General features: G+C 72.3%; 83 protein-coding genes (1 of these 83 running past the window's edge). 52 read left to right on the top strand and 31 right to left on the bottom strand.

What is annotated here, in order from left to right; all coding sequences use genetic code 11:
• The 3 genes in view from ACZ7KF_RS31545 to ACZ7KF_RS31555 are tightly spaced (at most 2 nt apart) and all read left to right on the top strand, a layout consistent with a single transcriptional unit that may run on beyond the window.
• Window positions 1-486, top strand: the end of a protein-coding gene (locus ACZ7KF_RS31545) for an ABC transporter substrate-binding protein (protein WP_471082575.1). The gene continues 840 nt to the left of window position 1, outside the view; 486 of the gene's 1326 nt are visible here — the last part of the coding sequence; its start codon lies off the left edge, out of view; its stop codon occupies window positions 484-486.
• A gap of 2 nt (window positions 487-488) precedes the next feature.
• Window positions 489-1841: an ABC transporter permease gene (locus ACZ7KF_RS31550; RefSeq protein WP_471082578.1), complete on the top strand. Its 1353-nt coding sequence runs from the start codon at window positions 489-491 to the stop codon at window positions 1839-1841.
• Window positions 1838-2677 carry a carbohydrate ABC transporter permease gene (locus ACZ7KF_RS31555; protein ID WP_225829238.1) on the top strand — a complete coding sequence of 280 codons (840 nt, stop codon included), beginning with the start codon at window positions 1838-1840 and terminating at the stop codon, window positions 2675-2677. The genes ACZ7KF_RS31550 and ACZ7KF_RS31555 overlap by 4 nt, the downstream gene beginning before the upstream one ends.
• Window positions 2678-2725: 48 nt before the next feature.
• On the opposite strand, the gene pgl is transcribed toward ACZ7KF_RS31555, so the two are convergent.
• Genes pgl through tkt form a run of 5 tightly spaced genes read right to left on the bottom strand, consistent with a single transcriptional unit; the run spans window position 2726 to window position 9375 of the window.
• Entirely contained in the window at window positions 2726-3508 is a 783-nt protein-coding gene (gene pgl, locus ACZ7KF_RS31560) for a 6-phosphogluconolactonase (protein WP_471082581.1), read from the bottom strand.
• A complete protein-coding gene (gene opcA / locus ACZ7KF_RS31565; RefSeq protein ID WP_471082584.1) occupies window positions 3505-4599 on the bottom strand; it encodes a glucose-6-phosphate dehydrogenase assembly protein OpcA in 1095 nt (364 codons plus the stop codon). Before opcA ends, pgl begins: the two co-directional genes overlap by 4 nt.
• Window positions 4596-6134 (bottom strand): glucose-6-phosphate dehydrogenase, encoded by a 1539-nt coding sequence (zwf, locus tag ACZ7KF_RS31570; protein ID WP_471082587.1) that lies wholly within the window; start codon window positions 6132-6134, stop codon window positions 4596-4598. Before zwf ends, opcA begins: the two co-directional genes overlap by 4 nt.
• A 1-nt stretch (window position 6135) precedes the next feature.
• Window positions 6136-7254 carry a transaldolase gene (gene tal, locus ACZ7KF_RS31575; protein WP_471082590.1) on the bottom strand — a complete coding sequence of 373 codons (1119 nt, stop codon included), beginning with the start codon at window positions 7252-7254 and terminating at the stop codon, window positions 6136-6138.
• Window positions 7255-7287: 33 nt separating this feature from the next.
• Window positions 7288-9375, bottom strand: coding sequence for a transketolase (tkt, locus tag ACZ7KF_RS31580; protein ID WP_471082593.1), 2088 nt, complete (start codon window positions 9373-9375; stop codon window positions 7288-7290).
• Between the two features lie 403 nt (window positions 9376-9778).
• Between tkt and ACZ7KF_RS31585 the strand changes: the two genes are divergently transcribed.
• From ACZ7KF_RS31585 to ACZ7KF_RS31600, 4 genes are all read left to right on the top strand, one after another.
• A complete protein-coding gene (locus ACZ7KF_RS31585; RefSeq protein WP_471082814.1) occupies window positions 9779-10768 on the top strand; it encodes a heme o synthase in 990 nt (329 codons plus the stop codon).
• 91 nt (window positions 10769-10859) lie between these two features.
• Window positions 10860-11180 carry a hypothetical protein gene (locus tag ACZ7KF_RS31590; protein ID WP_225828085.1) on the top strand — a complete coding sequence of 107 codons (321 nt, stop codon included), beginning with the start codon at window positions 10860-10862 and terminating at the stop codon, window positions 11178-11180.
• 181 nt (window positions 11181-11361) lie between these two features.
• Window positions 11362-12468: an amidohydrolase family protein gene (locus ACZ7KF_RS31595; RefSeq protein ID WP_471082596.1), complete on the top strand. Its 1107-nt coding sequence runs from the start codon at window positions 11362-11364 to the stop codon at window positions 12466-12468.
• A gap of 18 nt (window positions 12469-12486) precedes the next feature.
• Window positions 12487-13224, top strand: a complete 738-nt coding sequence (locus tag ACZ7KF_RS31600; protein ID WP_471082599.1) for a nucleotidyltransferase domain-containing protein — start codon at window positions 12487-12489, stop codon at window positions 13222-13224.
• A gap of 41 nt (window positions 13225-13265) precedes the next feature.
• Here ACZ7KF_RS31600 and ACZ7KF_RS31605 read toward each other — a convergent pair whose 3' ends face one another.
• The 4 genes from ACZ7KF_RS31605 to ACZ7KF_RS31620 form a co-directional block, all read right to left on the bottom strand.
• Entirely contained in the window at window positions 13266-14276 is a 1011-nt protein-coding gene (locus ACZ7KF_RS31605; protein ID WP_471082602.1) for a COX15/CtaA family protein, read from the bottom strand.
• Window positions 14277-14424: 148 nt separating this feature from the next.
• A complete protein-coding gene (locus ACZ7KF_RS31610) occupies window positions 14425-15141 on the bottom strand; it encodes an ABC transporter permease (protein WP_471082817.1) in 717 nt (238 codons plus the stop codon).
• 50 nt (window positions 15142-15191) lie between these two features.
• A complete protein-coding gene (locus ACZ7KF_RS31615) occupies window positions 15192-16169 on the bottom strand; it encodes an ABC transporter ATP-binding protein (RefSeq protein WP_471082604.1) in 978 nt (325 codons plus the stop codon).
• 32 nt (window positions 16170-16201) lie between these two features.
• Window positions 16202-17017, bottom strand: coding sequence for an AAC(3) family N-acetyltransferase (locus tag ACZ7KF_RS31620; protein WP_471082607.1), 816 nt, complete (start codon window positions 17015-17017; stop codon window positions 16202-16204).
• A 183-nt stretch (window positions 17018-17200) separates the two neighbouring features.
• On the opposite strand from ACZ7KF_RS31620, the gene ACZ7KF_RS31625 reads away from it, so the two are divergent.
• The 11 genes from ACZ7KF_RS31625 (at window position 17201) to dapD (ending at window position 25945) form a co-directional block, all read left to right on the top strand.
• Window positions 17201-17935 carry a helix-turn-helix transcriptional regulator gene (locus tag ACZ7KF_RS31625; protein ID WP_471082610.1) on the top strand — a complete coding sequence of 245 codons (735 nt, stop codon included), beginning with the start codon at window positions 17201-17203 and terminating at the stop codon, window positions 17933-17935.
• Window positions 17932-19353 carry a Fe-S cluster assembly protein SufB gene (gene sufB, locus ACZ7KF_RS31630; protein WP_225828092.1) on the top strand — a complete coding sequence of 474 codons (1422 nt, stop codon included), beginning with the start codon at window positions 17932-17934 and terminating at the stop codon, window positions 19351-19353. The genes ACZ7KF_RS31625 and sufB overlap by 4 nt, the downstream gene beginning before the upstream one ends.
• A gap of 62 nt (window positions 19354-19415) precedes the next feature.
• Window positions 19416-20600, top strand: a complete 1185-nt coding sequence (sufD, locus tag ACZ7KF_RS31635) for a Fe-S cluster assembly protein SufD (RefSeq protein WP_471082612.1) — start codon at window positions 19416-19418, stop codon at window positions 20598-20600.
• Window positions 20597-20932: a non-heme iron oxygenase ferredoxin subunit gene (locus ACZ7KF_RS31640; protein ID WP_471082615.1), complete on the top strand. Its 336-nt coding sequence runs from the start codon at window positions 20597-20599 to the stop codon at window positions 20930-20932. The genes sufD and ACZ7KF_RS31640 overlap by 4 nt, the downstream gene beginning before the upstream one ends.
• Before the next feature lie 7 nt (window positions 20933-20939).
• Entirely contained in the window at window positions 20940-21704 is a 765-nt protein-coding gene (gene sufC, locus ACZ7KF_RS31645) for a Fe-S cluster assembly ATPase SufC (protein WP_020939295.1), read from the top strand.
• On the top strand, window positions 21701-22957 hold the full coding sequence (locus ACZ7KF_RS31650; protein ID WP_471082618.1) for a cysteine desulfurase: 1257 nt from the start codon (window positions 21701-21703) through the stop codon (window positions 22955-22957). The genes sufC and ACZ7KF_RS31650 overlap by 4 nt, the downstream gene beginning before the upstream one ends.
• A 16-nt stretch (window positions 22958-22973) precedes the next feature.
• A complete protein-coding gene (sufU, locus tag ACZ7KF_RS31655) occupies window positions 22974-23441 on the top strand; it encodes a Fe-S cluster assembly sulfur transfer protein SufU (RefSeq protein ID WP_471082621.1) in 468 nt (155 codons plus the stop codon).
• Window positions 23438-23770 (top strand): metal-sulfur cluster assembly factor, encoded by a 333-nt coding sequence (locus ACZ7KF_RS31660; protein ID WP_373910923.1) that lies wholly within the window; start codon window positions 23438-23440, stop codon window positions 23768-23770. Before sufU ends, ACZ7KF_RS31660 begins: the two co-directional genes overlap by 4 nt.
• A 266-nt stretch (window positions 23771-24036) precedes the next feature.
• Window positions 24037-24360 carry a DMT family transporter gene (locus ACZ7KF_RS31665; protein ID WP_471082624.1) on the top strand — a complete coding sequence of 108 codons (324 nt, stop codon included), beginning with the start codon at window positions 24037-24039 and terminating at the stop codon, window positions 24358-24360.
• Complete coding sequence (locus ACZ7KF_RS31670) at window positions 24360-24893, top strand: TetR/AcrR family transcriptional regulator (protein WP_471082627.1); 534 nt, start codon at window positions 24360-24362, stop codon at window positions 24891-24893. The genes ACZ7KF_RS31665 and ACZ7KF_RS31670 overlap by 1 nt, the downstream gene beginning before the upstream one ends.
• Window positions 24894-24958: 65 nt before the next feature.
• Complete coding sequence (dapD, locus tag ACZ7KF_RS31675; protein WP_471082630.1) at window positions 24959-25945, top strand: 2,3,4,5-tetrahydropyridine-2,6-dicarboxylate N-succinyltransferase; 987 nt, start codon at window positions 24959-24961, stop codon at window positions 25943-25945.
• A gap of 55 nt (window positions 25946-26000) precedes the next feature.
• Here dapD and ACZ7KF_RS31680 read toward each other — a convergent pair whose 3' ends face one another.
• Window positions 26001-26504 carry an HAD domain-containing protein gene (locus ACZ7KF_RS31680; RefSeq protein WP_471082632.1) on the bottom strand — a complete coding sequence of 168 codons (504 nt, stop codon included), beginning with the start codon at window positions 26502-26504 and terminating at the stop codon, window positions 26001-26003.
• A gap of 142 nt (window positions 26505-26646) precedes the next feature.
• Here ACZ7KF_RS31680 and ACZ7KF_RS31685 point away from each other — a divergent pair, with 142 nt between their 5' ends.
• Window positions 26647-27198: a SigE family RNA polymerase sigma factor gene (locus ACZ7KF_RS31685; RefSeq protein WP_471082635.1), complete on the top strand. Its 552-nt coding sequence runs from the start codon at window positions 26647-26649 to the stop codon at window positions 27196-27198.
• Window positions 27195-28442 carry a WD40 repeat domain-containing protein gene (locus tag ACZ7KF_RS31690; RefSeq protein ID WP_471082638.1) on the top strand — a complete coding sequence of 416 codons (1248 nt, stop codon included), beginning with the start codon at window positions 27195-27197 and terminating at the stop codon, window positions 28440-28442. The genes ACZ7KF_RS31685 and ACZ7KF_RS31690 overlap by 4 nt, the downstream gene beginning before the upstream one ends.
• Here the strand turns inward: ACZ7KF_RS31690 and dapA are convergent, their stop codons facing one another.
• The gene (dapA, locus tag ACZ7KF_RS31695; protein ID WP_471082641.1) at window positions 28443-29342 is read right to left on the bottom strand and encodes a 4-hydroxy-tetrahydrodipicolinate synthase; all 900 of its coding nucleotides are present in this window, start codon (window positions 29340-29342) and stop codon (window positions 28443-28445) included.
• Window positions 29343-29510: 168 nt separating this feature from the next.
• On the opposite strand from dapA, the gene ACZ7KF_RS31700 reads away from it, so the two are divergent.
• The 4 genes from ACZ7KF_RS31700 to ACZ7KF_RS31715 are packed head-to-tail and all read left to right on the top strand — an operon-like array spanning window position 29511 to window position 31436.
• Window positions 29511-29678, top strand: a complete 168-nt coding sequence (locus tag ACZ7KF_RS31700; protein WP_471082644.1) for a hypothetical protein — start codon at window positions 29511-29513, stop codon at window positions 29676-29678.
• Window positions 29675-30367, top strand: a complete 693-nt coding sequence (locus tag ACZ7KF_RS31705; RefSeq protein ID WP_471082647.1) for a hypothetical protein — start codon at window positions 29675-29677, stop codon at window positions 30365-30367. The genes ACZ7KF_RS31700 and ACZ7KF_RS31705 overlap by 4 nt, the downstream gene beginning before the upstream one ends.
• Window positions 30368-30420: 53 nt before the next feature.
• Window positions 30421-30840 (top strand): phage holin family protein, encoded by a 420-nt coding sequence (locus tag ACZ7KF_RS31710; protein WP_471082650.1) that lies wholly within the window; start codon window positions 30421-30423, stop codon window positions 30838-30840.
• Window positions 30837-31436 carry a DUF3618 domain-containing protein gene (locus ACZ7KF_RS31715; protein ID WP_471082653.1) on the top strand — a complete coding sequence of 200 codons (600 nt, stop codon included), beginning with the start codon at window positions 30837-30839 and terminating at the stop codon, window positions 31434-31436. The genes ACZ7KF_RS31710 and ACZ7KF_RS31715 overlap by 4 nt, the downstream gene beginning before the upstream one ends.
• Window positions 31437-31490: 54 nt before the next feature.
• Here the strand turns inward: ACZ7KF_RS31715 and ACZ7KF_RS31720 are convergent, their stop codons facing one another.
• Window positions 31491-33317: an endonuclease/exonuclease/phosphatase family protein gene (locus tag ACZ7KF_RS31720; RefSeq protein WP_471082656.1), complete on the bottom strand. Its 1827-nt coding sequence runs from the start codon at window positions 33315-33317 to the stop codon at window positions 31491-31493.
• Between the two features lie 266 nt (window positions 33318-33583).
• Here ACZ7KF_RS31720 and ACZ7KF_RS31725 point away from each other — a divergent pair, with 266 nt between their 5' ends.
• From ACZ7KF_RS31725 to ACZ7KF_RS31735, 3 genes are all read left to right on the top strand, one after another.
• Window positions 33584-35011 (top strand): hypothetical protein, encoded by a 1428-nt coding sequence (locus ACZ7KF_RS31725; protein ID WP_471082659.1) that lies wholly within the window; start codon window positions 33584-33586, stop codon window positions 35009-35011.
• Between the two features lie 283 nt (window positions 35012-35294).
• On the top strand, window positions 35295-36752 hold the full coding sequence (locus ACZ7KF_RS31730; RefSeq protein WP_471082662.1) for an alkaline phosphatase PhoX: 1458 nt from the start codon (window positions 35295-35297) through the stop codon (window positions 36750-36752).
• 497 nt (window positions 36753-37249) lie between these two features.
• Window positions 37250-38833 carry a TROVE domain-containing protein gene (locus ACZ7KF_RS31735; RefSeq protein WP_471082664.1) on the top strand — a complete coding sequence of 528 codons (1584 nt, stop codon included), beginning with the start codon at window positions 37250-37252 and terminating at the stop codon, window positions 38831-38833.
• Window positions 38834-38946: 113 nt separating this feature from the next.
• On the opposite strand, the gene ACZ7KF_RS31740 is transcribed toward ACZ7KF_RS31735, so the two are convergent.
• Entirely contained in the window at window positions 38947-40401 is a 1455-nt protein-coding gene (locus tag ACZ7KF_RS31740; RefSeq protein ID WP_471082668.1) for an MFS transporter, read from the bottom strand.
• Window positions 40402-40552: 151 nt separating this feature from the next.
• On the opposite strand from ACZ7KF_RS31740, the gene ACZ7KF_RS31745 reads away from it, so the two are divergent.
• Entirely contained in the window at window positions 40553-41122 is a 570-nt protein-coding gene (locus tag ACZ7KF_RS31745; RefSeq protein ID WP_471082671.1) for a TetR/AcrR family transcriptional regulator, read from the top strand.
• Window positions 41123-41337: 215 nt separating this feature from the next.
• On the opposite strand, the gene ACZ7KF_RS31750 is transcribed toward ACZ7KF_RS31745, so the two are convergent.
• The 7 genes from ACZ7KF_RS31750 to ACZ7KF_RS31780 form a co-directional block, all read right to left on the bottom strand.
• The gene (locus ACZ7KF_RS31750) at window positions 41338-42537 is read right to left on the bottom strand and encodes a TerD family protein (RefSeq protein ID WP_471082674.1); all 1200 of its coding nucleotides are present in this window, start codon (window positions 42535-42537) and stop codon (window positions 41338-41340) included.
• A gap of 83 nt (window positions 42538-42620) precedes the next feature.
• A complete protein-coding gene (locus ACZ7KF_RS31755) occupies window positions 42621-43610 on the bottom strand; it encodes a zinc-dependent alcohol dehydrogenase family protein (RefSeq protein WP_471082677.1) in 990 nt (329 codons plus the stop codon).
• Entirely contained in the window at window positions 43607-44452 is an 846-nt protein-coding gene (locus tag ACZ7KF_RS31760) for a carbohydrate ABC transporter permease (protein WP_471082680.1), read from the bottom strand. Before ACZ7KF_RS31760 ends, ACZ7KF_RS31755 begins: the two co-directional genes overlap by 4 nt.
• Window positions 44449-45384 carry a carbohydrate ABC transporter permease gene (locus tag ACZ7KF_RS31765; protein WP_471082684.1) on the bottom strand — a complete coding sequence of 312 codons (936 nt, stop codon included), beginning with the start codon at window positions 45382-45384 and terminating at the stop codon, window positions 44449-44451. Before ACZ7KF_RS31765 ends, ACZ7KF_RS31760 begins: the two co-directional genes overlap by 4 nt.
• Complete coding sequence (locus tag ACZ7KF_RS31770; RefSeq protein WP_471082687.1) at window positions 45381-46751, bottom strand: ABC transporter substrate-binding protein; 1371 nt, start codon at window positions 46749-46751, stop codon at window positions 45381-45383. Before ACZ7KF_RS31770 ends, ACZ7KF_RS31765 begins: the two co-directional genes overlap by 4 nt.
• Before the next feature lie 91 nt (window positions 46752-46842).
• Complete coding sequence (locus ACZ7KF_RS31775) at window positions 46843-47613, bottom strand: DeoR/GlpR family DNA-binding transcription regulator (RefSeq protein WP_471082690.1); 771 nt, start codon at window positions 47611-47613, stop codon at window positions 46843-46845.
• A 273-nt stretch (window positions 47614-47886) separates the two neighbouring features.
• The gene (locus ACZ7KF_RS31780; protein ID WP_471082693.1) at window positions 47887-48696 is read right to left on the bottom strand and encodes an NAD-dependent epimerase/dehydratase family protein; all 810 of its coding nucleotides are present in this window, start codon (window positions 48694-48696) and stop codon (window positions 47887-47889) included.
• A 232-nt stretch (window positions 48697-48928) separates the two neighbouring features.
• On the opposite strand from ACZ7KF_RS31780, the gene ACZ7KF_RS31785 reads away from it, so the two are divergent.
• Both ACZ7KF_RS31785 and ACZ7KF_RS31790 read left to right on the top strand, forming a co-directional pair.
• Complete coding sequence (locus tag ACZ7KF_RS31785) at window positions 48929-49870, top strand: 5-dehydro-4-deoxyglucarate dehydratase (protein WP_471082696.1); 942 nt, start codon at window positions 48929-48931, stop codon at window positions 49868-49870.
• 112 nt (window positions 49871-49982) lie between these two features.
• Window positions 49983-51146 carry a hypothetical protein gene (locus tag ACZ7KF_RS31790; RefSeq protein WP_471082699.1) on the top strand — a complete coding sequence of 388 codons (1164 nt, stop codon included), beginning with the start codon at window positions 49983-49985 and terminating at the stop codon, window positions 51144-51146.
• On the opposite strand, the gene ACZ7KF_RS31795 is transcribed toward ACZ7KF_RS31790, so the two are convergent.
• Window positions 51083-52318 (bottom strand): MFS transporter, encoded by a 1236-nt coding sequence (locus ACZ7KF_RS31795; protein ID WP_471082701.1) that lies wholly within the window; start codon window positions 52316-52318, stop codon window positions 51083-51085. The genes ACZ7KF_RS31790 and ACZ7KF_RS31795 overlap by 64 nt on opposite strands.
• 354 nt (window positions 52319-52672) lie before the next feature.
• Here ACZ7KF_RS31795 and ACZ7KF_RS31800 point away from each other — a divergent pair, with 354 nt between their 5' ends.
• The 15 genes from ACZ7KF_RS31800 to ACZ7KF_RS31870 all read left to right on the top strand — a co-directional run bounded on the left by ACZ7KF_RS31800 (window position 52673) and on the right by ACZ7KF_RS31870 (window position 68086).
• Window positions 52673-52978, top strand: coding sequence for an antibiotic biosynthesis monooxygenase (locus ACZ7KF_RS31800; protein WP_471082704.1), 306 nt, complete (start codon window positions 52673-52675; stop codon window positions 52976-52978).
• An 11-nt stretch (window positions 52979-52989) separates the two neighbouring features.
• Window positions 52990-53247 carry a hypothetical protein gene (locus ACZ7KF_RS31805; RefSeq protein ID WP_471082707.1) on the top strand — a complete coding sequence of 86 codons (258 nt, stop codon included), beginning with the start codon at window positions 52990-52992 and terminating at the stop codon, window positions 53245-53247.
• A gap of 79 nt (window positions 53248-53326) precedes the next feature.
• Window positions 53327-54088, top strand: a complete 762-nt coding sequence (locus tag ACZ7KF_RS31810; protein ID WP_471082710.1) for an MBL fold metallo-hydrolase — start codon at window positions 53327-53329, stop codon at window positions 54086-54088.
• Between the two features lie 180 nt (window positions 54089-54268).
• A complete protein-coding gene (locus ACZ7KF_RS31815; protein ID WP_471082712.1) occupies window positions 54269-54922 on the top strand; it encodes a GntR family transcriptional regulator in 654 nt (217 codons plus the stop codon).
• Window positions 54919-55830 carry a dihydrodipicolinate synthase family protein gene (locus ACZ7KF_RS31820; protein WP_471082714.1) on the top strand — a complete coding sequence of 304 codons (912 nt, stop codon included), beginning with the start codon at window positions 54919-54921 and terminating at the stop codon, window positions 55828-55830. Before ACZ7KF_RS31815 ends, ACZ7KF_RS31820 begins: the two co-directional genes overlap by 4 nt.
• A complete protein-coding gene (gene araD / locus ACZ7KF_RS31825) occupies window positions 55818-57548 on the top strand; it encodes an L-arabinonate dehydratase (protein ID WP_471082716.1) in 1731 nt (576 codons plus the stop codon). Before ACZ7KF_RS31820 ends, araD begins: the two co-directional genes overlap by 13 nt.
• 84 nt (window positions 57549-57632) lie before the next feature.
• On the top strand, window positions 57633-58568 hold the full coding sequence (locus ACZ7KF_RS31830; RefSeq protein WP_471082718.1) for a carbohydrate ABC transporter permease: 936 nt from the start codon (window positions 57633-57635) through the stop codon (window positions 58566-58568).
• On the top strand, window positions 58565-59449 hold the full coding sequence (locus ACZ7KF_RS31835) for a carbohydrate ABC transporter permease (RefSeq protein ID WP_471082720.1): 885 nt from the start codon (window positions 58565-58567) through the stop codon (window positions 59447-59449). Before ACZ7KF_RS31830 ends, ACZ7KF_RS31835 begins: the two co-directional genes overlap by 4 nt.
• The gene (locus ACZ7KF_RS31840) at window positions 59446-60591 is read left to right on the top strand and encodes a Gfo/Idh/MocA family protein (RefSeq protein WP_471082723.1); all 1146 of its coding nucleotides are present in this window, start codon (window positions 59446-59448) and stop codon (window positions 60589-60591) included. Before ACZ7KF_RS31835 ends, ACZ7KF_RS31840 begins: the two co-directional genes overlap by 4 nt.
• The gene (locus tag ACZ7KF_RS31845) at window positions 60588-61433 is read left to right on the top strand and encodes a DUF6807 domain-containing protein (protein ID WP_471082726.1); all 846 of its coding nucleotides are present in this window, start codon (window positions 60588-60590) and stop codon (window positions 61431-61433) included. Before ACZ7KF_RS31840 ends, ACZ7KF_RS31845 begins: the two co-directional genes overlap by 4 nt.
• Window positions 61430-62941 (top strand): glycoside hydrolase family 43 protein, encoded by a 1512-nt coding sequence (locus ACZ7KF_RS31850; RefSeq protein WP_471082729.1) that lies wholly within the window; start codon window positions 61430-61432, stop codon window positions 62939-62941. The genes ACZ7KF_RS31845 and ACZ7KF_RS31850 overlap by 4 nt, the downstream gene beginning before the upstream one ends.
• 49 nt (window positions 62942-62990) lie before the next feature.
• Entirely contained in the window at window positions 62991-64331 is a 1341-nt protein-coding gene (locus ACZ7KF_RS31855) for an ABC transporter substrate-binding protein (RefSeq protein ID WP_471082732.1), read from the top strand.
• Between the two features lie 174 nt (window positions 64332-64505).
• Complete coding sequence (locus tag ACZ7KF_RS31860; RefSeq protein ID WP_471082735.1) at window positions 64506-65825, top strand: pectate lyase family protein; 1320 nt, start codon at window positions 64506-64508, stop codon at window positions 65823-65825.
• Window positions 65826-65903: 78 nt separating this feature from the next.
• Window positions 65904-67001 carry a pectinesterase family protein gene (locus tag ACZ7KF_RS31865; RefSeq protein WP_471082738.1) on the top strand — a complete coding sequence of 366 codons (1098 nt, stop codon included), beginning with the start codon at window positions 65904-65906 and terminating at the stop codon, window positions 66999-67001.
• Between the two features lie 287 nt (window positions 67002-67288).
• Entirely contained in the window at window positions 67289-68086 is a 798-nt protein-coding gene (locus tag ACZ7KF_RS31870; protein WP_471082741.1) for an HAD family acid phosphatase, read from the top strand.
• An 86-nt stretch (window positions 68087-68172) separates the two neighbouring features.
• Here ACZ7KF_RS31870 and ACZ7KF_RS31875 read toward each other — a convergent pair whose 3' ends face one another.
• Window positions 68173-69045, bottom strand: a complete 873-nt coding sequence (locus tag ACZ7KF_RS31875; protein ID WP_471082744.1) for a hypothetical protein — start codon at window positions 69043-69045, stop codon at window positions 68173-68175.
• Window positions 69042-69611 carry a SigE family RNA polymerase sigma factor gene (locus tag ACZ7KF_RS31880; protein ID WP_471082747.1) on the bottom strand — a complete coding sequence of 190 codons (570 nt, stop codon included), beginning with the start codon at window positions 69609-69611 and terminating at the stop codon, window positions 69042-69044. The genes ACZ7KF_RS31875 and ACZ7KF_RS31880 overlap by 4 nt, the downstream gene beginning before the upstream one ends.
• 244 nt (window positions 69612-69855) lie before the next feature.
• On the opposite strand from ACZ7KF_RS31880, the gene ACZ7KF_RS31885 reads away from it, so the two are divergent.
• Window positions 69856-71253 (top strand): NCS2 family permease, encoded by a 1398-nt coding sequence (locus tag ACZ7KF_RS31885; protein WP_471082749.1) that lies wholly within the window; start codon window positions 69856-69858, stop codon window positions 71251-71253.
• Window positions 71254-71353: 100 nt separating this feature from the next.
• Here ACZ7KF_RS31885 and ACZ7KF_RS31890 read toward each other — a convergent pair whose 3' ends face one another.
• From ACZ7KF_RS31890 to ACZ7KF_RS31900, 3 genes are all read right to left on the bottom strand, one after another.
• On the bottom strand, window positions 71354-72808 hold the full coding sequence (locus ACZ7KF_RS31890) for a peptidoglycan D,D-transpeptidase FtsI family protein (protein WP_471082752.1): 1455 nt from the start codon (window positions 72806-72808) through the stop codon (window positions 71354-71356).
• A gap of 135 nt (window positions 72809-72943) precedes the next feature.
• Entirely contained in the window at window positions 72944-73414 is a 471-nt protein-coding gene (locus ACZ7KF_RS31895; protein WP_471082755.1) for a GNAT family N-acetyltransferase, read from the bottom strand.
• 86 nt (window positions 73415-73500) lie between these two features.
• The gene (locus ACZ7KF_RS31900; protein ID WP_471082758.1) at window positions 73501-74274 is read right to left on the bottom strand and encodes an IclR family transcriptional regulator; all 774 of its coding nucleotides are present in this window, start codon (window positions 74272-74274) and stop codon (window positions 73501-73503) included.
• Window positions 74275-74426: 152 nt separating this feature from the next.
• Here ACZ7KF_RS31900 and ACZ7KF_RS31905 point away from each other — a divergent pair, with 152 nt between their 5' ends.
• A complete protein-coding gene (locus ACZ7KF_RS31905; RefSeq protein ID WP_471082761.1) occupies window positions 74427-75956 on the top strand; it encodes an aldehyde dehydrogenase (NADP(+)) in 1530 nt (509 codons plus the stop codon).
• A gap of 88 nt (window positions 75957-76044) precedes the next feature.
• On the opposite strand, the gene ACZ7KF_RS31910 is transcribed toward ACZ7KF_RS31905, so the two are convergent.
• Complete coding sequence (locus tag ACZ7KF_RS31910) at window positions 76045-77433, bottom strand: MFS transporter (RefSeq protein WP_471082765.1); 1389 nt, start codon at window positions 77431-77433, stop codon at window positions 76045-76047.
• 50 nt (window positions 77434-77483) lie between these two features.
• Here ACZ7KF_RS31910 and ACZ7KF_RS31915 point away from each other — a divergent pair, with 50 nt between their 5' ends.
• The 4 genes from ACZ7KF_RS31915 to ACZ7KF_RS31930 all read left to right on the top strand — a co-directional run bounded on the left by ACZ7KF_RS31915 (window position 77484) and on the right by ACZ7KF_RS31930 (window position 80938).
• Complete coding sequence (locus ACZ7KF_RS31915; protein ID WP_471082768.1) at window positions 77484-78482, top strand: GlxA family transcriptional regulator; 999 nt, start codon at window positions 77484-77486, stop codon at window positions 78480-78482.
• Entirely contained in the window at window positions 78479-78985 is a 507-nt protein-coding gene (locus ACZ7KF_RS31920) for a GNAT family N-acetyltransferase (protein ID WP_471082771.1), read from the top strand. Before ACZ7KF_RS31915 ends, ACZ7KF_RS31920 begins: the two co-directional genes overlap by 4 nt.
• Window positions 78986-79061: 76 nt before the next feature.
• Complete coding sequence (locus ACZ7KF_RS31925) at window positions 79062-79781, top strand: DsbA family oxidoreductase (RefSeq protein WP_471082774.1); 720 nt, start codon at window positions 79062-79064, stop codon at window positions 79779-79781.
• Window positions 79782-79876: 95 nt separating this feature from the next.
• The gene (locus tag ACZ7KF_RS31930) at window positions 79877-80938 is read left to right on the top strand and encodes an aminotransferase class V-fold PLP-dependent enzyme (RefSeq protein ID WP_471082777.1); all 1062 of its coding nucleotides are present in this window, start codon (window positions 79877-79879) and stop codon (window positions 80936-80938) included.
• A gap of 5 nt (window positions 80939-80943) precedes the next feature.
• Here the strand turns inward: ACZ7KF_RS31930 and ACZ7KF_RS31935 are convergent, their stop codons facing one another.
• On the bottom strand, window positions 80944-81441 hold the full coding sequence (locus ACZ7KF_RS31935) for a MarR family winged helix-turn-helix transcriptional regulator (protein ID WP_471082780.1): 498 nt from the start codon (window positions 81439-81441) through the stop codon (window positions 80944-80946).
• A gap of 145 nt (window positions 81442-81586) precedes the next feature.
• On the opposite strand from ACZ7KF_RS31935, the gene ACZ7KF_RS31940 reads away from it, so the two are divergent.
• Window positions 81587-82648 carry an alkene reductase gene (locus tag ACZ7KF_RS31940; protein ID WP_471082782.1) on the top strand — a complete coding sequence of 354 codons (1062 nt, stop codon included), beginning with the start codon at window positions 81587-81589 and terminating at the stop codon, window positions 82646-82648.
• A 52-nt stretch (window positions 82649-82700) separates the two neighbouring features.
• Here ACZ7KF_RS31940 and thpD read toward each other — a convergent pair whose 3' ends face one another.
• From thpD to ACZ7KF_RS31955, 3 genes are all read right to left on the bottom strand, one after another.
• Entirely contained in the window at window positions 82701-83594 is an 894-nt protein-coding gene (gene thpD, locus ACZ7KF_RS31945) for an ectoine hydroxylase (protein ID WP_471082785.1), read from the bottom strand.
• Window positions 83595-83600: 6 nt separating this feature from the next.
• Entirely contained in the window at window positions 83601-84005 is a 405-nt protein-coding gene (locus tag ACZ7KF_RS31950; RefSeq protein ID WP_471082788.1) for an ectoine synthase, read from the bottom strand.
• Window positions 84006-84035: 30 nt separating this feature from the next.
• The coding region (locus ACZ7KF_RS31955) for an aminotransferase class III-fold pyridoxal phosphate-dependent enzyme (RefSeq protein ID WP_471082791.1) at window positions 84036-84438 on the bottom strand (403 nt) is incomplete at its 5' end.

Raw genomic sequence — 84438 nt, forward strand, 5'->3', positions numbered from 1 at the left:
GTCTACGAGGGCGACTTCGTCGCCGGCGTCGCCCACGACCAGTACGGCAAGTCCATCGGCAAGGACGCGGACTTCTTCCCCTTCCCCGCGGTCGACGGCGGCAACGCGCCGGTGGTCAGCGGCGGTGACGCGGCCGTCGTCCTCAAGGACGGCAAGAACGCCAAGGCCGGCATGAAGCTCCTGGAGTACCTGGCCACCCCCGAAGCGGCGGCCGTGTGGGCGAAGGCGGGCGGCTTCCTGTCCCCGAACAAGAAGCTCGACCTCGCCTCGTACGGCGACGACGTCACCCGCGCCACCGCCAAGTCCCTGGTCGGCGCCGGGGACTCGGTCCGCTTCGACATGTCCGACCAGGCCCCCGCGGCCTTCGGCGGCACCAAGGGCGCCGGCGAGTGGAAGCTGCTCCAGGACTTCCTGCGCGACCCGTCGGACCCGAAGGGCATCGCGGCGAAGCTGGAGTCGGCGGCGGCGAAGGCCTACCAGGACTGACCATGACCGCCACCACTGTCGTGAAACAGCAGGCGGGCCCGCGGGCCGCCGGCGGCCCGGCGCGCGAGCGCCGCGGCCGGCGGCCCGTCCGGCTGATCGCCCTCCTCTTCGTCCTCCCCGCGCTGCTCCTGCTCGGCGCGCTCGTCGTCTACCCGGTGCTGTTCTCCGTCGGCCGCAGCCTCTTCGACGCCTCCGGCACCCGCTTCGTCGGCGGCGGCAACTACGCCGAGATCTTCCGCGACCCCGCCACCCTGAAGGCCGTCCGCAACACCGCCATCTGGGTCGTCGTCGCCCCCTCCCTGCTCACCGGCCTCGGCCTGATCCTGGCCGTCCTGGTGGAGAAGGTCCGCTGGGCCACCGCCTTCAAACTGCTCCTCTTCATGCCGATGGCGGTGTCCTTCCTCGCCGCCGGCATCATCTTCCGGCTCGCCTACGACCAGGACCCGGACAAGGGCGTGCTCAACGCGGCCGTCGTCTCCGTCCACGACGCCTTCGAGGGCACGTCGGCCTACCCGACGGCCCGGGGTCGTACCGGGCTGCTCACCCAGGACCGCGACGGCTCCTACCGTACGACCGCCACCCCGGGCGAGGCGGTGACGCTCCCGATGGTGGGCGTCCTGCCCAAGGACCTGCCCGCCGGGGCCCGGCCCGCCGCGTCCGCCCCGCCGAAGGCCGGACCCGGTGAGCTGCGCGGTGTCGTCTACCTGGACTTCACCCCGGGCGGCGGAGGCACCCAGGGCAAGGTGGACCGGCGGGAGAGCGGCCTGCCCGGCATGAAGGTCGAGGCGGTGCGCGACGGAGAGACGGTCGCGAGCACGACCTCCGCCGCCGACGGCTCCTTCCGCTTCACCGGGCTGCACGACGGCTCGTACACGGTGAAGCTCCCGGAGTCGAACTTCGCCCCGCCCTACCAGGGCGTCTCCTGGCTCGGCCCGGCCCTCGTCACCCCGGCGATCATCGGCGCGTACCTGTGGATCTGGACCGGCTTCGCGATGGTCCTGATCGGCGCCGGCCTCTCCACGCTTCCCCGGGACGCGCTGGAGGCGGCCCGGATGGACGGGGCGAACGAGTGGCAGATCTTCCGCCGGATCACCGTCCCGCTGCTCGCGCCCGTGCTCACCGTGGTCTTCGTGACCCTCGTGATCAACGTGATGAAGGTCTTCGACCTCGTCTACATCATCGCGCCCGGCCCGGTGCAGGAGGACGCCACCGTCCTCGCCACGCAGATGTGGCTGGTGTCCTTCGGCGGCGGCAACGACCAGGGCCTCGGCAGCGCCCTCGGTGTGCTGCTCCTGCTCCTGGTGGTCCCCGCGATGGTCTTCAACGTCCGCCGTTTCCGAAGGAGTCAGCGATGAACGCCGTGCGGCGCGGCCTGGGCAACGGTCTCGTCCAGGCATTCCTCGTGGTCATCGGCCTGGTCTGGCTGACCCCGCTCGCGGGTCTGTTCCTGTCCTCCCTGCGGTCGGCCCAGGACACCGCCAAGGGCGGCTGGTGGACGGCGCTGGCCAGTCCCGGCCAGCTGTCCTTCGACAACTACTCGGCCCTGCTGAAGAACGCGGGCATCACCCAGGCCTTCTGGAACACCGTGCTGATCTCGGTGCCGGCCACCACCCTGGTCGTCGTCATCGCGGCCCTCGCCGCATACGCCTTCGCCTGGCTGGACTTCCCCCTCCGGGAGCCCCTGTTCCTCCTGGTGGTGGCCCTGCTGGTGGTGCCGGTGCAGATCGGCCTGCTGCCCGTCGCCAAACTCTTCGGCGCGCTGGGCCTGTTCGGCACCATCCCCGGCGTCGTCCTCTTCCACGTCGCCTACGGCCTCCCCTTCGCCGTCTTCCTGCTCCGCAACTACTTCGCGGAGATGCCGAAGGAGATGCTGGAGGCGGCCCGGATGGACGGCGGCAGCGAGTGGCGCATCTTCACCCGGCTGGTGCTGCCGGTGGGCCGCCCGGCCATCGCCTCGCTCGCCATCTTCCAGTTCCTGTGGGTCTGGAACGACATGCTGGTGGCCCTGCTCTTCGCGGACAGCTCGTCCCAGCCGCTGACCGTGCAACTCCAGTCCCAGATACGCCAGTTCGGCAGCAACATCGATGTCCTGGCGCCGGGCGCGTTCCTGTCGCTGATCGTGCCGGTGGTGGTGTTCTTCGCCTTCCAGCGGCACTTCGTGCAGGGCGTGATGGCGGGGTCCGTGAAATGAGCGGCGGCGGGGACCGAGGTCCCCGCCGCCGCTATGCACGCCCGACGCTCACGGCGACGCCGGCGGATACAGCGATCGCGGCAGTTGGGACGCCGCCGCCGAGTCCAGCAGCCACAGCGTGCGGGAGCGGCCGTACGCGCCCGCCGCCGGGGCCTGGATCTCGCCCGCGCCCGACAGGGCGATGGCCGCGGCCTCGGCCTTGTCCTCGCCGGCCGCGAGGAGCCAGACCTCGCGGGCCGCGCGGATCGCCGGGAGGGTGAGGGAGATCCGGGTGGGCGGCGGCTTGGGCGCGCCGTGCACGCCGACCACCGTGCGCTCGGTCTCCCGCACGGCCGGCAGCTCCGGGAAGAGCGAGGCCACGTGGGTGTCCGGGCCGACGCCCAGCATCAGCACGTCGAAGGTCGGCACCGATCCGTGGTTCTCCGGACCGGCCGCCTTCGCCAGCTCCGCCGCGTACGCCTCGGCCGCCGCCTCGACGTCGGCGCCGTACGGGCCGTCGGAGGCGGGCATGGCGTGCACGCGCTCCGGGTCCAGCGGTACGGAGTCGAGCAGGGCCTCGCGGGCCTGCGTGACATTGCGCTCGGGGTCGCCCTCGGGGAGGTAGCGCTCGTCGCCCCACCACAGGTCGAGGCGGCCCCAGTCGATGGCGTCCCGGGCGGGAGCCGCCGCCAGCGCGGCCAGCAGGCCGTTGCCGTTGCGACCGCCCGTGAGGACCACGGACGCGGCGCCCCGGGAGGCCTGCGCGTCCACGATCTTCGTGATCAGGCGGGCCGCGGCGGCCTGCGCCATCAACTCCTTGTCGTGGTGGACGACCAGCTGTGGAGTGCTCACTTCGCCGTCGCCTTCCTCGCCGGAGCCTTCTTCGCGGTCCTGGCCGCCGCCTTCTTCGCGGGTGCCTTCGCGGCCTCCTCGACCGGCTCGGGCTCCGCTGCCGGCCCGGCCTTCGCGGACTCCCGCGCGGCCTCCCGCGAAACCTCCGCGGAGGCCTGCCCGGGAACCGTGCTCAGCCGCTCCACGCCGAAGCGCAGCGCCGACGCGTAGGTGTCGTCCGGGTCCAGCCGGCGCAGCTCCTCCGCGATCAGCTCGGCGGTGTCCCGCCGCTTCAGCGCCACCGCGCGGGCCGGCTGACCGTCGATGGCCAGGGTGGCCAGCGAGCCGTCGGCCCGGTCCAGCACGATCGGGCCCTCACTGGTGTCCATCCGGACCGCCGTCAGACCGGGGCCGGACGACAGCGAGCGCCGCACCGGGACGTCCAGCCGGTCCGCGAGCCACATCGCCAGCAGCTCGCAGCTCGGGTTGAACTCCTCGCCCTCCACCTCGACGGCCGTCACCTTGCAGGTGACCTGGTCCAGGGCCGCGGCGAGCATCGAGCGCCACGGCGTGATCCGGGTCCAGGACAGGTCGGTGTCGCCGGGCGTGTAGGCCGCGGCACGGGCGGACAGCTCCCGCACCGGCTGCTCGGCGGCGTAGGTGTCGGTGACCCGGCGCTGGGCGAGCGCGCCCAGCGGGTCCTTGGCCGGGTCGAGCGGGGCGTTCACCGGCCACCACACGACCACCGGGGCGTCCGGCAGCAGCAGCGGCAGGACCACCGAGTCGGCGTGGTCGGCGACCTCGCCGTAGAGACGGAGGACGACCGTCTCGCCGGTGCCCGCTTCCGCGCCCACCCGCACCTCGGCGTCGAGACGCGAGGACGTACGGTCGCGCGGGGAGCGGGAGACCCGCTTGATGACCACCAGCGTGCGCGAGGGGTGCTCGCGCGAGGCGTCGTTGGCGGCCTTCAGGGCGTCGTAGGCGTTCTCCTCGTCGGTGACGATGACGAGGGTCAGGACCATGCCGACGGCGGGGGTGCCGATGGCGCGGCGGCCCCGCACGAGCGCCTTGTTGATCTCGCCGGCGGTGGTGCCGGTCAGGTCTATCTTCATGGCCGGCGCCAGCTCCGTCCGTCTCGTGCGAGCATCTCGTCGGCCTCGGCCGGCCCCCAGGTGCCCGACTTGTACTGCGCGGGCCTGCCGTGCTTGTCCCAGTACTCCTCGATCGGGTCGAGGATCTTCCAGGACAGCTCGACCTCCTCCGTGCGCGGGAAGAGGTTGGCGTCGCCCAGCAGCACGTCCAGGATCAGGCGCTCGTACGCCTCCGGGCTGGACTCCGTGAACGACTCGCCGTAGGCGAAGTCCATGGAGACGTCCCGGATCTCCATCGAGGTGCCCGGCACCTTGGAGCCGAAGCGGACGGTCACGCCCTCGTCGGGCTGCACGCGGATGACGATGGCGTTCTGGCCCAGTTCCTCGGTGGCGGTGGAGCCGAACGGGGAGTGCGGGGCCCGCTGGAAGACCACCGCGATCTCGGTGACCCGGCGGCCCAGCCGCTTGCCGGTGCGCAGGTAGAAGGGGACGCCCGCCCAGCGGCGGTTGTCGATCTCCAGCTTCACGGCCGCGTAGGTGTCGGTCTTCGACTTCTGGTCGATGCCCTCCTCTTCGAGGTAGCCGATGACCTTCTCGCCGCCCTGCCAGCCCGCCGCGTACTGCCCGCGCACGGTGCTGCTGCCCAGGTCCTTCGGCAGCCGTACGGCGCCGAGCACCTTCTCCTTCTCCGCGGCCAGCGCGTCCGCGCCGAAGGAGGCGGGCTCCTCCATCGCGGTGAGGGCCATCAGCTGGAGCAGGTGGTTCTGGATGACGTCCCGGGCGGCGCCGATGCCGTCGTAGTAGCCGGCCCGGCCGCCGATGCCGATGTCCTCGGCCATGGTGATCTGGACGTGGTCCACGAAGGACCGGTTCCAGATCGGCTCGAACATCGTGTTGGCGAAGCGCAGCGCCAGGATGTTCTGGACGGTCTCCTTGCCGAGGTAGTGGTCGATCCGGAACACCTGCTCCGGCTCGAACACCTCGTGCACGACCTTGTTCAGCTCCTCGGCGGAGGCCAGGTCGTGGCCGAACGGCTTCTCGATGACGGCCCGGCGCCAGGAGCCGCTGCTCTGGTCGGCCAGACCGTGCTTCTTCAGCTGCTGGATGACCACAGGGAAGGAGCGCGGCGGCACCGACAGGTAGAAGGCGAAGTTGCCCCCCGTGCCCTGTGCCTTGTCCAGCTCCTCGATGGTGGCGCGCAGCCGCTCGAACGCCTCGTCGTCGTCGAAGGTGCCCTGCACGAAGCGCATCCCCTGGATGAGCTGCTGCCAGACCTCTTCACGGAAGGGAGTGCGCGAGTGCTCCTTGACCGCGTCGTGCACGACCTCGGCGAAGTCCTCGTGCTCCCAGTCGCGGCGGGCGAAGCCCACCAGCGAGAAGCCCGGCGGCAGCAGACCCCGGTTGGCGAGGTCGTACACCGCGGGCATGAGCTTCTTGCGCGACAGGTCGCCCGTGACGCCGAAGATGACCAGGCCCGACGGCCCCGCGATACGCGGGAGCCGTCGGTCGGCCGGGTCACGAAGCGGGTTCGCTCCGGAACCGGAAACGGGTGACAACTCAGCCCTCCGAAGGGGCCAGGCGCTCGAGCTCCGCCTGGGTCGACTTGAGCAGGTCGTTCCAGGACGCCTCGAACTTCTCGACGCCCTCGTCCTCGAGCACCTGCACGACGTCGTCGTACGAGATGCCGAGCTTCTCCAGCGCGTCGAGGTCGGCACGAGCCTGCTCGTACGTGCCGGTGACGGTGTCACCGGTGATCTCGCCGTGGTCGTCGGTGGCCTCCAGCGTGGCCTCCGGCATGGTGTTGACCGTGTTCGGCGCGACCAGCTCGGTGACGTACAGGGTGTCCGGGTACGCCGGGTCCTTCACGCCGGTCGACGCCCACAGCGGACGCTGCTTGTTGGCGCCCGCGGCCTCCAGCGCGCTCCAGCGGTCGGAGGAGAAGACCTCCTCGTACGCCTGGTAGGCGAGGCGCGCGTTGGCGAGGGCGGCCTTGCCGCGCAGCGCCTTGGCCTCGTCGGTGTCGATGTCGGCCAGGCGCTTGTCGATCTCGGAGTCCACGCGGGACACGAAGAAGGACGCCACGGAGTGGATCTTGGAGAGGTCCAGGCCGCGCTCCTTGGCCTTCTCCAGGCCCGTGAGGTAGGCGTCCATGACCGCGCGGTAGCGCTCCAGGGAGAAGATCAGCGTGACGTTGACGCTGATGCCGTGGCCGATCGTCGAGGCGATCGCCGGCAGACCCGCCTGGGTGGCCGGGATCTTGATCAGGGTGTTGGGGCGGTCGACGAGCCAGGCCAGCTGCTTGGCCTCGGCGACCGTCGCCTTCTCGTTGTGCGCGAGGCGCGGGTCGACCTCGATGGAGACCCGGCCGTCCTTGCCGTCGGTGGCGTCGAAGACGGGGCGCAGGATGTCGGCGGCGTCGCGGACGTCCGCCGTGGTGATCATGCGGATGGCCTCTTCGACGGTGACCTTGCGGGCGGCCAGGTCCGACAGCTGCTGGTCGTAGCCGTCGCCCTGGGAGATCGCCTTCTGGAAGATCGTCGGGTTGGTGGTGACGCCCACGACGTGCTGCTGGTCGATCAGTTCCGCGAGGTTGCCGGACGTGATCCGCTTGCGCGACAGGTCGTCCAGCCAGATCGCGACGCCCTCCTCGGAGAGGCGCTTGAGTGCGTCTGTCATGGAATTACATCTCCTACGTGTCGTATGTGAGCGTCAGCGCTGGGCGTCGGCGAGGGATTCCCGGGCCTTCGCGGCCACGTTCTCGGCGGTGAAGCCGAACTCGCGGAAGAGCACCTTGCCGTCGGCGGACGCACCGAAGTGCTCCAGGGAAACGATGCGGCCGGCGTCCCCCACGTACTTGTGCCAGGTCAGCCCGATACCCGCCTCCACGGCGACTCGGGCCTTGACGGACGGCGGCAGCACGGAGTCCCGGTACCCCTGGTCCTGCTGCTCGAACCACTCCACGGACGGCATGGACACGACCCGGGTGGGCACGCCCTCGGCCTGGAGCTGCTCACGCGCCTCGACGGCCACGTGCACCTCGGAACCGGTGGCGATCAGGATCACCTGGGGCTCGCCGCCCTCGGCCTCGAACAGGACGTAGCCGCCCTTGGCCGCGTCCTCGTTCGGCTCGTAGGTCGGCACGCCCTGGCGGGTGAGCGCGAAGCCGTGCGGCTGGCCCTTGCCGAACTCCTTGGTCCAGCGGCGCAGGACCTCGCGCCAGGCGATCGCGGTCTCGTTGGCGTCCGCCGGGCGGACGACGTTCAGGCCCGGGATCGCGCGCAGCGAGGCCAGGTGCTCGACCGGCTGGTGGGTCGGGCCGTCCTCGCCGAGGCCGATGGAGTCGTGCGTCCACACGAACGTCACCGGCAGGTGCATCAGGGCCGACAGGCGCACGGCGTTGCGCATGTAGTCGGAGAACACCAGGAAGGTGCCGCCGTAGACGCGGGTGTTGCCGTGCAGGGCGATGCCGTTCATCTCGGCGCCCATGGAGTGCTCACGGATGCCGAAGTGGATCGTGCGGCCGTAGGGGTTGGCCTCCGGCAGCGGGTTGCCCTCCGGCAGGAACGAGCTGTCCTTGTCGATGGTGGTGTTGTTCGACCCGGCGAGGTCGGCGGAGCCGCCCCACAGCTCGGGGATCACCGCGCCGAGCGCCTGCAGCACCTTGCCGGACGCCGCACGCGTCGCGACAGCCTTGCCGGGCTCGAAGACCGGGAGCTTCTCCTCCCAGCCGGTGGGCAGCTCGCCCTTGGCGATCCGGTCGAACTCGGCGGCGCGCTCCGGGCTGCTGTCCCGCCACACCTGGAGGGACTTCTCCCACTCGGCCTTCGCCTGCGCACCGCGCTCCAGCGCCTTGCGGGTGTGGGTGATGACGTCGTCCTCGACCTGGAAGCTCTGCTCGGGGTCGAAGCCGAGGACGCGCTTGGTGGCCGCGACCTCCTCGTCGCCCAGCGCCGAGCCGTGCGCGGCCTCGGTGTTCTGCGCGTTCGGGGCCGGCCAGGCGATGATCGAGCGCATCGCGATGAAGGACGGCCGGTCGGTGACGGCCTTGGCCTCCTGGATCGCGGCGAAGATCGCCGCCGGGTCCAGGTCGCCGTTCTCCTGGGCCTCCACGCGCTGCACGTGCCAGCCGTAGGCCTCGTACCGCTTGACCGTGTCCTCGGAGACGGCCGTCTCGGTGTCGCCCTCGATCGAGATGTGGTTGTCGTCCCAGAGCAGGATCAGGTTGCCGAGCTTCTGGTGACCGGCGAGCGAGGAGGCCTCGGCGGAGATGCCCTCCTGGAGGCAGCCGTCACCGGCGATGCAGTAGACGAAGTGGTCGAAGGGGGACTCGCCGGCCGGGGCCTCGGGGTCGAACAGACCGCGCTCGTAGCGGGCGGCCATCGCCATGCCCACCGCGTTGGCCACACCCTGGCCCAGCGGGCCGGTGGTGGTCTCGACACCCTTGGTGTGCCCGTACTCGGGGTGACCCGGGGTCTTGGAACCCCACGTCCGGAACGCCTTCAGATCGTCCAGCTCCAGGCCGAAGCCGGCCAGGTAGAGCTGGGTGTAGAGGGTCAGGGACGAATGCCCGGCGGACAGGACGAAGCGGTCGCGGCCGACCCACTCCGGGTCGGCGGGGTCGTGCCGCATCACCTTCTGGAAGAGGGTGTACGCGGCCGGGGCCAGGCTCATCGCCGTACCGGGATGGCCGTTGCCGACCTTCTGTACGGCGTCTGCGGCCAGGACTCGGGCGGTGTCCACGGCCCGCTGGTCCAGCTCGGTCCACTCAAGGTCTGTGGTGGTCGGCTTGGTGCTCACCCTGGGTCAGGGCTCCTCTCCACATGTCGGTCGCCGGTCGTCGGGGCATGCGCCCACCCGGCCGCCGGAGGGCTTGTCCGCCCACCGGCCGCTGTCGAGCCTACCCCCGTGAGGACGTGCGTTTTTTCGAGTGTTTCCAGACTGCCGGGAGTCCGTGCGATCCGCCTCCCGACTGGCCGAGACGGCGTTTGGCACATGAATACGGAGCCGCTCATCTGACTGCTCAATCGAGCCTCCGCACGCACGTCGGATCGAGTCTCTGTACGCCTGTCAAGCCGGTCCCGCCAACACGACCCCACCCCCGCGAAGGCCGGGGTATGGGCAACGTCTAAAGTGGCGTGGTACGCGCGAGCCTTTACCGGGACTTCACACGGGGAGGCTTGCTGGGATGTCTCTGTCAGGGGTGTGCGTGACGGCCGTCGAATCCCGTCCTGGGGGCACCTCCCAGGCCATCAAGGCCCTGGGGGAGGGTGTGCTCGGTGGTGCGAGCCAGGGCCCGGTTCATCGGCCGTTCGGGGCCCGTGTCAAGGCGTTCGTGGCGCTGACCAAGCCACGGATCATCGAGCTGCTGCTCATCACCACCGTGCCGGTGATGTTCCTCGCGCAGCAGGGCGTGCCCGATCTCGGGCTGGTGCTGCTGACCTGCGTCGGCGGTTACCTGTCGGCGGGCGGCGCCAATGCGCTGAACATGTACATCGACCGGGACATCGACGCCCTGATGGACCGCACCTCCCAGCGTCCGCTGGTGACCGGCATGGTCAGTCCGCGCGAGTGCCTCGCCTTCGGCATCACCCTCGCGGTCGTCTCGACGCTGCTGTTCGGAATCACCGTCAACTGGCTGAGCGCCTGGCTCTCGCTCGGAGCGCTCCTCTTCTACGTCGTCGTCTACACGATGATCCTCAAACGGCGTACCTCGCAGAACATCGTCTGGGGCGGCATCGCGGGCTGCATGCCGGTGCTGATCGGCTGGTCGGCCGTGACGAACTCGCTCTCCTGGGCGCCGGTCGTCCTCTTCCTGGTGATCTTCTTCTGGACCCCGCCGCACTACTGGCCGCTGTCCATGAAGGTCAAGGACGACTACGCGCGCGTGGGCGTCCCGATGCTGCCGGTCATGGCCTCCAACAAGGTCGTCGCCAAGCAGATCGTCATCTACAGCTGGGTGATGGTCGCCGTCTCCTTGCTGCTCACCCCCCTCGGCTACACCGGCTGGTTCTACACGCTGGTCGCCCTCGCGGCGGGCGGCTGGTGGCTGTGGGAGGCGCACGGCCTGCAGAACCGGGCCAAGGCCGAGGTCACCGGCGCGAAGCTCAAGGAGATGCGGCTCTTCCACTGGTCGATCACCTATGTGTCGCTGCTGTTCGTGGCGGTCGCGGTGGATCCGTTCCTGCGCTGAACCCCCTCTGCCCCCGACGGGAGGGGTGCGTGGTCAAGGCCACGCACCCCTCCCGTCGCCGTTTGATCTACCCGTCGGTAGCATCCTGGCCATGGCAGACACGCAGCAGGTTGACGCGCGGGCCGAGCGCAAGGTGTCCCGGCTCGCCCATCAGATCAGCGCCTTCGCGAAGGCGCACGGCGGCGCGGAGGGCCAGGTGGCCCACATCGGCGAACGCGGCGCCCGCATCGTCCTCGTCGGCGAGGACGGCGGCTGGGGCGACCTGGTGGCCCCCAGCACGGAGATCGCCGAGAAGGCGGTCGAGAAGGCCGGCATCACGGTCCACGAGTCCTTCGACGGCGAGTTCGCCGCGAAGGTGACCACGGGGCCGTACGAGTGGAAGCGGATGGCGGGCATCCAGCTGGGCGGCTGAGACGAGGCGCCCCCGAAGGGCGCGGGGCCCTGCGCGGTTTCGCCGCGCGGGCGCGATCACCACGGCGCACCGGTGGCCGCCGGCCGCGCGCGCTCCCGGGCCGCACCGCGACCTCGAACCCCGTTCACCCGTTAGGACGGGTAGGCCAGCGCAGCGCCCACGCGTCCCACGGGGAGCCGGAATGATCGAAACGCCGTCCCTCGTGGACCAGTACTGCCACGGCGTACTCCGCACCGAGCTGGGCCTCGGCACCTTCGAGGCCCAGCTGGCCCGCACCGAGGGGCCGCCCGCACCGGGCACCACCCTGTTCGACACCCAGACCGGCTTCGCCGTCCGGCGCTGGTGCCCCCCGATACTCGGCCTGGAACCGCACTGCCCACCCGCCCGCTATCTCGCCCGGCGCCGGGAACTCGGCGTCCTGGAGTCGGGCCGCAGGCTCCTGCGCGGCAGCGGCATCACGACGTACCTGGTCGACACCGGGCTGCCCGGCGATCTCACCAGCCCCGCCGAGCTGGCCTCCGCCGGGGCGGCGCCGGCCCACGAGATCGTCCGGCTGGAGCTGCTCGCGGAGCAGGTCGCCGACACCTCCGGCACCGTGAAGTCCTTCCTCGCCAACCTCGCCGAGTCGGTGCACGGAGCCGCCTCGACCGCCGTCGCCTTCACCTCCGTCGCCGGCCTGCGGCACGGCCTGGCCCTCGCGCCGGAGCCGCCGGGACCGGGGGAGGTGCGCGGCGCGGCGGGCCGCTGGCTGGCCGGGCGGCGGGTGGGCGGCGCGCTCACCGACGCCGTGCTGCTGCGGCACCTGCTGTGGATCGCGGTCGCCTCCGGCCTGCCGCTGCAGCTGCACGCGGGCCTCGGCGAGCCCGGCTCCCGGATCGACCGTACGGACCCGGTGCTGCTCACGGACTTCGTCCGCGCCACCGCCGGCCTCGGCACCGACCTGATCCTGCTGCACGGCTATCCGTACCACCGTCACGCCGCCCACCTCGCCGGGGTCTTCCCGCACGTCTACGCCGACTCGGGCGCCGCGCTGGTCCGCACCGGCGCCCGGGCGGCCACCGTCCTCGCCGAGATCCTGGAGCTGGCCCCCTTCGGCAAGATCCTCTTCTCCACCGGCGCCCAGGGCCTGCCCGAGCTGCACGTCGTCGGCGCGCACCTCTTCCGCGAGGCACTGGGTCGCGTTCTGGGCGACTGGGTCGCGGAGGGCGCCTGGTCCCCGGAGGACGCCCAGCGGGTGGCCCGGCTGATCGCGGCGGGCAACGCGCGCCGGGTGTACGGACTCGGATGACCGGCCGAGACTGGGCGGATGACGACCGCAACCCTGCTCGACGAGTTCCACGACGCGCTGCGGCCGCTGCGGCTCCGTGCACTCTGGGCGCACGGCTCACTGGCCGGCGGGGACTACCAGGAGGGCCGCAGCGACCTCGACCTGATCGCCGTCCTGCCGGGCCCCCTGACCCTGGGGACCGTACGGCGGCTGGTGGTGCTGCACCGGAGGCTGCGCCGGGAACCCCTCGCGGCGAAGCTCCACTGCAGCTACCTCACCCCGGCCACCCTCGACGACCCGGACCGCTCGCACTTCACCTGGGCGCACGGACATGCGCTGCGCCGTCCGGTCACCCCCGTCACCCGGCGCGAGCTGCACGACTTCGGCCGGGTGCTGGACGGTGAGCCGCCGGCCGGGCTGCTCCCGCCGGTGCCCGAGAGCCAGCTCAACGGCTTCGTGGTGCGCGACCAGCGGACCTTCTGGCGCCCGGCCGTCGACAAGGCCCGGCTGTGGCGGCAGGACGTCTGGGTGGACCTGGGGCTGCTGACCTTCGCCCGGGCCACCGTGACCCTGCGGGACGGGCGGCTGATCTCCAAACGGGAGGCCCTCGCCGAGCTGCCGGCGCTGGGGGCGCCGGCCGAGGTCGTCGAGGACGTCGCCCGCCGGCGCTACGACACCCCCGCCCCGGCCACCGACGACTGGCTCACCCGCCGGGCCGGGCTGACCCGCGCCTACCTGGGCCCGGCGATCGACGCGCTCGTCACCACGTACGGGTGAGTCCCCCGAGGTACGGGTGGCTCACGCGACGTGCGAGTGGCTCACGCGCGCGTGCCGACCGTCGCCTCGGCCGAGGGGACCGGCAGGTCCACCGTGGCCTCCGGGCGCTCGCGCAGCGAGAGCAGGACACGCAGGGTGGCGATCCAGATCAGGCACGAGCCGAGCATGTGGAGGGCGACCAGGACCTCGGGCAGGTGCGTGAAGTACTGCACGTAACCGATCACGCCCTGGGCGAGCAGCACGAGGAACAGCTCTCGCGTCCGGGAGAGCGGCCCCTTCGGCGCGTCGACCGCCTTCAGGACGAACCACAGCGCGAACGTCAGCGTCACCACGATCCAGGCGAGCACCGCGTGCAGCTTGGCGACCGTCTCCCAGTCGATCGGGATGCGCTCGACCTCGCTGGAGTCGCCGGCGTGCGGCCCGGCCCCGGTCACCACCGTGCCGACCGCGATCAGCAGCACGGACGCGGCCACCAGGAACCACACCAGCTGCTGCACCGCCTTGCCGACCAGCGGACGCGGCGCCGCGTCGCCCTCCCGGGTGCGCTGCCACATCGCCGTGGCGATGGCGATCAGCGCCGTGGAGAGCAGGAAGTGCGCGGCGACCGTGTACGGGTTGAGGCCGACCAGCACGACGATGCCACCGAGCACCGCGTTGCCCATGACCACCCAGAACTGCGCCCAGCCCAGCCGGGTCAGGCCGCGCCGCCACGGCTTCTGGGCGCGCGCGGCGATGATCGCCCAGCCGACGGCGGCGCACAGCACGTACGTCAGCATGCGGTTGCCGAACTCGACGACCCCGTGGAAGCCCATGGCCCGGGTGGTGGTCAGCGAGTCCTCGGTGCAGGTGGGCCAGGTCGGGCAGCCGAGGCCCGAGCCGGTGAGCCGGACGGCGCCGCCGGTGACGACGATGGCCACCGACATGACGAGTGCGGCGAGGGCCGCCCGCTGGACGGTCCGGGGATCCGGGGTCCAGCGGTCGGCGATGAAGGCGAGCGGGTTGCGCAGGGCCGCCTGGGCATCGGCGCGGTTCAGCTTTGGCACGCCCACCATCGTAGGCCGCCGCTTGTGCACGCGTTCACGAGGGTCACCTCCCGCGCGCGTCCCAGGGGCACTCCCGGGCGGGTGACCGGGTCACTCCGGGGCGGGTCCGCGGGGCGCTCCCGGGCGCGTCCGAGTCGCTCCCGGGCGGGTGACCGGGTCACTCCCAGCGGAAGAACTTCCCCGCGGCGGCCAGTCCGGCCACCGCCCAGGCGGCGAGGACGCCCAGGTCGGCCCACGGCATGCCGGCGCCGTGCTGGAGCACGTCCCGCAGGCCGTCCGACAGCGCGGAGATCGGCAGCAGCCCGAGCACCTGCTCGCCCGCCGAGCCGAACTTCTCCAGCGGCACGATCACCCCGCCGCCCACGAGCAGCAGCAGGAAGACCAGGTTGGCGGCGGCCAGCGTGGCCTCCGCCTTCAGCGTGCCCGCCATGAGCAGGCCGAGCCCGGAGAAGGCGGCGGTGCCGACGACGAGCAGCAGCAGGACGGCGGCGGGACTGCCGTGCGGCGACCAGCCCAGCGCGAAGGCGATGGCCGTCAGGAGCACGACCTGGAGGATCTCCGTGACCAGCACGGACGCCGTCTTCGCGGTCATCAGGCCCCAGCGGGGCAGCGGCGAGGAGGCGAGCCGCTTCAGCACGCCGTAGCGGCGCTCGAAGCCCGTCGCGATGGCCTGGCCGGTGAACGCCGTGGACATCACGGCCAGGGCCAGGATGCCGGGGGTGAGGAAGTCGACCGCCTCGCCCTTGCCGGTGTCCACGATGTCGACCGAGCTGAAGAGCACCAGCAGCAGGGTCGGGATGACGACCGTCAGCAGCAGCTGCTCGCCGTTGCGCAGCAGCATCCTGGTCTCCAGCGCCGCCTGCGCCGCGATCATCCGGGGGAGCGGCGCGGCTCCGGGCCTGGGGGTGTACGTACCCGTGGTGGTCACGAGCGCAGCTCCTTGCCGGTCAGCTCCAGGAAGACGTCCTCCAGCGTGTGCCGTTCCACCGAGATGCGGTCCGGCATGACTCCGTGCTGGGCGCACCAGGAGGTGACGGTGGCCAGCAACTGGGGGTCGACCTTGCCGACGACCCGGTAGGAGCCCGGGGTCAGCTCGGCCGCCGCGCAGTCGGCCGGGAGGGCCTTGAGCAGCGAGCCGACGTCGAGGCCGGGGCGGCCGGTGAAGCGCAGGGTGTTCTCGGCGCCGCCCTTGCACAGCTCCTCCGGGGAGCCCTGGACGACGACCCGGCCGCCGTCGATGATCGCCACGTCGTCGGCGAGCTGCTCGGCCTCGTCCATGTGGTGCGTGGTGAGGATCACCGAGACGCCGTCGGCGCGCAGGTCCCGCACCAGGTCCCAGGTGGCCCGGCGGGCCTGGGGGTCGAGGCCGGCCGTCGGCTCGTCCAGGAACACCAGTTCCGGGCGCCCCACGACGGCCATGGCGAGCGCGAGCCGCTGCTGCTGGCCGCCGGAGAGCCGGCGGTAGCCGGTGCGCCCGCAGGAGCCGAGGCCGAGGCGTTCGACGAGGGCGTCGACGTCCAGCGGATGCGCGTGCAGCTTCGCGATGTGCCGGAGCATCTCGTCGGCCCGGGCGCCCGAGTACACACCGCCGGACTGGAGCATCACGCCGATGCGGGGCCGCAGCTCGGCGGAGTGCCGGACCGGGTCGAGGCCCAGGACGCGCACCGTGCCGGAATCCGGCTTCCGGTACCCCTCGCAGGTCTCGACCGTGGTGGTCTTCCCCGCGCCGTTGGGGCCGAGTACGGCGGTCACGCCGGGCCCGGCCACCAGGTCGAGGCCGTCCACCGCGGTCTTCGTGCCGTACCGCTTCACCAGGCCCTGGATCTCCACGACCGGGTGCGGCGCGAAGCGTCTCGTCGAGGGGTGGTCGTCGGGAGACGGGCGGGCGGGCTCACTTCGCATGGATCCAGAGTCTAGGGAAGAGGGTGCGCCGGTCAGACCGGCGGGGGCGGGAAGTCCGCCACGCGGGGCCGGTGCAGCGGCAGCCACCGTTCGGCGTAGGCCACGGCGTCGGCCAGCGGGAACAGCCGGGCGTCGGCCGCGCCCACCCGTCCGCGGACGACGGGCCGGTCCCGTTCGAAGTCGTGTCCCAGCTCGTCGAACCGGTCGGAGGTGATCGAGACCTCGACGACCGTCTCCCAGCCGCCGCCGGGAGCGGGCCGGCCGACCTCCACCCGGGGCGCCGGTATGCGGTACTCGGCCAGGTGGAAGGCGGTGCAGGCGTCGTAGCCCGCGCCGAGCAGCAGCACCCGGGCGCCCAGCCGCTCCAGCCGGGCCAGCGGGCTGCGCTCGCCGAGCCGGCAGTCCGGGGCGTGGCCGTCGGTGATCTCCCGCGCGCGGGGGCCGAGCGCGGCGAAGGAGGTCTGCGGGTGCGCGCTGCGCAGGGCGCCGGGCCAGGTCCGTACGGTCTCCGGGACGACGCCGACCCCGCGCGCGGGGGTGATCAGCGGGTCGTACGGGGGCATGGTGGCGCGGATGCGGTCCCACCACTCCTCGGGCACCGGCGGGTTCCCCCAGAGGGCCGGATCGGACTGGTCGCCGGTCTGGGTGGGGACGACGAGCGTGCCGGTGGGGCCGAGCGCGTCGAGAAGTCCCTGGACGACGGCGACCGCGCCTCCGTTCACCCAGCCGAGGGAACTGAGCGAGGAATGTGCGAGGAGGGTCTCGCCGGTCTCGACACCCAGCAGACGCAGCTGGGCGGCGATGGCGTCGCGCGTGACAAGAGGGCCGGTCGGAGGGGGTGCGGGCATGGTTCGGGAGTCTTCCGGACGGGGCCTGGGACCGCCACCGTACCGGGCGGGGAAGAGGCCGGAAATGATCGATCAGAAGATCGTTTCCGCAGGTCACATTAGGTATGCCTAAGTGACGCAGGGCACCGTCGTTGATCCCGACGCCGCTTGTCAGGCTCCGCGGAATTACGCAACAATGGCGTTGTGAAAAACGTCGGAGAGGCTCGGGAGACCCCCACGGGGGCCGCTCAGGAGGAGCTGGCGACCGGTGAGCGCTCGACGCGCAACCGGGTCGTGCGGTCGATCCTGGACCACGGGCCGTCGACCGTCGCCGAGCTGGCCGGCCGGCTGGGACTCACCCAGGCCGCCGTCCGGCGTCATCTGGACGCACTGGTCGCCGACGACGTCGTGGAGGCGCGCGAGCAGCGGGTGTACGGCACGCGCACGCGTGGCCGCCCCGCCAAGGTCTTCGCGCTCACCGACTGCGGCCGGGACGCCTTCGACCAGTCGTACGACAAGCTCGCCGCGGACGCGCTCCGCTGGATCGCCGAGCGCGAGGGCGGCGCCGAGGCGATCGCGGCCTTCGCCCGCGCGCGGATCGCCGCCCAGGCGGGCGCGTACCGCGAGGCGGTCGAGGCCGTGAGTCCCGACAAGCGCGCCGAAGCGCTGGCCAAGGCCCTGAGCGCCGACGGGTACGCTGCTACGGCGCGCAGCGCACCGGTCGGCGAGCAGCTCTGCCAGCACCACTGCCCGGTCGCCCACGTCGCGGAGCAGTTCCCCCAGCTGTGCGAGGCGGAGACGGAGATCTTCGCCGAGCTGCTGGGTACGCACGTCCAGCGACTGGCGACCATCGCGCACGGCGACGGCGTCTGCACGACGTTCATTCCCAAGATTTCCACTGACGCACCTGCAAGCACGGCCGGGAGGAACCCCGCATGACTCTCCCCACGGAGACTGCTCACCCCGAACTCGAGGGCCTGGGCAAGTACGAATACGGCTGGGCCGACTCCGACGTGGCCGGTGCGTCCGCGCGCCGCGGCCTGAACGAGGACGTCGTCCGCGACATCTCGGGCAAGAAGTCCGAGCCGGAGTGGATGACGAAGCTGCGCCTCAAGGGCCTGAAGCTGTTCGAGAAGAAGCCCATGCCGAACTGGGGCTCGGACCTGTCGGGCATCGACTTCGACAACATCAAGTACTTCGTGCGTTCCACGGAGAAGCAGGCGGAGTCCTGGGAGGACCTGCCCGAGGACATCAAGAACACCTACGACAAGCTGGGCATCCCGGAGGCCGAGAAGCAGCGCCTCGTCGCCGGTGTCGCCGCCCAGTACGAGTCGGAGGTCGTCTACCACCAGATCCGCGAGGACCTGGAGGAGCAGGGCGTCATCTTCCTCGACACCGACACCGCCCTGAAGGAGCACCCGGAGCTCTTCAAGGAGTACTTCGGCACGGTCATCCCCGCCGGTGACAACAAGTTCGCCGCGCTGAACACGGCCGTGTGGTCCGGCGGCTCCTTCATCTACGTGCCGAAGGGCGTGCACGTCGAGATCCCGCTCCAGGCCTACTTCCGCATCAACACGGAGAACATGGGCCAGTTCGAGCGCACCCTGATCATCGTCGACGAGGGTGCCTACGTGCACTACGTCGAGGGTTGTACGGCCCCGATCTACAAGTCGGACTCGCTGCACTCCGCGGTCGTCGAGATCATCGTCAAGAAGAACGCCCGCTGCCGTTACACGACCATCCAGAACTGGTCGAACAACGTCTACAACCTGGTCACCAAGCGCGCCGTGGCCTACGAGGGCGCGACCATGGAGTGGATCGACGGCAACATCGGCTCCAAGGTGACGATGAAGTACCCGGCCGTCTACCTGATGGGCGAGCACGCCAAGGGCGAGACCCTGTCCATCGCCTTCGCGGGCGAGGGCCAGCACCAGGACGCCGGCTCCAAGATGGTCCACATGGCGCCGAACACCTCCTCCAACATCGTGTCGAAGTCCGTGGCGCGCGGCGGTGGCCGCACCTCCTACCGCGGTCTCGTCGAGATCGGCGAGGGCGCCGCCGGATCCAAGTCGAACGTGCTGTGCGACGCGCTGCTCGTCGACACGATCTCCCGCTCCGACACGTACCCCTACGTGGACGTCCGCGAGGACGACGTGTCCATGGGCCACGAGGCGACGGTCTCCAAGGTCTCCGAGGACCAGCTCTTCTACCTGATGAGCCGCGGTCTGAGCGAGTTCGAGGCGATGGCGATGATCGTGCGCGGCTTCGTCGAGCCCATCGCCAAGGAGCTGCCCATGGAGTACGCCCTCGAGCTGAACCGGCTGATCGAGCTGCAGATGGAAGGCGCGGTCGGCTGACGCCCCGCTTTCCGGACCCCAGCTAGCGAAACTGACGTAGGAAAGAGAGCAGACCGACAGCCATGGCTGAGGCTCAGAATTACCCGGTCGGGTCCACCACGGCCGGCCAGATCGCGGTGGCCGCCGAGTCGACCGTCGCCACGCGCATGAGCGCGCCCCCGTCCTTCGACGTGGCGGACTTCCCCGTCCCCCACGGCCGCGAGGAGGAGTGGCGCTTCACCCCGCTGGAGCGGCTGCGCGGGCTGCACGACGGCACCGCCGTCGCGACCGGCGACGGCGTGAAGGTCGACGTCCGGGCCCCCGAGGGCGTGACCGTCGAGACGGTGGGCCGCGACGACGCCCGCATCGGCAGGGCGGGCACCCCCGTCGACCGCGTCGCCGCCCAGGCGTACTCGTCCTTCGAGAAGGCCGGCGTGGTCACCGTCCCCAAGGAGACGGTCCTCGCCGAGCCGATCCGCATCGCCGTGCACGGCGAGGGCGGGGTCGCCTACGGCCACCAGGTGATCGAGCTGGGAGCCTTCGCCGAGGCCGTCGTCGTCATCGACCACACCGGTGACGCCGTGCTGGCCGCCAACGTCGACTACGTCCTGGGCGACGGCGCCAAGCTGACCGTCGTCTCCGTCCAGGACTGGGACGACAAGGCCGTCCACGTCGGCCAGCACAACGCGCTGATCGGCCGGGACGCCACCTTCAAGTCGTTCGTGGTCACCTTCGGCGGCGACCTCGTCCGTCTGCACCCGCGCGTCGCCTACGCCGGCACCGGCGGCGAGGCCGAGCTGTTCGGCCTGTACTTCACCGACTCCGGCCAGCACCAGGAGCACCGTCTCCTCGTCGACCACAACACCCCGCACTGCAAGTCCAACGTCATGTACAAGGGCGCGCTGCAGGGGGAGAGCGCGCACGCGGTCTGGATCGGCGACGTGCTCATCGAGGCCAAGGCCGAGGGCACCGACACCTACGAGATGAACCGCAACCTGGTCCTCACGGACGGCGCGCGGGTCGACTCGGTGCCGAACCTGGAGATCGAGACCGGCGAGATCGTCGGCGCCGGCCACGCCTCGGCGACCGGCCGCTTCGACGACGAGCAGCTCTTCTACCTGATGGCCCGCGGTATCCCGGAGCGCGAGGCCCGCCGTCTGGTGGTCCGCGGCTTCTTCGCCGAGCTGGTCCAGCAGATCGGTGTCGCCGACATCGAGGAGCGCCTGCTCGCCAAGATCGAGGAAGAGCTGGAGGCCTCGGTCGCATGACGTCGTTCGACCGTGCCCGTTTCGTTCGGGCCTGTGGGCTGAGCGAGCTGGAGGAGGACACCCCGAAGCGGGTGGAACTCGACGGCACGCCGGTCTCGGTCGTGAAGACCGAGGGCGAGGTGTTCGCGATCCACGACATCTGCTCGCACGCGAACGTCTCCCTCTCCGAGGGCGAGGTGGAGGACTGCCAGATCGAGTGCTGGCTGCACGGCTCCGCCTTCGACCTGCGCACCGGCAAGCCGTCCGGCCTCCCCGCGACGCGCCCCGTCCCCGTATACCCCGTAAAGATCGAAGGGGACGACGTTCTCGTCTCCCTCACCCAGGAGTCCTGAGGCACCCATGGCAACGCTTGAAATCCGAGACCTGCACGTCACCGTCGAGGCCGACAACGCCACGAAGGAGATCCTCAAGGGCGTCGACCTCACCGTGAAGCAGGGCGAGACGCACGCCATCATGGGCCCCAACGGCTCCGGCAAGTCGACCCTCGCCTACTCCCTCGCGGGTCACCCGAAGTACACGATCACCGGCGGCACCGTCACCCTGGACGGCGAGGACGTCCTGGAGATGTCCGTCGACGAGCGTGCCCGCGCGGGCCTGTTCCTGGCGATGCAGTACCCGGTCGAGGTCCCCGGCGTCTCGGTCTCCAACTTCCTGCGCACCTCCGCCACCGCCATCCGCGGCGAGGCCCCCAAGCTGCGTACGTGGGTGAAGGAGGTCAAGGAGACCATGGAGCGCCTCAACATGGACCCGTCCTTCGCCGAGCGCAACGTCAACGAGGGCTTCTCCGGCGGTGAGAAGAAGCGCCACGAGATCCTTCAGCTGGAGCTGCTCAAGCCGAAGGTCGCGATCCTGGACGAGACCGACTCCGGCCTGGACGTCGACGCTCTCCGCATCGTGTCGGAGGGTGTGAACCGCGTCCGCGAGACGGGCGAGGTCGGCACCCTGCTGATCACGCACTACACGCGCATCCTGCGCTACATCAAGCCCGACCACGTCCACGTGTTCGCCGGCGGCCGCATCGTCGAGTCCGGCGGTCCGGAGCTCGCGGACAAGCTGGAGAACGAGGGCTACGAGGCATACGTGAAGGGTGGCGCATCCGCGTGACACAGCTGCCGGGCCTCCTCGACGTCGAGGCGATCCGCAAGGACTTCCCCGTTCTGGACCGAGTCGTCCACGACGGCAAGAAGCTCGTGTACCTGGACAACGCGGCGACCAGCCAGAAGCCGCGCCAGGTGCTGGACGCCCTGAGCGAGTACTACGAGCGCTACAACGCCAACGTCCACCGCGGTGTGCATGTGCTCGCCGAGGAGGCCACGGCGCTGTACGAGGGCGCGCGCGACAAGGTCGCCGCGTTCATCAACGCGCCGAGCCGCGACGAGGTGATCTTCACCAAGAACGCCTCCGAGTCGCTGAACCTCGTGGCGAACATGCTGGGCTGGGCCGACGAGCCCTACCGGGTGGACCACGAGACCGAGATCGTCATCACGGAGATGGAGCACCACTCCAACATCGTGCCGTGGCAGCTGCTCGCGCAGCGCACGGGCGCGAAGCTGAAGTGGTTCGGCCTCACCGACGACGGCCGCCTGGACCTGTCCAACATCGACGAGATCATCACCGAGAAGACGAAGATCGTCTCCTTCGTGCTGGTGTCGAACATCCTGGGCACGGTCAACCCGGTCGAGGCGATAATCCGCCGCGCCCAGGAGGTCGGCGCTCTCGTCTGCATCGACGCCTCCCAGGCCGCGCCGCACATGCCGCTGGACGTACAGGCCCTGCAGGCCGACTTCGTGGCCTTCACCGGCCACAAGATGTGCGGTCCGACCGGCATCGGCGTCCTCTGGGGCCGTCAGGAGCTGCTGGAGGACCTGCCTCCGTTCCTCGGCGGCGGCGAGATGATCGAGACCGTCTCGATGCACTCCTCGACCTACGCCCCGGCGCCGCACAAGTTCGAGGCGGGCACCCCGCCGATCGCCCAGGCGGTCGGTCTCGGCGCGGCGATCGACTACCTGAACTCGATCGGCATGGACAAGATCCTCGCCCACGAGCACGCGCTGACCGAGTACGCGGTGCAGCGCCTGGCACAGGTTCCCGACCTGCGGATCATCGGCCCGACGACGGCCGAGGACCGCGGGGCGGCGATCTCCTTCACCCTCGGCGACATCCACCCGCACGACGTGGGCCAGGTGCTGGACGAGCAGGGCATCGCCGTCCGGGTCGGGCACCACTGCGCCCGTCCGGTCTGCCTGCGCTACGGAATTCCTGCGACCACGCGAGCGTCGTTCTACCTGTACTCCACGCCGGCCGAGATCGACGCTCTGGTCGAGGGGCTGGAGCACGTACGGAACTTCTTCGGCTGAGAGGCGTGTCGACACCGTGAAGCTGGATTCGATGTACCAGGACGTCATCCTGGACCACTACAAGAACCCGCACGGGCGTGGTCTCAGGGACGGCGACGCCGAGGTGCACCATGTGAACCCGACCTGCGGCGACGAGATCACCCTGCGTGTGAAGTACGACGGCGCGAAGATCGAGGACGTCTCGTACGAGGGCCAGGGCTGCTCCATCAGCCAGGCCTCCGCCTCCGTGCTGAACGAGCTGCTGGTCGGCAAGGACCTCGCCGAGGCGCGGAAGATCCAGGAGACCTTCCTGGAGCTGATGCAGTCGAAGGGCAAGATCGAGCCCGACGACGCGATGGAGGAGATCCTGGAGGACGCGGTCGCGTTCGCCGGTGTCTCCAAGTACCCGGCCCGGGTCAAGTGCGCCCTCCTCAGCTGGATGGCGTGGAAGGACGCGACGGCCCAGGCGCTGGGCGGCGCCGACGCCGAAAGGAAGACCGCATGAGCGACACCGTCGAGATGAAGCCGGCCTCGGAGGAGGAACTCCGCGAGGCCCTGATGGACGTGGTCGACCCCGAGCTGGGCATCGACGTCGTCAACCTCGGCCTGATCTACGGCATCCACGTCGACGACGCGAACATCGCGACCATCGACATGACCCTGACCTCGGCGGCCTGTCCGCTGACCGACGTCATCGAGGACCAGGCCAAGTCCGCCACGGACGGCCTGGTCAACGAGCTGCGCATCAACTGGGTCTGGATGCCGCCGTGGGGTCCCGACAAGATCACGGACGACGGCCGCGAGCAGCTCCGGGCGCTCGGGTTCAACGTCTGACGTGCAAGGACCGACGTCCAAGGCTGATGTTCACGGTCTGATCTTCGAGGTCTGATCTTCGAGGTCTGATGTCCGGCGCGGAGCCGGTGGAAGGGGCCGTGGCCAGGTGCCACGGCCCCTTCCGTGTGCTCAGTCCACCCCGTCCACCAAGCGGGGTCACGGGTGCGGCGGCCGGCTTCCCGGCGGGCCCGCCCAGCAGGGGAGCCGGGAGCACCGGTGAGCGCTTCGGTGAAAAGGAAACCACCCCGATGTGTACGCTCGTACGCATGGGATATCTCCTGCTCGCCGGCGCCATAGCCGCCGAGGTCGCCGCCACCACGGCGATGAAGTACAGCGAGGGCTTCAGCCGGCTCTGGCCCTCGCTCGTCACCGCCCTGGGCTACCTCGTCTCGTTCGCGCTGCTCGCCCAGACCCTGAAGACCGTCCAGATCGGGACGGCGTACGCCATCTGGTCCGGCGTGGGCACCGCGGCCATCGCCGTCCTCGGCCTGCTGCTGTTCGGCGAGGGGCTGAGCACGGTCAAGGTCGCCGGGATCCTGCTGATCATCGGGGGCGTGGTGGTGCTGAACCTGGGCGGGGCGAGCCACTGATGCCCCGCCGCTACGACCCCGAGCGCCGTCGGCGGATCATCGACGCGGCGATCCGCGTCGTCGGCCGGGACGGCATCGCCGGGCTGAGCCACCGTACGGTCGCCGCGGAGGCGGACGTGCCGCTCGGCTCCACGACGTACCACTTCACCACCCTGGACGAGCTGCTGGTGGCCGCGCTGAGGCAGGCCGACGAGGGCTTCGGCAGGGTGCTGGCCGAGCGGCTGCCGCGAGAGGGCGGGAGCGATCTCGCCGCGCGGCTGGCCGGGGCGCTGGGGGAGTGGCTGGGGGGCGAGCGCACCGGTGTCGAGCTGGAGTACGAGCTGTATCTGGCGGCGCTGCGCCGCCCGGCCCTGCGCCCCGTCGCCGCCGAGTGGACCGAGCAGGCGGCGGCGCTGCTGGCCCGGCACACGGACCCGGTCACCGCGCGCGCCCTGCTCGCGCTGATGGACGGCATCTGCCTCCAGGTGCTGCTGACGGGCGGTTCGTACGACGAGGAGGGCGCCCGCGCCGCGCTGGCTCGGCTGATCCCCTGAAACCCCCGCCCGGCACGTGAGACGCGGTTCGCCCTGACCACCCCGCCCACGTTAGGTTTTCCCCCATGACCGACTCTGCTTCCCGTTCCACCGGCGCCGTCGCCGCCGGCCTCGCCACGATCGCCTCCGACGGCACCGTTCTCGACACCTGGTTCCCGGCCCCCGAGCTGGTCGAGGAGCCGGGACCGGCCGGCACCGAGCGGCTCACCGCCGAGCAGGCGGCGGAGCTGCTGGGCGGCGGCGCGACCGCGGCGACCGGCCCGGACGCCCGCCGGGGCGTCGAGGTGGTCGCGGTCCGCACGGTCATCGCCTCGCTGGACGAGAAGCCGCTCGACGCGCACGACGTCTACCTGCGCCTGCACCTGCTCTCGCACCGCCTGGTCAAGCCGCACGGCCAGAGCCTGGACGGCATCTTCGGCCACCTCGCCAACGTCGCCTGGACCTCGCTCGGCCCGGTCGCCGTGGACGACCTCGAGAAGGTGCGCCTGAACGCCCGCGCCGAGGGCCTGCACCTCCAGGTGACCTCGGTGGACAAGTTCCCGCGCATGACGGACTACGTCGCCCCGAAGGGTGTGCGCATCGCCGACGCCGACCGGGTCCGCCTGGGCGCGCACCTCGCGGCGGGCACCACGGTCATGCACGAGGGCTTCGTCAACTTCAACGCCGGCACGCTCGGCACCTCCATGGTCGAGGGCCGGATCTCCGCGGGCGTCGTCGTCGGCGACGGCTCGGACATCGGCGGCGGCGCCTCCACCATGGGGACCCTGTCCGGCGGCGGCAACGTGATCATCTCGGTCGGCGAGCGCTGCCTGATCGGCGCCGAGGCGGGCGTCGGCATCGCGCTCGGCGACGAGTGCGTGGTCGAGGCCGGCCTGTACATCACCGCGGGCACCCGGGTCACCATGCCCGACGGCCAGATCGTCAAGGCCCGCGAGCTGAACGGCGCCTCGAACATCCTGTTCCGCCGCAACTCGGTCACCGGCACCGTCGAGGCCCGCCCGAACAACGCGGTCTGGGGCGGCCTGAACGACATCCTGCACAGCCACAACTGACGCACCCGCCCGCCGCGTCCGGAGCGCCCCTCGCCGTTCGTGCAGGGGCGCTCCGTCATGCCGGCAGCGTCCGCGCGAAGCCGGCCAGCGCCGCGAAGTCGGGCTCGCGCAGGCCGATCCTCGGGTTCACGTGGTGGAGCAGGGCGGGGGCGCGATGGTGGGCCCTGACGTACCGCGTGTCCGCCGCCCTCTGCTCGTCGTCCACCCAGGCGAACGGCCGGCCCTCGGCGTACGCCACGATCGCCTCCGTCTTCCAGTGGACGCCGTCGGGGCGCTCGGCGAACAGACCGGTGCCGAAGTCGACGTACGGCAGCTCGGGCAGGCCGACGACCGGGGCGATCCAGGCGTTGGCCTCGGCCATCCAGGTCGTCGCCCAGCACAGGTCGTAGCCGAGCAGGAGCAGCGCCGGGCCGTGGGCCGGGTTCAGCCAGACCCGCAGCGGGCGCCGGCCGTGCAGGGGCACCCGGATCGTCGTGTAGCCCTCGGGGCGGCGTTCCGGCTGGGCCGCGTAGGGGTTGAGGGGGCCGTCGACGTCCAGGAACAGCAGGGGGCGGCTCACGGGGACACCGTACGGCAGGCGAGGCGGCCGGCCCGGGGGAATTTTCTTCGGACGGCAGGCATAGCGAGGGGCCGGTCCGCACGTCAGAAGAGGTGCGGGGCCCGGACAACCAGGTGCGGCCCGGGGGAAAGAGAAGGTGGCGATGGATGCCGAAGCCCAGGAGAGTTTCCGGGAGTTCGTGGCCGGGAGGTCGACGGCGCTGCTGAGGACCGCCGTGCTCCTGTCCGGCGGGGACCGGCACGCCGCCGAGGACCTGCTGCAGAACGCGCTGGTCAAGGCGGCGGGCCGATGGCAGCGGATCGACGAACCCGAGGCGTACGTCCGGCAGGTCCTGTACCGGCAGCAGATCGGCCGCTGGCGGCTGAAGTGGCGGCGGCGCGAGGTCACCGTCGCCGAGCCGCCCGAGGCCGGTCACGCCCCGGACGCCTCGGGCGCCGCCGAGCTGCGGCTGCTGCTGCGGGCGGCCCTGTTCCGGCTCACCGCCCGCCAGCGCACCGTGCTGGTGCTGCGCTACTTCGAGGATCTGCCGGAGGGCGAGGTGGCCCGGATCCTGGGCTGTTCCGTCGGCACCGTACGGTCCACCACCCACCGCTCCCTGGCCCGCCTGCGCGAGCTGGCGCCCGAGCTGGCGGGGCTCGATCCCCGGCCGCAGCAGCGGTCCCGTGACTTCTCGCCCGTGGAGGTGCGTCCGTGAACGTGGAGGAACTCGTGCGCGAGGCGCTGCGGGAGCAGGCCGACGCGCAGCCGCCGGCGCCGGCGGGATTCGCCGAACGGGTGCTCGGGGCGCGCCGGCGCCGCCGCACCCGCAGGCTGGCGTCCGTCGCCGCGGCCACCGCCGCCGTGGTCGCGATCGCGGTGGGGGTGCCGCTGCTGGACTCCGGCGGCGAGAACGACGTACGGCCGTCCGGAGTGGTGGATTCCGGCGGGGTCCGGGCCCATCCGGACCAGTCGCCGCCGCAGGAGCTGATCGGCGCCGGGGACGCCGTGCTGGCCGCCTACTACACGGCGAAGATCCAGCCGCAGACCGCGAAGCGGGGCGTCTCGGCGCGCACCTACCACCTGCTCGACCCGAAGACCGGGCGGTACGAGAAGGACTCCCGCTGGTCCTTCGTCGCCGTCGCCCCGGGCCTGAAGACCGCCGCCGTGCTGGAGCGGACCCTGCCCGCCCACCGGATCGGCCTGCTCGACCTCGCGACGGGGGAGGTCGAGCGGTGGATCCCGGTCCAGCACGGCGTCGGCGGGCTCGCGTTCTCGTACGACGGCACCAGGCTCGTCGCGACGACGTACGACGAGAACCCCGATCTGCGGACCAAGGAGAAGCTGATCGGCGGCGAGGACAGGAAGGAGACGTGGATGTGGGCGCCCACGTTCGGCAAGTCGACCCGGTCCGGGTTCTACGACCTCGACGTGGCCTCCGGCGCCGGCTCCTGGAGCCCGGTCGCACCCGACCGCAACACCAACTCCCGCGCGGACTTCGCCTACAGCCGCACGGGCCGGCTGGTGTACGGGCAGTACATCGGCGGCCGGGACGGCCTCCAGCGGTTCTACGACCTCAGGGGCAGGAAGGTCGCCGCGCCCGCGGACGAGAAGTACCTGCGGTCGGACGTCCCCGCCCGGCTGTCCCCGAGCGGCAGGCTCGCCGCCCTCGGTCTGACGAAGGAGGTCGGCGGTTCCCCCGGCAGGTCCTGGTCCTCCCTCCGTGACCCCCGGACGGGCAAGGAGATCACCAAGGTCCGCGGATCCCACCTGCTCGCCTGGACCGACGAGAAGCACCTCATCGCCTGGGAACGGGTGACGAGCCTGGAGGAGGAGTACCGGCCCCGGCTCGTGCTGGTCACCCTCGGCAGCGACAAGGTCGTACCGCTGAGCGGCGTCCAGGAGCCGTACCGCCCCACCGACACGCAGGAGCCGTGGGAGCCCGTCTTCGCCCGCCGCTGATCAGCCCGCGGTGAGCGCCGCGTACCGCGCCAGCAGCCCGTCGGCCGTCTCCCGGCCGGCGGGCAGCAGCGGTGCGCGGACCGGGCCCGCGGGGAGTCCGAGGCGGGCCAGGAGTGCCTTCGCGGTGACCGTGCCGGGCAGACCCGCGCCCATCATCGCCTCGATCAACGGCGTAGCCGCCAGCTGGAGTTCGGTCGCCCGCGCGGTGTCACCGGCGTCGAACGCGGCCAGGATCGAGGCGATGTGGTCCGGGACGGCGTTGGCGACCGTGCTCACACAGCCCGCCGCGCCGACCGCGTACAGCGCCAGCACATGCTCGTCGCAGCCCGCGTAGTACGCCAACTCCGTGCGCGCCAGCACCTTCTGGGCGCCGAGGAAGTCGTAGGAGCAGTCCTTGACGGCCACGATGCGCGGGTGCTCCGCGAGGCGGATCATCGTGTCCGGCTCGATCCGGGTGCCGGTGCGGCCCGGGATGTCGTAGAGCATCACCGGCAGTTCGCTCGCGTCGGCGACCCGGCGGAAGTGGTCGGCCACGGCCTCCTGCGGGGGCCGGCTGTAGTACGGCGTCACCACCAGGACGCCGTCGGCGCCCGCCTTCCCGGCCGCGAGCGCCAGCTCCGCCGTGTGCCGGGTGTCGGCGGTGCCCACGCCGGTGACGAGCGCGGCCCGGTCGCCGACCGCCTCCCGGACGGCCGCCACCAGCCGGGCCTTCTCCTCGTCGGTGGTGGTGGGCGACTCGCCCGTGGTGCCGCTGAGGACCAGCCCGTCGCAGCCCTCCGCCACCAGGTGCGCGGCCAGCCGCTGCGCGCCGTCCAGGTCGAGCGCGCCCGCCTCGGTGAAGGGGGTGATCATGGCGCAGAGGGCGCGGCCGAAGGGGGCGGGATTGCGTGTGCTCGTCATGCGAGTAGTCTCGGCAGCGCATCGGTGAAGCTCTACTTAATTTTTCTACAGAATATGCCTAAGTATCGCTAACTTGTTTCGGGTTCGGCCGGAGGCCCTGTGTCCCACTCGGCCCTTCATGGGTCACTATGGCCGGAGGGTCACCGTCGTCAGGTCATGGGAGGCGCCATGAAGCTGGGCAAGGCACTGGCCACCGGGATCGCCGAGGAGCGGCCGCTCGTCCGCGAGGAAGAGCCACCGCTCCCCGAGGAGACCGTTCGCACGGAGGAGACGGTTCGCACGCAAGCGGCCGAACCGGCCGGGCCGGCCCGCGAAGAGGTCCCGGCCGCCCGATGAGGCTCCGGCTCCCGGCGGAACGCCCGACGGAGCCGCCGACCGGATACAAGATCGCCCGCCCGGTGCTGTCCCAGGACGGCACCCGGGCCGGCTTCACCGGTGTGTCGCTCGGCGGGGCGCTGGCGTACGCCGTCCTCGACGACGCCTCCTGCGTCTACGGCCTGCGGCACCGCCCGCCCGCGCGCCGGTGCGACTGCGGCTTCCACTGCGTCCACGACCGGGCGGCGGCCGAGGCGCTGCTGTGCACCGCCGAACACCGCACGGCCGTCCTGCTGGAGGTCTCCGTCCTCGGCGCCTACATCCGCTTCGAACACGGCTTCCGCTACGCCCGGCAGCGGGTGCGCACGGTCACGGTCGGCCCCTGCGGCTGCGGCGCCCGGTCCGCGGCGCTCGCCGACGCCGGCTGGGGCCGACCGGGCCGGCGGGTGCTGGCCCCCGCCTGCCCGGGCTGCGCCGGCGGGCGTCCGTCCGTCTCGCTCACCGGCTTCGCCCGGCTGGCCGGGCAGGGACTCCGGGTGGTCGCCGGCAGCGGCACGGCGACCCCGGCCACCGAGTTGACGCCCGACACCCGGCCGGGCGTGCCCGAACTGGTGGCCGAAGCGGCCCTCTTGCAGGCCCGCCTCGACTGGTTCCAGTCCCAACTCGCGCGACTCGGCGAACGCGGTGCCGAGGGCGGCGGACAGGGCTAAGTACGTCCGGTCCGGGTACCCGGACATTCCGCACAGAGAGGAGGCGGAGCACCGTGACCGTGACCCCGCACACCCGGCCCGCGGCCGACGGGCACCTCTCCACGGGAGAACTCGTCGGCCGGGCCACCGAGCAGCTCTCCCGGCTGCTGCGACAGGAGGTCGCCCTCGCCAAGGAGGAGCTGGCCGAGAAGGGACGCCGGGCCGGACGCGGCGGCGGACTGCTGGGTGCCGCCGGCGCCGTCGGCTACGTCGGGCTGATCATCCTGGCCGGAGCGGCCACCGCCGCCCTCTCCCTGGCACTGCCCCTGTGGGCGGCGGCGCTGATCGTGGCCGCGGTGTTCTTCGCCGTGGCCGGCCTGCTCGCCGCGGCCGGACGGGCCGAGCTGCGCCGCGCCGCCCCGCCCGCGCCCGAGGAGACGCTCGGCAGTGTCAGGGCGGACGTCGACGCGATCAGGGAAAGGGCACACCGATGAGGCACAGCCACCCGCACGGCTCGGGCGCCAAGGGCCCCGACGAACTGCGGCAGCAGATCGAACACACCCGGAGCCAGCTGGGCGACACGGTCGCCCAGCTGGTGAGCCGGGCCGATGTGAAGGGCCGGGCCCGGGCCCGGGCCGCCGACCTGAAGGACAAGGCCGGCGCCATGACCGTGCAGCTGCGCGTGGGCGCCGCCCAGGCGGGGCACGGCGTGCAGGACCGGGCGGCCAAGGCCGGCCACCTGGTGCAGGACCGCGCCACCCGGGCCGGGCACGGCGCCCAGGAACGGATGGTGAAGGCCGGGCACGGCGCCCAGGAACGGATGATCAAGGCCGGTCACCTGGTGCAGGAGCGGACCGGCCACGGCGGGCACTCCCTGCAGGAGCGGGCGCTCCAGGCCGGGCACACCCTCCAGGACCGCGCGGTCCACGCCGGGAACGCCGTGCAGCAGGACCTGCGGGTGCCGCGGCCGCTGCGCCGCGCCATGGGCGCCGCGCTGCGCCATCCCCGGCCGGCGCTGATCCTGGGCGCGACGGGCGCCGCCGTCGTCGGCGCGGCCGTGATCTGGCGCCGCATCGACCGCTCCCGGTGACCACGGAACGGCGGGGCCGGCCGGACGGACCGTCCGGCCGGCCCCGCCGCCGTGTCACGGACGGAACCGCAGCACCTGCGGGTCGTGGTCGCTGATCTGGTCGTTGAACTCCGCGTTCGTGTGCACGCTGTCGTACGCGAAGTCGCAGCCGCGGCGGATCGCCGGGCTGATCAGGATCTGGTCCAGGACCTGCTGGTTGCCCTGGTAGTCGTAGGTGTAGCGCTCGCTCTTCGGCAGCGACTTGATCGCCGACCACAGGGCGCCGTCATCCTCCAGGATCTTCGCGGTACCGGAGAACTCGAAGTCGTTCATGTCGCCGAGCGCGATGACGTCCGCGTTCTTCTGGACGGCCAGGACGTCCTTGACGAACGCGTTCACCGCGGTCGCCTGGGCGTGCCGCTGGATCTCCGAGCTGCGCACCGGCGGCTGGTACTGCGCGGTCAGCCCCTGGTCGCCACCCTTGGAGTTGAGGTGGTTCGCGATCACGAAGACGGTCTTGCCGCGGAAGACGAACTCGCCCGCGAGCGGCTTGCGGCTGTTGCTCCAGGCCGCGTTCCCCGGGTCGATCCGGCCCGGGGAGGCCGTCAGCTGCGCCTTGCCGTGCACCTTGGTGACCCCGACCGCGGTGGTCGAGTCGCCCCCCGCGCGGTCCACGAAGGACACCCGCTCCGGGTTGAACAGGAACACCTGGCGGATGTTGCCGCCCGGCTCGCCGCCGTCCTGGTCGTTGACCGGGTTGATCGAGCGCCAGTCGTACTTCGGGCCGCCCGCCGCGACGATCGCGTCGATCAGCTTGGTCACGGTCTCGTTCGCGTCGACCGTGCCGTCGTCCTTGGCGCCGTTGTTGTCCTGGATCTCCTCCAGGGACACGATGTCGGGCGACTGCAGGTTGTGCACGATCGCCGCGGCGTGCGGGCCGAAGGTGGCGTCCGACGGGTCGAGGTTCTCGACGTTGTACGTCGCCACCGCCAGCTCGCCGCGCGACTGCTTCCGCGTCGTCTCGCGCTGCAGGCCGCCGCTCTCCAGCGTGCCGAGCTCGCTCGCCACCAGGGTGTAGCCGCCGAACTGGTTGAAGTCCAGCGGACCGGTGGTGGTGCCCTCCAGGGTGTCGCCGACGTTCGCCTTCGGGAAGTCGGCGGTCGCGCCCAGCGACTGGATCTGCAGCCGGCCGGTGTTCTGGGAGTCGTAGGAGCCGTAGACCGTGCCGCCGCGGCGGTTGCGGTGCTCCCGCGGCTTCACCGTGACCCACAGCTCGCTGTACGGGTCGGTCGCCGTGACCACACGGGCGTCCTCGACCCGGACGTTCATGCCCTCCAGGGACTCGTAGTAGTCCAGGGCGTACGCCGACGGGTCCAGGGTGAGGCCGTTGACCGAGTTGCCCGCGGCCGCGTCGCCGGCGGGAGCGTACTCGTCCGGCACCGCGTCCTCGTCGACGACGGCCGGCGCCGGGACCGCGTTGCCGGTGGAGACGGTGGTGATCACCGGCTTGGTGAGCTCCGTCACCGACTGGTTGCCGGAGGAGGCGCCGCCCGGGACGTACTCGGAGACCGTGCCGGTCACCGTCACCGAGTCGCCGACCGCGACCTTCGGCGTGGAGCTGGTGAAGACGAACACGCCCTCGCTGGTGGCGGGGTTGTCGTCGGGGGTGGCGTCCTGGAGCCAGAAGCCCCGCGAGGAGCCGTAGGTACGCGTGGCCGTGACGACGCCGGGCACGTCCGTGACCTTCTGCCCGGCGAACGGCGATATTCGGGTCGTGCCCTGGATGTCGTGGACGCGCACCGAGTCGGCGTGCGCGGGCGAGGTGAGGACGACGACGGACGCCGCGCTGCAGACGGCGGCGACGGTGAGCGCGGCGAGGCGCGCGGAAGACCTGCTCGGCAAGGGTTCCCTCCGGGGACATGACTGAGCGCCGGGACGAGGGTGGAACGGGAGCGTGCGGGGCTCGTGGCCCTCTGTGACACGCATAGAGCCGAGTGAACAGTTGTCCCCCCAACTTCTACGCGCGTCAATCTCGTGCCTGGCCACGGGAGTTGTCAAGGTTTCGGCCATGCGTGGCCGCTTACGGGGAGATGAACCGGGCGGCATGGGTGGAAATCCGTCTAGGCTGAGCGGCTGAGCCCGTTTCACGGTCCGAGGAGAACCAGCCGATGTCAGACAGCTCCCCCCTGCCGCCGGTGCGGCTGCACCCCGAAGCGGAGCTGGCGCGCGCCGCGCTGTCCACGCCGTTGCTGTCCCGGGCCGCCCGCCTCGCCCGCTGGGCCGGGCCCGAGACCCGCGTGGACGCCGGTGGCGGGCTGGCCGAGGAACAGCTGCCGGCCGCCGCCGAGCTGCTCGGACTCACCGGTGACGACGCCGCCGCGTACGCCAGTGAGGCCTGGCGGGTCGCCCTGGACGCCGGCCTGGTCGAGATCGTGGACGAGGAGGCCGGCACCGTCCGGACGGGTGAGGAACTGGCGCTGCTCACCGGCGGCTCCCCGCAGGACGTGCTCGGCGTGTGGCTCGTCGCGCTGGAGACCGTCATCGCCGACGCCGCCGTCCCCGACCTGGACGACCTGGTCGACGCGCTGGACGCGGGCGGCGAGGTCGATTTCTCGTCACTCGACTGGGACCCGGAGGCCGAGGCGGAGTTCCTCGACGGCGTCCTCGGCAACCTCTACCTGCTGACCGTCAGTGAGGACGGCACCGGCGAGGGCCCCGTCCCGCTGCCCGCCCTCGCCGCCTCCATGCTCGTCCCCGACGACATGGGAGAACCCACCAACGACGTGCTGGAACAGGTCTCCGACGCCATGATGCGGCTGGACGACCAGTTCCGGGTGCTGGAGCCCGTCGGACTCGTGGCGTACCAGCCGGTGGACGAGGCCCTGATGGCCGACGCCGACGAGGAGCCCGCGGCACCGGTCGACGACACCGACGTCTCCCGGTACGGCATGGTCCGGCTCACCCCGCTCGGCGTGTACGGCCTGCGGGCGCGGCTGCTGGAGGCCGGGTTCACGGCGCCCGCCGTCGGTGACCTGGCCGACAAGGGAGCGGACGTGCTGCTCGACGGCACCGCCCGGTTCGGCCGGTCCGCCGCCCGGGCCGAGACCGAGCAGTGGCTCGACCGCCGCGAACCGCTGGCGGCGGCACGGGAACTGCTGGCCGCGGCACGCGGCACGGACCCGGGCGCCCCGCTGCGCAGGCTCCGCTGCCAGCAGGCGCTGACGCTGGTGGGCGCCGAGGCCGAACCCGCGCTGCGCGAGGTGCTGGACGACCCCGAGCTGGGCGGACTCGCCCGGGTGTGGCTGAGCGAGCGAGGGGCCGCGGGCGTACCGGCGCCGTCGCAGGACCTGGTGTTCTGGCTGACCATCGACACCGTGGCCGCGCAGCTCCAGGCCGAGGGCAACTCCGAGGAACTCCAGACCCTGGTGGAGGGGCTGGCCGCGCAGCACAGCGGCTTCTTCGCGGCGGCCTGGCGGGTGGAGCACCCCGCCACCGCCGAGGTGCTGGACGCGATGGGACGGCTGCACCCGGACAAGAAGGTCGCCAAGGAGGCGCGGAAGGCCGCGTTCAAGGCGCGCTCCCAGCAGGGCGGCTGAGCCTCGCCCGGACCCGGCCCGCCGCGCGGCGGGCCGGGAGCCACCGCGACGGACGCGGCCGGTGCGGCCCACGGCGGGCATGGGCGAGGCCGGTGCGGCCCACGGCGGGCGCGGACAGGGCCGGTACCTGGGCTGCGCAGGGGATGACGCGGACGGATTCATGGAAGAGGGGACCGCGAAGTAGCCGCCCGTTCAACTCCTGTTCAGGGGGCGGCGGAAACGTGTGGCCGAAACCGAGGCCCCCCACCCTCCACGGCACTTCCACCGTCGCACAGGAGACACCATGTCGTTCACCCGCAGGGACTTCGCCAGAAAATCCGCGATCACCGGTGCCGGGGTCGCCCTGGCGGGCAGCGTCGGCGCCCTCGCCACCGCGCCGAACGCCCTTGCCGCCACGGACTCGGAGACCGCCGAGGCGGAGTCCGCACACGGGGGCCACCACCATCACGGCGTGGGCTACGGCCCCCTGATCCCCGACCCGGACGGCATCCTCGCCCTGCCCGCCGGCTTCCGGTACGAGATCATCACCTACAGCGGCAGGACCACCCTGGAGTCCGGCGAGTTCACCCCCTCCAACCACGACGGCACGGCCACCTTCGAGGGCCCCCGCGGCGCCACCCTCCTGGTCAACAACCACGAGCTGGCCGGCGCCCGCGCCCAGTGGCCGCACCCGGTGCCGCTCGCCGAGGGCCTCGTCTACGACCCGGCGGCGGCGGGCGGCTGCACGGTGGTCGAGGTCCGCCGCGGCGGCAAGGTCGCCGAGTGGGTCGGCATCGCCGGCACCGCCACCAACTGCGCGGGCGGCAGCACTCCGTGGGGGACCTGGCTGACCTGTGAGGAGACCGAGGACAAGGCCGGCAAGAACGGCTTCACCAAGGACCACGGCTACGTCTTCGAGGTCGACCCGGAGGACCGCCGGGCCAACCGCGACCCCAAGCCCGTCAAGGCCCTGGGCCGCTATGCCCACGAGGCCGTCGTGGTCGACCCCAAGCGCGGCCACCTCTACCTCACCGAGGACGCCTCCGGCCCCAACGGCCTGCTCTACCGCTGGACCCCGCCGGAGGGCTTCCGGCACGGCCGCGGCAAGCTGCGCACCCTCGCCGACGACGCGGGCGTGCTCCAGGCGTTCAAGTGCTTCGACTCCGGCGGCACGTTCGTGGACGACCTGTCCCGTGCCACCAGGATCGGCACCGTGTACGGCGTCGACTGGGTGGACGTCCCCGACCGTGACGCCAGGACCGTCTCGGTGCGCAAGCAGTTCTCCGACGGCCAGGTCACCCGCGCCCGCAAGCTGGAGGGCATGTGGTGGGGCGACGCCGGTGTCTACCTCGTCTCCTCCTTCGCGCGCGCGGAGAGCCCGGTCCAGCACGACGGCCAGGTCTGGTTCTACGACCCCAAGCGCCGCACCCTGACGCTGAAGGTGCTGCTCGGCGTGAACCCGGACCCGGCCGTGGACGGCGACTTCGACGGCCCCGACAACATCACCGTCTCCCCGTACGGCGGCCTGGTCATCGCCGAGGACGGCGAGGGCGTCCAGCACCTGTTCGGCGCCACCGAGAGCGGCCGGACCTACCCGATCGCCCGCAACGAGCTGAACATCGGCACCGAGGAGGAGCCCGAGTTCAGCGAGTTCACCGGCGTCACCTTCTCGCCCGACGGCCGGACCCTGTACGCGAACATCCAGACCCCGGGCATCATGCTGGCCATCACGGGTCCCTGGAAGCGCCAGAAGCGCGACTGAGCCGCACCCGCGGTTAATTCGCTCGCTCGTCCCGCGGCCCCCCTCCTAGAGTGATCCTCGTCCAGGTGCGACAGGCAGGACCTACTTCCACTCTTCATGGGGAGGCCGCGGGTTCGAATCCCGCCACCGGCTCGACGGGCCGGTGTAGCTCAGAGGCAGAGCACCATACGTCGGTTCCGCCGCCCTCGATCTCTGGACACCAGAACTTCCTGCACCTCCCGGTGCGCAGGCCGCGGTTGCTTCTTCTGCACGGAGAATCCGACCGCCGCCGATCTGATCTCGGGAGGCGCAGCTCATGGTGGGTGCCCGGTGCGCAGGCAGCGGTTACTTCATGGGATCGGGCGGTTGCGGGTTCGAGTCCCGTCATCGACTTCGGGTCGGTGTAGCTCAATCGGTAGAGCACCTGGAAAAAAGTCCGTCGCCGACTTCTGATCTCGGGCACCCTCCATCCGCTGCGCCTCCCTCCGGAACTCAGCATGAATTCGGGGGAATTCACCATGGCGCGATTCAACACGCGTGCCGCCCGGACCCAGCGGAAGTCGGCGGTGGCGTCGACGGGCCGGGTACTGCGGACCCACGAGGGCGGCCGGGGCCGGGAGCGCGATCCGCGTTCGGAACTGTTCCTGCTCGCCGTCTCCCATTTCGTCTCGCAGAACACCTTCTACGAGAACGCCGGGGACCGTGACGACCGCTTCACCCGCCTGATCCGCGACCTCGCCGTCAGCGACCCGGAGTGGACGGCCGGCCTGCTCGGCTGGCTGCGCGGCGCCGGCAACATGCGGACGGCGTCACTGGTGGGCGCCGCCGAGTACGTGCACGCACGACTGACGGCCGGGGCGACCGGCGGCCCGTCGAACCGGCGGGTCGTGGCCTCCGTGCTGCAGCGCCCCGACGAGCCCGGCGAACTGCTCGCCTACTGGACGTCCACATACGGCCGCGCCCTGCCCCAGCCCGTCAAGCGCGGCGTCGCCGACGCCGTACGACGGCTCTACCACGCCCGGTCGCTGCTCAAGTACGACACCGCCACCAAGGGGTACCGCTTCGGCGACATCCTCAACCTGGTGCACGCCTCGCCGGACCCGGACAAGCCGTGGCAGGGCGACCTGTTCCGGTACGCGCTGGACCGGCGGCACCACCCGGAGACCGCCGCGCCGCCCGCGTCGCTGCCGGCGCTCGTCCGGCATCGCGAGCTGATGGCGCTGCCCGTCGGGCGGCGGCGGGCGGTCGTCACCGCGCCCGACGGCGCCGAGCGGCTGGCGGCGGCCGGTTTCACCTGGGAGGCGCTGGCCGGCTGGCTCCAGGGGCCGATGGACAAGGCGGCCTGGGAGGCCGTGATCCCGTCCATGGGGGCGATGGCACTCGTCCGCAACCTGCGCAACTTCGACGAGGCCGGGGTCTCGGACGAGGTCGCCGCCCGGGTCGCGGCGCGGATCGCCGATCCGGAGGAGGTGCACCGCTCGCGGCAGTTCCCCTTCCGCTACCTGGCCGCGTACCAGCACGCGCCCTCACTGCGCTGGTCCTACCCGCTGGAGCAGGCGCTCGGCCACTCGCTCGGCAACGTGCCCGCGCTGCCGGGCCGCACGCTCGTGCTGGTCGACCGGTCGGGCTCGATGTTCTGGTCGCGGGTGTCGGAGCGTTCGCAGCTCAGCCGGGCCGACGCGGCGGCGGTCTTCGGCACGGCCCTCGCGCTGCGGGCGGCGGACGCCGATCTCGTGCAGTTCGGCTCGACCAGCGACGAGGTCGCGTTCCGCAAGGGCGAGTCGGTGCTGAGGATCCTGGAGCGCTTCGGCGACCTGGGCGGCACGGACACCACCGAGGCGGTGCGCCGGCACTACCGGGGACACGACCGGGTGCTGATCGTCACCGACGAGCAGTACGCCCCGCACCGGCACGGCGACCCGACCGCACAGATCCCGGACCGGGTCCCCGTCTACACCTGGAACCTGGAGGGCTACCGGGCGGGCCACGGCCCCTCGGGCACGGGCAACCGGCACACCTTCGGCGGTCTCGGCGACGCGGCCTTCCGCATGGTCTCGCTGCTGGAGAGCGGCCGGGACGGACGCTGGCCCTGGCTCGCCTGAGCGAGCGGGCCCGGACGCCGCCCGAGCCCGGCCCGCCCGAGCCCGGCCCGCCCGAGCCCGGCCCGCTCGGGCCGGCCTGGCCGGGCGAGCCGGGCCCGCTCCCTCAGGCGTACCTACCGCGCCCCGTTCCGGGCGTCCGCGCGCCTGCCGGTCAGGATCGTGGCCGCCACCAGCAGGCCGGCCGCGGTGAGCAGGGCGCCGGCGGCGAAGGCGTGGGCGGCGCCGTGGGTGAGGACGGCGTCCGGGGCGCCGGTGGCGTGCCGGGTCGCCGCGCCGTACACCGTGACCAGCACGGACAGCCCGACCGTGCCGCCCAGCCACTGCAGGGTCTGCAGCAGGCCGGACGCCGCGCCCGCGTCCTTCGGGGTGACGGCGGACAGGATCGTCGCGTTGAGCGGCATGAAGCTCATACCGAGGCCCAGGCCCACCAGGACCAGCGGTCCGAGCAGCCCCACCGCGTACCCGTCCCCGGGCTGGAGCAGGGTCAGCCAGCCGGTGCCGAGCGCGGCCAGGGACATGCCCGTCAGCAGCACCGGCTTCGTACCGAACCGGGCCAGCAGCCGGGGCACCAGCCGTACGGTCGTGAACATCACCAGCGTCATCGGCAGGAAGGCGAGGCCCGCGCGCAACGGGCTGTAGCGCAGCACCTCCTGGCCGAACAGGGTGAGGAAGTAGAAGGCGCCGAACATGCCCGCGGGCAGCAGCAGGATGCTCACGTACCCGCCGGCCCGGTTGCGGTCGGCGAACAGGCGCAGCGGCAGCACCGGCTGGTCCGCCCGCGACTCCACCACCAGGAAGCCCGCGAGCAGCACGGTCGCCGCGGCGAAGCCGAGCAGGGCCCGGGGATCGCTCCAGCCGCCTTCCGAGACCCGGATGAACGCGTACACCAGCGCGGTCGTGCCGGCCGTCCCGGTCAGCGCGCCCGGCAGGTCGAACCGGCCCCTGTGGCGCGGGGTCTCGGCGACGAAGCGGGGCAGGGCGAGGGCCAACGCCAGACCTATCGGGACGTTGACGAGCAGGGCCCAGCGCCAGGACGCCCACGAGGTGAGCATGCCGCCGAGGACCAGACCGACGCTGCCGCCGATGCCGGCCATGGAGGAGTAGACGCTCAGTGCCCGGTGCCGGGGCGGGCCGTCGGGGAAGCTGGTGGTGATCAGGGCCAGGGTGCTCGGGGCGATGAGGGCGGCGCCCAGGCCCTGGAGCGCGCGGGCGGCGAGCAGCCGGCCGCCGTCGGTGGCGAGCCCGCCGAGCAGGGAGGACAGCGCGAACAGCAGGACGCCTGCGGTCAGGGTGCGGCGGCGGCCGAGGAGGTCGCCGACGCGTCCGCCGAGCAGCAGCAGACCGCCGAAGGCGAGGGTGTAGGCGTTGAGCACCCAGGACAGGCCGGTGCGGCTGAAGTGCAGGCCCTGCTGGATGTCGGGCAGCGCCACGTTGACGACGGTGGAGTCGACGCCGACCATCAGGTAGGCGGTGACGATGACGAGGAGGGTGGTGCCGAGCCGCGCGGACGGTGCGGGCACGGTGGTCGCGGCGGAGGTGGTCGTGGACGGTGCGGACGGGGTGGACAAGGCGGTCTCCCGGTCTGGTGTCCCCCGGGCGCGCGGCTTCCGCGGGCAGGGGTGAGCTGCCCACGAAGCACTACGACGGTAAGCGGGGACGGTCTCCGTTTAGTGCTCGATAAGATACGGAGAGAGTCCCCGGTTTGCAAGGAGTGAGTGGATGACGCAGAGCAGGCCCATGCGCGCGGACGCTCGGCGCAACTACGAGCGGTTGCTGAAGGTGGCGGCGGAAGCCTTCGCCGAGCATGGGGAGAACGCGTCACTCGACGACATCGCCAAGCGGGCGGGCGTCGGCTCGGGCACGCTCTACCGGCACTTCCCCACCCGGCAGGCGCTGTTGGAGGCGGCCTATCTGGACCGGATCGAGGCCCTGGGCGTGCGCGCCGACGAGCTGGCCGGGGAACTGCCGCCGGGCGAGGCGCTCATGGAGTGGCTGTACGAGCTGGCTGTCCGCACCCTTCAGGTGCGGGGGATGAAGGCCCTGCTCGGCTCGGCGGTGACGCAGAGCGGCGCGGCGGCGCTGACGGTCTGCGGGGACGTGGTGAAGGGGGCGGTGGCCCGGCTGGTGGAGGCGGCTCAGGCGGAGGGGGCGCTGCGGGGGGACGTGGCGCCGATCGAGGTGCTGCGGCTGGCCCACGGAGTGGCTTCGGCCGCGGAGCTGGCGGGGGCGGGGGAGCCGGAGATCCGGCGCTACCTGGGGCTGCTGCGAGAAGGGCTGCGGGCCGGCTGACGGTGAGAAGGGCTGCGGCCGGCTGACGGGGTGGGCGGTGCCGGTCGGCCGTCTCCCGGAGGCGCGCGGGCCGCGCCTCCGGCCATGGCGGCGCCGCGGCCGGGGACGGCTGCACGACGGCGCCGCCGCCGGGGACGGCCGTACGACGGCGCCGCGGCCGGGGACGGCCGCGATGACGGCGGCGGGTCCCCGGCGCGGCCCCGGTCGGTGCCGCTCTACAGCGCCCTCGCCCCCGGATCCACCATGTTGCGGACCGTCCGGGCCTTCACGAAGTCGCCCAACGCCGTCATGTCCCACTCGCCGGAGAACTGGCGGACGAGCTTGGCCATCATGACGCCTGTCTGCGGCTCGGCGCCGGTGAGGTCGAAGCGGACCAGCTCCTCGTCCGTGGCCGCGTCGACCAGGCGGCAGTACGCCTTGGCGACCTCCGTGAACTTCTGGCCGGAGAAGGAGTTGACCGTGAAGACCAGGCCGGTGACCTCCTGGGGGACACGGCCCAGGTCGACCACGATGACCTCGTCGTCGCCACCGCCCTCACCGGTGAGGTTGTCGCCGGAGTGCTTGACCGCGCCGTTGAGGATCGACAGCTTGCCGAAGTAGCAGCTGTCGACGTGGTTGCGCTGCGGGCCGTAGGCGATGACCGAGGCGTCCAGGTCGATGTCCTTGCCCCGGAAGGCCGGCTCCCAGCCGAGACCCATGCGCACCTGGGAGAGCAGCGGGCGGCCGCCCTTGACGAGCGACACCGTCTGGTTCTTCTGCAGGCTGACGCGGCCCTTGTCCAGGTTGATCTTCCCGGCCCCCGGCACCGGAGCGGGCGGCGGGGCCACCGGCCGGGGCGGGGCGGCCGGCTGCGGCGGGGCCATCGGCTGCGGCGGGGCGGCGGGGGCCGCCGCGGGCGCGGGGGCGGCCGGGGCCGCGGCCGGCTCCTCCACCGTCACGCCGAAGTCGGTCGCGATGCCCGCGAGCCCGTCGGCGTACCCCTGGCCGACGGCCCGTGCCTTCCACGCGCCGCCCCTGCGGTAGACCTCCACGACCACCAGCGCGGTCTCGGTGCCGAGCTGCGGCGGGGTGAACGTCGCCAGCACGGCGCCGCCGTCCGCGTCCCGGATCGTGGCCGTCGGCTCGATGCCCTGGAAGGTCTGCCCGGCCGCGTCCGGGCTGGCCGTGACGACGATCTTCTCGATGTCCGGCGGCACGGCGGCGGTGTCGACCGTGACCGCGTCGGGGGTCGTACCGCCGCCGGAGCGGTACGACACGCCCGGGCCCGCCGGCTGGTTGTAGAAGATGAAGTCGTCGTCGGAACGCACCTTGCCGTCGGCGGTGAGCAGCAGGCCCGACACGTCGAGCCGCACCGGAGCGGAGACGTCCACCGTCACGCGCGCGGCCGAGAGAGGGATGTTCGAGCCAGGGGTCATAGCTGTCATGCCGGGTGAACGAACGGCACCGCTTTACCGTTCCCTTACCGGACGGCTCACCGCTCTCCCGTCGGCCGAACGGCCTACGGCACGACGACGATCTTGCGTCCCACCCCCGCCGCGAACTGCTCCAGCGCCTCGGGGTACCGGTCGAGCGGGAGCCGGTCGCTGATGAACACCTCGGGGTCCAGGACGCCGTTCGCGAACAGCTCCGCCGCTCGCTCGAAGCTGTGCAGCACCGCCATGGAGCCGGTGATGGTGATCTCCTGGTTGTAGATCCGGTACGGGTCGATCGTCACCCGGGTGGCGTAGTCGGCCACTCCGAACTGCAGGAACGTGCCCGCCTTCGCCACGCGGCCCAGCCCGTCCTGGATCGCCGCCGCGTTGCCGGTCGCGTCCACCACCACGTCCCAGCCCTGCGGCCGGTCCAGTTCGTCCGCGCTGCCCGCCGCGCCCGAGACCCCGAGCCGGCGGGCCGTCTCCAGGCGGGCCGGGTTGACGTCCACCACGTCCACGCCGGCCGCACCGGTCCGCTTGGCCAGCTCCAGCATCATCAGGCCCATGGTTCCGGAGCCGTAGATCAGGACGTGGGCGCCCAGGCGGGACCGGAGCACGTCGTAGCCGCGCACCGCGCAGGACAGGGGCTCCACCAGGGCCGCGTCCTCGGTGCGCACGTGCTCGGGCAGCTTGACGCAGTTGGCCACGGGGGCCACCGCGTACCGGGCCGCCCCGCCCGCCGTCGTCACGCCGATCGCGCCCCACCGCTCGCACATGTTGTTGTGGCCGTCGCGGCAGTAACGGCACTCGTGGCAGTACAGCGACGGGTCCACGGCCACCCGGTCGCCGACCGCGATCTCGGTCACCCGGGTGCCGACGCCGACGACCTCGCCGGCGAACTCGTGGCCCGGGACGATCGGCAGCTTGGGCGCGAACTCGCCCTGGAGGATGTGCAGGTCCGTGCCGCAGAGTCCGCAGGCGGCGACCTCGACGACGACCTCGCGGGGCCCCGGCGTCGGGTCGGGCACCTCGGTGACGACGGCACGGCCCACGGACTCGATGACGGCGGCCTTCATTTCACGGCTCCCAACGACAGGCCCTGGACCAGCTTGTCCTGGGCGGCGAACCCCGCGGCGAGCACCGGCAGGGAGATGACGAGCGACGCGGCGCACACCTTGGCCAGGAACAGGCCCTGGCTGGTGATGAAGCCGGTCAGGAAGACGGGGGCGGTCTCGGCGACCACGCCCGTCAGGACCCGGGCGAACAGCAGCTCGTTCCAGCTGAAGATGAAGCAGATCAGGGCCGTGGCGGCGATGCCGGGCAGGGCGATGGGGGCCACCACGCGCGCGAGGATCGTCGGCAGCCGGGCGCCGTCGATCTGCGCGGCCTCGATCACCGCCACCGGTACCTCGGCGAGGAACGACTGCATCATCCACACCGCGATCGGCAGGTTCATGGAGGTGTAGAGGATGACCAGGAGCCAGATGTTGTCGAGCGTCCCGGTGTTCTTCGCGAACAGGTAGATCGGCAGCAGACCGGCCACGACCGGCAGCATCTTCGTGGACAGGAAGAAGAACAGGACGTCCGTCCACTTCCGCACCCGCCGGATCGACAGGGCGTACGCCGCCGGCAGGGCGAGGAGCAGGACGCAGACGGTCGAGACCAGCGACGCGACCGTCGAGTTGATCAGCGCGGGCCAGGGGCTGGCCCCACCGCCCGCGCCGAAGAACTCGCGGTAGCCGTCGAGGGTGAGGGCGGCGCCGAAGGACGGCGGGTTGGTCGCCGCGTCCGTCTCGGAGTGGAAGGACGTCAGCGCCATCCAGGCGATGGGCAGGAAGAAGACGATGCCGGCCAGCCAGGCCACCAGGCCGAGACCCAGACCCCGGCGCTTTCCGGTCGTCACGGCGATGCCGCTCATGCGCGGGACACCTCCTCGCGGAACAGGGACGACACCACGCGCAGGGCGAAGGTCGCGATGACGATCGAGCCGATGACCACCAGGACGCCGGCGGCCGAGGCGAGGCCGTTCTCGTGGGCCTGGTAGAAGCTCTGGTAGACGGTGTAGGGGAGGTTGGCGGTGCCCAGGCCGCCGGACGTGATCGTGAAGACCGCGTCGAAGTTCTGGACGATGTAGATCGAGCCCAGCAGGGCGCCGAGTTCGAGATAGCGGCGCAGGTGCGGGAGGGTCAGATGGCGGAAGATCTGCCAGTCGCTCGCGCCGTCCACCCGCGCGGCCTCGATCTGTTCGGGGTCACGGCTCTGCAGACCGGCGAGCAGGATCAGCATCATGAACGGCGTCCACTGCCACACCAGGGAGGCCTCGACCGCCAGCAGCGGTGTGCGGGAGATCCAGTCGGGCTGGGGGCCGCCGACGTAGTGCAGGAGCCCGTTGAGGAGGCCGTACTCGGGGTTGTAGAGGACGTGCTTCCAGAGCAGGGCCGCGGCCACCGGGACGACCAGGAACGGGGCGATCAACAGGGTGCGGACGACGCCCCGGCCGCGGAAACGGTGGTTCAGCAGGAGTGCCAGTGCCAGGCCGAGGACCAGGCTGACGAGGACCACCGTCACGGTGAGCAGCACGGTCGTCCACACCGAGTGGCGCAGGTCCGCGTCGGTGAGGACCTGGTGGTAGTTGTCGAGGCCGGTGAAGCGTCGGGCCTGCGGGTAGAGGGCGTTCCAGTCGAAGAAGGAGATCACCAGCGTGGCCACGAAGGGCAGCTGGGTGACGGCGATCATGAAGACGAGGGCGGGCAGGAGGGGGGCCCGGGTGGCCCAGGCGCGCAACCGGGCGGAGGGCCGCCGGGAGGCGCGTACCGGTGTTGCCGCACAGGGGGCTGTCGTCGCGGTCATCGTCCCTCGTACTCCTTGGAGATCTTCTCGGCGAGCTGCTGGGACTTCCTCAGGGCCGAGTCCGTGGACTGGCGTCCGGCGATGGCCGAACTGATCTCCTGGGAGACCTTGGTGCCGAGATCGGTGAACTCGGGGATGCCGACGAACTGGATGCCGGGCGCGGGACGCGGCTGTACGCCGGGGTCGTTCGGGCGGGTGCCCTCGATGGCCTCCTTGGTCATCTCCTGGAACGCGGCGGCCGACTTGCGGTAGTCGGCGTTCGCGTAGGTCGAGGCCCGCTTGCCCGCGGGCACGTTCGACCAGCCGCTGGTCTCGCCGACCAGCTGCTCGTAGCCCTTGCCGGACGCCCAGGACACGAACTTCCAGGCCTTGTCCGGGTTGCGGGAGGCCTGCTGGATGCCCCAGGCCCAGGTGTAGAGCCAGCCGGAGGACGGCGTCTTCTCCACGGGCGCGGGGGCGTAGCCGAGCCTGCCCCGCACCGGGGAGCCGTCGGCCTCCAGCAGGCCGGCCGCGGAGGTGGCGTCGTACCACATGGCGACCTTGCCCTGGGTCATGTTGTTGAGGCACTCGGCGAAGCCGGACTGGGCGGCACCCGACTCGCCGTGCTCGCGGACGAGGTCGACATAGAACTTCGTCGCCTTGCGGAAGGCCGGGGAGTCGAGCCGCGCCTTCCAGTCCTTGTCGAACCAGGTGCCGCCGAACGTGTTCACGACCGTGGTGAGCGGGGCCATCAGCTCGCCCCAGCCGGGCAGGCCGCGCAGGCAGATGCCGCGCATGCCGGGCCGGGCGCCGTCGGCCTTGGCGGCGAGCTCGGCCACCTGCCGCCACGTGGGACGGGCGGGCATCGTCAGGCCCTTCGCGGCGAACACGTCCTTGCGGTACATCAGGAAGGACGACTCGCCGTAGAAGGGCTGCCCGTAGAGCTTGCCGTCGGTGCCGGTCAGGGACTGGCGCATCGGTTCGAGGACGTCCCGCTCGTCGTACGAGGGGTCCTTGGCGACGTACGGGTCCAGGTCGTGCAGCCAGCCGTTGCGGGCGTAGATCGGTATCTCGTAGTTGGACAGCGTGGCGACGTCGTACTGGCCGGCCTGGTTGGCGAAGTCCTGGCTGATCTTGTCGCGGACGTCGTTCTCGGGGAGGACCGTGAAGTTGACCTTGATGCCGGTCTCCTTGGTGAAGTGGGCGGCGGTCAGCTTCTGCAACTCGGTCATCTGCGGGTTGTTGACCATCAGGACGTTGATGGAGTCGCCGCCTGAACCGGACCCGCCCGCGCCGACCCAGCAGCCGGAGAGCAGCGGGGCGAGCAGCGTCCCTGCGGCGGCCATGGCGAGCGTGGCTCGCGGCCTCCGTCGGCTCTGGGTTCGCATGGATCGCTCCTGGATTTATCGGGATATATAGGGCACGAATGGGTGGGGACGAGCGTCACGGTGGACGGGTTCGTTTCTTCGGTGCGGGTGGTCAGACCCGGATGACCTGGGGGCCCAGCAGTGCGTACCGGTGGGCCTCCGACGTCGGCAGCTGGGTGCTCGTCACGATCGCCTCCAGTTCGGCGACCTCCGCGAACCGGCAGAAGCTGACCGCCCCGAACTTGGTGTGCACGCCGGCGAAGACGGTCCTGCGCGCGGCCCGGACGGCCTGGGCCTTGACCTCGCTGACCGCGGGGTCGGGCGTGGTCAGGCCGTTCTCGCGGGAGATGCCGTTGGAACCGATGTAGGCGAGGTCGATCACGAAGCCGGCCAGCATCCGGGTCGTCCAGTGGTCGACGGTCGCCAGCGTGCCGGCCCGGACGCGTCCGCCGAGGAGCAGGACCGACATGTTCTCGGTCTCCGCCAGGGCGCCCGCGACCGGCAGGGACGCGGTGACCACGGTCAGCGGCCGGTCCTTCGGCAGCGCCTCGGCGATGAGCTGCGGGGTGAAGCCCTCGTCGACGAAGACCGACTCGGCGTCCCCGAGCAGCTCGGCCGCCGCGGCGGCGATCCGGCGCTTCTCGGGCACGTGGCTGGTGGCGCGGAAGGCGAGCGTGGTCTCGAAGCCGGCGCTCTCCACCGGGTAGGCGCCGCCATGGGTGCGGCGGACCAGACCGTGGTCCTCCAGGGCGCGCAGATCGCGCCGGATGGTCTCCTTGGCCACGCCCAGCTCCGTGGCGAGCGCGGTGACGTCCACCGAGCCGGTGGTGCGGGCGGCCCGTACGATCTCGCGCCGGCGTTCGTCCGTCGTCCACATGCTCATGTCGTCACCCACTTCCCTGTGGAGCTGCCCGTTCGGGCTCCTGGGGGAAGTTCTACCCTCGGCGCGCGCGGCTGACCAGGTCTGCCGTGGGCCCGATCCTGCCCGGTTGTGCCCGTTCCGCGCCGCCCGTGACCGTCGCGGACCTGCGCGGCTGTCCGGGGCGGGGTGGGAACGGGCACGTCGGATGCCCGGACAGGGTGACGGGCGGGCCCGTTCGGTGCCCGCCCGCGCGTGTGGACGATCGATTCCGGCCGCTTCGAGCCGCCGGAGGGCTCAGTACGGCCAGAGGGGCGGGTCGTTCACGAAGTGGCCGCCCAGGTGACTGTGGGCCGGGTTCCCCGGGTCCAGCTCGCCCTGCTCGGCGACCAGCTTCTCGGCGTACGGCTCGGAGTCGTCCCGCGGCTCGTAGCCGAGCGCCCGCGCGGTGGTCAGGTCCCACCACAGGCGGGTGTTGGCGGAGGAGCCGTAGACGACCGTGTGACCGACCTCCTCGGCGGTCAGGGCCGCGTGGAAGAGACGGGCGCCGTCGGCCGGGCTCATCCACACCGAGAGCATGCGGACGCTGGTCGGCTCCGGGAAGCAGGAGCCGATGCGCACGGAGACGGTCTCCAGGCCGTGCTTGTCCCAGTACAGCTGGGCCAGGTCCTCGCCGAAGGACTTCGACAGACCGTAGAAGGTGTCCGGGCGGCGCGGGGTGTCGACGGGGACGAGCGGCTCGCCCGCGCGCGGGGCCGGGGTGAAGCCGACGGCGTGGTTGGAGGAGGCGAACACGATCCGCGGCACACCCTCCTGGCGGGCGGCCTCGTACAGGTGGTACGTGCCCTCGATGTTCGACCTCAGGATCTTCTCGAAGGGTGCTTCCAGGGAGATGCCCGCGAGGTGCAGGACCGCGTCCACGCCCCGCACGGCCTCGCGCAGCGCCTTCGTGTCGGTGAGGTCCGCGGTGACGGCGTCCGGCTCCCCCTCGATCGGGCGGACGTCGAACAGGCGCAGTGTGTAGCCGTACTCCGGAAGCAGGGACCGCATCAGGGTGCCGAGCCCGCCGGCGGCGCCGGTGAGCAGGAGGGTGCGGGGAGCGGGCATCCTTCGATCTCCTTGACGTCGGGTGAGAGGGTGGCCGCATGCATGGACAGGATTCACATCCGTGGACACGCTAGGGAGCCGCCGCATGCCCCGTCAAGTGTGCCGTGACAGGCGGAAATCCGCTGCCGTGTTGCCCGTTCGCCCGCTTGACCCGCCGCGATACCGGACCGTAGCGTGAGGCTGTTCAGAAATATAGACGCCGATCAGAAGCATGCACCGACAGGGAGTGCCTGTGACGCCAGCACCACTCGCCGCCCGGCTCCGTGACCCGAGCGGGCCGCTCTTCTTCCCCGTCACGGCCTACGGCCCCGGCGGCTCACTCGACCTGGACGTCTACCGCGCCCATGTGCGCCAGGGGGTCGCGGCCGGGGCCGCCGCCGTCTTCGCCTGCTGCGGCACGGGGGAGTTCCACGCGCTGCTGCCGGAGGAGTTCGAGTCCTGCGTCCGGGCGGCCGTCGAGGCGGCCGACGGGCGTGTCCCGGTCGTCGCGGGCGCCGGTTACGGCACCGCCCTCGCCGTCCGCTACGCCCGGCTCGCCGCCGGCGCGGGCGCCGACGGCCTCCTCGCCATGCCGCCCTACCTCGTGGTCCCCGCCCAGGAGGGCCTGCTGCGGCACTACCGGGAGATCGCCGCGGCCACCGCCCTGCCGGTCGTCGTCTATCAGCGCGACAACGCGGTGTTCACCCCCGCGACCGTGGCCGAACTGGCCCGCACGGACGGCGTGATCGGCCTCAAGGACGGCCTCGGCGACCTCGATCTGATGCAGCGCGTCGTCAGCGTCGTCCGCACCGAGGTCCCCGGCGACTTCCTGTACTTCAACGGACTGCCCACCGCCGAACAGACCCAGCTCGCCTACCGCGCGCTCGGCATCACCCTGTACTCCTCCGCGGTCTTCTGCTTCGCGCCGGAGATCGCCCTCGCCTTCCACCGCGCACTGGAGTCGGACGACCTGCCCACCGCGCACCGCCTGCTGGACGGCTTCTACCGCCCGTTCGTGGAACTGCGCGCCCAGGGGCGCGGCTACGCCGTCTCCCTGGTCAAGGCCGGAGTGCGGCTGCGCGGCCTGGACGTCGGCGAGGTCCGGCCCCCGCTGCACGAGCCGGCCGAGGACCACGTCAAACAGCTCGCCCAGCTGATCGAGCGCGGCCACGCCCTGCTGGAGGGGGACACGTGAGCGGGCACGGCCGCGTGCCGGGACGGGAAGGGTGCGGGAGGGAGCCCGGCCGCGTGCCGGGACGACGAGGGCGCGGGAGCGTGCTCGGCCGCGTGCGGGACGAGGAGGGCGTGTGAGGGCGTCGGCGTTCGTCTACCCCTGGGACGTCAACGGGGATCCCGAGGCCCCCGCACGCATCGCGGGACTCGGCGTCGAGCAGGTCACCCTCGCCGCCGCCTACCACTCCACGCGCGCGCTGACCCCGCGCCACCCCCGCCACCGCATCGTCACCGCCGAGTACGCGTCCGTCCTCTACCCGCCGGGCGACCGCTGGTCGGGCCGCGGCCTGCGGCCCTACCCCGCCGGCCGCTGGGCCCCCGGCAACGCCTACGGCGAGGCTGCCGAGGCCCTCGCCGGGGCCGGACTGGAGGTGCACACCTGGGTCGTCCTCGCCCACAACTCCCGGATGGGTGCCGAACACCCCGACACCTCGGTCGTCAACGCCTACGGCGACCGCTACCCGTGGGCGCCCTGCGTCGCCCAGCCCGCCACGCGCGCGTACCTGGTCGACCTGGCCGCCGAGGCCGCCGTACGTCCCGGCGCGCGCGGCACGGAACTGGAGTCCCTCGGCTGGTACGGGCTCCAGCACCTGCACGCCCACGACAAGACCGCCGGGGTGGGCCTCGGGGACGCCGGGCAGTACCTGATGTCCCTGTGCTTCTGCCCGTCCTGCCGGACCGGCTACGGCGTCCGGGGCCTGGACGCCGACGCGCTGGCGGCGGCCGTACGGCAGGCGCTGGAACCGCTGTGGCGGGGCACGGCCGGCGACGAGGGCTGGCCGACGGTCGGGAAGCTGCTCGGCGAGGACACCGCGGCCGCCACGCGCGCGTGGCGCGACACCACCGCCCGCACCCTCCAGGAGGAGGCCGTGGCCGCCGTCCGTGCCGCCGCGCCCGACGGTTTCCGGATCCTGCTGCACGCCGACCCGGTCTCCTACCACTGCGGTGCCAACGTGGGCGTCGATCCCGCCCACATCCTCTCCGTCGCCGACGGGGTGGTGGTGCCCTGCACGGGCGGGACGGCCCTGCTGGCGCCCTTCGCCGAGCGGGCGCGGGAGGGGACGGTGCTGGCCGCCAACCTCACCGTCGTCACCGGGATGGGCGGCAGCCCCGGCACGCTCGCGGCGGACGCGGCACGCGCGCGTGCCGACGGGGCGACGGAACTGCGGCTGTATCACGCCGGGTTGGCGTCGGACGGCGATCTCGACGCGGTGCGCGCGGCACTGTCCGCGCGCTGACGCAGCAGCGCGGCGGCCGTGCCGAGCAGCGCCGTGCCGTAGAGCGGCAGCAGCAGTCCGGGGCCGGCCGACGCCACCAGGCCGGCCCCGGCGGCGAGCCCGAGCACGTTGGGGGTGAACATCAGCGTGTGGGCGGTCGCCGTGGCCCGGCCGAGCAGGGGGCCGGGCGTCTCGCGCTGGACGGCGGTGAGCGCGGCGATCAGCACACAGGGCAGCCCCAGGCCGGCCACCGCGGCGGAGGCCGTCGCCAGCGGGTCCCACGGTACGGCCCGGACCACCGTCGAGACGCCGGTCAGGGCGATCCCGGCCGCCGCGAACCGCCGGGCGCCGAGTCTGCGCAGCGCCGGCCCGGCGAGCAGCCCGGCGGTCGCCGAGCCGGCTCCCTGGGCGGCGTACAGCACGCCCGTGTAGGCGGGGGAGTGGCCGAGCCGGTCGACCACGGCGTACACCGTCGTGCTGCTCAGCGCGACCAGCAGCATCGTGGCACCGGCCGCCCCGACCAGCGGGCGCAGCCCGGGGTGTCCCCACAGGTGCCGGGCGCCCTCGGCGGTCTCCCGCCGCCAGCCGGCACCGGACCCGGCGGGCGGCTTCTCGCGCACCCGGAGCAGACCGCACACCCCGGCCGACAGGAGGAAGCTGACCGCGTCCAGACAGGCCACGGCGGGGCCGCCGCAGGCCGCGTAGAGTCCCGCGCCGGTCAGCGGGGCGACGAGCTTCATGCCCTCGGTGACGGTCATGCGCAGGCCGTTGAGGTCACCCAGGAGGTCCGCGCCGACCGCGGCGCCCACCAGCGCCGACTCGGCGGCGTCCTGGACGGCCCCGGCGGCGCCGTACACCAGCAGGACGGCGAACAGCAGCCACAGGCGGCCGGGGGAGTCGACGGCGAGGAGGGTGAGGAGCAGGGCCGCGAGGCCCAGGTCCAGGCTGATCAGGAGGGGCTTCCGGGGGAACCGGTCGGCGAGCGTGCCGAGCGCCGGCCCGGCCAGGGTGGGGGCCCACAGGGCGAGCATGCACAGGGCGGCCAGACCGTCGGAGCCGGTCATGTCCTTCACCCACACGCCCGACGCCAGCCACAGCGCGGACGTGCCGAATCCGGACACCACCACCGCCGCCAGGTACAGCGCCGCGTTGCGGTCCCGCAGCACGCGGAACACGGTCGGGGAAGTCGTCATGCCTGGTCATCATGTGTCTAAGGAGGGGGCGCCGGGATGGGGAGGATGCCGCGGTTCGCGGGGCGGGCGCGGGTGTGGGGATGAGGCGGGGCGAGGGGTGAGCGGGGGGTGGGGACGAGGCGGGGTGCGGGGCCGAGGGGTGGGCCTGGGCGGGTGGGAGCCGGGACGGCGGCCGTGGCACCGCCGGGACGGCCGGGCGGGCCGGAGCCGGAGTCTCTGAACGAGCGCCGTCGCACGCGGGCAGGCATGATCGGACGACGGGAACCTCGTCGTCCCGGAGCAGAGCCGCGACCGGCCCCGCACCCATGGTGGTGCCCGGGTCGGACCGGCCCCGAGCCAACGGAGGAAGCCGCAATGGACGAGCACTACGTGTGGGTGACGACGCGCCGCCTCCAGCCGGGCACGCTGGCGGAGTTCGAGAGCGCATGGCGTCCGTCCCCCTCCCCGCAGGGCATGCGCCGCGCCTACGCGTACTGGTCCGAGGACGGCCGGGAACTCACCGGCGTGTCGTTCTGGGAGTCCCGGGACGCCTGCGACGCCTGGCGGTCCTCCGAACCGGAGGCGCAGCGGCGGGCGGCCATGGCCCCGTACGTCGTGGAGGAACACGAGGGCTTCTACCGCGGCCGCGAACTCACCCTCCCGCACGCCGAGCACGGGTGAAGCGGGCCGGCATGAGCGAGATCGTCGTCATGTACGAGCCGGACCGGCAGGCGGCGGCCGACGGGGAGCGGCAGCCGCGCCGGGTGCACGCGGCCCCCTCGGCCCCCGGCAGGTCCGGCGCGGCGGGCCCGCGCACGCTCTGCGGCAAGGACACCTTCGCCATGGAGCCGGCTCCCGCGCCGCCCTCCGGCACCCCTCGCACCTCTTGGTACCCCGCCGAGTACGCCTCCCTGGTCTGCCAGGACTGCGACGCCGTGATGGAGATCTGACCGGCCGCCCGGCGATGACACCCGGCTTCCCCTCGGCGAAGTGAGCCGGCGCGGGCGCGGGGCGTCGTACTCTCCCTGCATGCCGCTCGCCCTCACCGTCCTCGGTACCGCCTCCCCGCACCCCGGCCCCGACCGGCCCTGCTCGGGATACCTGCTGTCCGGCGGTGGTGCCGAGGTGTGGGTGGACGCGGGGCCCGGTACGTTCGCCGCGTTGCAGCGGCACACGGACCCTGCCCGGCTCACCGCGATCTGGATCTCGCATCTGCACGCCGACCACAGCGCCGATCTGCTCTCCGCCGCCTACGCCTTCGCCTTCGGCGGCATGACGCCGCACGCGCCGATCCCCGTGTACGCGCCGCAGGACTGCGCGCGGCGCCTCGCCGGCTTCCTCGGCCGGCCGGACGTCGACTTCCTCAAGGACGTCTTCGACTTCCGGGCGCTGTACGACGGTCATGACGTCCGGCACTGGAACCTCCGGCTGACCGCCCGCGCCGTCGCCCACGACACCGAGGCGTACGGGTTGCGCGCCGAGTGCCAGGGCAGCGTGCTGGCGTACTCCGGAGACAGCGGGCCCTGCCCCGCGCTCACCGAACTCGCGCTGCGGGCCGATCTGTTCCTGTGCGAGGCGGACCTCGACGGGCATCGCGAAGGCGAACACCCCGGGCAGGTCCATCTGACCCCCGAGGACGCCGGCCGTATCGCCCGGGACGCGCGCGTGCGCGAGCTGCTCGTCACCCATGTCGGGCCCACGCTCACCCGTGAGGCGGCCACCGAGCGCGCCGCCGCGGTCTTCGGCCGGCCGACGTTCACCGCCGTGGAGGGCGACATCCACGGCGTCTGACGCCGCGTCCGGCTGCCCGCCCCGGCGCGCGTCGGGGTGCACGCCCCCATGCCCGCCCGCACGCACGTCCGACTTCCTTTGTCAGAGGCATTGACGAAACACCGGCCCCCTCCTACCGTCGACGCGTCGTACTCCGTACGTCATATATGAGACGCGATATGTGAGATCCGAGAGGGCCGCATGACCTCTGTGCCCACCCCGATCCCGTCCCGCACGCAGTACGTGCTCGACGCGATCAAGCACCGCATCCTCACCGGCGTGCTGACACCCGGTCAGGCCCTGGTAGAGACCGAACTGGCCGCGCAGTTCGGGGTGTCCAAGACCCCGGTGCGGGAGGCGCTGAAGACCCTCGCCGGGACCGGTCTGGTCGTGATGAGCCAGTACAAGGGCGTCACGGTGCGCATGGTGGACGCGGACATGGCGCGCGAGGTCTACGACGTGCGGCTGCTGCTGGAACCGGAGGCCCTGCGCCGGGCCGTCACACGGGGCGCCTCCCTCGACGCCGCCCGCGACGCGCTCACCCGCGCCGACCACGCCACCGACACCGCCGAACGCTCGCTCGCCAACCGGGAGTTCCACCGCGCCCTCTACCTGCCGTGCGGCAATCCGCTGCTCGGCCGGATGCTGGACGAGGTCCGCGACCAGGCCGCCCTCGTCTCCGCCGTGGCCTGGGCCACCGACCCCTCCTGGGAGCGGGAGGCCGCCGAGCACCGGGAGATCCTGCGGCTCGCGCTGGACGGTGACGCGGCCGGCGCCGCGAGCGCCCTGCACGCCCACATCGCGTCCTTCGTACGCCGTGCGTTCCCCGAGCTCCCAGAGGAAGGTCAGCAATGAGCAGCGTGACGTTCGAGACCCAACGGGCGGCCCTGGCCGACGTGGTGGCCATCCCGGTGACCCCCTTCGCCGAGGACGGCTCCGTCGACACCGGCGCCCACCGGGCCCTGCTGCGTCGCCTGCTCGACAGCGGGATCGGGACCCTCACGCCGAACGGCAACACCGGCGAGTTCTACGCCCTCACCCCCGAGGAGCGCCGCCTGGTCACCGAGTCGGCCATCGAGGAGACCGGCGACCGTGCCGCCGTCCTGGTGGGGGTCGGGCACGATCTGCCCACCGCCGTCGCCTCCGCCCGGCACGCCCGCGACCTCGGCGCCGGGATGGTCATGGTCCACCAGCCGGTGCACCCCTACGTCTCCGCGGCCGGCTGGGTCGACTACCACCGCGCGATCGCCGAGGCCGTCCCCGGGCTGGGCGTGGTCCCGTACATCCGCGACGACCGGCTGCCCGGCGCCCGGCTCGCCGAACTCGCCGACCACTGCCCCAACGTCATCGGCGTCAAGTACGCCGTGCCGGACGCCGCCCGGTTCGCGGCCTTCGCCCGGGACGCGGGACTGGACCGCTTCGTCTGGGTGGCCGGCCTCGCCGAGCCCTACGCCCCCTCCTACTTCTCCGCGGGCGCCACCGGCTTCACCTCCGGGCTCGTGAACGTCGCCCCGGCCGTCTCGCTGAACATGATCGAAGCGCTCCGGTCGGGTGACTACCCGGCCGCCATGAAGATCTGGGAACAGATCCGCCGCTTCGAGGAACTGCGCGCCGCGCACGGCAACGCCAACAACGTCACCGTCGTCAAGGAGGCCCTCGCCGCCCTCGGCCTGTGCCGCCGGGACGTCCGCCCGCCGAGCAGGCCGCTGCCCGAGGACGAGCGCGCCGAGGTCGCCGCCATAGCCGCCGGGTGGTCCCTGTGAGGAGCCCGGAGCAGCTCAGGAGCCACCAGTGGTACGGCACCGACGGACTGCGCTCCTTCAGCCATCGCGCCCGCACCCGCCAGCTCGGCTATCTGCCCGAGGAGCACCTCGGCAAGCCGGTCATCGCGATCCTCAACACCTGGTCCGACATCAACCCCTGCCACGTCCACCTCCGCGACCGCGCCCAGGCCGTCAAGCGCGGGGTGTGGCAGGCGGGCGGCTTCCCGCTCGAATTCCCGGTCTCCACCCTCAGCGAGACCTTCCAGAAGCCGACCCCCATGCTCTACCGCAACCTGCTCGCGATGGAGACCGAGGAACTGCTGCGCTCGTACCCGGTGGACGGCGCGGTGCTCATGGGCGGCTGCGACAAGTCCACGCCCGCGCTGCTGATGGGCGCCGCCTCCGCCGATCTGCCCGCCGTCTTCGTGCCGGCCGGCCCCATGCTCCCGGGCCACTGGCGCGGGGAGGTCCTCGGCTCCGGCACCGACATGTGGAAGTACTGGGACGACAAGCGGGCCGGCCTCATCGGCGACTGCGAGCTGGCCGAACTGGAGAGCGGCCTGGCCCGCTCGCCCGGCCACTGCATGACCATGGGCACGGCGTCCACGCTCACCGCCGCCGCCGAGGCGCTCGGGGTGACCGTGCCGGGCGCCTCCAGCATCCCGGCGGTGGACTCCGGGCACGACCGGATGGCCGCGCGGGCGGGCCTGACCGCCGTCGACCTGGTCCACCGGGACCGCAGGCTGTCCGGCATCCTCACCCGCGAGGCCTTCGAGGACGCCGTCACCACCGTGCTCGGCCTCGGCGGCTCCACCAACGCCGTGATCCATCTGATCGCCATGGCCGGCCGGGCGGGCGTACGGCTCACCCTGGACGACTTCGACCGCATCGCCCGGACGGTCCCGGTGCTGGCGAACGTCCGGCCCGGCGGACAGACGTATCTGATGGAGGACTTCCACTTCGCCGGAGGGCTCCCCGGGTTCCTGTCCCGGATCCCGGACCTGCTCCACCTGGACCGGCCGACCGTCTCGCACGACACCCTGCGGGAGCAGCTGGCCGGTGCCCGGGTCCACCACGACGACGTCATCCGCCCCCGGGACAACCCGGTGGCGGGCGAGGGCGGGGTCGCGGTGCTGCGCGGCAACCTCTGCCCGGACGGCGCGGTCATCAAGCACATCGCCGCCGAGCCCCGCCTGCTCGCGCACACCGGCCCGGCCGTCGTCTTCGACGACTACCGGACCATGCAGCGCACCATCGACGACCCGGCGCTCGGTATCACCGCCGACAGCGTGCTGGTGCTGCGGGGCGCCGGCCCCAAGGGCGGACCGGGCATGCCCGAGTACGGCATGCTGCCCATCCCGGACCACCTGCTGAAGCAGGGCGTGCGGGACATGGTCCGGATCTCCGACGCCCGGATGAGCGGTACGAGCTACGGCGCCTGCGTCCTGCACATCGCGCCCGAGTCGTACGTCGGGGGCCCGCTGGCCCTCGTCCGCACCGGCGACCTCGTCACGCTCGACGTCGCGGCACGCACCCTCCGGCTGGAGGTGGACGACGACGAGCTGGCACGCCGCAGGGCGGAGTGGACCCCGCCGCCCGCCCGGTACGAGCGCGGCTACGGCGCGCTCTACAGCGAGCAGATCACCCAGGCGGACACCGGCTGCGACTTCGAGTTCCTCGCCCGGCCGGGAAAGGTGCGGGACCCCTACGCGGGCTGAGCCGCCCCCCTCCGACCGCGAACTCCTGTGGTCGGGATTTCGAACATCGATCGGAAAGCGCTTCACCGAGAACGGAGAACAGTCATGGCCCAAGCCGCAGCCGTGGCGAAACCGGCCGCGCCACCCCGGCGGCGCCGTGCCTCCGCGACCCCGCGCAGGCTGCCGTACCTGCTGATCGCCCCCGCGGCCCTGCTGATGCTGGGCTTCATCGCCTACCCGGTGCTCAGCGTCTTCTACTACAGCCTGCGGAACCACAACCCCACCAAGCCGTGGCGGAACGGCTTCGCGGGCCTCGACAACTTCACCCGGGCCTTCGCCCACGACCCCCAGTTCTGGGACACGCTGACCTTCAGCGCCAAGTGGGTCGTCGTCGAGGTCGCGCTCCAGCTGCTGTGCGGACTGGCGCTGGCGCTCATCGTCAACCAGACCTTCGCGGGACGGGCGCTGGGCCGCGCGCTCGTCTTCTCGCCCTGGGCCGTCTCCGGCGTGCTGACCTCCGCCATCTGGGTGCTGCTCTACAACTCCCAGACCGGCATCACCCGGTACCTCGCCGACGCGGGCATCGGGTCCTACGGCACCAGCTGGCTCTCCGACCCGTCGACGGTCTTCCCGGCGGCGGTGGTCGCCGATCTCTGGCGCGGCGTCCCCTTCTTCGCGATCCTCGTCCTCGCCGACCTCCAGTCCGTCTCCAAGGACCTGTACGAGGCCGCCGAGGTCGACGGGGCGAGCCGGCTCCAGCGGTTCCGGCACATCACCCTGCCGCACCTGAAGGACACGATCGTGCTGTCCACACTGCTGCGCGCGGTGTGGGAGTTCAACAACGTCGACCTGCTCTACACCCTCACCGGCGGCGGCCCCGCGGGCGAGACCACCACCCTCCCGCTGTACATCGCCAACACCAGCGTCGACGCCCACAACTTCGGCTACGCCTCCGCCCTGACCACGGTGGCGTTCGTGATCCTGCTCTTCTGCTCGATCGCCTATCTGCGCCTGAGCAAGTTCGGAGGCGAGTCCACGTGATCACCGAGATCGCTCCCGCACCCGAGCGCGTGACGGCCGAGCCCGCCCGGCCCGGCCGGCGGCACCGCGCCCGGGACGAAGCGCCGCGCTGGCAGATCTACGTCCCCCTGACGGCCTACCTCCTCTTCACCCTGATCCCCTTCTACTGGATCCTCCTCTTCGCGCTCCGCCCGGCCGGCTCCACCTCCCTGGTCCCCTGGCCGATGACCTCCGAGCACTTCGAGAAGGTGTGGACCGAGCGCGGCTTCGGCACCTACTTCACCAACAGCGTCTACGTCGGCCTCGCCACGCTGCTGCTGACCACCGTCGTCGCCCTGGCCGGCGGCTACGCCCTCGCCCGCTTCGACTTCCGCCTCAAGCGCGGCTTCCTGCTGGCGCTGCTCTGCTCCCAGTTCGTGCCGGGCGCGCTGCTGCTGGTGCCGCTGTTCCAGATCTTCGCCGGCCTGCGGATGATCAACTCCCTCGGCAGCGTCGTCCTCGCCGAGACCGTCTTCCAGCTGCCGCTGTCGATGATCCTGATCAGCGGGTTCATCCGGAACGTGCCGTACTCCCTGGAGGAGGCCGCCTGGGTGGACGGCTGCAACCGGCTGACCGCCTTCCGGATCGTCGTCCTGCCCCTGCTGCGGCCCGGGTTGATCGCCGTCGGCTCCTTCGCCTTCGTGCACGCCTGGAACCACTTCCTGTTCGCCCTGATGTTCCTCTCCGACCCGAGCAAGCAGACGATCCCGGTCGGCCTCAACACCCTGATGAGCGCGGACAGCGTCGACCTGGGCGCCCTGGCGGCGGGCGGCATCGTCGCGGCCGTACCCGTGGTGATCGTGTTCGCCTTCATCCAGAAGTGGCTGATCACCGGGTTCAGCGCGGGGGCGGTGAAGGGATGACGCCCGTACCCCTCGTCCTGGCGGGCGCGCGCGGGCACGGCCGCCGGCACCTGGAGAACATCCGCCGCCTGCAGGCCGCGGGAGCCGTACGGCTGGCCGGGATCTGCGAACCGACCCCGCTGACCGCGCGGGAGATCCCGGACGGTCTGGGCACGCCCCGGCAGTCGGCCGACCTCGGCGCGCTCCTGGACGCCACCGGCGCGCGGATCGCCGTGCTCTGCACACCGATCCCGACCCACACCGACCTGGCCCTGACCGCCGCCGCGCGCGGGGTGCACCTGCTGGTGGAGAAGCCGCCCGCTCCCTCCCACGCCGAGTTCCGCCGGATGGCCGACGGGGTCGCCGAGGCCGGGGTGGCCTGCCAGATCGGCTTCCAGTCGCTGGGCTCGGCCGCCGTGCCCGCCATCCGCCGGCTGCTCGCCGAGGGCGCGATCGGCGAGGTCACCGGGGTCGGCGGGGCAGGGGCCTGGGCCAGGGACGAGGCCTACTACCGGCGGGCGCCCTGGGCGGGCCGGCGGCGGCTGAACGGCACCGACGTCATGGACGGTGTCCTCACCAACCCCTTCGCGCACGCCGTCGCCACCGGACTGGCCCTGCTCGGCACCACCCGCGCCGACGACGTCACCGGCATCGAGACCGAGCTGCTGCGCGCCAACGCCATCGAGTCCGACGACACCTCCTGCGTCCGCGTCCGCACCCCGCGCGGACCCGTCACCGTCGCGGCCACCCTGTGCGCCGAGCGGCCCGGGGAGCCGTACCTGCTGGTGCACGGCAGCGGCGGCCGGATCACCTTCTGGTACAAGCAGGACCGGGTGCTGCTCCAGCGCACCGGCCACGGCCCGGAGGAGACCGAGCACGGCCGCACGGACCTGCTGGAGAACCTGGTCGCGCACGTGCGGAGCGGTGCCGCGCTGCTGGTCCCGCCGGACGCCACCGGTGCCTTCATGCGGGTGGTCGAGGCCGTCCGGACCGCCCCGGACCCGGTGCCGCTCCCGGACCACGCCTGGCGGCTGCTGCCCGCCGAGCACCGCCGGGTCGTGCCCGGTGTCGACGGCCTGGTCGCGGCGTCCGCCGAGACCCTCGCCCTCTTCTCCGAACTGGGCGCGTCCTGGGCCCTGCCGAGGGAGGCGAGCACCCGATGACCTCCCCCGACAGCCTGGTCCTGCGGGTCGCGGGCCGCCCGGTCGCCCGCTACCTCGCCCGGCCCGAGCTGCCCGTCCGGCTCGCCCCGCGCCCCTTCCTGCACCCCGTCACCACCCTGGCCGGCACGGCGGTCACGGAGGCGAGCCCCGCCGACCACGCACACCACCTCGGCGTCGGTGTCGCCGTCCCCGACGTCGAGGGGCACAACTTCTGGGGCGGGAGGACCTTCGTCCGCGGCCGGGGGCCGACCGAGCTGGACAACCACGGCACCCAGCGGCACACCGGTTTCCAGCTGCGCGACCCCGACGGCTTCGTGGAGGAGCTGCGCTGGGTCGCCGCCGGGGCCGAACTGCTGCGCGAGCGCCGTACCGTGGCGGCCACCGGACTCACCGGCACCGCCTGGGCGCTGGACCTCACCCTCTCCCTCACCAACACCACCCGCGACGCCCTGTCGATCGGCAGCCCCGCCACCAACGGGCGGCCCGGCGCGGCCTACGGCGGTTTCTTCTGGCGGGCCCGCAAGGAGCGCGAGGCACCGGAGGTGTTCACGGCCGACCGGGACGGGGAGGCACGGGTGCACGGCACCCGCGCCGACTGGGTCGCGCTGGCGGGCGCCGGCTGGACGCTGGTGTTCGCCGGCGCCACCGGCGAGACCCGCCGGGACCCGTGGTTCGTCCGGGCCGCCGAGTACCCGGGCGTGGGGTCCTGCCTGGCGCACACCGAGCGGCTGACCGTCGCGCCCGGCGAGACCGTCGTACGCCGGATCGTCACCGTCGTCGCCGACGGCCGGCCGACGCGGGACGAGGCGGCGGCCCTGGTCCGCAAGGCGGTGGCCCAGTGACCACCCCCGGCACCTACACCAACCCGGTCCTGGACGCCGACTGGTCCGACCCGGACGTCGTCCGCGTCGGCGACGACTTCTACCTCACCGCCTCCAGCTTCGGCCGCGCCCCGGGCCTGCCCCTGCTGCACTCGCGGAACCTGGTCGACTGGACGCTCGTCGGGCACGCCCTGGAACGCCTGGAGCCGGCGGAGGAGTTCGCGCGGCCCCGGCACGACCGCGGGGTCTGGGCGCCGTCCATCCGGTACCACGACGACCGCTTCTGGATCTTCTGGGGCGACCCGGACCAGGGCATCTTCCAGGTCAACGCACCCGGGATCAGGGGCCCTTGGACCCGCCCGCACCTGGTCGAGGCGGGCCGGGGCCTGATCGACCCCTGCCCGCTGTGGGACGAGGAGACCGGCGAGGCCTACCTCGTGCACGCCTGGGCCAAGTCCCGCTCCGGCGTCAAGAACCGCCTCACCGGCCACCGTATGCACCCCGAGGGCACCTCGCCGCTCGACGAGGGCGAGGTGATCGTCGACGGGGACCGCGTCCCCGGCTGGTTCACCCTGGAAGGACCCAAGCTCTACCGGCACGACGGCTGGTTCTGGATCCTCGCCCCCGCCGGGGGAGTGGAGACGGGCTGGCAGGGCGCGTTCCGCTCCCGCGGGTTCTTCGGCCCGTACGAGGAGCGGATCGTGCTGGAGCAGAAGGACACCGACGTCAACGGGCCGCACCAGGGCGGCTGGGTGCGCACCGCGGCCGGCGAGGACTGGTTCCTGCACTTCCAGCAGCGCGGCCCCTACGGCAGGGTGGTCCACCTCCAGCCGATGCGCTGGGCGGCCGACGGCTGGCCGGTGCTGGGCGAGGGCGGCGCCCCCGTCACCGTGCACCGGCGGCCCGCCCTGCCGCCGCAGCCACCCGCCGCGCCCGCCACCGACGACGCCTTCCCCGGCGGCCGGTACGGCCGGCAGTGGCAGTGGACCGCCAACCCGGGCGACGGCTGGGCCACCCACCACTCGGGGGACGGTCTGTGGCTGGCCTGCGTCCGTTCCGCCGACGCCCACGACCCGCGGAAGCTGCCGAACGTCCTCACCCAGCGGCTGCCCGGCCGGCCGGGCACCGTCGAGGTCGAGCTGCGGCTGGACGGCACCGAACCGGGCGCGCGGGCGGGGCTCGTGGTGCTCGGGGACGCCTTCTCCTGGATCGGGCTGGAGCGTGGGGCCGACGGGACGGTCCGGCTCGTGCACCGGTTCGCGGAGACGGCCGCCGACCGGGAACGGGACGCCGCGCCGCCGTGCGCCGCACCCGAGGGGCGGGCGCGGCTGCTGATCGAGGCCGGGCCCGGGGCGCGGTGCCGGTTCCGGTACGACCTCGGGCACGGCCCGTGCTCCTCCGGACCGGTCTTCGCCGCCACCCCCTGGCGCTGGGTCGGCGCCCTGCTCGGCCTGTTCGCCGTCGCCCCCGAGGGACCGGGGCACGCGGGGTCGGCGACCTTCACCCGGTTCCGGATCACCCCCCGCTGAGCCCCGCACCTTCCCCTCTCCGTTGGATCCAGCAGAAGAGAGCCGACCGATGACACACAGCATCCGCACCCGCAGAACCAGGCGCGCCGCCCTGGCCGTCGCTCTGGGCTCCGTCCTCACGCTGACCGCCTCCGCCTGCGGTGACGACGGCAGCGGCGGCGCGGGGGACACGGGGGACGAGGGATCGGGCAAGGGCACGATCACCTTCTGGGACAACAACGGCGGTGTCCGCACCGACGTCTGGAAGCAGATCATCGCCGACTTCGAGCAGCAGAACCCCGGCATCAAGGTCGAGTACGTCGGTGTGCCCGCCGCGAGCGTCCAGTCCAAGTACGACACCGCCATCCAGGGCGGCGGCCTGCCGGACGTCGGCGGTGTCGGTACGGCGATGCTGGCCGAGGTCGCCGCGCAGGGCGCGCTGGAGCCGCTGGACGGCCGGCTCTCCGGCAGCCCGCTGAAGGGCGAGCTGAACACCAAGTTCCTGGAGAGCGTGCGGGCCGCCGGCGGCGACGGCAGGACGTACACCGTGCCGACGTCCGCGAACAACGGCACCCTGTGGTACCGGACGGACCTGTTCGACGCGGCCGAGCTGGACCCGCCCACCACCTGGACGAAGTTCTACGCGGCCGCCGACAAGCTCACCGACCGGGGCAGGAACGCGTTCGGATACACCCTCCGCGGCGGCGAGGGCTCCATCGCCCAGGCCCTGGACGCCCTGTACGGGCAGAGCGGGATCACGTCCTTCTGGCACGGCGACCGGACCACCGTCAACGACCCGAAGAACGTGGCCGCGCTGGAGAAGTACGTCGGCCTGTACAAGAAGGACACCCCGTCCGCCGACGTCAACAACGACTTCACCAAGATGGTGGCCCAGTGGGACTCCGGCACGATCGGGATGCTCAGCCACAACCTGGGCTCCTACGCCGACCACGAGAAGGCGCTGAAGGGCAGGTTCAAGGGCGTTCCCAACCCGACGCTGGACGACGGGACACGGGTGCAGGTGTCCAACCCGGTCGACGGGCTCGCGCTGTTCAAGTCCGGCAGGAACAAGGCCGCCGCGTGGAAGTTCATCGAGTTCGCCGCCTCGCACGCCGCCAACAGCAAGTGGAACCGGGTCGCGGGGCAGGTGCCGGCCAACACGGAGGCGGCGGGGGACGCGTGGGTGCGGGCCTCCGAGCCGACGAAGCTCGCCGCCGAGGCGTTGGCCGGGTCCCGCACGAAGATCGTGCAGTTGCCCTACTACCTGCCCGACTGGAACACCGTCTCCAAGGCCGACAACGAGCCGAACTTCCAGAAGGTGCTGCTGGGGAGGCTGAGCGCGAAGGAGTTCCTGGACACGCTGGCCGACCAGCTGAACGAGGCACAGGCCGACTGGAAGAAGAACCACTGAGAGCCCGGGCGGTCGCCGTCGTCGGGGGCCGCGGGTCCGTTGCGGCCGCGCGCGCCCCCGCGGCGGAGCCACATGCCTTGTGCGGCCCGGCGCCCCCGGACCGCGGCCGCCCGAGCCCCGTACCCGCCCCCTGGACCACCTGACCACCCCCGTACTGCTGAGGAGACCCGCACCGTGCGTACCCAGAGATGTCATGGACGTGTCATTGCGACGGTCGTCGGCTGCACGGCCCTCGTCCTCGCCGCCACCGTCACCGCCACCGCCTCCGCCCGGCCCCGGCACCCCGACCTCGCCCACCAGACCCTCGCGCCGAACGACGGCTGGGCCGCCTCCGGCACCGGCACCACGGGCGGCGCCGCCGCCGACCGCGCGCACGTCTACACCGTCAGCACCTGGGACGCCTTCAAGGCCGCCCTCGCCGACGGCGGCAGCGCTCCCAGGATCATCGAGGTGAAGGGCACCATCGACGCCGACGGGCCGGACTGCGCCGCGTTCGCCGCGCCCGGGTACGACTTCGCCGCCTATCTGAAGACCTACGACCCGGACGTGTGGGGCCGGACGAAGAACCTCGACGGCGAGCCCGACGACAGCCCCGAGGGACTGCGGCGCGCGTCCGCCGCCCGCCAGGACGCCTCCATCAAGGCCGACGTCCCCGCCGACACCACGATCGTCGGCATCGGCCGGGACGCCGGTCTCAAGGGCGCGAGCCTGCGGATCAAGGGCGTCGACAACGTCATCGTGCGCAACCTGCGCTTCGAGAGCCCCCTCGACTGCTTCCCGCAGTGGGACCCCACCGACACCGCCGACGGCAACTGGAATTCGGAGTACGACAGCGCCGTGATCCACGGGTCGACCCATGTGTGGATGGACCACGACACGTTCACGGACGGGGACCACCCCGACAGCACCCTGCCGTCGTACTACGGCCGGATCTACCAGCGGCACGACGGCGAGCTGGACATCGTCCAGGGCGCCGACCACGTCACCGCCTCCTGGAACGTCTTCGAGGACCACGACAAGACGATCCTCGTCGGCAACAGCGACAGCGCCGCCACGGCCGCCGTCGACCGCGGTCATCTGAAGGTCACCTTCCACCACAACCTGTTCCGGAACCTGGTCGAGCGGGCCCCGCGGGTCCGCTTCGGGCAGGTCGACTCGTACGACAACCACTTCGTCGCCGGCGCCGGCTACTCCTACAGCTACGGCATCGGCATGGAGTCCCAGCTCGTCGCCGAGCACAACGCGTTCACCCTGCCGGACGGCGTGCGGGCCGGGTCGGTGTTGAAGAAGTGGAAGGAGGCGCCGGTCACCGCCGCCGACAACTACGTCAACGGCGAGCCGACCGACCTCGTCGCCGTCCACAACGCCCAGGTGCCCGGCGAGATCCTCCGGTCCGGGGCCGGCTGGACGCCGTCCCTGCGGACCAGGGTGGACCGGCCGCGGGCGGTCCCCGCACTCGTCGACCGCCACGCGGGCGCCGGACGCCTGCGCTGACCCGGGTGACGGGGGCCGCCCCCCGCTCCGGTCCCCTCACAGCCCCTCCGCGGAGCCGTATGCGAAAGGAACGCAGCCGTGCCCCTGTCCCGACGGGACCTCCTCACCGCGAGCGCCGGAGCCGCCGCGCTCGGCCTCGCCCCCGCCCGTGCCGCCGCCGGACCGCGACCGTTCGGCCGGTACGGCTCCCCCGCACGCCGCCTCACTCCGAGGACCCTCTACGTCGACCCGCACGGGCGCGGCGACTTCACCACCGTGCGGGCCGCGGTGACCGCCGCCACCGGCAGCGGCCGGACCCTGGTCATGGCCCCCGGCACCTACCGGGAGACGGTCGCCGTCGACGCCGGCCGTACGGAGGCGACCTGGATCGGCGCCTCCGAGGACCCCCGGGACGTCGTGATCGTGTACGACAACGCGGCCGGCACCCCCAAGCCCGGCGGCGGCACCCACGGCACCACCGGATCGGCCACCACGACCGTGCAGGCCGACGGGTTCACCGCGCGCTGGATCACCTTCGCCAACGACTGGCTGCGCGCCGACCACCCCGGCGTCACCGGCACCCAGGCCGTCGCCGTCAAGGTGCAGGGCGACCGCGCCGCCTTCCTGCACTGCCGCTTCCTCGGTCACCAGGACACCCTGTACGCCGACTCCACGGCCCTCGGCGTCTTCGCCCGCCAGTACTACGCGCACTGCCACATCGAGGGCGACGTCGACTTCGTCTTCGGCCGGGCCACCGCCGTCTACGAGCACTGCCGCTTCCGCACCCTGAACCGCACGGACCTGGCGGCGGCGCCCTACGGCTTCGTCCTCGCGCCCTCGACGGCCGTCGCCGGCCCGCGCGGATTCCTGGTGACCCACGGCCGCGTCACCAGCGAGGCCCCGGACGCCTTCTACAAGCTGGCCCGTCCCTGGGTGCCCGGCTCCGACCCGACGGCCCGCCCGATGCTCACCGTCCGCGACACCTGGCTCGGCCCCGGCATCGACGCCGTCGCCCCCTACACCGACATGTCGGCGGCCCACCCCTGGCAGCAGCAGCGGTTCGCCGAGTACCGCAACACCGGCCCGGGAGCGGCCGTGACCGTCCCGGAGAACCGGCCGCAGCTCTCCGACACCGAGGCCGCGTCGGCGACCCGCGAGACCTGGCTCGGGAACTGGGCGCCTTGGAAGGAGCACTGAAGAAGGATCACCGCCGGACCGGCCCACCGCACCGACACGGCGGCCCGGTCCCGGCCCACCACGGCACCGTCCGCGGTGACCGCGCCCTCGGTCCGTCTCCGCCGCGGCGTGCAGGCGTTGTCGGACGGCGGCCGGGTCAAGGGGGCGTCATGGTGTGCTCATGCGCGGGCAATGCCTCGACCGCCGCTCCCGTATCGATCGGATAACAGGCCTCGCCGTGTGGGTTGTGATGCGCGTAGACAGTGTTTGACCTGGTCTATCAACCATCCATCAGATCCGGAGAATCCATGCGGAAGTCCCTCAAGGCGGTCGCCGCCGGCGCCGCCTGTGTCGTCGCCGGGGCGGCGCTGTACGGCGCGGGCGCGGCCACCGCCGGTCAGTCGACGGCCAACTCCACCCACGAGCCCTACAACATCGGGCAGTTGGTGAAGGACATCGACACCTACTACGGCACCACCGCCGACAGCGACGGCGTCTACCGGGCGTCGAAGGACAGCCCGTACGCCAAGGACCTGGCGCGCATCGACGGCGACGCCAAGCGCTACATCGACAAGGCCGCCCGCAAGGCGCACCACCGGGGCGAGAAGCCGGCCGTCGTCTTCGACATCGACGACACGCTGCTGCTCAGCCTCGACTACGAGAAGCGCTACAATTACACGTACAACGCCACCACGTGGAACGACTACGTGAACAAGGCCGACCGCCCGGCCGTCTTCGGCAGCCCGGAGCTGGTGCGGTACGCCGAGTCCAAGGGCGTCGAGGTCTTCTACAACTCCGGTCTGAGCGAGGCCCAGCGCGCCGGCGCGGTGGAGAACCTGAAGAAGGTCGGCGCCGATGTGAACCTCGACGCCGGCCACATGTTCCTCAAGGACAAGGCCAACCCGCCGGCCTACCTGAAGGACTGCGCCACCCCGGGCACCTGGAACTGCACGACGGTCCAGTACAAGGCCGGGACGCGCGAGCACATCGAGGACGACCTGGGCTACGAGATCATCGCCAACTTCGGCGACCAGTACTCGGACCTGGACGGCGGTCACGCCGACCGCACGTACAAGCTGCCGAACCCGACGTACTTCGTCGGCTGAGCCCGTCCGGGCAGGCGGCCGGCGGCCGCTCGCACCCGGCTCCCGTCACCGGCGGCACCGTGCCGTGACGGGGGCCGGCGGGCGTCTCACGCGTGCCCTTCGGTCCCTTCCGCGCCGTTGCGCGCATGCACGGCGAAGTCACCGGTCACCGCATGCGCTCGCCCTCCGGCCGTACCGGTCATGACGTAGCTGTCGGCGCCCGCGTCCCGTCCTCCGCGCGCGTGGTCGTACTGCCCCGCGAACACCCACTCGCCCGCCGGGACCGTACGCCCCTCCTTCAGTGTCCACGTGTAGACGACGAACCCGTCCTTCTCCACGACGCGCTGCCGGAAATCGCCCTCCGGCAGCGAACGCCAGGCGCCCGTGGACGTCACTCCGCCGGTCTGCGCGACCTTCAACTCCACCGTCAGGGACGTCAGTCGCTCGGAGGTCCTCAGCGTCAGATCGCTCTGCGCCCAGAAGTCGTTGCTGTGCGGGTCCACCGAGCCGTCCGACCACAGCGGGCCGTCCCGCTCGGCACGTGCCGCCGGCGGCTCGGCCGAGGCGGTGGCCTCCGGGGTGCGGGGCGGGGAGGAACCCGGAGCGCGGGACGGCTGACCGGCGGACCCGCTGGGCGCCGGGTCCGCCGAACGGACCGGCGGCCGGGGCGTGTCCGGCTCCGGCGGCCCGGTCGTGGGGGTGGGCGGGACCGCCACGGTCTGCCGGGCCGGCGGTTCGTCCTTCACCGCGGACGCCACCGCGTAGCCCCCGACGGCGAGCACCCCCGCCACGGCCGCCGTCGCGGCGGCCACCCGGAGCCAGCCGGCCACCGGCGGCCGCGCGTCCCGGTGGCCGGGGCGCGACCGCTCGGCCATACCGCGCTCCACGCGGGCCAGGATGCGCGCGCGGTCGGGTTCGTGGGCCCCGGCCGCCTCGTGCAGCCGGGCGCGCAGCTCGTCGTGCACGTCCTGCCGCCTCATCGGTTCGTTCCTCCGCTCACGCCGCCCCGGGCCGCCATCGCCGCGTGCACCCACCGCGGGTCGCCCTGCGGGCCGAGCAGCCGCTGGAGTTCGGCCATGCCCTTGGACGTCTGGCTCTTCACCGTACCCACCGAGATCCCCAGTGCGAGCGCGGTGTCCTTCTCCGACAGGTCGAACGCGTGCCGGAGCACCACACACGCCCGTTTCCGGAACGGCAGCCTGCGCAGCGCCTCCTGGACGTCCACCACGCCGGCGACGTCCGGGTTCTCGGTCCTCTCCTCGGCGTGTGGCCAGAACAGCGCGATCCGCCGCCGTTCGCGCACCGCGCTGCGGATCCGGGTGCGGGCCAGGTTGGCGACGACGCCTCGCGCGTACGCCACCGGACGGTCGGCCGCGCGCACCCGGTCCCAGCGGTGCCACAGCGCCAGCAGGGCGTCCGCCGCCAGGTCGTCGGCGGCGTCCGCCTCCCCGGTCAGCAGGTGGGCCAGCCGGGAGAGTTCGGCGTAGTGCCGTTCGAAGAAGGCACGGAACTCCGCGGAGGCGGCGTCGTCGACGACTGTGCCCACGGGTGACCTCTTCTCGGTGCGGCTGTGGGTGTCATGCGAATGACATGCGAGGGTCCGGAGGAGGGGCCGGACGGAGATCCGGAAGCGTAGCAGTGATCGTTTCGTGTCCTCGTGCGGGGGGCCGGACGCCGTATGGCCGACCGAACCCGAGGACGTAACACGGAGAAAACCTGAAACAGGTCCGACGAGGGAACAATCCAGCCAGCATCCGCACGCCGATCACCAGGTGACGAGGAGTGGGACCATGTCCGTCGACCGGTACTTCAGGATCTCCGAACGGGGATCCACCCTCGGGCGCGAGATACGCGGCGGCTTCGCCACGTTCTTCACCATGGCCTACATCCTCGTCCTGAACCCGATCATCCTGGGCAGCGCCAAGGACAAGTACGGTCACACCCTGGACACCGGCCAACTGGTCACCGCCACCGCGCTGGTGGCCTGTGTGATGACGGTCCTCATGGGCGTCGGCGGCAACCTCCCGCTCGCCATCGCCGCCGGCCTCGGCCTCAACGCCGTCGTCGCCTTCCAGCTCGCCCCGCTGATGAGCTGGGCCGACGCGATGGGCCTGGTCTTCCTCGAAGGCGTCGTGATCTGCGTACTGGTCCTCACCGGTCTCCGGGAAGCCATCATGAACGCGATCCCGCAGCAGCTGAAGCAGGCCATCGGCGTGGGCATCGGCCTGTTCATCGCCTTCATCGGCTTCGTGGACGCCGGGTTCGTCAGCCGGATCCCGGACGCCGCGCACACCACCGTGCCGGTCCAGCTGGGCGCCGTCGGCCGGCTCACCGGCTGGCCCGTGCTCGTCTTCTGCCTCGGTGTGCTGCTCACCATCGCGCTGCTCGCACGCAAGGTGAAGGGCGCGATCCTCATCAGCATCGTGACGATGACCGTCGTGGCGATCGTCGTCGACGCCGTCGCCGACATCAAGAGCTGGGGCCTGACCACGCCCAAGGTCCCCGACAGCGTCGTCGCCGCCCCGGACTTCGGGCTGATCGGTCACTTCAGCCCGTTCGGCGGCTTCGCCGAGGCCGGCGCCCTCACCGCCGTCCTGCTGGTCTTCACCCTCATCCTGTCGGACTTCTTCGACGCCATGGGCACGATCGTCGGCATCACCGCCGAGGCCGGCCTGCTGGACGAGCGGGGACAGGTGCCCGGCATCGGCCGTGTGCTGTTCATCGACGGCGTCGCGGCCGTCGCCGGCGGTGTCGGCTCGGCCTCCTCCAACACCGCCTACATCGAGTCCGCGGCCGGTGTCGGCGAGGGCGCCCGCACCGGCTTCGCCAACCTGGTCACCGGCGGGCTCTTCGGTCTCGCCCTCTTCCTCACCCCGCTGCTCACCATCGTCCCGCTCCAGGCGGCGGCGCCCGCGCTGATCGCCGTCGGGTTCCTGATGATGACGCACGTCAAGCACATCGACTGGGACCGCTACGAGATCGCCGTCCCGGCGTTCCTGACGATCGCCGCGATGCCGTTCACGTACTCCATCACCGACGGGATCGGCGCGGGTTTCGTCTCCTACGTCGTCGTCAAGACGGTGCTGGGGAAGGCGCGGGAGGTCAACTGGCTGCTGTGGGGGGTCTCGGCGCTGTTCCTCGTGTACTTCGCGATCGACCCCGTCGAGCAGATCCTCGGGGTGAGGTGAGGGACGCCGCGCGATCGGCCGCGGCCGGTCCCCGGCCGATCGCGCCCGCGGTGCGGAGCCGACTGCCGGCACCGCACCGCGTCCCCCTCGGGGGGCCGCCCTACTTCACCGCGGCTTCCATCATCGCCTTCGCCACCGGCGCCGCCAGACCGTTGCCGCTGACCTCCGACCGTGCCGCGTCCGACTGCTCCACCATCACCGCGACGGCGACCTCCTTGCCGTTGCTGTCGGACTTGCCGTAGGAGGTGAACCAGGCGTACGGCGTCTTGCTGTTGTTCTCGCCGTGCTGAGCGGTACCGGTCTTGCCGCCGACGGTCACCCCGTCGATCAGCGCGTTCGTACCGGTGCCGTCCTTCACCACCGTCTCCATCGCCGACTGGAGCTGCTCGGCGGTGCCGGAGCTGATGATCTCCTCGGAGCCGGCGTCTTCGTCGAAGTCCTTCACCACATCACCGCCGCTGTCGGTGATCTGCGACACCATATGCGGGGAGACCAGCTTGCCGCCGTTGGCAATGGCCGCGGACACCATGGCCATCTGGAGCGGGGTCGCGGTGACGTCGAACTGGCCGATGCCGGACAGGCCGGTCTGCGCCTTGTCCATGCCGGAGGGGTAGACGCTCGGGTAGGCCCGCACCGGCACGTCCTGCTCCTGGTCGTTGAAGCCGAACTTCTCGGCCATCTCCCGCACCTTGTCCTGGCCGAGCTGGACGGCCATGTGACCGAAGACGTTGTTGCAGGAGTAGCGCAGGGCGACCCGGATCGAGGCGTTCTCGCACGGCGCCGACTTGCTCTCGTTCGGCAGCTCGCGCACCGTGCCCGGCAGGACGTAGGGGTCCGGGCTGTCGGTGGGGTCGTCCACGTTCTTGTACAGCCCGTCCTCCAGTGCGGCGGCCGCCACCACCAGCTTGAACGTGGAGCCCGGCGGGAGCGGCTGGCGCAGCGCGCGGTTGGTGAGCGGCTTGTCCTTGTCCGCGTTGAGCTGCTTCCAGGCCCTCCCGGCCGTGCCGGCGTCGGTGAGCGAGGAGGGGTCGTACGACGGTGTCGAGACCACCGCGAGGATCTTGCCGGTCCTCGGGTCGATCGCGACGGCGGCGCCCTTGTTGCCGCCCAGGGCGCGGTAGGCCGCCTTCTGCACGGCCGGGTCGATCGTGGTGAGCACGTTGCCCGGGTCGGCGCGCCGCCCGGTGACGGTGTCCATCACGGTCTTCAGCTGGGTGTCCGTGCCGTTGAGCAGGTCCGTGTAGATGCCCTCCAGCTGCGTGGGGGCGTAGGCCTGCGAGGCGTACCCCGTCACCGCCGCATACAGTTCACCGTCCTTGTACGTCCGCTTGTACGCGAGGTCGCTTCCCTTCGTCCGGGCCGAGCCGGTGATCGCGTCCCCGGCCACGATGATGTTCCCGAGGGGCCGCGAGTACGTCGCGATCACGTTCCGCCGGTTGTCGTTGTCGTCCGCGAGGGCCTGACCGTCGTAGAACTGCAGCCATGTCGCCCTGACCAGCAGGGTGAGCACGAGCAGCAGCGCGAAGACGGACGCCCGCCTGATCGTCTTGTTCATCCCGCCCGGAAGACGAGCGGAACGGGGTGATCGTTCCCGTACGGCCGGATTTCTCATCGGGCGTTCAGGAAGCCGGCCGCGCCCGCCCCGATCGGCGCCCGGCCGCGTCCCCGGACCCCCGTCCCCGGTCGGCGGTCAGCGGTCCAGGATCAGCACGACCTCCTCGATGTCCCGGCCCCGGGCGTTCGCGAACCCCCGCGCCCGGGCCGTCTCGCGGAACCCGCACTTCTCCAGCACGCGCAGCGAGCCCGCGTTGTCGGCCGCCGCCCGTGCGTACAGCGGCCGGTCGGGCACCTCGGCGAGCAGCGCCCGCAGGGCCGCCGTCGCGACTCCCCGGCCCCAGCAGGCGCGGTCGATCCAGTACGTCACCTCGCGCCCGCCCGGCTCGCCGTAGACGGCGGCGTTGCCCACCACCCGCCCGTCGGCCAGCACGGTGCGCGGCACGGCGTCGGACGCCCGGAGCCGCTTCCACCAGGCGTCGAAGGCGGCCCGGTCCCCTTGGTCCTCGGGACCGAACGCGGCCACCCGCAGGGCCACCGGGTCGGTCATCTGCCGGAAGAAGGCCGGCAGATCGTCGTCCTCCACGGCACGCAGCACGATCTCCATGTGCCCGAGCCTACGACCGCCCGGGCCCGCGGCCCACGCCGCGCACGGCGTGGGTCGCGGGCCCGGGCGGGAGGCGGCCGGCGCGCTCAGAGCCGGCGGGTCGCCAGCGTGAGCCGGTCCCGCGCGTCGAACAGCGCGTCCTTGATCATCTGCTCGTGGGCGGGGGTCAGCCGGGCCACCGGGACCGAGCAGCTGATGGCGTCCCGGGCCGGTGTGCGGTACGGGATGGCCACGCCGAAGCAGCGCAGGCCCAGGGTGTTCTCCTCGCGGTCGACCGCGAAGCCCTGCTCCCGGACCTGGTGCAGCTCCTCGATGAGCTTCTCCCGGTCGGTGATGGTGTGCTCGGTGAGCGCGGGCAGCGTCTCCGGCAGCAGCGTGCGCACCTGCTCGTCGGTGCAGGTGGCGAGGATCGCCTTGCCGAGGGAGGTGGAGTGGGCCGGGAGCCGGCGGCCGACGCGCGTGAACGGCCGCAGATAGTGCTGGGACTGGCGGGTGGCCAGATAGACCACGTTGGTGCCGTCGAGCCGGGCCAGGTGGATGGTCTCCGTGGTGTCGTCGGAGAGCCGGTCCAGCGTCGGGCGGGCGGCGGCCACGACCTCGTCGCCGTCGATGTACGACGTGCCGACCAGCAGCGCCCGCACCCCGATGCCGTACCGCGTGCCGGTCGCGTCCGTCTCCACCCAGCCCAGCTCCACGAGCGTGCGCAGCAGCATGTACAGGCTGGACTTGGGATATCCCACGGCTTCCTGGACGGCCGCGAGGGAGTGCATCCCGGGCCGGCCGGCGAAGTATTCGAGCAGTTCAACGGTCCGTACCGCGGACTTGACCTGCGCCCCGCCCCCTGTGTCGCCTGCCGTCATCGCCCTTGACCCCTTCGTTCGACGAGGACCTGAGTTATATAGTCTCCGAGCAGCGTATTCATCATCAGAGACAGTGTTCAGTATATCGAACGCGGCTGATGGGTGACCTGGATAGTCCTCGATAGTGCGGCCTTAACTGGGAGGGACCCGCGGTGGCAGCAGCACCAGTCTGGAGTGTCGACCCGCGCACCGGGAAGCAGCGTGAACAGGTTGCGGTGGAGGCCACAGCCCAGGAGGTGGACGCGGCCGTCCGGGCGGCCCACGCCGCGCGCGGCGCCCTCGCCGACCGCGCGGTCCGCGCCGCCTTCCTGCGCTCGGCCGCCGCGGGCCTGGAGGCGGCCCGGGACGGTCTGGTCGAGACCGCCGACGCGGAGACCGCGCTCGGCCCGGCCCGGCTGACCGGAGAACTCGCGCGCACCGCCTACCAGTTGCGCGCCTTCGCCGGCATCGTCGACGAGGGCGCCTTCCTGGACGTCATCATCAACCACCCCGACGACACCGCCACCCCGCCCGTCCCGGACCTGCGCCGCTACAAGGTGCCGCTCGGTGTCGTCGCCGTCTACTCCGCCTCCAACTTCCCCTTCGCCTTCTCCGTCGCCGGCGGCGACACCGCCAGCGCGCTGGCCGCGGGCTGCCCGGTCGTCGTCAAGGCCCACCCCGACCACCCGGCCCTGTCCGAGCTGGTCGCCAAGGTGCTGCGGCGGGCCGCCGCCGAGCACGGCATCCCCGAGGGTGTCGTCGGCCTGGTGCACGGATTCGAGGCGGGCGTCGAACTGATCGGCCACCCGCTGGTCACCGCCGCGGGCTTCACCGGTTCGGTACGGGGCGGACGGGCGCTCTTCGACGCCGCCGCCGCGCGTCCGGTGCCGATCCCGTTCCACGGCGAGCTGGGCTCGCTGAACCCGGTCCTGGTGACCGAGGCCGCCGCGGCCGAGCGGGCCGAGGAGATCGGCGGCGGGCTGGCCGGCTCGATGACCCTCGGCGTCGGCCAGTTCTGCGTCAAGCCGGGCCTGGTGCTGGTCCCGTCCGGCGCGGCCGGCGACCAGCTGGTGAAGTCCCTGACCGACGCCGTCGCCGACACCGACGCCGGGGTGCTGCTCGACCACCGCATGCGGGACAACTTCATCGCCGGCGTGGCCGAGCGCGCGCAACTGCCGGACGTGGACTCGCCGGTCACCCCGGGCGCGGGCGGCGCGCACGCGGTCAGCGCCGGGTTCCTGACGGTGCCGGCGGAGAAGCTGGCCGCGCCGGGGGAGTACGACCTGCTCCTGGAGGAGTGCTTCGGGCCGGTGACCGTGGTGGTCCGCTACACGGACGAGGGCGAGGCCAAGGCCGTGCTGTCACGGCTCCCGGGCAACCTCACGGCGACCGTCCAGCTCTCCTCGGAGGAGGCCGCCGGCCAGGGCCGGGGCCCGGAACTGCTCGCCGAACTGACCCCGCTGGCCGGCCGGGTCCTGGTCAACGGCTGGCCCACGGGGGTCGCCGTGGCGCCGGCCCAGCACCACGGGGGGCCGTATCCGGCGACCACCTCCACCTCCACCTCCGTGGGCGGTACGGCGATCGAGCGGTGGCTGCGGCCGGTCGTCTACCAGAACGCGCCGCAGGCTCTGCTGCCGGCCGAGCTCAGGGACGACAACCCGCTGGGGCTTCCCCGGCGGTTCAACGGGGCCCTGGAGCGGTAGCGCCGCCGGGGCGCGGAGTTCTCGGACCGCCGGTGTCCCCGCGGCCGGCCGCGTTCCCGCGGCGCGGCCGGCCGCGCCGCGCGTCCCCTCAGGAACGCGCGGGGCCCTCTGCCGGGCCGCCCCGCAGGCGCCGGCTCAGGAGGAAGGTGAGGGCGAGCAGGGCCGCGGCGCCGGCCAGGCTCGTGCGCAGCCCGGCCGCGAAGTCCCCGTTCACCAGCGTGCCGAACACCGCGATGCCGAGTCCGCCGGCCACCTGCCGCGCCGCGTTGAGCACCCCGGCCGCCAGGCCCGCCCGCTCGGCCGGCACGGACTCCATCATCACGGCCGTCAGCGGCGGCACGGTCAGCGCGCAGCCGAGGGCCAGCGGGACGAGCAGGACGGCCACCACGGCGGTGGGGGTGCCGGCGCCGACGGACAGCAGACTCAGCAGGCCGGCCGCGGCCAGGGCCTGGCCGGTGAGCATCGGCAGCCGCGGGCCGTAGCGGCCGGCCAGCTTTCCGGACACCACGTTGGTCACGGCGATCAGCCCGGACATGGGGAGGAACAGCAACCCCGTGTACAGCGCCGAACGGCCCTGCACCTGCTGGAAGAAGAGGGAGAAGACGAACACCCCGCCGTAGAAGGCCACGCTGCACGCCGCCCCGGCCGCCACGGCCACCTGCACCGTCCGGTCCCGGAACAGTCCCGGCGGCACGACGGGATGCGGCTGCCGGCGCTCGATCCGCAGGAACAGGGCGCCGGCCGCCACCGCCACGGCGAGGGCCGCGGCGCCGGTCGTGCCGCCCTCGATGACCGCGAAGGTCAGGGCCGTCAGCGCGACCACGGCCGTCAGCTGGCCCGGCAGGTCGAGTGGCGCCGGCCGGCGCTCCGAGCGCGGGGTGCGCAGCAGCAGGACGAGGGTGAGGGCGCCCAGCGGCAGGTTGATGAAGAAGATCCCCCGCCAGTCCCAGGCCGTGGTGAGCGCGCCGCCCGCCACGGGACCCAGTGCCACCGCGACCGAGCCCCCGGCCGCCCACAGCGCCACGGCCTTCGCCCGCCGGGCGGGGTCGGCGTACGCCTGCCGTACCAGGGACAGCGAGGCGGGCAGCACCACCGCCGCCGCGACGCCCTGCACCACCCGGGCCCCGATCAGCGCCGGCAGGGTCGGCGCCAGGCCGCAGGCCACCGAGGCCAGGGTGAACACGGTGATGCCGACGGCGTACGCCCGGCTCGCCCCGGCCCGGTCCGAGAAGGCGCCCGTGGAGAGCATCAGGGCGGCGAAGGCCAGGGTGTAGGCGTCCACCACCCACTGGAGCCCGGACATCCCGCCGCCGAGGGCGGAGCCGATCGCGGGGAGGGCCACGTTCACCACGGAGGCGTCGAGGGTGATCAGCGCGAAGCCGAGGAGTGCGGCGAACAGGGTGGGCGCGGTGCTGGTCGGCAACCGCTCTTCCTGTGCGGTGGGTTGAGGGGAGCGGACGGTCTGCGGTGGGGTCATGCCCCTCATGCTGCTGATCCCTCGGCGCCTACAGTAGTGACCTGAATGCCATGCATCCGGAGGTTCTGGCCATGCTGCGTGTCGCGGTCGTCGCGTCCCCGCCCGTGTCGATGTTCAACCTCGCCATCCCCGAGCTGCTCTTCGACAAGGTGCGGGTCGACGGGCGTCCCGGCTACGAGGTGGTGATCTGTGCGCCCGACCCCGGCCCCGTGCCCACCACCGGCACGCTGGAACTGCGTGTGCCGTGCGGTCTGGAGGCGCTGCGGGAGGCGGACACGGTGATCGTCGCGGGCACCGGCGAACCCTTCTCCCCGGACCCCCGGGTGCTGGAGGCGCTGCGCGAGGCCGCCGGGACGGGGGTGCGCATCGCCTCCATCTGCTCCGGCGCCTTCTCGCTCGCCGAGGCCGGCCTGCTCAAGGGCCGCACGGCCACCACCTACTGGGCGCACGCCGAGGAGATGCGCCGCCGCCACCCCGACGTCGACGTGCGGGGCGATGTCCTCTACGCCCAGGACGGGCAGTTCCTGACCTCCTCGGGCTACGCGGCCGGGATCGACCTGTGTCTGCACATCATCCGCACCGACTACGGCGCCGCCGTCGCCAACGAGGTCGCCCGGCTCGCCCTGGTCGCCCCGGTCCGGCCCGGCGGGCAGACCCAGTTCACCCAGACCCCGCTGCCGCCCGAGCGCGGCTCCGCCTGCGCCGACACCCGCGGCTGGGCCATGCGCAACCTGGACAAGCCGCTCACCCTGACCGACCTGGCCCGGCACGCGGGGGTCTCCGTGCGCACCCTCACCCGGCGGTTCCACGCCGAGAGCGGGGTCAGCCCGCTGCAGTGGCTGCTGCACCAGCGCATCGAGCGCGCCAAGGAACTGCTGGAGACCACCCGGATCCCCATGGACCAGGTGGCCGCCGCCTGCGGCCTCGGCACCGCCGACTCGCTCCGCGCCCACCTGGTCCGCCGCACCGGCCTCACCCCGAGCGCCTATCGCGCCCAGTTCAGCAGGCACGGAACCGGCCCCGCTCCCGTCACGTCCTCCGTGGCATGATCAGTGACCGCGCGTCCGGCGCCCTCGTGATCCGCACCGCCCTGCCCGCCGAGGCCGAGATCATCGCCGACCTCCACTTCCGGGCCCGCTCCACGTACTACCCGGACGGCGTCCCGCGGGCCGACGTCGACTGGACGGAATCCTGGCGGGGATCCATCGAGCGTCCCGACGCCCGTGTGCTGTGCGCCGTCGAGCACGGCCGGATCGTCGGCATCGCCTCCTTCCGGACCCCGGACGGCGCACCCGCCGACACGGTCAAGCTGTTCCAGTTCCACGTCGACCCCGGTCACTGGCGCTCCGGCATCGGTACGGCCCTGCACGGGGCCTGCGTGGCGGAGTGGCGGGCCGGCCGCCGGCGCACGGCCGTGCTCGACGTGCACGTGGACAACCTGCGCGCCCAGGCCTTCTACGCCCGCCAGGGCTGGGTCCCGGACCCCGAGAACCCGCCCGCCGAGGGCGATCACCACCTCTTCCTGCGCTTCTCCGTGCCGTCGGGGGAATGAAACGACCTGCTTGAACGTTCATGTACCGGCTCGGGGAGACACCCCGTGCCCGTACGACCTGGAGAGAGCCGAAGACATGCGCGTCGAGATCTGGAGCGACATCGCCTGCCCCTGGTGCTACGTGGGCAAGGCCCGCTTCGAGAAGGCGCTGGCTGCCTTCCCGCACCGCGAGGACGTCGAGGTGGTGCACCGCTCCTTCGAACTGGACCCGGACCGTGCCCGGGGCGATGTGCAGCCGGTGATCACCATGCTGACCAGGAAGTACGGCATGAGCGAGGCACAGGCACAGGCCGGTGAGGACAACCTGGGCGCCCAGGCCGCCGCCGAGGGCCTGGACTACCGCACCCGAGGCCGCGACCACGGCAACACCTTCGACATGCACCGCCTGCTGCACCTCGCCAAGGAGCAGGGCCGGCAGGACCAGCTGATCCAGCTCTTCTACCGGGCCAACTTCGCCGAGGAGCGGTCCGTCTTCACCGAGGGCGACGCACGCCTGGTGGAGCTGGCCGTCGAGGCCGGCCTGGACGCCGGGGCCGCCCGCCGGGTGCTCGCCGACCCGGACGCCTACGCCGACGCGGTCCGCGCCGACGAGCGCGAGGCCGCCGAGCTCGGCGCGAACGGCGTGCCGTTCTTCGTCCTCGACCGGAAGTACGGCGTCTCCGGCGCCCAGCCCGCCGAGGTCTTCACCCAGGCGCTGACCCAGGCGTGGGGCGGGCGTTCCCCGCTGACGCTGGTCGACCAGGGGGACGCCGCGGCCTGCGGCCCGGACGGGTGCGCGGTCCCGCAGCAGGGCTGAAGCCGCAGGTCGGCGCGGTCGTATAAGCGTTCCTAAGACGCGTCACGTAGAAATTCGCCATGGACGGGTGATCCTCGGGCCCGCAGAGTGGACCCATGGAGACCACGGAGACGTTCGACAGCCTCGTCCGCGCCGAGTTCAGTCCGCAGACCAGCTACCTCAACACCGCGAGCAGCGGCCTGCTGCCGGCCCGCACCGTCGCCGCCCTCCAGGAGGCGGCGCTGCTGCGGGCCGCGGGCCGGCCGCTGACCCCGCTGTACGACGACGTGGAGAGCTGCCGGGCCGCGTTCGCCCGGCTCGCCGGCGTCCCCGCCACCCGGGTGGCGGCCGGCGCCTCGGTGGCCGCGCACACCGGGGTGATCGCGGCCTCGCTGCCCGCGGGCGCCGAAGTCCTCGCCGCGGAGGACGACTTCACCTCCGTGCTCAACCCGTTCCATGTGCGCGGCGACCTCAAGGTCCGCACGGTACCGCTGGAGCGGATCGCCGAGTCGGTCCGGCCGGGCACCGCGCTCGTCGCGGTCAGCGCGGCCCAGTCCGCCGACGGCCGGATCGCCGACCTGCCCGCCCTGCGCGAGGCCGCCCGCGCGCACGGCGCCCGTACCTACGTCGACTTCTCCCAGGCCGCCGGCTGGCTGCCGATCGAGGCGGACGCCTACGACTTCACCGCCTCCGTCTCCTTCAAGTGGCTGCTGGGCCCGCACGGCGCGGCCTTCCTCACCGTCCCCGAGGACTTCGGCGGACTGACCCCGGTGCTCGCGGGCTGGGTCGCGGCCGAGCAGCCGTGGGACAGCTGCTACGGCCCGGTGGCCGAACTCGCCCACTCCGCACGGCGGTTCGACATCACCCACGCCCTGTTCACGTTCGCGGGCCTGCGCCGCTCCCTCGAACTCGTCGAGGAACTCGGCACGGCGGCGATCCATGCCCACGACCTCGCCCTCGCCGACCGGTTCCGCGCGGGCCTCGCCGACCTCGGCCACGAGCCGGTGCCCGCCCCCGGCTCGGCGATCGTCTCCGTCCCCGGACTCGGCTCCAGGCAGCCCCGGTTGAGCGAGGCGGGCATCGAGGTCTCCGACCGGGCGGGCCATCTGCGCGCGGCCTTCCACCTCTACAACACGGCCGCGGACGTGGACCGGCTGCTGAACGCGCTGTCCGGCTGACCCGGTCAGGTCGTCCGCGCGGCCTGACCGCACAGATTGGCCTCGATCCGGCCGAGCAGCGTCAGGAGCTGTTCCCGCTCGGCCGGGGCGAGGCCCGCCAGGGTCTCGTCCTCCAGCGCGCTCCACCGCCGCGCCACCTCGTCGAGCAGCCGCGCGCCGGAGTCCGTCGCCTCGACCAGCACCGCGCGCCGGTCCGCCGGGTCCGGCAGCCGCCGCACGTGCCCGGCCTGCTCCAGCCGCTGGAGCATCTTGGTCACCGTGGACGGGTCCAGGCCGAGGAGCCGGATCAGGTCCGACTGCCGGGCCGGCCCGCTCTCCCACAGGAACATCATGACCAGTTCCTGGCCCGGGTAGAGCCCCAGCTCACGCAGCAGTGCGGCGGCGGCCGTGCGGTGCAGCCGGGCCACCCGGCTCAGCGCGTGGCTGACCGGCCCGCCCTGGGCGGCGGCGGGCAGCGCGCAGCGGTGTCCGGCCGCCGCTGACGGCTCCTCGGTGGCGTCCATGACCGGCTCCCGCGCCCTTCGTCGTCCCGCTCGTACCTCCCCGAAGCGTACTCACCGAGATTTACTTGGCCGACCAAGGAATGAGTTAGGGTGAGTCCCGGTTGTATTACTTGGCCGACCAATCAATTGCTTCCCGGAGGGTCCCGTGACCACCGCCTTCGACACCGTCGACCTCGCCGGACTGCGGCTCACCAACCGCATCGCCATGGCACCGATGACCCGCAGCCGAGCCGCCGCCGGCGGCCTGCCCACCGGCCTCACCGCCGAGTACTACGCCCAGCGCGCCTCCGCCGGCCTGATCGTCACCGAGGGGATCCAGCCCTCGGCCGTCGGCCAGGGCTACCCCGACACCCCCGGCCTGCACACCGACGAGCAGGCCGCCGCCTGGCGGACCGTGACCGACGCCGTACACGCCGCCGGCGGCCGGATCTTCGCCCAGCTCATGCACACCGGCCGGATCGGGCACCCCGATCTGCTGCCCGACGGGCTGGTCAACGTGGCACCCTCGGCGGTGGCGGCCCAGGGCCAGGTCTACACCCATCAGGGCCCCAAGGACTTCGTCACGCCCCGCGAGCTGACCGACGGCGAGATCCGCGCCACGATCGCCGACTTCGCGGCGGCGGCCCGGCGCGCCGTCGAGGCCGGCTTCGACGGGGTGGAACTGCACGGCGCCAACGGCTACCTGATCCACCAGTTCCTGGCGCCGGGCAGCAACCGGCGCGGCGACGAGTGGGGCGGCTCCGAGGCCGGCCGCATCCGCTTCGCCGTGGCGGCCGTCCGGGCCGTCGCCGAGGCGATCGGAGCCGAGCGCACCGCCCTGCGGCTCTCGCCGGGCAACCCCTTCAACGACATCGAGGAGCCCGAGCCGGAGCCGGTCTACACCGCCCTGGTCGACGCGGTGGAGCCGCTGGGCCTCGCCTACCTGCACATCATGGAGAACGCCGGCTTCCGCGCCCTGACCCCGGTGCTGCGCAAGCGCTTCAGCGGGGCCCTCGTCCTCAACCCGGCGACCGAGGGCGCCACCGGGCCGGAGGCGCTCGCCCTCGTCGAGGACGGCGCGGCCGACCTGATCGCCTTCGGCCGGCTGTTCCTGGCCAACCCGGACCTGCCCGCCCGGCTGCGGTCCGGTGGACCGTTCAACACGGCGGACCCGGCGACGTTCTACGGCGGGGGAGCCGCCGGGTACACGGACTACCCGGCGCTGTGACCCGCACCAGGGGCCTCCGGCCGAAGCGCGGAGGCCCCTGGATCGGTGCGGGTCAGCGCACGGGCGTGAAGTCCTGCGCGCCGATGAAGTCCGGCCGGCGCACCGGGGCCGCGAACGGTTCCACCGCCGTGTTCTCCACGCTGTTGAACACGATGAACACGTTGCTGCGCGGGAACGGCGTGATGTTGTCGCCGGAGCCGTGCATGCAGTTGCAGTCGAACCAGGTCGCCGAGCCGGCCTTGCCGGTGAACAGCCGGATGCCGTACTCGCTCGCCAGCGTGGTCAGCGCCTCGTCCGACGGGGTGCCCGCGTCCTGCATCTGCAGGGACTTCTTGTAGTTGTCCTTCGGCGTCTCGCCGGCGCAGCCCAGGAACGTCCGGTGCGAGCCCGGCATGATCATCAGGCCGCCGTTGGTGTCGTGGTTCTCGGTCAGCGCGATCGAGACGGACACCGTGCGCATGTTCGGCAGACCGTCCTCGGCGTGCCAGGTCTCGAAGTCCGAGTGCCAGTAGAAGCCGCTCGCGCCGAAGCCCGGCTTGACGTTGATCCGGGACTGGTGGACGTACACGTCCGAGCCGAGGATCTGCCGGGCCCGGCCGACCACCCGCGGGTCGCGCACCAGGTTCGCGAAGACCTCGCTGATCCGGTGCACCTCGAAGACCGAGCGGATCTCCTTCGACTTCGGCTCGACGATGGAACGCTCGTCGGCGCGGATCGCCGGGTCGGAGACCAGCCGGTCCAGCTCACGCCGGTAGACCTCGACCTCGTCCGGCCCGATCAGCTGGTCGACGGCGAGGAACCCGTCCCGCTCGTACGACTGCAGGTCGGCCGTCGTGATGGGGCCGGGCGTGTCCGGGGAGCCCCAGAGGACGGGGTCCTGTCGGGGAACGGTCACCTCGGCGGTGCCGCGGGTGGGATAGAGATCGGTGACGGTGGTGACGGTCATGGGTTCTCACACCTCCTCGGGCTCGGTGAGCAGCGGGTAGACGCCGTTCTCGTCGTGGTCCTCCCGTCCGGTGACCGGCGGGTTGAACACGCAGATGCAGTGGAAGTCCTCCTTGACGCGCAGCGTGTGCCGCTCGTGCCCGTTCAGGAGGTACATGGTGCCGGGCGTGATCGTGTACGTCTTCCCGGTCTCGTGGTCGGTGAGTTCGGCCTCGCCGCGGGTGCAGACGACGGCCTCGATGTGGTTGGCGTACCACATCGACGTCTCGGTGCCGGCGTACAGGATGGTCTCGTGCACGGAGAAGCCGACCCGCTCCTTGGCGAGGACGATCCGCTTGCTCTCCCAGGTGCCGGACTTCGCCTTGACGTGCCGGTCGGTGCCTTCGATGTCCTTGAACGATCGGACGATCACGGTGTGGTGCTTCCTCCTCGGTGGATGGTGTCAGGCGGTCTCGCGGACGGCGCGGGCGAGGATGCTGAGGCCCTCGTCCAGCTCGTCGGGGGTGATGGTGAGGGCGGGCAGCAACTTGACGACCTCGCCCTCCGGCCCGGACGTCTCGATGAGCAGCCCCAGTTCGAAGGCGCGCCGCGCGACCCGCGAGGCCCGGTCCTTCCCGTGGAACTCCAGGCCCCAGACGAGCCCGCGTCCGCGGTACTCCCGGACGTCGGCGAGGTTCTCCTCGGTGATGGAGATCAGTGCCTGCTCGACCTGCTCGCCCCGGGTCCGGGTCTGCTTCTCCATGGCCGAGCCGTCGGTCCAGTAGGTCTCCAGGGCGGCGGTGGCGGTGACGAAGGCGGGGTTGTTGCCGCGGAAGGTGCCGTTGTGCTCGCCCGGCTCCCACACG

The sequence above is a fragment of the Streptomyces sp. NPDC038200 genome (genome assembly GCF_055600785.1).

Excerpts from the sequence above, each read along its gene's own strand:
- ACZ7KF_RS31550 (WP_471082578.1), top strand. The coding sequence starts at position 489 with ATGACCGCCACCACTGTCGTGAAACAGCAGGCGGGCCCGCGGGCCGCC.
- ACZ7KF_RS31555 (WP_225829238.1), top strand. The coding sequence starts at position 1,838 with ATGAACGCCGTGCGGCGCGGCCTGGGCAACGGTCTCGTCCAGGCATTC.
- opcA (WP_471082584.1), bottom strand. The coding sequence starts at position 4,599 with ATGAAGATAGACCTGACCGGCACCACCGCCGGCGAGATCAACAAGGCG.
- tal (WP_471082590.1), bottom strand. The coding sequence starts at position 7,254 with ATGACAGACGCACTCAAGCGCCTCTCCGAGGAGGGCGTCGCGATCTGG.
- ACZ7KF_RS31590 (WP_225828085.1), top strand. The coding sequence starts at position 10,860 with ATGGCAGACACGCAGCAGGTTGACGCGCGGGCCGAGCGCAAGGTGTCC.
- ACZ7KF_RS31595 (WP_471082596.1), top strand. The coding sequence starts at position 11,362 with ATGATCGAAACGCCGTCCCTCGTGGACCAGTACTGCCACGGCGTACTC.
- ACZ7KF_RS31600 (WP_471082599.1), top strand. The coding sequence starts at position 12,487 with ATGACGACCGCAACCCTGCTCGACGAGTTCCACGACGCGCTGCGGCCG.
- ACZ7KF_RS31605 (WP_471082602.1), bottom strand. The coding sequence starts at position 14,276 with ATGGTGGGCGTGCCAAAGCTGAACCGCGCCGATGCCCAGGCGGCCCTG.
- ACZ7KF_RS31610 (WP_471082817.1), bottom strand. The coding sequence starts at position 15,141 with ATGATCGCGGCGCAGGCGGCGCTGGAGACCAGGATGCTGCTGCGCAAC.
- ACZ7KF_RS31615 (WP_471082604.1), bottom strand. The coding sequence starts at position 16,169 with ATGCGAAGTGAGCCCGCCCGCCCGTCTCCCGACGACCACCCCTCGACG.
- ACZ7KF_RS31620 (WP_471082607.1), bottom strand. The coding sequence starts at position 17,017 with ATGCCCGCACCCCCTCCGACCGGCCCTCTTGTCACGCGCGACGCCATC.
- sufB (WP_225828092.1), top strand. The coding sequence starts at position 17,932 with ATGACTCTCCCCACGGAGACTGCTCACCCCGAACTCGAGGGCCTGGGC.
- sufD (WP_471082612.1), top strand. The coding sequence starts at position 19,416 with ATGGCTGAGGCTCAGAATTACCCGGTCGGGTCCACCACGGCCGGCCAG.
- ACZ7KF_RS31640 (WP_471082615.1), top strand. The coding sequence starts at position 20,597 with ATGACGTCGTTCGACCGTGCCCGTTTCGTTCGGGCCTGTGGGCTGAGC.
- sufC (WP_020939295.1), top strand. The coding sequence starts at position 20,940 with ATGGCAACGCTTGAAATCCGAGACCTGCACGTCACCGTCGAGGCCGAC.
- ACZ7KF_RS31660 (WP_373910923.1), top strand. The coding sequence starts at position 23,438 with ATGAGCGACACCGTCGAGATGAAGCCGGCCTCGGAGGAGGAACTCCGC.
- ACZ7KF_RS31665 (WP_471082624.1), top strand. The coding sequence starts at position 24,037 with ATGGGATATCTCCTGCTCGCCGGCGCCATAGCCGCCGAGGTCGCCGCC.
- ACZ7KF_RS31670 (WP_471082627.1), top strand. The coding sequence starts at position 24,360 with ATGCCCCGCCGCTACGACCCCGAGCGCCGTCGGCGGATCATCGACGCG.
- dapD (WP_471082630.1), top strand. The coding sequence starts at position 24,959 with ATGACCGACTCTGCTTCCCGTTCCACCGGCGCCGTCGCCGCCGGCCTC.
- ACZ7KF_RS31685 (WP_471082635.1), top strand. The coding sequence starts at position 26,647 with ATGGATGCCGAAGCCCAGGAGAGTTTCCGGGAGTTCGTGGCCGGGAGG.
- dapA (WP_471082641.1), bottom strand. The coding sequence starts at position 29,342 with ATGACGAGCACACGCAATCCCGCCCCCTTCGGCCGCGCCCTCTGCGCC.
- ACZ7KF_RS31700 (WP_471082644.1), top strand. The coding sequence starts at position 29,511 with ATGAAGCTGGGCAAGGCACTGGCCACCGGGATCGCCGAGGAGCGGCCG.
- ACZ7KF_RS31705 (WP_471082647.1), top strand. The coding sequence starts at position 29,675 with ATGAGGCTCCGGCTCCCGGCGGAACGCCCGACGGAGCCGCCGACCGGA.
- ACZ7KF_RS31715 (WP_471082653.1), top strand. The coding sequence starts at position 30,837 with ATGAGGCACAGCCACCCGCACGGCTCGGGCGCCAAGGGCCCCGACGAA.
- ACZ7KF_RS31725 (WP_471082659.1), top strand. The coding sequence starts at position 33,584 with ATGTCAGACAGCTCCCCCCTGCCGCCGGTGCGGCTGCACCCCGAAGCG.
- ACZ7KF_RS31730 (WP_471082662.1), top strand. The coding sequence starts at position 35,295 with ATGTCGTTCACCCGCAGGGACTTCGCCAGAAAATCCGCGATCACCGGT.
- ACZ7KF_RS31735 (WP_471082664.1), top strand. The coding sequence starts at position 37,250 with ATGGCGCGATTCAACACGCGTGCCGCCCGGACCCAGCGGAAGTCGGCG.
- ACZ7KF_RS31745 (WP_471082671.1), top strand. The coding sequence starts at position 40,553 with ATGACGCAGAGCAGGCCCATGCGCGCGGACGCTCGGCGCAACTACGAG.
- ACZ7KF_RS31750 (WP_471082674.1), bottom strand. The coding sequence starts at position 42,537 with ATGACCCCTGGCTCGAACATCCCTCTCTCGGCCGCGCGCGTGACGGTG.
- ACZ7KF_RS31755 (WP_471082677.1), bottom strand. The coding sequence starts at position 43,610 with ATGAAGGCCGCCGTCATCGAGTCCGTGGGCCGTGCCGTCGTCACCGAG.
- ACZ7KF_RS31760 (WP_471082680.1), bottom strand. The coding sequence starts at position 44,452 with ATGAGCGGCATCGCCGTGACGACCGGAAAGCGCCGGGGTCTGGGTCTC.
- ACZ7KF_RS31765 (WP_471082684.1), bottom strand. The coding sequence starts at position 45,384 with ATGACCGCGACGACAGCCCCCTGTGCGGCAACACCGGTACGCGCCTCC.
- ACZ7KF_RS31770 (WP_471082687.1), bottom strand. The coding sequence starts at position 46,751 with ATGCGAACCCAGAGCCGACGGAGGCCGCGAGCCACGCTCGCCATGGCC.
- ACZ7KF_RS31775 (WP_471082690.1), bottom strand. The coding sequence starts at position 47,613 with ATGAGCATGTGGACGACGGACGAACGCCGGCGCGAGATCGTACGGGCC.
- ACZ7KF_RS31780 (WP_471082693.1), bottom strand. The coding sequence starts at position 48,696 with ATGCCCGCTCCCCGCACCCTCCTGCTCACCGGCGCCGCCGGCGGGCTC.
- ACZ7KF_RS31795 (WP_471082701.1), bottom strand. The coding sequence starts at position 52,318 with ATGACGACTTCCCCGACCGTGTTCCGCGTGCTGCGGGACCGCAACGCG.
- ACZ7KF_RS31800 (WP_471082704.1), top strand. The coding sequence starts at position 52,673 with ATGGACGAGCACTACGTGTGGGTGACGACGCGCCGCCTCCAGCCGGGC.
- ACZ7KF_RS31805 (WP_471082707.1), top strand. The coding sequence starts at position 52,990 with ATGAGCGAGATCGTCGTCATGTACGAGCCGGACCGGCAGGCGGCGGCC.
- ACZ7KF_RS31810 (WP_471082710.1), top strand. The coding sequence starts at position 53,327 with ATGCCGCTCGCCCTCACCGTCCTCGGTACCGCCTCCCCGCACCCCGGC.
- ACZ7KF_RS31815 (WP_471082712.1), top strand. The coding sequence starts at position 54,269 with ATGACCTCTGTGCCCACCCCGATCCCGTCCCGCACGCAGTACGTGCTC.
- ACZ7KF_RS31820 (WP_471082714.1), top strand. The coding sequence starts at position 54,919 with ATGAGCAGCGTGACGTTCGAGACCCAACGGGCGGCCCTGGCCGACGTG.
- ACZ7KF_RS31830 (WP_471082718.1), top strand. The coding sequence starts at position 57,633 with ATGGCCCAAGCCGCAGCCGTGGCGAAACCGGCCGCGCCACCCCGGCGG.
- ACZ7KF_RS31840 (WP_471082723.1), top strand. The coding sequence starts at position 59,446 with ATGACGCCCGTACCCCTCGTCCTGGCGGGCGCGCGCGGGCACGGCCGC.
- ACZ7KF_RS31845 (WP_471082726.1), top strand. The coding sequence starts at position 60,588 with ATGACCTCCCCCGACAGCCTGGTCCTGCGGGTCGCGGGCCGCCCGGTC.
- ACZ7KF_RS31855 (WP_471082732.1), top strand. The coding sequence starts at position 62,991 with ATGACACACAGCATCCGCACCCGCAGAACCAGGCGCGCCGCCCTGGCC.
- ACZ7KF_RS31870 (WP_471082741.1), top strand. The coding sequence starts at position 67,289 with ATGCGGAAGTCCCTCAAGGCGGTCGCCGCCGGCGCCGCCTGTGTCGTC.
- ACZ7KF_RS31875 (WP_471082744.1), bottom strand. The coding sequence starts at position 69,045 with ATGAGGCGGCAGGACGTGCACGACGAGCTGCGCGCCCGGCTGCACGAG.
- ACZ7KF_RS31885 (WP_471082749.1), top strand. The coding sequence starts at position 69,856 with ATGTCCGTCGACCGGTACTTCAGGATCTCCGAACGGGGATCCACCCTC.
- ACZ7KF_RS31890 (WP_471082752.1), bottom strand. The coding sequence starts at position 72,808 with ATGAACAAGACGATCAGGCGGGCGTCCGTCTTCGCGCTGCTGCTCGTG.
- ACZ7KF_RS31895 (WP_471082755.1), bottom strand. The coding sequence starts at position 73,414 with ATGGAGATCGTGCTGCGTGCCGTGGAGGACGACGATCTGCCGGCCTTC.
- ACZ7KF_RS31900 (WP_471082758.1), bottom strand. The coding sequence starts at position 74,274 with ATGACGGCAGGCGACACAGGGGGCGGGGCGCAGGTCAAGTCCGCGGTA.
- ACZ7KF_RS31910 (WP_471082765.1), bottom strand. The coding sequence starts at position 77,433 with ATGACCCCACCGCAGACCGTCCGCTCCCCTCAACCCACCGCACAGGAA.
- ACZ7KF_RS31915 (WP_471082768.1), top strand. The coding sequence starts at position 77,484 with ATGCATCCGGAGGTTCTGGCCATGCTGCGTGTCGCGGTCGTCGCGTCC.
- ACZ7KF_RS31920 (WP_471082771.1), top strand. The coding sequence starts at position 78,479 with ATGATCAGTGACCGCGCGTCCGGCGCCCTCGTGATCCGCACCGCCCTG.
- ACZ7KF_RS31925 (WP_471082774.1), top strand. The coding sequence starts at position 79,062 with ATGCGCGTCGAGATCTGGAGCGACATCGCCTGCCCCTGGTGCTACGTG.
- ACZ7KF_RS31930 (WP_471082777.1), top strand. The coding sequence starts at position 79,877 with ATGGAGACCACGGAGACGTTCGACAGCCTCGTCCGCGCCGAGTTCAGT.
- ACZ7KF_RS31935 (WP_471082780.1), bottom strand. The coding sequence starts at position 81,441 with ATGGACGCCACCGAGGAGCCGTCAGCGGCGGCCGGACACCGCTGCGCG.
- thpD (WP_471082785.1), bottom strand. The coding sequence starts at position 83,594 with ATGACCGTCACCACCGTCACCGATCTCTATCCCACCCGCGGCACCGCC.